This is a genomic window from Membranihabitans maritimus (assembly GCF_021729145.1).
In the GTDB taxonomy this organism is placed as follows: Bacteria; Bacteroidota; Bacteroidia; order Chitinophagales; family Saprospiraceae; genus Membranihabitans; species Membranihabitans maritimus.
On the sequence record NZ_JAJSLW010000016.1, the window covers coordinates 8,477 to 123,819 of the forward strand.

General features: G+C 38.6%; 96 protein-coding genes (1 of these 96 cut by a window edge). 57 read left to right on the top strand and 39 right to left on the bottom strand.

The window, feature by feature from the left end:
• Positions 1–376: 376 nt before the first annotated feature.
• The gene (locus tag LVD47_RS17240) at positions 377–889 is read right to left on the bottom strand and encodes an Rpn family recombination-promoting nuclease/putative transposase (protein ID WP_439652031.1); all 513 of its coding nucleotides are present in this window, start codon (positions 887–889) and stop codon (positions 377–379) included.
• Between the two features lie 448 nt (positions 890–1,337).
• Between LVD47_RS17240 and LVD47_RS17245 the strand changes: the two genes are divergently transcribed.
• The 8 genes from LVD47_RS17245 (at position 1,338) to LVD47_RS17280 (ending at position 8,460) form a co-directional block, all read left to right on the top strand.
• The gene (locus tag LVD47_RS17245; protein ID WP_236979162.1) at positions 1,338–1,583 is read left to right on the top strand and encodes a hypothetical protein; all 246 of its coding nucleotides are present in this window, start codon (positions 1,338–1,340) and stop codon (positions 1,581–1,583) included.
• Positions 1,584–1,711: 128 nt separating this feature from the next.
• Positions 1,712–2,707, top strand: a complete 996-nt coding sequence (locus tag LVD47_RS17250; RefSeq protein ID WP_369427819.1) for an SDR family NAD(P)-dependent oxidoreductase — start codon at positions 1,712–1,714, stop codon at positions 2,705–2,707.
• 29 nt (positions 2,708–2,736) lie between these two features.
• A complete protein-coding gene (locus tag LVD47_RS17255; protein WP_236979165.1) occupies positions 2,737–3,558 on the top strand; it encodes an AraC family transcriptional regulator in 822 nt (273 codons plus the stop codon).
• Between the two features lie 799 nt (positions 3,559–4,357).
• Complete coding sequence (locus LVD47_RS17260; protein WP_236979166.1) at positions 4,358–4,885, top strand: DinB family protein; 528 nt, start codon at positions 4,358–4,360, stop codon at positions 4,883–4,885.
• 925 nt (positions 4,886–5,810) lie between these two features.
• Entirely contained in the window at positions 5,811–6,179 is a 369-nt protein-coding gene (locus tag LVD47_RS17265; RefSeq protein WP_236979168.1) for a VOC family protein, read from the top strand.
• A 2-nt stretch (positions 6,180–6,181) separates the two neighbouring features.
• Entirely contained in the window at positions 6,182–6,622 is a 441-nt protein-coding gene (locus LVD47_RS17270; protein ID WP_236979169.1) for an EVE domain-containing protein, read from the top strand.
• On the top strand, positions 6,615–7,091 hold the full coding sequence (locus LVD47_RS17275) for a MarR family winged helix-turn-helix transcriptional regulator (RefSeq protein WP_236979170.1): 477 nt from the start codon (positions 6,615–6,617) through the stop codon (positions 7,089–7,091). The genes LVD47_RS17270 and LVD47_RS17275 overlap by 8 nt, the downstream gene beginning before the upstream one ends.
• 376 nt (positions 7,092–7,467) lie before the next feature.
• Positions 7,468–8,460, top strand: coding sequence for a TlpA disulfide reductase family protein (locus LVD47_RS17280; RefSeq protein ID WP_236979172.1), 993 nt, complete (start codon positions 7,468–7,470; stop codon positions 8,458–8,460).
• A gap of 109 nt (positions 8,461–8,569) precedes the next feature.
• Here the strand turns inward: LVD47_RS17280 and LVD47_RS17285 are convergent, their stop codons facing one another.
• Positions 8,570–11,290: a PD-(D/E)XK nuclease family protein gene (locus LVD47_RS17285; protein WP_236979174.1), complete on the bottom strand. Its 2,721-nt coding sequence runs from the start codon at positions 11,288–11,290 to the stop codon at positions 8,570–8,572.
• 16 nt (positions 11,291–11,306) lie between these two features.
• Entirely contained in the window at positions 11,307–14,540 is a 3,234-nt protein-coding gene (locus tag LVD47_RS17290; protein WP_236979176.1) for a UvrD-helicase domain-containing protein, read from the bottom strand.
• A gap of 1,966 nt (positions 14,541–16,506) precedes the next feature.
• Here LVD47_RS17290 and LVD47_RS17295 point away from each other — a divergent pair.
• From LVD47_RS17295 to LVD47_RS17305, 3 genes are all read left to right on the top strand, one after another.
• The gene (locus LVD47_RS17295) at positions 16,507–16,734 is read left to right on the top strand and encodes a hypothetical protein (protein ID WP_236979178.1); all 228 of its coding nucleotides are present in this window, start codon (positions 16,507–16,509) and stop codon (positions 16,732–16,734) included.
• Positions 16,698–17,945, top strand: a complete 1,248-nt coding sequence (locus tag LVD47_RS17300; protein ID WP_236979180.1) for a hypothetical protein — start codon at positions 16,698–16,700, stop codon at positions 17,943–17,945. Before LVD47_RS17295 ends, LVD47_RS17300 begins: the two co-directional genes overlap by 37 nt.
• Positions 17,946–18,315: 370 nt before the next feature.
• Complete coding sequence (locus LVD47_RS17305) at positions 18,316–18,675, top strand: hypothetical protein (protein ID WP_236979182.1); 360 nt, start codon at positions 18,316–18,318, stop codon at positions 18,673–18,675.
• Here LVD47_RS17305 and bshB1 read toward each other — a convergent pair.
• Complete coding sequence (gene bshB1, locus LVD47_RS17310) at positions 18,658–19,377, bottom strand: bacillithiol biosynthesis deacetylase BshB1 (RefSeq protein WP_236979183.1); 720 nt, start codon at positions 19,375–19,377, stop codon at positions 18,658–18,660. The genes LVD47_RS17305 and bshB1 overlap by 18 nt on opposite strands.
• Positions 19,378–19,797: 420 nt before the next feature.
• Between bshB1 and LVD47_RS17315 the strand changes: the two genes are divergently transcribed.
• The 9 genes from LVD47_RS17315 (at position 19,798) to LVD47_RS17355 (ending at position 34,465) form a co-directional block, all read left to right on the top strand.
• Positions 19,798–21,021 (top strand): cation:proton antiporter domain-containing protein, encoded by a 1,224-nt coding sequence (locus LVD47_RS17315; protein ID WP_236979184.1) that lies wholly within the window; start codon positions 19,798–19,800, stop codon positions 21,019–21,021.
• 529 nt (positions 21,022–21,550) lie between these two features.
• On the top strand, positions 21,551–22,384 hold the full coding sequence (locus tag LVD47_RS17320; RefSeq protein ID WP_236979186.1) for an EboA domain-containing protein: 834 nt from the start codon (positions 21,551–21,553) through the stop codon (positions 22,382–22,384).
• A gap of 39 nt (positions 22,385–22,423) precedes the next feature.
• Positions 22,424–23,443, top strand: a complete 1,020-nt coding sequence (locus LVD47_RS17325; protein ID WP_236979187.1) for a TatD family hydrolase — start codon at positions 22,424–22,426, stop codon at positions 23,441–23,443.
• Between the two features lie 2 nt (positions 23,444–23,445).
• Positions 23,446–24,330: a UbiA-like protein EboC gene (gene eboC, locus LVD47_RS17330; RefSeq protein ID WP_236979188.1), complete on the top strand. Its 885-nt coding sequence runs from the start codon at positions 23,446–23,448 to the stop codon at positions 24,328–24,330.
• 765 nt (positions 24,331–25,095) lie between these two features.
• A complete protein-coding gene (locus LVD47_RS17335) occupies positions 25,096–25,635 on the top strand; it encodes a hypothetical protein (protein ID WP_236979190.1) in 540 nt (179 codons plus the stop codon).
• Positions 25,636–25,845: 210 nt separating this feature from the next.
• Complete coding sequence (locus tag LVD47_RS17340; RefSeq protein WP_236979192.1) at positions 25,846–28,644, top strand: T9SS type B sorting domain-containing protein; 2,799 nt, start codon at positions 25,846–25,848, stop codon at positions 28,642–28,644.
• Between the two features lie 2,094 nt (positions 28,645–30,738).
• Complete coding sequence (locus tag LVD47_RS17345; protein WP_236979195.1) at positions 30,739–31,893, top strand: 3-dehydroquinate synthase; 1,155 nt, start codon at positions 30,739–30,741, stop codon at positions 31,891–31,893.
• Entirely contained in the window at positions 31,890–33,077 is a 1,188-nt protein-coding gene (eboE, locus tag LVD47_RS17350; RefSeq protein ID WP_236979196.1) for a metabolite traffic protein EboE, read from the top strand. The genes LVD47_RS17345 and eboE overlap by 4 nt, the downstream gene beginning before the upstream one ends.
• Before the next feature lie 14 nt (positions 33,078–33,091).
• Positions 33,092–34,465 carry an alkaline phosphatase family protein gene (locus LVD47_RS17355; protein ID WP_236979198.1) on the top strand — a complete coding sequence of 458 codons (1,374 nt, stop codon included), beginning with the start codon at positions 33,092–33,094 and terminating at the stop codon, positions 34,463–34,465.
• Here the strand turns inward: LVD47_RS17355 and LVD47_RS17360 are convergent, their stop codons facing one another.
• From LVD47_RS17360 to gyrA, 4 genes are all read right to left on the bottom strand, one after another.
• Positions 34,466–35,755, bottom strand: coding sequence for a TRAP transporter large permease (locus LVD47_RS17360; protein WP_236979200.1), 1,290 nt, complete (start codon positions 35,753–35,755; stop codon positions 34,466–34,468).
• Positions 35,755–36,288 carry a TRAP transporter small permease subunit gene (locus LVD47_RS17365; protein ID WP_236979202.1) on the bottom strand — a complete coding sequence of 178 codons (534 nt, stop codon included), beginning with the start codon at positions 36,286–36,288 and terminating at the stop codon, positions 35,755–35,757. The genes LVD47_RS17360 and LVD47_RS17365 overlap by 1 nt, the downstream gene beginning before the upstream one ends.
• A 126-nt stretch (positions 36,289–36,414) precedes the next feature.
• Complete coding sequence (locus LVD47_RS17370) at positions 36,415–37,743, bottom strand: tetratricopeptide repeat protein (RefSeq protein WP_236979204.1); 1,329 nt, start codon at positions 37,741–37,743, stop codon at positions 36,415–36,417.
• 105 nt (positions 37,744–37,848) lie between these two features.
• On the bottom strand, positions 37,849–40,347 hold the full coding sequence (gene gyrA, locus LVD47_RS17375; RefSeq protein WP_236979206.1) for a DNA gyrase subunit A: 2,499 nt from the start codon (positions 40,345–40,347) through the stop codon (positions 37,849–37,851).
• 142 nt (positions 40,348–40,489) lie between these two features.
• Between gyrA and ubiE the strand changes: the two genes are divergently transcribed.
• From ubiE to LVD47_RS17405, 6 genes are all read left to right on the top strand, one after another.
• The gene (gene ubiE / locus LVD47_RS17380; protein WP_236979208.1) at positions 40,490–41,221 is read left to right on the top strand and encodes a bifunctional demethylmenaquinone methyltransferase/2-methoxy-6-polyprenyl-1,4-benzoquinol methylase UbiE; all 732 of its coding nucleotides are present in this window, start codon (positions 40,490–40,492) and stop codon (positions 41,219–41,221) included.
• Positions 41,221–41,901 (top strand): type IX secretion/gliding motility protein PorT/SprT, encoded by a 681-nt coding sequence (gene porT, locus LVD47_RS17385; protein WP_236979210.1) that lies wholly within the window; start codon positions 41,221–41,223, stop codon positions 41,899–41,901. The genes ubiE and porT overlap by 1 nt, the downstream gene beginning before the upstream one ends.
• A gap of 200 nt (positions 41,902–42,101) precedes the next feature.
• Positions 42,102–43,646: an arylsulfatase gene (locus LVD47_RS17390; RefSeq protein WP_236979212.1), complete on the top strand. Its 1,545-nt coding sequence runs from the start codon at positions 42,102–42,104 to the stop codon at positions 43,644–43,646.
• Between the two features lie 299 nt (positions 43,647–43,945).
• Positions 43,946–45,340: a sulfatase gene (locus LVD47_RS17395; protein WP_236979214.1), complete on the top strand. Its 1,395-nt coding sequence runs from the start codon at positions 43,946–43,948 to the stop codon at positions 45,338–45,340.
• Between the two features lie 128 nt (positions 45,341–45,468).
• Positions 45,469–46,977 carry a sulfatase-like hydrolase/transferase gene (locus LVD47_RS17400; RefSeq protein ID WP_236979216.1) on the top strand — a complete coding sequence of 503 codons (1,509 nt, stop codon included), beginning with the start codon at positions 45,469–45,471 and terminating at the stop codon, positions 46,975–46,977.
• A gap of 78 nt (positions 46,978–47,055) precedes the next feature.
• Positions 47,056–48,150: an amidohydrolase family protein gene (locus LVD47_RS17405; RefSeq protein WP_236979218.1), complete on the top strand. Its 1,095-nt coding sequence runs from the start codon at positions 47,056–47,058 to the stop codon at positions 48,148–48,150.
• A gap of 123 nt (positions 48,151–48,273) precedes the next feature.
• Here the strand turns inward: LVD47_RS17405 and LVD47_RS17410 are convergent, their stop codons facing one another.
• Positions 48,274–48,651: a DUF1573 domain-containing protein gene (locus tag LVD47_RS17410; RefSeq protein WP_236979220.1), complete on the bottom strand. Its 378-nt coding sequence runs from the start codon at positions 48,649–48,651 to the stop codon at positions 48,274–48,276.
• Between the two features lie 213 nt (positions 48,652–48,864).
• On the opposite strand from LVD47_RS17410, the gene LVD47_RS17415 reads away from it, so the two are divergent.
• Both LVD47_RS17415 and LVD47_RS17420 read left to right on the top strand, forming a co-directional pair.
• Positions 48,865–50,127: a sensor histidine kinase gene (locus tag LVD47_RS17415; protein WP_236979222.1), complete on the top strand. Its 1,263-nt coding sequence runs from the start codon at positions 48,865–48,867 to the stop codon at positions 50,125–50,127.
• On the top strand, positions 50,120–50,809 hold the full coding sequence (locus tag LVD47_RS17420) for a response regulator transcription factor (RefSeq protein WP_236979224.1): 690 nt from the start codon (positions 50,120–50,122) through the stop codon (positions 50,807–50,809). The genes LVD47_RS17415 and LVD47_RS17420 overlap by 8 nt, the downstream gene beginning before the upstream one ends.
• A gap of 458 nt (positions 50,810–51,267) precedes the next feature.
• Here the strand turns inward: LVD47_RS17420 and LVD47_RS17425 are convergent, their stop codons facing one another.
• The 6 genes from LVD47_RS17425 to LVD47_RS17450 form a co-directional block, all read right to left on the bottom strand.
• Positions 51,268–52,488 carry an MFS transporter gene (locus LVD47_RS17425; RefSeq protein WP_236979225.1) on the bottom strand — a complete coding sequence of 407 codons (1,221 nt, stop codon included), beginning with the start codon at positions 52,486–52,488 and terminating at the stop codon, positions 51,268–51,270.
• 90 nt (positions 52,489–52,578) lie between these two features.
• Complete coding sequence (locus tag LVD47_RS17430) at positions 52,579–53,238, bottom strand: FadR/GntR family transcriptional regulator (RefSeq protein WP_236979226.1); 660 nt, start codon at positions 53,236–53,238, stop codon at positions 52,579–52,581.
• A 562-nt stretch (positions 53,239–53,800) separates the two neighbouring features.
• Positions 53,801–54,940: an aldo/keto reductase gene (locus LVD47_RS17435; RefSeq protein WP_236979227.1), complete on the bottom strand. Its 1,140-nt coding sequence runs from the start codon at positions 54,938–54,940 to the stop codon at positions 53,801–53,803.
• Between the two features lie 183 nt (positions 54,941–55,123).
• On the bottom strand, positions 55,124–55,516 hold the full coding sequence (locus tag LVD47_RS17440; RefSeq protein WP_236979228.1) for a DoxX family protein: 393 nt from the start codon (positions 55,514–55,516) through the stop codon (positions 55,124–55,126).
• Between the two features lie 42 nt (positions 55,517–55,558).
• Positions 55,559–56,191, bottom strand: a complete 633-nt coding sequence (locus LVD47_RS17445) for an alpha/beta hydrolase (protein WP_236979229.1) — start codon at positions 56,189–56,191, stop codon at positions 55,559–55,561.
• A gap of 110 nt (positions 56,192–56,301) precedes the next feature.
• Positions 56,302–57,372: a DUF6807 domain-containing protein gene (locus tag LVD47_RS17450; protein ID WP_236979230.1), complete on the bottom strand. Its 1,071-nt coding sequence runs from the start codon at positions 57,370–57,372 to the stop codon at positions 56,302–56,304.
• A gap of 224 nt (positions 57,373–57,596) precedes the next feature.
• On the opposite strand from LVD47_RS17450, the gene LVD47_RS17455 reads away from it, so the two are divergent.
• Complete coding sequence (locus LVD47_RS17455) at positions 57,597–58,616, top strand: Gfo/Idh/MocA family protein (protein WP_236979231.1); 1,020 nt, start codon at positions 57,597–57,599, stop codon at positions 58,614–58,616.
• Positions 58,617–58,620: 4 nt separating this feature from the next.
• Here LVD47_RS17455 and LVD47_RS17460 read toward each other — a convergent pair whose 3' ends face one another.
• The 5 genes from LVD47_RS17460 to yihA form a co-directional block, all read right to left on the bottom strand.
• Positions 58,621–59,517 carry a sugar phosphate isomerase/epimerase family protein gene (locus LVD47_RS17460; RefSeq protein ID WP_236979232.1) on the bottom strand — a complete coding sequence of 299 codons (897 nt, stop codon included), beginning with the start codon at positions 59,515–59,517 and terminating at the stop codon, positions 58,621–58,623.
• A 191-nt stretch (positions 59,518–59,708) separates the two neighbouring features.
• Complete coding sequence (locus LVD47_RS17465) at positions 59,709–60,896, bottom strand: alpha/beta hydrolase (protein WP_236979233.1); 1,188 nt, start codon at positions 60,894–60,896, stop codon at positions 59,709–59,711.
• A gap of 258 nt (positions 60,897–61,154) precedes the next feature.
• Positions 61,155–61,700 carry a 3'-5' exonuclease gene (locus LVD47_RS17470; RefSeq protein WP_236979234.1) on the bottom strand — a complete coding sequence of 182 codons (546 nt, stop codon included), beginning with the start codon at positions 61,698–61,700 and terminating at the stop codon, positions 61,155–61,157.
• Positions 61,701–61,737: 37 nt separating this feature from the next.
• Entirely contained in the window at positions 61,738–63,456 is a 1,719-nt protein-coding gene (locus LVD47_RS17475) for a 1-acyl-sn-glycerol-3-phosphate acyltransferase (protein WP_236979235.1), read from the bottom strand.
• Positions 63,453–64,055 carry a ribosome biogenesis GTP-binding protein YihA/YsxC gene (gene yihA / locus LVD47_RS17480; RefSeq protein ID WP_236979236.1) on the bottom strand — a complete coding sequence of 201 codons (603 nt, stop codon included), beginning with the start codon at positions 64,053–64,055 and terminating at the stop codon, positions 63,453–63,455. The genes LVD47_RS17475 and yihA overlap by 4 nt, the downstream gene beginning before the upstream one ends.
• 83 nt (positions 64,056–64,138) lie before the next feature.
• Between yihA and LVD47_RS17485 the strand changes: the two genes are divergently transcribed.
• Positions 64,139–64,774 carry an outer membrane beta-barrel protein gene (locus LVD47_RS17485; RefSeq protein WP_236979237.1) on the top strand — a complete coding sequence of 212 codons (636 nt, stop codon included), beginning with the start codon at positions 64,139–64,141 and terminating at the stop codon, positions 64,772–64,774.
• A 39-nt stretch (positions 64,775–64,813) separates the two neighbouring features.
• A complete protein-coding gene (gene bshC / locus LVD47_RS17490) occupies positions 64,814–66,403 on the top strand; it encodes a bacillithiol biosynthesis cysteine-adding enzyme BshC (RefSeq protein WP_236979239.1) in 1,590 nt (529 codons plus the stop codon).
• Positions 66,404–66,499: 96 nt separating this feature from the next.
• Here the strand turns inward: bshC and accD are convergent, their stop codons facing one another.
• Together accD and hemE are read right to left on the bottom strand one after the other, a co-directional pair.
• Positions 66,500–67,399, bottom strand: a complete 900-nt coding sequence (gene accD, locus LVD47_RS17495) for an acetyl-CoA carboxylase, carboxyltransferase subunit beta (RefSeq protein ID WP_236979240.1) — start codon at positions 67,397–67,399, stop codon at positions 66,500–66,502.
• 212 nt (positions 67,400–67,611) lie between these two features.
• Positions 67,612–68,631, bottom strand: coding sequence for a uroporphyrinogen decarboxylase (gene hemE, locus LVD47_RS17500; protein ID WP_236979241.1), 1,020 nt, complete (start codon positions 68,629–68,631; stop codon positions 67,612–67,614).
• Between the two features lie 69 nt (positions 68,632–68,700).
• On the opposite strand from hemE, the gene dapB reads away from it, so the two are divergent.
• The 6 genes from dapB (at position 68,701) to LVD47_RS17530 (ending at position 75,753) form a co-directional block, all read left to right on the top strand.
• On the top strand, positions 68,701–69,423 hold the full coding sequence (dapB, locus tag LVD47_RS17505; protein WP_236979242.1) for a 4-hydroxy-tetrahydrodipicolinate reductase: 723 nt from the start codon (positions 68,701–68,703) through the stop codon (positions 69,421–69,423).
• A 549-nt stretch (positions 69,424–69,972) separates the two neighbouring features.
• Complete coding sequence (locus LVD47_RS17510; protein ID WP_236979243.1) at positions 69,973–70,725, top strand: YebC/PmpR family DNA-binding transcriptional regulator; 753 nt, start codon at positions 69,973–69,975, stop codon at positions 70,723–70,725.
• A 206-nt stretch (positions 70,726–70,931) separates the two neighbouring features.
• Positions 70,932–72,512: a serine hydrolase gene (locus LVD47_RS17515; protein WP_236979244.1), complete on the top strand. Its 1,581-nt coding sequence runs from the start codon at positions 70,932–70,934 to the stop codon at positions 72,510–72,512.
• Entirely contained in the window at positions 72,512–73,318 is an 807-nt protein-coding gene (locus LVD47_RS17520) for a helix-turn-helix domain-containing protein (RefSeq protein ID WP_236979245.1), read from the top strand. The genes LVD47_RS17515 and LVD47_RS17520 overlap by 1 nt, the downstream gene beginning before the upstream one ends.
• A 315-nt stretch (positions 73,319–73,633) precedes the next feature.
• Positions 73,634–74,020: a VOC family protein gene (locus LVD47_RS17525; RefSeq protein ID WP_236979247.1), complete on the top strand. Its 387-nt coding sequence runs from the start codon at positions 73,634–73,636 to the stop codon at positions 74,018–74,020.
• A 371-nt stretch (positions 74,021–74,391) separates the two neighbouring features.
• Positions 74,392–75,753, top strand: a complete 1,362-nt coding sequence (locus tag LVD47_RS17530) for an amidohydrolase family protein (protein ID WP_236979249.1) — start codon at positions 74,392–74,394, stop codon at positions 75,751–75,753.
• Between the two features lie 157 nt (positions 75,754–75,910).
• Here the strand turns inward: LVD47_RS17530 and LVD47_RS17535 are convergent, their stop codons facing one another.
• Positions 75,911–76,741 carry a hypothetical protein gene (locus LVD47_RS17535; RefSeq protein WP_236979251.1) on the bottom strand — a complete coding sequence of 277 codons (831 nt, stop codon included), beginning with the start codon at positions 76,739–76,741 and terminating at the stop codon, positions 75,911–75,913.
• Positions 76,742–77,213: 472 nt separating this feature from the next.
• Complete coding sequence (locus tag LVD47_RS24130; RefSeq protein ID WP_236979254.1) at positions 77,214–81,290, bottom strand: ATP-binding protein; 4,077 nt, start codon at positions 81,288–81,290, stop codon at positions 77,214–77,216.
• A 730-nt stretch (positions 81,291–82,020) separates the two neighbouring features.
• Here LVD47_RS24130 and LVD47_RS17545 point away from each other — a divergent pair.
• Positions 82,021–82,938, top strand: a complete 918-nt coding sequence (locus tag LVD47_RS17545) for an IS982 family transposase (RefSeq protein ID WP_236979256.1) — start codon at positions 82,021–82,023, stop codon at positions 82,936–82,938.
• Here LVD47_RS17545 and LVD47_RS17550 read toward each other — a convergent pair.
• Together LVD47_RS17550 and LVD47_RS17555 are read right to left on the bottom strand one after the other, a co-directional pair.
• A complete protein-coding gene (locus LVD47_RS17550) occupies positions 82,909–83,331 on the bottom strand; it encodes a TonB-dependent receptor (RefSeq protein ID WP_236979258.1) in 423 nt (140 codons plus the stop codon). The genes LVD47_RS17545 and LVD47_RS17550 overlap by 30 nt on opposite strands.
• Positions 83,332–83,668: 337 nt before the next feature.
• The gene (locus tag LVD47_RS17555) at positions 83,669–84,559 is read right to left on the bottom strand and encodes a WD40 repeat domain-containing protein (RefSeq protein ID WP_236979260.1); all 891 of its coding nucleotides are present in this window, start codon (positions 84,557–84,559) and stop codon (positions 83,669–83,671) included.
• A 32-nt stretch (positions 84,560–84,591) separates the two neighbouring features.
• Here LVD47_RS17555 and LVD47_RS17560 point away from each other — a divergent pair, with 32 nt between their 5' ends.
• Both LVD47_RS17560 and LVD47_RS17565 read left to right on the top strand, forming a co-directional pair.
• Complete coding sequence (locus LVD47_RS17560) at positions 84,592–85,236, top strand: 4'-phosphopantetheinyl transferase family protein (protein ID WP_236979262.1); 645 nt, start codon at positions 84,592–84,594, stop codon at positions 85,234–85,236.
• An 8-nt stretch (positions 85,237–85,244) separates the two neighbouring features.
• On the top strand, positions 85,245–85,697 hold the full coding sequence (locus LVD47_RS17565) for a DUF4348 domain-containing protein (protein WP_236979264.1): 453 nt from the start codon (positions 85,245–85,247) through the stop codon (positions 85,695–85,697).
• Between the two features lie 11 nt (positions 85,698–85,708).
• Here LVD47_RS17565 and LVD47_RS17570 read toward each other — a convergent pair whose 3' ends face one another.
• The 4 genes from LVD47_RS17570 to LVD47_RS17585 all read right to left on the bottom strand — a co-directional run bounded on the left by LVD47_RS17570 (position 85,709) and on the right by LVD47_RS17585 (position 88,361).
• The gene (locus LVD47_RS17570) at positions 85,709–86,779 is read right to left on the bottom strand and encodes a sensor histidine kinase (protein ID WP_236979266.1); all 1,071 of its coding nucleotides are present in this window, start codon (positions 86,777–86,779) and stop codon (positions 85,709–85,711) included.
• 2 nt (positions 86,780–86,781) lie between these two features.
• Positions 86,782–87,474 carry a response regulator transcription factor gene (locus LVD47_RS17575; protein WP_236979268.1) on the bottom strand — a complete coding sequence of 231 codons (693 nt, stop codon included), beginning with the start codon at positions 87,472–87,474 and terminating at the stop codon, positions 86,782–86,784.
• Positions 87,475–87,542: 68 nt separating this feature from the next.
• Positions 87,543–87,812 (bottom strand): hypothetical protein, encoded by a 270-nt coding sequence (locus LVD47_RS17580; protein ID WP_236979269.1) that lies wholly within the window; start codon positions 87,810–87,812, stop codon positions 87,543–87,545.
• 57 nt (positions 87,813–87,869) lie between these two features.
• Positions 87,870–88,361, bottom strand: a complete 492-nt coding sequence (locus LVD47_RS17585; protein WP_236979270.1) for a SixA phosphatase family protein — start codon at positions 88,359–88,361, stop codon at positions 87,870–87,872.
• A gap of 208 nt (positions 88,362–88,569) precedes the next feature.
• On the opposite strand from LVD47_RS17585, the gene LVD47_RS17590 reads away from it, so the two are divergent.
• From LVD47_RS17590 to LVD47_RS17600, 3 genes are read left to right on the top strand one after another with little or no spacing between them, the layout of a single operon-like run.
• Positions 88,570–89,904, top strand: a complete 1,335-nt coding sequence (locus LVD47_RS17590; protein ID WP_236979271.1) for a hypothetical protein — start codon at positions 88,570–88,572, stop codon at positions 89,902–89,904.
• Positions 89,905–90,372, top strand: a complete 468-nt coding sequence (locus tag LVD47_RS17595) for a 23S rRNA (pseudouridine(1915)-N(3))-methyltransferase RlmH (protein ID WP_236979272.1) — start codon at positions 89,905–89,907, stop codon at positions 90,370–90,372. It begins immediately after the preceding gene.
• Positions 90,372–90,989, top strand: a complete 618-nt coding sequence (locus tag LVD47_RS17600) for a rhomboid family intramembrane serine protease (RefSeq protein ID WP_236979273.1) — start codon at positions 90,372–90,374, stop codon at positions 90,987–90,989. Before LVD47_RS17595 ends, LVD47_RS17600 begins: the two co-directional genes overlap by 1 nt.
• 23 nt (positions 90,990–91,012) lie before the next feature.
• On the opposite strand, the gene LVD47_RS17605 is transcribed toward LVD47_RS17600, so the two are convergent.
• A complete protein-coding gene (locus LVD47_RS17605) occupies positions 91,013–92,365 on the bottom strand; it encodes an MATE family efflux transporter (protein WP_236979275.1) in 1,353 nt (450 codons plus the stop codon).
• A gap of 76 nt (positions 92,366–92,441) precedes the next feature.
• Here LVD47_RS17605 and LVD47_RS17610 point away from each other — a divergent pair, with 76 nt between their 5' ends.
• The 6 genes from LVD47_RS17610 (at position 92,442) to LVD47_RS17635 (ending at position 98,749) form a co-directional block, all read left to right on the top strand.
• Entirely contained in the window at positions 92,442–93,485 is a 1,044-nt protein-coding gene (locus LVD47_RS17610) for a LysM peptidoglycan-binding domain-containing protein (protein WP_236979277.1), read from the top strand.
• 202 nt (positions 93,486–93,687) lie between these two features.
• A complete protein-coding gene (locus tag LVD47_RS17615) occupies positions 93,688–95,055 on the top strand; it encodes a pyridoxal-phosphate dependent enzyme (RefSeq protein WP_236979279.1) in 1,368 nt (455 codons plus the stop codon).
• A 79-nt stretch (positions 95,056–95,134) separates the two neighbouring features.
• A complete protein-coding gene (locus LVD47_RS17620) occupies positions 95,135–96,193 on the top strand; it encodes a PorP/SprF family type IX secretion system membrane protein (protein WP_236979281.1) in 1,059 nt (352 codons plus the stop codon).
• A 635-nt stretch (positions 96,194–96,828) separates the two neighbouring features.
• Positions 96,829–97,323: a VOC family protein gene (locus tag LVD47_RS17625; RefSeq protein WP_369427820.1), complete on the top strand. Its 495-nt coding sequence runs from the start codon at positions 96,829–96,831 to the stop codon at positions 97,321–97,323.
• Between the two features lie 35 nt (positions 97,324–97,358).
• Positions 97,359–98,123 (top strand): type I methionyl aminopeptidase, encoded by a 765-nt coding sequence (gene map, locus LVD47_RS17630; RefSeq protein ID WP_236979284.1) that lies wholly within the window; start codon positions 97,359–97,361, stop codon positions 98,121–98,123.
• Positions 98,124–98,341: 218 nt separating this feature from the next.
• A complete protein-coding gene (locus LVD47_RS17635; protein ID WP_236979285.1) occupies positions 98,342–98,749 on the top strand; it encodes a hypothetical protein in 408 nt (135 codons plus the stop codon).
• 68 nt (positions 98,750–98,817) lie between these two features.
• On the opposite strand, the gene LVD47_RS17640 is transcribed toward LVD47_RS17635, so the two are convergent.
• Positions 98,818–99,759: a hydrogen peroxide-inducible genes activator gene (locus LVD47_RS17640; RefSeq protein WP_236979286.1), complete on the bottom strand. Its 942-nt coding sequence runs from the start codon at positions 99,757–99,759 to the stop codon at positions 98,818–98,820.
• 109 nt (positions 99,760–99,868) lie between these two features.
• Between LVD47_RS17640 and LVD47_RS17645 the strand changes: the two genes are divergently transcribed.
• The 3 genes from LVD47_RS17645 to LVD47_RS17655 all read left to right on the top strand — a co-directional run bounded on the left by LVD47_RS17645 (position 99,869) and on the right by LVD47_RS17655 (position 101,864).
• Positions 99,869–100,438, top strand: coding sequence for a peroxiredoxin (locus LVD47_RS17645; RefSeq protein ID WP_236979287.1), 570 nt, complete (start codon positions 99,869–99,871; stop codon positions 100,436–100,438).
• 11 nt (positions 100,439–100,449) lie between these two features.
• On the top strand, positions 100,450–101,022 hold the full coding sequence (locus LVD47_RS17650) for a carboxymuconolactone decarboxylase family protein (RefSeq protein WP_236979288.1): 573 nt from the start codon (positions 100,450–100,452) through the stop codon (positions 101,020–101,022).
• A 167-nt stretch (positions 101,023–101,189) separates the two neighbouring features.
• Positions 101,190–101,864: a Rossmann-fold NAD(P)-binding domain-containing protein gene (locus tag LVD47_RS17655; protein WP_236979289.1), complete on the top strand. Its 675-nt coding sequence runs from the start codon at positions 101,190–101,192 to the stop codon at positions 101,862–101,864.
• A 63-nt stretch (positions 101,865–101,927) separates the two neighbouring features.
• Here the strand turns inward: LVD47_RS17655 and LVD47_RS17660 are convergent, their stop codons facing one another.
• Entirely contained in the window at positions 101,928–102,503 is a 576-nt protein-coding gene (locus LVD47_RS17660; protein WP_236979290.1) for a T9SS type A sorting domain-containing protein, read from the bottom strand.
• 267 nt (positions 102,504–102,770) lie between these two features.
• On the opposite strand from LVD47_RS17660, the gene LVD47_RS17665 reads away from it, so the two are divergent.
• Positions 102,771–103,649 carry an AraC family transcriptional regulator gene (locus tag LVD47_RS17665; RefSeq protein ID WP_236979292.1) on the top strand — a complete coding sequence of 293 codons (879 nt, stop codon included), beginning with the start codon at positions 102,771–102,773 and terminating at the stop codon, positions 103,647–103,649.
• 500 nt (positions 103,650–104,149) lie between these two features.
• Positions 104,150–104,845: a hypothetical protein gene (locus tag LVD47_RS17670; RefSeq protein ID WP_236979294.1), complete on the top strand. Its 696-nt coding sequence runs from the start codon at positions 104,150–104,152 to the stop codon at positions 104,843–104,845.
• Positions 104,846–105,183: 338 nt separating this feature from the next.
• On the opposite strand, the gene LVD47_RS17675 is transcribed toward LVD47_RS17670, so the two are convergent.
• Entirely contained in the window at positions 105,184–106,434 is a 1,251-nt protein-coding gene (locus tag LVD47_RS17675; RefSeq protein WP_236979296.1) for a M43 family zinc metalloprotease, read from the bottom strand.
• Entirely contained in the window at positions 106,413–107,153 is a 741-nt protein-coding gene (gene fabG / locus LVD47_RS17680; protein WP_236979298.1) for a 3-oxoacyl-[acyl-carrier-protein] reductase, read from the bottom strand. The genes LVD47_RS17675 and fabG overlap by 22 nt, the downstream gene beginning before the upstream one ends.
• A 224-nt stretch (positions 107,154–107,377) precedes the next feature.
• Here fabG and LVD47_RS17685 point away from each other — a divergent pair, with 224 nt between their 5' ends.
• Positions 107,378–107,659 carry a type B 50S ribosomal protein L31 gene (locus LVD47_RS17685; RefSeq protein WP_236979300.1) on the top strand — a complete coding sequence of 94 codons (282 nt, stop codon included), beginning with the start codon at positions 107,378–107,380 and terminating at the stop codon, positions 107,657–107,659.
• A 98-nt stretch (positions 107,660–107,757) separates the two neighbouring features.
• Here LVD47_RS17685 and LVD47_RS17690 read toward each other — a convergent pair whose 3' ends face one another.
• Positions 107,758–109,044 carry an asparagine synthetase B gene (locus LVD47_RS17690; protein ID WP_236979302.1) on the bottom strand — a complete coding sequence of 429 codons (1,287 nt, stop codon included), beginning with the start codon at positions 109,042–109,044 and terminating at the stop codon, positions 107,758–107,760.
• A gap of 204 nt (positions 109,045–109,248) precedes the next feature.
• On the opposite strand from LVD47_RS17690, the gene LVD47_RS17695 reads away from it, so the two are divergent.
• Positions 109,249–111,342 carry a hypothetical protein gene (locus LVD47_RS17695; RefSeq protein WP_236979304.1) on the top strand — a complete coding sequence of 698 codons (2,094 nt, stop codon included), beginning with the start codon at positions 109,249–109,251 and terminating at the stop codon, positions 111,340–111,342.
• Positions 111,343–111,860: 518 nt separating this feature from the next.
• On the opposite strand, the gene LVD47_RS17700 is transcribed toward LVD47_RS17695, so the two are convergent.
• Entirely contained in the window at positions 111,861–112,709 is an 849-nt protein-coding gene (locus LVD47_RS17700; protein WP_236979306.1) for an amidohydrolase family protein, read from the bottom strand.
• A gap of 126 nt (positions 112,710–112,835) precedes the next feature.
• On the bottom strand, positions 112,836–113,696 hold the full coding sequence (locus LVD47_RS17705; RefSeq protein WP_236979308.1) for a hypothetical protein: 861 nt from the start codon (positions 113,694–113,696) through the stop codon (positions 112,836–112,838).
• Positions 113,697–113,937: 241 nt separating this feature from the next.
• Between LVD47_RS17705 and LVD47_RS17710 the strand changes: the two genes are divergently transcribed.
• Positions 113,938–114,129, top strand: a complete 192-nt coding sequence (locus tag LVD47_RS17710) for a hypothetical protein (protein WP_236979310.1) — start codon at positions 113,938–113,940, stop codon at positions 114,127–114,129.
• Between the two features lie 2 nt (positions 114,130–114,131).
• On the opposite strand, the gene LVD47_RS17715 is transcribed toward LVD47_RS17710, so the two are convergent.
• Positions 114,132–115,343, bottom strand: partial view of a hypothetical protein gene (locus LVD47_RS17715; RefSeq protein ID WP_236979312.1) — the 3' portion only. Its footprint extends 192 nt past the window's final position; the window shows 1,212 of its 1,404 coding nt (coding positions 193–1,404); its start codon lies off the right edge, out of view; the stop codon is at positions 114,132–114,134.

Genomic DNA, 115,343 nt, shown 5'->3' on the forward strand with positions numbered 1-115,343 from the left:
TGAGAATGCTTCAAAGCGTCAAATCAGAGACCTTCAAGGTTGGAGCAACGTTCCCTGGAAGGGAATTCAGGAACTGCAGATGGGAATGGAAACCCCTATGGACCAGCCCTGAAGGGGCTGAATATGGGTACCCCCGGGTGTTGAACCCGGGGTAAGTAAGAAACGACTTAGAAGTTCTGGCGTGTGTTTTTGCGTTTTGCAATGCCCAAGGCATCACTTCGTGGAAACCATGACAGAACGGGAATGTGCAGTTCAAAACAAAAAACCTTGAAGGTCTTGCATGTAAGGAAGGTAAAGACTAATGAAATTCTGAGAATGCTTCAAAGCGTCAAATCAGAGACCTTCAAGGTTGGAGCAACGTTCCCTGGAAGGGAATTCAGGAACTGCTTATGACCTGTGTTTGCTGAGTCCACGACGGACCGGTGAAAGCAGGTATAAGCGGAGTTTTCCGGTCAAAGGACCGGAGAGAGATTCCCGGTGGCCGGAGGGCGACCGATTCCTGAATATCGTCTTTACCCGAGTCATCGGTGAAGACCAAGGGTGCTAAATGCACGCTTGATGAGGGAACATCGCCTTCCACGGCGAGGGTGGGCAGGCATTCCAGGTTGGACAGCCCCGTACCGGGTAATTTGGGCTCACCCACAAAGTGATCCCTTGGGACAATCCTAGCCATCACATAAGCTGATGCCCGGCTTAGCGATCCCATTACATCCAAAAAGATCTCCCCTTCCTTCACACCGGATATAAAGCTCGTACAGGCATGTCGTATTCCATAAAGATCAACGATCGTCTTAAATGAATTCGGGAGAAATTCAGCAAAATAATCCCGTGCCATTTCAATATCACGCAAGAAGGCTTTCATGAACTTGTCATGGAGATTGCGGATTATTTTTTGGACATATTAATAAAGCTAATAAATTTTCCGGAAGACGGGAAGGAATGAGAGAACATCAAATACAGGTCCGGATTGTCATCCTATACTTTCGGAAATGTAGGTCCTTCCACACATACCGTCTTTTGATACTTTATATATTTGTGGAATCTCCCTTAAAAAAGAGTTGAGCGTTAACAACCATCCGGAATAACCTGTCCCGGACTCGCTTCGGGATTGGGGTTCCGAGTGTATGGATCAGGTGGCTGCCAGCTTCCTCGAATTCGCTACTTGCCCGGCAGGATTCCCTGTACGGAATGCCTTATAGCATAATTTAGTGTCTTCCCCTTGCCGCAAAGCAATCGCGGGAAAGCAGAGCGGCTGACACGTTGACTTTTATCATTTATGTAACATAGTAGTTGTATTCACTACATTTATTGGGATATACCTGACGAAAAATGCCCGAATGAAGAGATATTTTCATTCTGAAATTAATTACATGCATACTAAAGCAAAACAGAAATGCATTCAGAGGTATGAAAAAATCACTACTCCCGTCTGTTTTGTCGATAAGGCTTTAATTCGTTCCATAGATGGAGAAACCTTCATGGACACCTTTGAACGATTAGGAGCTACCGTCCATTCGAGAACACTAATCACCATTATAGCCCTATATCTGGGTAAGGAGGGAGAAAGATACACGTATAAATAAATACGTGGCAGGAATAACAACATTTACTATCCAAACATATGGATGTTTGAACAAAGCATAGTTGGACGTTTGAACAAAGTCTGACAACATAAGACTATATACATTTGTCTCAACAAAATAATGTAAAAATGGTACGAATGAATAACAACGGAGCTTTACAGAAGCCGATAGGTTCTGGCTTCAACGGAAAATCAACTTCAACAGAAGTAATCAAAACTGTCGACCTTACAGGGAAAATCGCCATTGTTACCGGAGGCAGCACCGGAATAGGATTGGAAACGGTAAAAACACTCGCTACAGCAGGGGCAAGGGTGATCGTTCCAGCCAGGAACATTGAAAAAGCCCAAACAAACCTACAAGGAATTAGCAATGTAGAAATAGAAGAAATGGATTTGATGAATCATAATTCCATTGACGCATTTGCGAAAAAGTTTTTATCTTCGGACAGGCCTTTGCACCTACTCATCAACAATGCAGGAATTATGTGGGTCCCATTACGCCGATGCAGCCGTGGAATCGAATCACAATTCGCCGTCAACTATTTGGCACAATTTCAACTAACAGCCAACTTATGGACTGCATTAAAAAAAGCCAAAGGAGCAAGAATTGTAAATGTTTCTTCACAAGGACATCAATTCGCACCACTCAATTTTGATGACCCGAATTTTGAAAATCGTGAATATGAAACATTAAAAGGGTATGGACAATCAAAAACGGCCGTCAATCTGTTTTCACTTGAATTAGACAACCGTGCAAAAAAGTTTGGCGTGAGAGTATATTCATTGCATCCAGGGTCTATTGGCGGAACAGAATTGGCAAGAGAAGCACCGTTGGAATTGTTTATACAAATGGGGTTTTGTGATGAAAATGGAAAAATGTTGCCAGCCGTAGCCGATTCACTCAAAACCATTCCCCAGGGTGCATCTACTACAATTTGGTGTGCGACAAGTCCGTTACTAAACAACATAGGCGGTGTGTATTGTGAAGACAACGACATAGCCGAATTGCATTTAGGACAAGATTTTTCAACCGGGGTAAAACCCTATTCGGTGGACGAAACAAATGCAAAGCGCCTGTGGGCATTAAGCGAAAAAATGACAGGCATATCCTTTCAACCTAATTGAGATTTGTACATTTACAATTACATAACCCTATGGATTTTCAACTAAAATACATAACAGACGACATAAAACTTTCTCACTACGAAGACAAGTTGTTTAAAACAGAAGTTGTATTTGACCACCATATGCTTGTGTGGTTCATTTCGGGCGAAACAAAAATAATTCAAGCTGACCAAAACTATTTGTTCCGGGCAGGGGATATTTTCCTCATACCAAGAAATCAGCTGGCAACAATCATCAATTATCCAAAAGACGGACTACCGCACAAATCGGTAGTAATGCACCTGACTATTGACAAATTACGTGCATTTTATTCTGACCTGGATGTAAAGCCTACCGTTTCCGCAACCCAAAAGATCCGAAGTTTCTGTAAACATCCATTATTGGAAAGCTGCCTTGCTTCACTCATGCCCTATTTTGACATACAGGACCAATTTCCTGCAAATATTGCTTCACTAAAAATACAAGAAGCTATTACAATTATAAGAACGATTGACAAAAACATTGACAGCATTTTAGCCAACTTTGAAGAACCACATAAAATTGAATTATCATGTTTTATGGAAAAGAATTATATGTTTAATATGCCACTGGAAAAGTTTGCTTACCTGACCGGTCGTAGTTTGACAACGTTTAAACGTGACTTTCAACGAATTTACAACAACACACCACGACGTTGGCTAACTCAAAAACGTCTCGAGTCAGCATATTACCAACTTGCTGAAAAAAACAAAAGGCCTGTTGAAGTGTATTTGGAAACAGGATTTGAAAACTTATCGCATTTTTCGTACGCTTTTAAAAAGCATTTTAGACTGACGCCGACAGAACTGGTTACCAGGCATACCAAGCGTTAACCAGGTAGAAGCCCATAGCGGAGATCGTGCATTATGTTTGTCTTTTTGGGGAAAGCTTCTGAAAGATATCGCATGTTAAGCGACATTAGTGCATGGAGGTAATAATATGTGTCCATTTCATAAGAAGCTAGGAATTCAAATGAGGGATGTAATCTGTGCTAGTCATACCCTCCTTCCATCCATTGAAATATAAAGGATTTTCAGGTATCAAAATCATGAAATCACTTATTCACGAGCGCTTCGTATTTCAACGTTTCCCGAAGCACCTTTCAAGCGGGAGATAATATTTATAACCATCCGGAATAACCTGTCCCGGACTCGCTTCGGGATAGGGGTTCCGAGTGTATGGATCAGGTGGCTGCCACCTTCCTCGACTTCGCTGCTTGCCCGGCAGGATTCCCTGTACGGAATGCCTTATAGCATAATTTAGTGTCTGCCTCTTGCCGCAAAGCAATCGCGGGAAAGCAGAGCGGCTGACACGTTGACTTTTATAATTTATGTAACATAGTAGTTGTATTCACTACATTTATTGGGATATACCTGACGAAAAATTCCTGAACGGAGGGATATTTACATTCTGAAATTATTTACATGCATACTAAAGCTAAACAGAAATGTATCAGGGGCATAAGACTTTAGCTAGTTCCATAGATAGAAAAACCTTCAAGGACACCTTTGAACGATTAGGAGCTACCGTCCATTCGAGAACGATCATTCCCACTACCACCCCACATTGAAATAATGAGGAACAAAGGCACGTTAGTAAACATGTTGTGGTGCATTAAGACAAATCCGATACATGATAGATTCTAGACAAAATACATTGAATGAATTCCACAAAACAACAGCAACATTACTACAGCTATTACTTTCATTATCCGAAGAGCAATTAAACTTTCAACCAAAAAACGGGTGGTCAGCGGGACAATTTGGAGAGCATTTATGTAAATCATATGCATTTGTTGAAACACTAGAAGGAAAAACAAAAAAAACAGAACGTCCAATTGACCAGAAAATGGAACCGATTAAAATCCTTTTCTCTGATACTTCCATTCAAATGGAAGCCCCTTCGGCCATACTGCCTTCTTCCGGGAAAATCGTCAAAAATGATTTAATACAATGCCTGAAAGATAGGATCGAACAGATCAAACAGGTCATACAAACAAAAGATCTATCTTTGACCTGTACGGACTTCTCAATTCCGGAGTATGGAGAATTCACAAGATTCGAATGGATATGGTTTAATATTTACCATACCCAAAGGCACATTTATCAATTAGAAAATATGATAGCATCCAATAACATGATAGCTACCAAACGCAAATGATAAGCCCGGGCATGATCCAACCATATTTTACTTGATACCAAACAGGCGATAAATAGCCCCTGGAAAAGCTCCTTGATGACAAATTTGAATTCAGAAGTCCCCTCGACATGTATCGAGACCACTCATCCTATATGGAAATGAAAGTCGGGCAAGTCATTATTGTGAATGTACAATATGGAAACCTATCTGAGAATGTAAATGGATTTATTGTTAAAGGGTAGCGAATAAAAATATTAGTTTCCATTAACAGAATAAAAAATGATACCAAACCCTATAGTTTAAAGCCATACTATCAGAGCATTTAATTAAAAGAGTAAAACGTGAATAACCATCCTGTCTACCTCGTAAAAGCGCTACTAACCTGCATATATCCCGGCAGAATGAAGAAATCTGCCTGGATGTTTCCTCTTGATAGTTTCTGAGTCTATTAGAGGATAAGTCTGTCCCGTCATTCGGGAGATTTTCCCTGTCTTTTCGGGGTTTTTGTTAATTGCAAGTCCAGGTTTTGTGTGTTCCCGGCATACACTTCTACTTCCATTTCAGTATTAAACTAACTTGAACTTGACGCATAATTGATTATGACATTATTTTATCGAAAAATGCAATGCCCAAGGCATCTGGCAAAGTCATCCCTATGAGGACTTCGTGGAAATCAATACAAGAATCATCGTTTTACCTTGATTTCCACACTGGGTTGGCACCCAGCGTTAATTATATTTCGCTTCCCGACAATTTCATGCCGGGACAGGCACTTAAGAGCTCTTATTTTCTCTATCATAGAAATCACGTTAGCATATATATCACCCCGGACCCTTTACTGAGATTACCAGATTACTGTAGCGCCGGATGATCCCGGTTAAATTCAAAAATAATTTTATTTTGTTGTCGAATATACTATATTTGCAACAACAAAATAATTTTTATAATGAGAAGATTAGAATTCGTATCTATTCAAGTTAGGGATTTACAAGCCTCAACAGCGTTTTACACTCAAAAACTGGGGTTTGAACTTTCAGAAATGAAAAACCCGGAAGCAACGGTATTCCAATTCAATAAAGGAGAAGCGAGCTTTGCGATCAGAACCCCAATTGGGAATATTGAAGATCAAGAACTCGGAAACGGCGTTTCGGTGTGGTTTGCCATCCATGAAAAAATGGAGGACTTGAAAGTTCGACTACAACAAAACGAGGTAAATATTTTGGGGGAAGTTATGCAAACACCTTTTGGCAAAGCTTTGCACGTAAAAGATCCGGACGGCTACAAAATCACATTTTTTGAACCAATCAATAGTTGAAAATGAAAAACAGAAAAACAAAATATTGGGTAATCGTTGCTTCAAAAGACCATGTAAAAAAAGGAATTGCCGAAGGAATCGCTCAAGCCTGTCATGGGAAATCATCTCCTTTGCATAGAATGAGAAAGGGGGATTTCGTCGTTTATTATTCGGGCAAACAATATTTTGGTAAACCCGAAAAATGCCAGGAATTTACAGCCATAGGAAAAGTGAAAGATGAGGAAATTTATTCTTTCCAAATGACTAAGGATTTTTGTCCTTTCAGAAGGAACATTACTTTTTTTGAAAGTAAGGACATCTCCATTTTGCCATTAATTAACCATTTAGAATGTATAAAGAACAAAAAATATTGGGGATATCCCTTTCGTTTTGGTTTCTTTGAAATTATCAAATCCGATTTCGAATTAATATCAACCCAAATGCTGGAAAACACCTATGCCTGAAAAAATAGAATTTAAGTTTAAAAGCCCAAATGAAAGTCCAGGCTATTTGTTGGCACATCTTAATTTACTGTGGCAACGTAAGCAAAAGAAAACGTTAGACCCATTAAATCTCACACATACACAATTTGTGCTTTTGGCGTCTTTAGGTTGGCTTTTAAGAGAAAATGAATTGGTCACCCAGGTTGATATAGCCAATCAAGGGAATGCGGACAGAATGATGGTTTCCAAGGTTTTGAGGACATTGGAGAACAAGAAATTTATCAAAAGACAAGAACATCCGACCGATACGAGGGCGAAAATTATAAATCTCACAGAAGAAGGTGCCAAAATTCTACAAAAGGCACTTATAGAAGTGGAAAATTCAGATATCGAATTTTTCTCTGTCATGGGAAATAACCTCGATCCATTCATTAAAAATATGATTGAATTGACATCAAAAAATCAAGACGAATACAATCCCTTAGACTAATAGGGAATAAAAAATTAGGGGGCTAATTGCTTCATTCAAAATGATTTCAGTACATTTAATGACAGGAACAAACCCAAAGATCATTGTTGGAATCCCGCTATTTACCCCATCCTAAAATATTTCAGGTACGCTCAATAAAATCAAAATTTACACATTAAGTACAATCAAAGAAACAGAATAGATACAACCTTCGCCATAAAATGTCTTCGAGAATTGAATTTAAAACTGTAAAATAATATTTCAAAAAAAGGAGTTCAGACGATATAAACGGAAAAGTTTGCATGTAAGGCATGGAGTTTTATATAGTATAATGAAAGGAGGAAGGTGCCTATGCTTCCGATATAAGCGAGTTAGAAAAGCGTAAAATAAATCAACGATGAAAAAAATCATTTTTGGAATAATCGTGTTAATATTTGCTTCCTGTACCGAAAAAAAAGAAGCTGCCTTTTCTTTAACAGGAACGACAATAGGAATTGAAAATGGGACCTTTCTATATCTCGATTATGAGAATGAAGTATTTGATTCAACAAAAGTAGAAAATAACTCTTTTACTTTTACTTCTGTGCTACCGGCCTCACCTGCAAAGCTTTGGCTTCATACCAAAGATTTTTCCACTTACAGACCGTTTTGGGCAGAGAATAAACCCATGAATTTTGTAGCTGTTGATGCAAACTTTAAAAATGCGAACATAACGGGTTCTGAAATTGAATCACTAAGCCAGACTTTATATCAATATACCGATTCCCTACCAAGACAAGAACGTATTAAAAAAGAAATGGAATTTGTAAAAAAGCACCCAAATAGTATAATCAGTGCCCATATTTTGTCTGTTTACGCAACTACCTGGGGTAGAGAAAAGACGCTAGAACTGTATGAACCATTTTCATTAGAAAACAAAAGAACAGATTACGGTCAGCATATCGGAAGATATATTGCGCTTAACAAAGAACCAAAAATTGGCGATCAATTTGTAGATTTTGAATCCGAAAACCCAATGGGAGAAGTAAAGAAATTATCGGAGTTAACAGGAAATATCATACTCCTTGAATTCTGGGCATCCTGGTGTGGACCTTGCCGACAGGAAAATCCGAATCTTGTAAAAACCTATCAGGAATTCAGCCCGCAAGGATTTGAAATATTTGCCGTATCATTAGACGAAAATAAAGAAAGTTGGATAGGCGCTATTGAAAAAGACAACCTAATCTGGGAACACGTAAGTGATTTGAAAGGCAGCAGCAATGAGGCATCCTTAATATATGGAATTAACGGAATACCCGACAACTTTTTATTAGCTGAAGATGGAACCATAATCGGACGTAATCTGAGAGGAGAAAAACTAAATGAAAAATTAGAAGAGCTATTGAACTAGGACCCGTCAACTATATTAGCATAAAGTAATTGCCTGGCTCCCTGCTGCTTCTGAAAATTCCACTGGCATTCTCCACTCAATGCTTACTTGTACCAGGTCCACTTCTACCCTATCCCTCATACCGCTCACACAAATTCTTAAATTCACAATACTGGCATTTCATTATATTTTCCGTCTGGGAAAAAGGAATGGCAGGATTCAGCATTTGTTGCAGGAGAATTATCAACTTTTCTTCAAATCGCTGGAATTCATCGGTGGAGATGACCGTATTATTCCTATCTACATTCAAAGCTTTCACTAGCCCCTCTTGTTTCAGGGCGTAGTGACAGGCTTCCATCAATTCATACCCTTCATTTTTATGTAATAAATACGCATATATCAATAACTGGATAGTGTGCTTATTCGCCTTCTCCCCAAAAAGGTCTTCCCAATGGACGGTCGCCAGTTCGGTCTTACCCGATTTGTAATCCACCACCCGTACGGTACCTTCTACGGAATCTACGCGGTCGATAAACCCCTTGAGCTTGATGGCACCCACTTCTGGAATGGGAATGTGGGTTTCCAACCTATTTTCCAAAGACAGGATGGACATTCCCTGCATACCGGAATCCGCTTCAATGACTTTCTTCACACTGGCGATTACAATGGCCATCTGCAATCCATGGATTCCCTTATCCGATGCCCGGTTCTTTTCCGAAAATTGTAAATGCTCACGGTAAATATGTTCTACCAAATCCTCCGGAACGTTTTTCAGGCCATTAAAATCAATGGAATCCCGCCCCACAAACGGCTCGTATAATTTCTGCAAAACCGCATGGAAAACAAGACCAAAATCCCGGGCCGATAATTCTTCGTCAACCGTATCGTCTTCCCTGATCCCCAATACATGCTTATACGCAAAACGAAACGGGCATTCTACGTAATCCACCAGGGAAGTAGAGGAAAGCCCATTGTCGACCAAAAAATGACGTAGCTTCGAAAGAATATATGCATCTTTTTTGATCACTTTGTCCTTACTTTCCCGGAACCCGGCCGTAAATCCGATGGACCGAACAGTAACATCTATCCCGAGGTTGCCGTATTTTATCTGTTGGATAAACCGGCTTACACCTTTCGCTCCCATAATATCTTCCCCGCTACTATATAGCAAGGTGACCTTCTCCGCATTCAGGACCGAAGACCAGAAATAATACGATTGGGAGACCAGGTTTTCCCGCTGCCCCGGCAATTGGTAATGCTTCCGTATACTGTAAGGGATCATAGACTGGTAATGGCCGGCGGGCCACACGCCTTCATTGAGCCCGAGCAAAAATAACCGGGTAAAGGACAGGTTCTGCATTTCCAATTGTCCCAATATCTGCAATCCCTGCATAGGCTCTCCCCTGAAGGGTACGGAAGCATTCAGGAAGTATTCGGTAATGAGCCGGGACAAAAACCCAAAGGATATATCCGTTCCTAATTTCAGGAGCACGTCTTCCAACCGGGTCAACCGGTCGATGGCATAATACAAAATCTCGGCCTGAAAAGCATCTTCGATTTCGGATACAATCCGTTCAAATAAGCTCTTTACTTTGTGAAAGAACAATTCGGTCTTTTCTTCCGGCGAAAAGAGCTCATCAAACAAGGGATCAAGTGCGCGCAATGCTTCCAGGTTCACATATATACCATCCTGGGAGGGAAGAGTGATCTTTTTTGACCGGACATATTGTATACTATAATAATGGGATAGAATCTTATTTATCTGGTTGTGTTTTATAAAATTTCCCGAGTCCCCAATTTCTTCCCACAATGCAATTAACCAGTCCAGAAAGGAATAGGCCGGGCTATGGATCAGGGGAAATCCCATCGATATATTGACAGCCTTGACCTCATCTGGGATCGAATTCATTAGCGATTCCATAATGACCGGATCGGGAAGAACCAGCGCCATCCGCTCAGACAACTCCGAAGGGGAATGACCTGCCAGTATCTGGCCACAAGCTTTTACCTGGGCAACAGCCGATGGTGCCTCAATAATTTCAATTTTCGGTTTTCCGGGTTCTGAGCTACGAGGTAATGTCTGACCGTATTTTTCCATACCTTTTTTGACAAATTCACCCCCTTCTATGAATGCCGAAAAAAGTATGGGGTGTTCATTCCAGTAAAAATGGGTGTCCGCATGGGCTACCAGGATATCAAAAATAGCTTCCTGACAGGGGGTCAGGGTGCTAAAACCTATACAGTGGATTCCCTGATGATTCGACTGGAAGTTCTTCCGGATGGACCGGAGGTAATTTTTATATATCATTCCCCTGTATCCCGATTCCCTTTCTTCCAACTTCCGGTTAAAATTTTTATATACCCCCAACAGGTGGTCCCAATTGAATACAAATTTCTCCTGGAGTTCAGACGTTTCCCCACTAAGGATCGTATCCCATATTCCTGCTACCGCATTTTCCCTTTCTTCAATATTGCGCACCTGGGAAACCGTCTGAAAAACATCATCCGGATGCTGCAAACTAAAATCTACATCCTCGAAATCATCAAGGATCACTTTCCCCAGGGGGTAAAAATTTTCAAACGACCCCCTGGTAAATTTTGTTTCCAGTGCCGACTGGTACAATAATTCAATAAGGGTCAATTCATCCATAGATAATAATCCCGAGGCTGTCCCTATCCATTCATCCAGGGTATATCCGTCAGGGATCCAGATCGGTTTCCCCGCTTTTTTGACCAATTCACGGTTGAAAAATAGCATGGACCTTCGCGTAGGGAACAAAAACAATTGTTGGTCGATGTCCCGGTTATATACATTCCAAATATGGGTGGCGGTTTTTTCTAAAAATGACATTGCTTCGTTCTGTTAATCATAAAATAACTTCCTCTACCTGGCGGTCTTCGATATAAATAATATACCCCCGAACTTTCTTCGATACCATATCGGACAGAATCTCCATATAATTACGGACCTGGTTGACATATTTCTTGTTCTGAAGCCCGGTTTTGTAATCAATCACCAATAAATTGAATTCATCTTCCTGCACCCGGTCGGGCCTGAATTCCTTGCCGTTGGGCAGCATGACAGTTTTTTCATTGTATACTTTCCATCGTTTGTCATAAAAATGGGCTACTTCCCGGGAATGGATAAAATCGGACATTTCCTTTTTCCAGAAGCCGGCTTCCCGCTCATTCACGACCCCTTCGATAACCGCTTTGTGGACCCCGTGCTCCAGATCCTCTGCCGTCTTGATGTATTGAAGTATTTCGTGAATGAGCCGTCCCCGCATTATAGATTCTGATGTTAATCTTTTGTAGTGACCGAAAAACGCCAGCGGTAGCTCGGTATCACGATGCTGGAAATGATCCAGGAGAAATGACCCTTCGTTTTGGGAATGGCTGCCAGGTAAAGAGGCCTCCTTTTCAGGCAACAAGCCCTGGCTATAGGAAGTAGAATAAATATCCGGAAAGGAGGAGGCAAAGAAACTCAATGTGTTTTTGATCGGCTTTTTATTTGATTTCTTTCCTTTTTTCCCGGATGTTCCTTTCTCTGACAACAGGATGTACAACCCTTTTTTGGCCCGGGTCATAGCCACATATGTCATATTGAGATTGTCCATCACATTCATACAATATTCCCGGAAATACTCATCCTGGAAATAGGATCCCTCCAGATCCGAGGTATATCTGATAGGCATAGGCCCCGCTTTTTCCAGTACTTCTTCCCGGTCGGATTCCAACCAAAGAATCGTAGTGGCATTAGGAACTTCAATATCCCAATTACCAAATGGCATTAACACAATATCGAATTCCAGGCCCTTGGATTTGTGTATTGTCAATAAATTGATGGCGTCCGGTTGTTCCCCTGATTGAATGGTTTTATCTTTTATATTAATGGTCCATTCCTCGATAAAACCAAGGGTATCCTGCCCAAACTTGCCTTCAAAAGCTTTGACTTCTTCCAAAAAATAGATAAGGTAGGAATGCTCGTCGGGATAATCGTTGATGCCAATATAATTCGCTATCGTTTCAAAAAACTGATACAATTGGTCCAAAGGAGTATCCAGGATAAAGGTAATTTCTTCTTCTTCGCGCACGGCTCCGGGCTGGAAATATTCAGGGGCAGCTTCATTATCCCAGGCCCTTCCACCCAATTTAAACAAATGCGAATAAAAAGTCTGGATATTTACGGACCGATGGATTCCCGACTTTATTTTTAATGCTGCCACCAATGCCTGGACCACCGAAGAATTCTCAATTTTTAGTGAACTCGATGATGAAAATTTGTACATACTATTTCCGGCACCTTTTTCATTGAGGAATTCACCAATTACCTTTTCTTCTTTTTTTCCACGGCACAAAATACCGATCTCGCTCCCACCATAGCCCTGTTCACTCAATTCCAACAGGGTATGATCCAGCCATTCCAGGATCTGGTTTTGTTGATCTTCTTTATTCTCAAATGTCAAATACTCTATTTGTACTTTCCCACCGGGCACCTCATCCGACGGTACATTCTGATGGCCATCCCTGTAGATCTCAGCCGGTGCTTCGGCGATCTCCTTCCACCCGGTTTCAGGGCTTAAATCAATATCGCGGGCAAAATTCTCCAGTTGTGTACTGATCCACCGGGATGATTTTTCAAAAAAAGTATTATTGAGATCCACTACATTCCGGTAACTCCGGTAATTTTTATCGAGGTTGGTAGTCGTCCCATATTCCCAGGTACCCTTCTTTTCCGGGTTATTGTACATCTCTTGCAACCGAGGAATTTCGCTGTGCATTAAGGTCCAGTCCCCATCCCGGAAGCGGTATATAGATTGTTTGATATCTCCTACTACCAGGTTCGGATATCCTTCCGACAGACTGTTTTGCACCAGTGGAAGGAGGTTTTGCCACTGTATATTCGATGTATCCTGGAACTCATCAATCATAATGGATTTAAAGCGATGTCCCATCTTTTCAAAGATAATGGGGGCATCTGCTGCCGACAATTTGCGGACGAGGGTTACATTTATTTCAGACAGTGGAATTAAATTATTTTCTTCACAATATTTCCTGATATAATAATCGACCGACCCGAGAATCAAAAAAGAAGAGTAATTGGACTTTATCGCTAAAAAGGATCTATAGCGAACGACATCTCTTTCAACAAATTCTACAAATTTATTTAATACCCGGTGTAATTCATTTTGTACAGGACCTACCTTTTGGGGACCTACTGTATCCTTTTTGGTAAACCACTTATCCGGGTCCAAAGAGTCATTCATAAACCGTTTACTCTTTTCCAGGTCAATAATGGATTCCTTGGTCAAAGCAGCGTTCGCAAACGATGACCGGCCATAGCTAAATTCCCCGGGCGTCATATCCACTTGTTCCAATAATCCGGCAATTTCACCCTGGAAAGCCATAATTTTGGTATCGATTTGATGGATCTTTTGTATAAGATTTTCATAGAAGTCGGTCACACCGGGCACCATTGCTATTTGATTTCCCAGACTCAGATAATTATCCTTGAATAGTTCCTGGCCCAGTAATTCAATAACACCCTTGGGGTTAATACCTTTACTTTCACCGATATTATCTTGCATTATCCAACGGAGCAAATCAAATAAAGGATCATCAATCTTCAATGAATCCAATAAACTGGCCGAAGCTTTACTTATTAAATAGGAGGTATTCAAGAATATGTCCCGCGCTTTTTCATCCAGTAAATCCAGGGCAATCGATCTGTACAAGCCGGTAAAGAAACTGTCAATCGTACTTATTTTGAAATGATCATAATTGGATAGTATCTCCTTCAAAAGCTGTTGGCATCGGCTTTGAACCATCTCCTTATCCATTTTCAATTCACTTGTAAAATAGGCGATGTAATTGCTATTTTGTGTGTTATAGGCAAGGCTGTACAATTCCGTCAGGATCCGGTTTTTCATTTCAGCGGTTGCCTTATTGGTAAAGGTTATTGCCAGGATATTCTTAACCTTTAATTTCAAGGTATTGTCCCCCCTTCTGAATTGGTCGCTTATGCAATATTCGATAAAGGTTCGGGTCAGGGTATAGGTTTTGCCCGATCCTGCAGAAGCTCTAATTATATTTAGCGGCATAAAGGGGATTTAATATATATCATCAAAATTGCTAATGTAAATATCTAAATTTATCCTGAATTTTTAAATCTTTCTATAGGGCCATGGTATTGGACTGCAAGATCGCACCTGCAGCACGAAATCCATCCATTTCTACCCATAGCGCGTACCTCTGGCACACGGATTATTTTCGTTGACCCTTTTTCTATTTATTCCGGAAAGATATTCAACCCCTTCAGGGTTGTTTTCTACTTTATACGATAGCCCCGCATTTCATACGGGGCTATGCAGATTCAATCCCTTCAGGATTAGAGACGTTTTTTTACCTACAATGCGCACCTACGGCACGCGGATTATTTTTGTGGAACATTCTTCTACCCATAGGGTGTACCTATGGCACATGGATTATTTTTGCTGACCTTTTTCTACTTATTCCGGAAAGATATTCAACCCCTTCAGGGTTGTTTACAACTTTATACGATAGCCCCGCATTTCATACGGGGCTATGTAGATTCAATCCCTTCAGGATTGGGGACGTTTTTTTACCCACAGGGCGCACCTACGGAACACGGATTATTCTCGTTGGACATTCTTCTACCCATAGGGTGTACCGATGGCACGCATATCTATCCATGGCCACCTTTTCTGCCTGGCTGGATTTCCCATATATGTTTTTTTTATGTGCACAGGATAGGGAGGGCGCACCTTAGAGAATTTGAACGATAGGAAATCTGTCCCGTGAGGGACAAGGCGTGGGTAAAATGGCAATCCCTTTTTCTCCTTACGCATTTCCAAAGACCCCGGTGGGGTCTGAATATGTTAGAATCATTGATCAGCTCTATCCCTGACCCTGGAAGGGTCATAGTATGATCGAAAGGTCTAAGCCCCTGCCCCACCACTCGGCTCCGGGGCATGGTCCTTCCTCCTGATGATTACAACCTCTTTTCACGTTGCCTGCTCAATACAAATTATATCTACCTATCTTCAGGAAATCATCCTTTGATTTTCATTCTTGAATACAACATATCTAATGCTGCGATAGGGTATTGAAAAGATCTACCTTTATATGGTTCCTCTGGCACACGTTCATTCTCTTTGCCCCTTTTTCTACTTATTCCGGAAAGATATTCAACCCCTTCAGGGTTGTTTTCTACTTTATACGATAGCCCCGCATTTCATACGGGGCTATGTAGATTCAATCCCTTCAGGATTGGGGACGTTTTTTTACCTACAGGGCGCACCTACGGAACACGGATTATTCTCGTTGGACATTCTTCTACCCATAGGGTGTACCGATGGCACACGGATTATTTTATGGAATTTAATTCTACCCACACGGTGTTCCTACGGCACACGATCATTCTCGTTGACCCCTTTTTACCCATAGGGCGTACCTACGGCACGCGGATTATTCTCGTTTGACATTCTTCTACCCATAGGGCGTACCTCTGGCACATGGATTATTTTTGCTGACCTTTTTCTATTTATTCCGGAAAGATATTCAACCCCTTCAGGGTTGTTTACAACTTTATACGATAGCCCCGCATTTCATACGGGGCTATGTAGATTCAATCCCTTCAGGATTGGGGACGTTTTTTTACCCACAGGGCGCACCTACGGAACACGGATTATTCTCGTTGGACATTCTCCTACCAATAGGGCGTACCGATGGCACGCTTATCTATCCTTGGCCACCTTTTCTGCCTGGCTGGATTTCCCATATATGTTTTTTTTATGTGCACAGGATAGGGAGGGCGCACCTGATAAAAATTGGACCATATGAAATCTGTCCCAGCAGGGACAAAGCATAGGTAAAAAATTGGCTATCCCTTTTCTCCTTACGCATTTCCAAAGACCCCGGTGGGTAGTGTGTCCAATTTGTTGTTCCGAGAAATAAGGATATCTGGGTATTACACATTAATAAAATACAATATTTATAACAAGTTGATTTTTGTATTATTGCTCCTAAATTTAAAACAAGAGAGCCATGATAAAAAAAACTAAAATGGAAGAAGAAAATGCCCGCTTAAAAAAAGCACTATCGAAGGCAAACAAGGAGAACAAAAAATTAGCTCAGCGATTAGAGAAGGCCAAAGCCCAAACCGGACAACTTCGCAAAGAATTAAAAAAAAACGACGTTCGGAAAGTCGGACTGACCAAAGAACCAAAACAATTACTTTGGAACCGATCAAAAGATATGAATATTCCGAATTGATGGTTCGATTAAGTACGACGCTGTATACCCGTATTCATTGCGGATTTCGTCAAGTCGTTAAAATGATGGAAGTGATCAATGAGGCCTTCGATGGTGTTTTAGGCAAAGTTCCGTGTCATACGACCATTGAAAACTGGGTCAAGAAGTGCGGATTAAAAGTTTATGAAACCGCCGGGACGGAGTGGCAAGATACGGAGTATGCCCAGATGGTAGATGAAAGTATGATGATCGGCAGCGAGAAATTATTACTGACCCTGGGTGTTCCGGCCGCCCATTCGGAACGACCTTTGAGGTGTACCGATGTACAGATTCTGGATATGGCCGTAGCAGCGAGCTGGAATGGGGAAAATATAAGCGAACACCTCCAAACAGCGGCACATAGAGTGGGGCATGCCCCACTCTATGTGATCAGTGATAATGCCTCGGTGATGAACAAAGGGATTCGGTGTTCCGGCTTCCCGCAGCAACGAGACATCAGTCATTCCTTAGGGATGTTATTAGAAAGAGTTTATAAGAATGCGAATGATTTCAAAGCGTATCTCAAGCTGATGACGGAGCCTAAATTTAAACACAATATGAAGAAAATAGCTTATCTACTCCCCCCTCGCCAACGAACCGTAGCCCGGTTTATGAATCTTTCCGAATGGGTCAACTGGTCTTCTCGATTGCTTCGTAATTACCATACGCTATCCGTAGAAGAACGAGCTGTATTCGCTTTCGTGCCTCAAAATGCATCTCTCATAGACGAGTTATCAGAAGTCATACAATGCGTAAACCAAATAGAGTTCTTATGCAAACATAAAGGCTTTTCATCCGAAACCGTGGGTGCATGCCGGCAAAAAATCAGGCAGTGTCTTTTGAGGGGCAACTCCAGAATGATTCGATTGGGCGAATCCATATGGCGCTTCCTTACCGAGGAAGAAAAGGTTCTGTCCCCCCATATAGCCCATAATAACTCATCAGATATTATCGAATCGCTCTTTGGCCAATATAAGGCCCGCAAATCATTCAATAAGTTAAATGGGGTTACGCCATTTATCTTGTTTTTGCCCATTTACACCCAATTAAACGGTCCGATTCCAAACAAGCTCTTTGATTTTAAAGAAGCTTTAGAAGAAAAACGCATGGAGCATTTAGAACTATGGAAGAAAGATCACCTCTCTCCTAATTTGGCTCAATTGCGAAACCAATGTTTGAAAAAATCAGCTTGAAAATCGGAACATGATATTGCACACCCTATCCGGTGGGGTCTGAATATGTTAGAATCATTGATCAGCTCTATCCCTAACCCTGGATGGGTCACAGTATGATCTAAAGGTCTAAGACCCTGCCCCACCTACTCGGATCCAGGGCATGGTTCTTCCTCTGACAATTACAACCTCTTTTTACGTTGCCTGCACAATACAAATTATATCTGCCTATCTTCAGGAAATCATCCTTTGATTTTCATTCGTGAATAAAACATATCTAATGCTGCGATAGGGTTTTGAAAACATACCGATCATCATGTTGTATTTCCCGGCAGCAGGAAATGAACTATTATTCGTTCCTCTGCGTTTACACGGTAATAAATGCAATTTCATGCCAACGCTAAAAAAGATATTTCTTATTGTCCCCCTGGTATTATTCGCTGTAGGAGTAGCTATGGCACAGGAAGAAAATCAATCATCTTCTGAGAAAAAAGAATTGAGAGATTTGAAATACGCTGTCAAATTCAACAAATACAACTATTTCGACTTTCAAAATCTTGATACCCGGAAAAATAATTCTATAATGTTTGCCAAAAAATCGGTGGAAACCCCCATATTTTGTCGCATTGAAGACAAAATAAATGAAGGAAACCAATTACAATGTTTATTCCGCCTGGGATCGGTTCCGTATAATAATTACCTCGAACAAAAAGGAGACCGGCAACGTCTTTTATTAGAGCAAATCCAATAAACTGGAAACACCAACATACCGGTGGCTGGTATACCCTTCTCCGAATTCTACTCCAATTTGCCTGCCCAACGATCGTGCCCGTCCCTCAATCTGGGCAAAAAAGTCTTGATTGGTCAACGGTGAATCCAATTCTTTGCTGTCAGGATCATAAAACTGTGACTTAAAGGCTTTAATCGCCTCCATTTTTCTTTCAAAAGTATCCGAAATATCCACTACAAAATCGGGTTCAATAATATAATCCTGGATAAAGTGATAAATCACGTCCGGACGCCAGCGACTTTGAAGTTCCCCATCCACATAGGTCTTCACAGAAGCCAAACCAGACAAAAACCACGCATCATACACCAACTTCGCAGCCCGACCGTGATCCGGATGCCGGTCTCTGATGGCGTTTGTTATTAATATCTTTGGCTGGCCACTCCGGATAAATTTAACAATTTCGAGTTTTTCTTCTTCATCGCCTTTAAAAAAACCATCCTTGAAACCGGCATTTTCTCTAAAATCCACCCCCATAATCTTTCCGGCCTTGTCAGCTTCGCTCAACCGCAATTCAGGTGTCCCCCGGGTACCTAATTCACCCTGGGTAAGATCTACGATCCCTACACTTCCCCCCTGGTCAATATGTGAAATCAGGGTTCCGGCAGCACATAATTCAATATCATCCGGATGTACGCCAATTGCTAAAATATCAACTTTATTCATTTCTCTTTCTTGTTACTGAAGGTAAACCTTAAAACACCCATTTTGGTTTGCCATAAATATATTTATTTCAAAACAAATTATAATTATCCGGCAAAGCTTATAAATTTGCAGCGAGATACTATCAATAGAAGTTCCTTCTTTATCCTGATTCATACACCTGACCCCGAATCCACGATCTGTTAAGGGAATCCAAATCACTCCTATCCATTCCGTATTTGATCGGATGACTTGAGTAAAAGGAATTACCCCGACCATACTGACATTTCAAAACCAGTGAATTAAGAAGATATTCCTGAGCGTTTTCCGGGCCAATCCCGACTCGAAAAATATTCTTGGAAATCAAAATCAAATAACATTATTGCTATTATATGCTGATATAACTTTTTATTTTGAAGTCCTTATAATAACGAAACTAACTAAATGGATATAAATATACCTTTCATCCCCTGGGCATTAGCCGGACTTCAAATCGATATTACCATATATCTGTTGGTTGCATTTGTCATTTTAATGCTGAGTTTTGCACTCAAGCAAATAAAGCAACCTTATATTCTCGCCTATATGATGTGCGGTATTGTATTGGGTCCTAGCGGGACGGAATCCGTAACGAATCTGGAAATGGTACAAAATGTAGGGGATATTGGATTAATTATCCTCATGTTTTTTATTGGAATGGAAATTTCCCTGCCCAATTTTATACGCAAATGGCGGATAGCGGTATTGGGAACCGGGCTTCAAATGATCCTGAGTATTGTGTTGTGTGGGATTTTAGGTATGATCTTCCATTGGTCAATTTATATAATTTTATTTCTGGGATTTATTATCGCATTTAGTAGTTCTGCGGTGGTTATTAAAATGATTGAAGACCATCCAAAAATTAAAAAATTTGTGGGAAAAAACGTAATTATTATCCTTCTTACCCAGGATATACTATTCGTCCCTATTCTTATATTCCTTAGTAATATTGCCGGAAACGGAATAAGTAATAGTATAATTCTGATGCAGGTAACCGGAGGTATTTTATTGCTTTCCATATTGTTGTATGTTTTGTGGAAGGGAGAAATAAAACTTCCTTTTTCCCGTCAATTGGAAAATGATCATGAACTTCAGGTGTTTGCGGGTCTTTTTATGTGTTTCGGACTGGCTTTCCTTACCGACTTTTTCCATTTATCAGCTGCCCTGGGTGCATTTGTCGGCGGAATCATAGTCCACTCCAGTAAGAGCACGGAATGGCTTCACGATAGTTTGCATTCTTTCCGGGTAGTATTGGTTGCCGTATTTTTTATTTCCATAGGAATATTAATAGATATCAACTTTTTAGTGGAGAACTGGAGTACCGTCCTGATCCTTGTCCTTTTTGTTTTTATAACCAACCACGGAATAAATACCCTTTCCCTAAGGTCTTTGGGGAATTCCAGGAGCCAATCTATATACGGCGGCGGATTACTGGCTCAAATCGGGGAACTCAGTTTTATCCTGGCTTCAGAAGGCCGTGCGTCAGGGGTGTTATCTATGGAAAATTACAACCTGACTATTTTGATAATTTCAGTGACGATCTTCCTAAGCCCCTTTTGGATACTCCTCACTAAGTCCATGATTACCCGCTATTCCAAAGATCCTAATATAAAATACTGGATGGAATAAGTAATTCTAACCATATTTAGTTCCCCCGATAGGATTTCACAGTGTGCCGTAGATATTGACAGTAGGTATAAAGTGGATATGATTGCTAAATACCATGCCTTAGGTACGGAATATGTAGAGAATGTACGATGGATTTGAGTGGATATAATGTTTTATTTTTCATTTGTAACCACAACAGACCTTCCCATTTTTCCCAAAATCGAATGCAAAGAACCTGTCAATTGAAAACAACTATCAAAACGCCCCCAATTTTATTATTCGTTTGAAAAGAAATTTTTTTTCTGATGATTTTTATCCGAAACCCGCTAGCCAGAAAAAAGGTCCCCCTTAAAAATTTTTAAAGCCACTAACTCCCATTCATCACTTATTCGCATTTATTTTAATTTTGACATATATTCCGATAATGCCGGATAAGATTACCGGATTTAAAACTTTGATAACTAAAATCCTTGTTTTCTACTACACTTTCAGTTTCTCTTATGTTATATTTGACAAACCTCAAATTTTGAATACTAAAAATCAAAGATTCATGAGTTATAAACAGGAGATATTTGATGTATTCGAGAACAATGCTTCCCCCGAAGAAATCGAATGGCTACAAAAACAGGCGGAAAAAAATACCACGGGTATTAAAATGGCTTTTGTAGGTGCCCCGCGCTTTATTTCCAAAAAAGGAATTTCACCCTTTACGATTTCAGTAAAAGAGTCCAATTTTGATGTATCCGCAGCCAATTGGTCCCTGGACCAGTTGGCAAGAATTTACTTATTGCTTCATTTTGATCCTACCGATAAAGATTCTTACTTTTCTACCATAGAATCGTTATTCCTCTCTGCGGATATCAATGAAGCCGTCGCACTTTATTCTGCTTTGCCTTTGCTGGAATACCGGAAAGATTGGACATTCAGAGCTACTGAAGCCGTGCGCACTAATATTGGAGAAGTATTTGATGCCATTGCTTTTGGAAATCCTTTCCCCGCTATACATTTTAATAAGCAGGCATGGAACCAACTAATCCTGAAATGCATTTTTAATGAAAAATCTATACACAGGATCGTGGGACTGGACGAGCGGAGAAATGAAAAGCTGGCAATATCTATTTCGGATTTTGCCCACGAAAGATGGGCGGCCAACAGGACTGTTCCCCCATTAATATGGAAACTGACTATACCCTATGTAAATGATCAAATCGTGAAAGACCTTGACTACCTTATGAAAACAGGAGATAACGATAATATTCTTGCTGCATTCCTGGTTCTTAAAGCCAGTACCAATAGCAACGGGAAAGCTTTACTCAATAAACAAAAAAGCAAAATAGAAACGCTAGGTGATACCCAACTTACCTGGAAGTATCTGGAAAAATAAGGATTTCAATATTTATTAAATTTCAAAAGAATAATAGAAATGTGTCAGAGTGGAAATGAAATGAGACAAAATCCTTCACACTTCGAAGGAAGTCCTGAAGAGCAACAATCCGCAAAAAAAGTAGAAAACAATTACAGGGATTATATAAAAGGGATGAATTTTTTCGATCCCCATATTCACATGACATCCCGCACAACAGATGACTACCAGGCATTAGCAGATGCAGGTGTCAGGGGCATTATAGAACCGGCGTTTTGGCTGGGACAGCCCAGAACGGGATTGTCTACCTTTCAGGATTATTATAATAGCCTGATTGGATGGGAACGTTTTCGGAGCTCCCAGTTCGGTATCAAACACTATTGCACAATCGGGTTGAACTCCCGCGAAGCCAATAATGTTCCATTGGCAGAACAAGTAATGGAAATACTTCCCCTTTACCTGTATAAAGAAGGTGTAGTCGGCGTAGGAGAAATAGGATTCGACGACCAGACCCCCGAAGAAGAAAAATTTTACAGGCTGCAACTGGAACTGGCAAAAGAAGCCAGGCTCCCGGTACAAATCCACACTCCCCACCGTGACAAGAAAAAAGGTACGGAAAGAAGTATGGATATTGCATTGGAAATGGGACTGGATCCTCGCATGGTTATTGTAGACCACAATAATGAAGAAACGGTAGAAAGTGTATTAGACCAGGGGTTCTGGGCAGCTTTCACCATTTATCCTTTTACAAAAATGGGCAATGAAAGAATGGTGGAAATTGTAAAAAAATACGGTCCCGAACGCATCATGGTAAACAGTGCGGCAGACTGGGGTATAAGCGACCCATTGGCCGTTCCCAAAACCGCTGCCCTGATGACCATGAAGGGAATACCCGCAGAGCATATCAAATTGGTAACCTATAATAATGCTATTGAAGCTTTTGGTCAAAGCGGGCAAATAAATGAATCGGACTTGCTCGAACCCGTGTCTATTGACCAAAGCAAAAAATACAGTGGGAATACCGTACTCCGTGGTGGACAACAACCCAGAATTGATAAAAGCTCTGTAATAATAAAATAAATTTGAAAATAATACCCTACTTACAACTCGCCCGACCGGCGAATATTGTTACATCAGTTTCCGATATTTTAGCAGGTATAGCCATTGCTTCTATTGGCACTATGGAATTATCAGGCTTGCCCTGGCAAGGATATAGCCTTCTTATATTGTCAACCATAGGGTTGTACGGCGGTGGAATTGTGTTCAATGACGTAGCTGATGCTGAACTTGATGCCGTTGAACGACCCGAAAGACCGATTCCCAGCGGCAGGGTATCCAGTAAAAATGCACTCAAACTTACTGTGGTTTTATTTGCCATCGGAATAGTATCTGCCTTTTCATTTGACATCCGGAGTGGAATTCTTGCGTTGTTCATTACATTCTTTTCCGTAATTTATGACCTGTATGGTAAACACCATTCCATTATGGGGCCGGTCAACATGGGATTGTGCCGGGGCTTGAATCTATTGTTGGGGATAAGTATATTACCGGATACCTTGAATGGGTGGTACGGGATAGCGCTTATTCCCGTAGTATATATTTCTGCTATTACTATGATTAGCCGTGGTGAAGTACATGGCAGTTCCAAAAAACCACTTCTCGCCGCTGCAGGAATGTATATCATCGTGCACTTAGCACAAGGTATCACCGCCTATTTATACGAAAATCTATGGATAGCCTCACCCTTTATTTTCCTCCATATATTTTTACTTTTCAAGCCATTGTTAAAGGCAATAAAAACACCGATCGGACCACTCATTGGAAAATCCGTAAAAGCCGGTGTATTGTCCTTAATCATTATGAATGCTGCCTGGGCCGGTGTAGCCGGATCGATAACTCTCGCCCTTATAATTGCTTCCTTACTACCGGTTTCTATGTTTCTGGGTAAAAAATTTGCCGTAACGTAACCTTGAAATTTCCATTTATTATGTTTGCCTTTTTTAATCCCGTTCCTCCTGGTTGCCCCTATCTCCGTAAAGCAGGTTAAGAATTATGCAAGTATGATCGCCATTTCATACTGCGGGCTTCTTCATCCCGCAAATAATATCCTGTACGGTGAATCGACGTCACCCACTTTCCCAAAATTATTAGCAACGGATTCTCCCGGGGAGTCCATTGCAATCTGACCGGGACCTTACATCATAACAAAGGATTCTCCGAAGCCTCCTTCGGCAGAGCATCCCTTCGGAACTAATTATATTTGTATATAATTCCGGATTAAAGATGGCACATAGCCATCAAAAAGGGCAGAAATTTATAATACAATCCCTATATCCTACTGAATTATTTTTAATACCATAAATATCCCGAAAAGTCCCAATATTCATATCTTTGTTTTTCTTTTTCCATTCATTACAAATTAAAAATTCGGGTATTTATCGATAAAAAAATGAAATTTATTTGTTATAATCAATTAAATTACATACATTAGTGAACAACCTACAACTATTATCTCATTTACCGAATTTTGGGGTGGTATGCGTCCATCTTCTAAATTTGTAACCTATAGTCGTGGAAAGACAGTCATCAAGGGCCCGCTGGCTGCCGCTCTATCGTACTAACTATTTTTTAACTATAAATTTTTTTTATGTACTATTTAAAAAAACCAAAAGCTACCCCCCCCCCATTTCCTAACCGCCTTTAGCTCCGGCTGGAAAATCACCCTGATGTTGATGGCTGTTCTATTTGTCTTTACAAGCTGTGAGAAAGAGGATCCGGTGATTGAGAAGCCGAAAGAGGTAGAGTTATTACCAGACTTCAGTACTTTATCTAAGCAAGAAGTAGCTGACTGGTATAAAAACCTGGATCGAAGTAAACTTGAACGGAATTTTTACGAAATTAAAGCACCTCGTAAAGACCGGTCAACAAGAATAGAATTACGCGATCAATGTGGTCTTGAATTGGAAGTGGAAAGAACGCAAGGTACAGCTACTGAATATGAATTCTTTATTTTTGAAACAGGTGAAGTATTGCCAATATATTATGGCACTATAGATGAGAGTACACCAACTGTTATATCACCTCCGGCTTATGATGATACAAAGTCCTATGATGTTTATGTCCAACCCGAAGATGGTGGAAGCACAGAAGAATTCTGGGTTCGTTTACGTACACCGGATGACCAATTTAATTTTACTATGGCAACATGGGATAGTGAAAGAACCGCTTATTGGTTAGAAATGGATAATTCCTACCTTGCATGTTCTGATTGAATTGAATAAAACTTTGTACAAAGCGTCTTCCGGCCATGGAAGACGCTTTATTTTTGTTTTACTATGAAAGCTATTAATATATATTTGTTCTTTACAAAGACACTGCTTTTAATAACAGTTCTCCTCTTCATTTCGTCAACCCTTTTATCCCAAGAAATTTACTTCCTAGAGGGGCCCCTTGCAGATGGAAGGAGTAATTACAAAAAATTAATGCAATACAACCCAGAAGAATGCGTACTCGAAGAAGAATATGATTTTGAAAACGAATTCAATGGAAAAATAAGTAGAGGTGGTTTATCATTTCATTCAGATGGCAGATTATATCTCATGGTTGACGATCAAATTATAGCTTATAATGTATACACCAACCAAATTGATAAAACTATTCCCTTCCTTTCAGATAACGACAATTTTTCCTCTCTCGCTATATCCGAAGAGGGAAGATTAATAATAAGTAACCTAGATGGATCGAACAACTCATTTATAACAGAATTTGACATCAGGAAAGGAGCAATAATACAACGTTATACTCCTGAGGAATTTTACGGAACCGATGTTTTTGTATCTAGTGTTGAGGCAATTCTTCCCGGAGACTTATATGTATTGGGTGGTGAAAGTAGTAATAATCAAGGTAGTTCTCGCAACTCAGGCCTGATATTACCCATTTGGGATGCCCACACAGGGATAGTAGACACTTTGGAATTTGATTATTCGTTTCAATTCCAATATGCTTTTCCCTCACCCTATATACCACCATGTGGGCCCGTCCAGTATTTAACAACAGCCTCTTATAACCGCCTAAGAAATCATCGGTTATTACGAATCAATACCGAAGAATTGTCCCTTTCGGAAATCTGTCAGGACCACCCCCTAATGTCAGATGGCCCATTGCCTACACCTAACTGGGTAGTAAATGGTCTCGCCACACCCACCGACTTCCGCCAATCCCCCCTCCGCATTGACCTGGATACGGACAATTCCTCTTACCACGCTACCGCCGGCTACTACGACACTCTCACTACCTGTATGCCGCGAGCCCCCATCACCGACGACGATATCGAGATCTCCACCTGCGGGGCAGAGGTGGACTATATATCTTTCCGGCTGATGTACTACGACCAGCCCCACCTGCCCGAAGAATACATTACCGCCGAAGGCTTCGAGGACCAGTTACAGCCCACTTCCGATCCTTCCCGATGGGTGTGGAATAATCCCTACGGCAATGATACCGAAAGCATCAAAGATTTCCTGCGCAGCCTGCGATACCACGCCGACTGGGACCCGGGGGACCCCGATGAAAGCCGGGAGCGCGTCGTAGCAGTGACTATGCACGTAGGCGAAGACAGTACTTCTTCCTGGTCCGTCTTCCAACTGGAGCCCGACGACCTCTACGCAGGCCGGGATACCACCGCTAGCTACTGTGCCGACCCCGATGCCCGGGACCCCATCGACCTGACTACCTACCTGAGCGAAGGCGTGGATACCGAAGCCGGGCGCTTCGAACCTACGCTTTCCGGTGGACGCGGTATGTTTGTCCCCGGTACGGATGATGACGGGGAATACTTCTATATTATTGAACAAGACGATTGCAGGGATACCGCCATTATCAATGTAGAAACCCTGGAAACCGGGTTGGCAGATCTGGAGTTCGATACCGTGAAAATCTGTGGTGGCAGCCAGATACGCATCGGTTTCCCACCCGGTGTGTACGAGTCCATCGAATGGTGGGACGGCAGTACGGGCGACTCCATATTGATCAGCCACAGCGTCATAGATCCCTATGCGCTCGTGTCCGTAGGCTCCTGCCATGTGCGCATCCCTATTGCCGTAACCAACCTGGCGGACACCCCATTCGCCGGGCCGGATACTACTTTCACCTACTGTCCGGAAGGGCCGGCCATTGATTTCAACGATCATCTCCCCGCTCCCACGGGAAGTACCCGCTGGCTCGAACCCGGCCTCCAAAACGGGGGATCCGTTTTCAGGCCCGGTTCCGATAATCCAGGCATCTACCAGTATATTGTGGAATCGGAAGGCTGCACCGATACGGCACAGATCACCATGGAAGAAACCGGGACTCAGGAACTGCCTTTCGCCCCTGTCTCTATCTGTGAAGGACAAAGCACCCAAATCGGATTACCGGCCGGCGCCTACAGCGATATTATCTGGTGGAGCGGTGAAAACGGGGATTCTACTATCATTAACAGCGATGATACCGGGCCTTTCTGGGTGGAAGCCCAGCAGGACGGGTGCTATTTCCGCGCTGACTTCGATGTATCCATTTCAGATAAAATCGAATTCCCCGATTCATATCCCGACACCCTCAGACTTTGCCCCGGCACTACCGGCCAAATTACCGTACAGGGACTGGACTCCATACTACTGGATGGTGCTATGTATGTATCCGGGGATGTGATCAACCTGACCGACCCGGGAGAATATTCCCTGACCGGTTACTTAGGCGGATGTACTGCTACGCATTCCGTATCGGTTACTTCCTATAATGATCCTTCCGGACAATACAGCGAGACCTTCCCCCGGTGCAACGGCACCTCTCTATCGATTACTTTACCCGATGATACGGAAGAATATAGTTTTTCCTGGAGTGAAGAGCATCCGAACCGGGAACTCACAGTGGATGACGACGGAGAATACCCTTTTGACATATCGGACGGAAATTGCACGTTTCGCGCAACATATACCGTAGTACCCAGCGAAGGCCAGGAGTGCGAACTAGAAGAATGCGCCATCTCCATACCCAATGCCGTTTCCCCCAATGGCGACGGAATCAACGATGCCCTGACCATTTTTTCTACCGGATGTCAAAGCATCGAATCCGTAGCATTAATTGACAAATGGGGAAACACAATCCATACAACCGATTCACAAGTTATAGATACCACAGTATGGTTACAGCTACCTCCCGGGGTCTACATGGTAAAAGTTAACTACCGGGACCAACACGGTAGATTAAAAACAAAAGCGGGATCGATTTTGGTAATTAGGTGATCCCTCCTCATTTCCTCACTTTACGATCTTCACGGTAATAGTAAAACTCTCTTGGGTTACTGCTATATATTTTTCCCACCGCAGAGACGCAGAGAGCGCTAAGATCTTTTGTCCAACCATTCGGACTATACAGTCCACTACCACAACCTAACGATACGAAATCTCGACACAGACGCTCCACTATGCATACTTTGCAATCTTCGCGGTAATAGTAAAGACACTTCGGTCACTGCCACACTCCTGTATATTTTCCCACCGCAAAGACGCTGAGGACGCTAAGAATTTCTTCAACCATACGAACTATACTTCCCTTCCACCACCTAACGCTACCAAATCTCGACCCAGACGCTCCACTTTGCGTACTTTGCAATCTTCGCGGTAATAATACCCTCTTCATTTACATCCACACCCCTCTATTTTTTCCCACCGCAAAGACGCAGAGGACGCTAAGATCTTTTGTCCAACCATTCGGACTATACAGTCCACTACTGCAACGTAACGATACGAAATCTCGACACAGATGCTCCACTTTACGTACTTTGCAATCTTCGCGGTAATAGTAATACCCTCTTCATTTACATCCACGCCCCTCTATTTTTTCCCACCGCAGAGACGCTGAGGGCGCTAAGATCTTTTGTCCAACCATTCGGACTATACAGTCCACTACTGCAACGTAACGATACGAAATCTCGACCCAGACGCTCCTCCTTAGCGTACTTTGCGACCTTCGCGGTAATAGTAAAGACACTTCGGTCACTGCCACACTCCTGTATATTTTCCCACCGCAAAGACGCTGAGGACGCTAAGAATTTCTTCAACCATACGAACTATACTTCCCTTCCACCACCTAACGCTACCAAATCTCGACCCAGACGCTCCACTTTGCGTACTTTGCAATCTTCGCGGTAATAATACCCTCTTCATTTACATCCACACCCCTCTATTTTTTCCCACCGCAAAGACGCAGAGGACGCTAAGATCTTTTGTCCAACCATTCGGACTATACAGTCCACTACTGCAACGTAACGATACGAAATCTCGACACAGATGCTCCACTTTACGTACTTTGCAATCTTCGCGGTAATAGTAATACCCTCTTCATTTACATCCACGCCCCTCTATTTTTTCCCACCGCAGAGACGCTGAGGGCGCTAAGATCTTTTGTCCAACCATTCGGACTATACAGTCCACTACTGCAACGTAACGATACGAAATCTCGACCCAGACGCTCCTCCTTAGCGTACTTTGCGACCTTCGCGGTAATAGTAAAGACACTTCGGTCACTGCCACGCCCCTGTATTTTTTCCCACCGCAGAGACGCTGAGGGCGCTAAGATCTTTTTTCCAACCATTCGGTCTATACAGTCCACTACTGCAACGTAACGATACGAAATCTTGACACAGACGCTCCTCCTTTGCGTACTTTGCGACCTTCGCGGTAATAGTAAAGACACTTCGGTCACTGCCACACCCCTCTATTTTTTCCCACCGCAAAGACGCTGAGGACGCTAAGAATTTTTTCAACCATACGAACTATACTTCCCTACCACCACCTAACCTACCAAATCGCGACCCAGACGCTCCACTTTGCATACTTCACGATCTTCGCGGTAATAATACCCTCTTCATTTACATCCACGCCCCTGTATTTTTTCCCACCGCAAAGACGCTGAGGGCGCTAAGATCTTTTGTCCAACCATTCAGTCTATACAGTCCACTACCACCACCTAACGATACGAAATCTCGACCCTGCCCCCTCTTCATTTCCGTACTTTGCGCTCTTCGCGGTAATAGCCATTATCAACTTCACTATCCCCGATAAACATCGATCCCTATCCTATGTCAATGAGGGTACAGGTCGGTAAGTGAATTTACGGATCAGGCATCTCAAGATTAACAATTGTTATATCAAAATCGTGGAATTTACAAGAGTTGATGTTAGCCAGATATAAAAACCTATCCAATTTCTAATCAATTTATGTACATTCGCCGTTACTAGTTATTAGCGGTTGATTCATAGATTTTTCCGTACAGACTTAACAAATTATCTTTTCAATTTGTTAGTTTTTTAATTATTAATTTTGATTTAGAAATAATGGATTTGATAAAACAATCATTTTCGGTCAATTTCAGTTATAATGTCTACTTTTCCGAAGATATTTTTCATAAAAACAACCTGATTCTCAAGAATTTCTTTGAAGAATACAATTCCAGGGGAACCAAACAAAAGATCCTGTTTGTGATCGATGACGGCGTAGTCAACGGTCATCCCCAATTGATAGAAAAAATAAACTCCTATTTTTCTACCTATAGTGAAACTATTGAACTTGTCGATCCAATCATTCTCTTACCGGGTGGTGAAGAAGTCAAAAATAGGTCAAACGCGCTTGACGAAGTCCTGGATGCGATTAATACATACGGTATAGACAGGCATTCTTATGTAGCTGGTGTCGGGGGTGGTGCATTGCTTGACATGGTAGGATATGCTTCTGCAATCTCCCATCGGGGGATCCGGCATCTCCGGTTTCCTACTACCGTCTTATCGCAAAATGATTCGGGAGTAGGTGTAAAAAACGGTATCAACTATTTTAACAAAAAGAATTTTCTGGGAACATTCGCTCCCCCCATTGGCGTATTTAATGACCCTGTCTTTTTAAGGTCACTGGAAGAAAGGGACTGGCGGTCCGGAATAGCAGAAGCTGTGAAGGTTGCCCTGATAAAAGACCTCGCATTTTTTGAATGGCTGGAAAATAATGCTGACAGGCTTCGCCAACAGGATGAAGAGGCTATGAAATATCTTATATTCAGATGTGCCCAGATGCATTGTGATCATATTGCAGGCGGTGATCCTTTTGAAACGGGTTCAGCCCGTCCACTTGACTTTGGACACTGGGCCGCCCATAAATTGGAACATATTACTCATTATGAAGTGCGACACGGGGAAGCCGTAGCTATAGGTATCGCATTGGATTCGACCTATTCCCATTATACCGGGATGATTTCCCGGGATGATCTCCAAAGGATAATTTCCGTTTTTAACCGGGTAGGATTGAATGTATTTCATGAAAAGCTGGAAGAAGGTCGCACCTTACAGCGTGGATTGGATGAATTCAGGGAACACCTGGGGGGACAATTGACCATTACATTATTGGAGCATTTGGGCAAGGGTATGGAAGTTCACGAAATGGATTATGATCGGATTGAGAAGTCCATTCAATTCCTCAAAAGGTATTCAACACAAAAAGTATGAATACGAAGTACGGACAATTAACTTATTGCAGTAATATCCATCCCGGTGAGGATTGGCAAGATCACTTCAGGGAATTAAAAAATAACATTCCGGCCATTAAAAAAGACGTTAGCCCAAACGGGCCTATGGGAATAGGTCTCCGGTTAGCCAATGAGGCCAGTAAAGCTTTATGTAATGACAATCAATTCTACCAATTGACTAATTGGCTGAAAGATAATGATTGCTTTGTATTTACCATGAATGGGTTCCCGTATGGCGGATTTCACAATACCCGGGTAAAAGATCAGGTACATACCCCAGACTGGACGACAGATGACCGTTTTGAATACACCAAGAGGTTATTTTCCTTGCTATCGAACCTATTGCCCGGAGAAATACAATCGGGTGGTATTTCCACGTCCCCTCTCTCTTACCGACCATGGTGGTCTGACACCAAACAACTTGACGCCACGATACATACAGCCACTTTAAATATTTTGAAAACTGCTGAATATCTTTCCCGTATTTATGAGGAATCCGGTCAATTTCTTCACCTGGATATCGAACCCGAACCCGATGGGATTTTGGGCAATGCCAGCGATTTTTTTGCTTGGTATCTCGACATCCTTGAACCTATGGCCCGGAAATATTTCGGACATCCCGAAAAAGGCTCAGAAATTATCCGACGACACATTCAAATGTGTTTTGACGTATGCCATTTTGCGGTATCGTATGAAAATCCGGAAGAGATCGTACATACCCTGGAAAAGAATGAAATTCGGGTTGGAAAAATTCAAATAAGTTCTGCCCTGGAAATAGACCTGGAAAAAGAAAGCGAAGACAAAATACAATCGCTTGCCCAATTTGATGAACCTGTTTATTTACACCAGGTAGTAGCCCAATTAAACCGTGGGGGAATTGAATCCTTCCGTGATCTGGATTCTGCTTTATCGGGATATACGCATGGAAAATATACATCCTGGAGGGTTCATTTCCATGTGCCCATATTTATAGAAAAATTTGGCCTTTTACAATCTACGCAGAAGGAGATAAAAGATACCCTTGACCTTCTCAAAGAACGAAAATTTACGGATCACCTGGAAATAGAAACGTATACCTGGGGGGTTCTACCAAAGGAAATGCAAGTTCCTACGGATAAATCTATTATCCGGGAAATTAATTGGGTAAAGGATTATTTACATTAAAAGTATCTTGAAAAATGAATAAAACGGTAGTAATTGATATTGTAGGTCTAAGTCAGAACCTTGTTGGTAAAGACACCCCCTTTCTACAACAATTTATTGCTAAAAATAAAGTATCCGCCATACAACCCCAGCTCCCGGCGGTAACAACTTCCTCCCAGTCAACCTATATTACCGGACGGCCACCATCCGGACACGGTATTGTGGGAAACGGATGGTATGATCGCGACGATTGTGAAATTAAATTCTGGAAACAACCGGATACTCTGGTTGCGGCTCCTAAAATATGGGAAGAAGCAAAAAAGAAAGATCCGGATTTCACCTGCTCCAAAATGTTTTGGTGGTACAATATGTATTCAAAGGTGGCATTTTCAGCAACACCGCGCCCACAGTATCATGCAGATGGCGTAAAACTCCCCGACTGCTATACGTTTCCCGCAGCATTACGAGATGAATTACAGTCCCGCTTTGGCACTTTTCCCCTTTTCAATTTTTGGGGACCCAATGCCAATATCAAATCATCTGAGTGGATAGCCAAAGCTTCCATGTATGTAGATGAAAAAAATAACCCTGACCTGACTTTAATTTATCTCCCCCACCTGGATTATTGCCTCCAGAAATACGGTCCTGGGGCCAGGGAGATTATTCCTGAATTAAACCATATCGACCATTTGGTAAAAACCCTTGTAGAATACTACGAATCGAAGAATACTAAAATAATACTCCTATCAGAATACGGAATCAACCCGGTTAACAATCCGATCCACATTAACAGGATACTCAGAAAGAATAATCTTATCTCGGTAAGGGTAGAAAGCGGTCATGAATTATTAGATGCGGGGGCCAGTGCGGCCTTTGCTGTAGCAGACCACCAAATAGCACATATCTATGTAAATGACAATACGGTCTACGATACGGTAGAAGCGACTCTACAGGAGATAACCGGTATTGAACTAATTCTCAACAAAGAAAATCAAAAAGAATATAAGATAGACCACCACCGTTCCGGGGATTTTGTAGTTATGGCCAATCCCGATAGTTGGTTTACGTATTACTATTGGTTGGAAGAAGAAAAACGACCTGATTATGCTAATATGGTTGATATACACCGAAAACCCGGTTATGATCCGGTGGAAATGTTTATGGATCCCCTAAACCCATTCGTCAAAATAAAAGCCGGATATAAACTCTTACGAAAGAAATTAGGATTTCGCTATCGGATGAATGTTATACCTACAGACGCCACCTTAGTAAAAGGATCTCATGGAAGCATCGGGGTACCGCCGGAATACTATCCGGTCATCTCTTCTTCAGAAGGGATAACCAACCCTATGATATCTGCTACAGACGTCTATTCTGTAATTTGGGATCATCTATTTGATGGCGAATGACTAAATCAAAAATCGTATGATTTCCGGGTAGAGAAACACCCCGACCAACACGACTACCTGAATAATAATAAAAGGTGTTATCCCAGTATATAAATGCTTTGTTTTTACTTCCGGTGGTGCGACCCCCTTCAAATAAAACAGTGAAAACCCAAAAGGGGGAGTCAGGAATGAGGTTTGCAAATTAAGAGCCAATAAAATACCCACCCACAAAAGGTCAATTTCATACGCTTGCAAGACTGGTAAAATGATAGGTACTATTATAAAAATAATTTCTACAAAGTCAATAAAAAAGCCCAGCAGGAAAACGATAAGCATAATGAATACCATTAACTGTACTTCGGTAAGGTTCGCTCCCTGGATCAAATGGAGGATAAAATCATCCCCCCGTAATCCTCGAAAGACCAACGAAAAAGTGGTGGCCCCCAAAAGGATAAAAAATACCATGGTAGTGAGTCGGGTAGTTTGTTCACTGGTTTCCCTGAGGCTTTTCCAGCTAAATTTCCCGGCAATAATGGTCAGGATAATGGCTCCGAATGCGCCCACTGCAGCAGCTTCAGTGGGTGAGGCAATACCACTGAAGATACTCCCTAGTACAATCACCATCAAGACAATCGGCATTAACAGGGCTATTATGACTTTTTTAACACTCACTTTTTCCCTTTCATTCCCTTCCATCGGCGGAGCTAAATTTGGTTTCACTTTGGCAATAACCAATACATAGATAATATAACACAGCACTATGAACGCACCCGGTAAAACAGCCGCCTTGAAAAGGTCTCCAACAGTTACATTCAATACACTCCCCAATAAAACCAAAACTATCGAAGGAGGTATAATCTGACCCAATGTACCCGAGGAAGCAATAATCCCGGTAGAGAGGGGGATATTATAATTTGACTTGATCATCGAAGGCAGGCTGATCAACCCCATGGTGACAACAGTAGCCCCTACGATTCCCGTAGAAGCCGCTAGCATCGTACCGACTATTATTACGCTCACACCTAAACCACCTCCCATTTTTCCAAAAATCCGCGCCATAGTCTCAAGTAACGTAGCAGCCAATCCGGATTTTTCCAACATAATTCCCATAAAGATGAATAATGGAACGGCCAATAGGACGTAATTACTCATAATTCCCATGATCCGGGAAGGCAAAAAATTAAAAAATTCAGGGCCGAGAGCAAGCAAACCCACAATAGTAGACACTCCTGCCAGGGTAAATGCAACCGGAAATCCAAATACCAGCAAAATAAATATTAATGCTACCATCAATAGCGCTATCCACTCCATTATTTGCTTTCTGTTTCAATAAATAAAGAAATATCTTTTCCCCGCAATACCAATATACTTTTGCATATAAATACTATCCCATAAAAAAATAAAAAAACATAGGACACAAGGATTGCGTACTTTATAACAAATCTATAGGGAAGTCCTCCCGGATCAGCACTTGTTTCATTAATTAGAAACGAATTATGCGCATAATTTTCCGATGATATAATTACTATTAAACACCAGGGAAGTAAAAAAACAAGAGTACCGACCAAATTAATCCAGGTCTGTGTCTTTTTTGATAAGCCATTATAAAAAAGATCTACTCGAACATGGCTATCATACTGAAGGGTATAGGTAGCCCCTAGAAGGAATATCAATGCAAAAACATGCCATTCCAATTCTGTTAACCAGGCTTGGGAGTATAGGAAATAATATCTTAATAAGACATCGGTTACGACCAATAAAACGAGAACTACGTTTAATAAACTGGTAATTTTACCAAAAAACAAATAAAGATTTGATATCCTTTTGAGTAGATTATCAATCATGGTTCAGGTCTTTCATGGGTATAAATATAAAAAAAGCCGCAAGAGATTGCGGCTTTTCATGTAATTAATACTTTATATTCTAATCATTGCCAGGTATTCTAATGAGAAACCAGCTCCAATCAAAAATTATTGTTTGTTTTCAAAATAAGACTCTTCGACTTTGCCTCCACTTTCAATGGTTTTCAATCTTTTATCAAATATATCAGAAACGTCCATTTGATTTTTTCTTGCATAAATTTCTTTCAATGCAATTAACGTATTACGATCACTCGGATTAACGCGTTCCGCTTTTTGAAAATACGGAAGAGCCTGATCAAAAATCTTATCTACTTCGGCCTTGGTAGAATCATACTTTTTCATTCCGTCGGAACTCAAATCATCTGCCAATTTTTGCAATTCCTGGGTACCCTGTGCAGCTTTATTGTAGTACAATGCACCAATGCTGTAAATAGCATCGACATTATCGGGATCCAATTCAAGTCCTTTCTCAAAATACACTTTGGCACTGTCGAAGTACTTGGAAGCTTTTTCTGGCTCACTATCCATTGTTTCCTGAAATAACCTGTCGTAAACTGAACCTGTCGTGGAATAGAGGGAAACATTCTTAGGATCTTTGTTAATAGCTTCTTTCAATTTAGTCTCAAGGGAACCAATCTCATTATTCTGAAGCGCGTGATTGATTTCTGCATACAATAGGGAAAGGTCGTCTGGGTATTTAGCCCTTCCTTCTTCCAATATATCCATGGCTTCCTGCTGATCTTCCTGCGCTTTGATTTTATATAATCCTTCGTATAGCGACGGATCATCATAATCATTTTCTTTCAACTCCATATAATACGGCTTAGCCAATTCAAATTGCTCCGCTGTCAACGCTGCATATCCGGCCAGAAACAATTGATTGTTTTTGGCTTCATCTCCCTGTAATGGGCTATCCATTCCATTTTCAACCAACAATGCATCGATGTCGAGGACATTTTTAAAAATGTTATATGCTCCCATTGCATCTCCACTTTGTAATACAGTAATTCCAGAATTACTCATGGATTGTACCAGACCGGCCATACCTTCCAACGCATCTCCTTGATTCCTGGATTTTTCCGCTAGTTCAAAGGCCTTTTTATAAGCCATATATGCTTTATTAGCCTCTTGCAAATATTGATTTTGATAATTCTCATCCATTAGAGAATTCTTATAATCCAATTCCAAAAAAGCACTATAGATATTTCCCATTTCTACCCAAACTTCAGCATCTTTTCCCATTTCTTCATCCCGGGCAGCAATAGTAATTAAATCAACAGCTTCTTTTAGTTCATCAACCTTTTCATTATCAAGCTCATGCGCGCTTAAATTCCTCTTCGCTTGTCTAAAGGCTTTTTTAGGGCTGATGTCTTCCTGGGCTGAAATAGAAGTTAGCCCAAAGACTGCTAAAATCGCAATAATAAATAGTCGTTTCATTGTAAAAATCATTTTTTTTTAGATTAGTTTTCATTCTTATGACCGAAATGAATATAAGAATAATTATTTAGGCTTGGTTAAAAGTTTATTATAAAAATGTTAATCCTATTCCTCTTCTTCATATTCAGTGTTATCAAGGTCTTTGATATCTTCTTCTTCCTCTGGTTTTATAACCGTAATATCGGCAATAGCATCTCCTTTATTCAGGGAAATCACCCGAACACCCTGGGTTGCCCTACCCATTACCCGGATTTCACTCAATGCCATTCGTATCATCAATCCCGACCTATTGGTAATAACAATATGATCATCATCTACTACGGCTTTTATCGCGATCAACTTACCCGTCTTCTCACTGATATTCATGGTTTTTACTCCTTTGCCCCCACGATTTGTGATCCTGTATTCATCTACATCTGTCCGCTTACCATTTCCTTTTTCAGAAATAACTAATATGGTAACGGCAGGATCATCAGGATCTACACAAACCATTCCTACTACCTGGTCCTCGCTATCATCCAGGGTAATTCCTTTTACTCCTGCCGCATTCCTACCCATCGAACGAACTTTACTTTCATTAAACCGGATAGCTCGTCCGTTCCTGTTAGCAAGAATTACTTCTTTGTTTCCATCTGTTAACCTGGCATCAATAAGGTAATCCCCTTCATTGATGGTAATGGCATTTATCCCGTTGACGCGCGGACGAGAATACGCTTCCAGCGTAGTTTTCTTTATTAACCCATTCTTAGTACAGAACATAACGAAATTATTCTGTAAAAATTCCTGATCCGTAAGGTCTTTTACGACAATATAGGTCTTTACTTTATCCTCTTTAGGTATTTGCAAAATATTCTGCATCACCCTTCCGGAACCATTTCTGCTTCCTTCAGGTATTTCGTATATCCTCAACCAATAACACCGGCCCATTTCGGTAAACAATAATAGATAGTTATGTGCATTGGCTACGAATATATGTTCGACAAAGTCTTTATCCCTTGTCCTGGAACCTTTCGATCCTTTTCCACCCCGTCCCTGAACTTTGTACTGATCCGATTTGGTTCGTTTGATATACCCAAGATGAGAAATCGATACCATCATCTCTTCATTGGGTATCATATCCTCGATACTGATTTCACCATCGGCAAAGGTTACTTCGGTTCTTCTCTCATCTCCGTATCTCTCGCGGATTTCCATTAATTCTTCCACTACAATGTCCTTTTGAATCTCAACACTAGCAAGAATTTCCTTGAAGCGCTTGATTTTCTCCATAAGTTCATTGTATTCTTCCCGCAACTTCTCAATCTCTAACCCGGTTAATTTTTGAAGGCGAAGTTCAAGAATTGCTTTAGCCTGAATCTCCGAAAGATCAAATCGATCCATGAGGCTATTACGAGCCTCATCTACCGTACCGGAGCCCCTAATAATCTTAATAACTTCGTCAATATTGTCTACCGCAATAATTAATCCTTCAACAATATGTGCCCTTTCTTCAGCTTTTTTCAACTCGAATTGCGTGCGCCTGACAATCACTTCAATTCGGAATTCAATAAATTCCTCAATTAAAGACTTTAGCGAAAGGGTCTGTGGCCTTCCTTTGACCAGCGCTACATTATTGACTCCATAAGAAGTCTGCAATTGGCTGTATTTATATAATTTACTCAATACCACCTGGGCCATGGCATCGCGCTTAACTTCAATTACAATTCGAATACCTTCCCTATCGGATTCATCCCGAATTTCAGATATTCCCGGAACTTTTTCATCTCGTCGTAGTTCACTCATCTTGATTACCAACCCAGCCTTACTTACCTGGTAAGGAATTTCGGTAACAATTATGGTTTCCCTCCCTTTCGCATCTGCAATAATTTCTGCCTTTCCGCGCACAACTACTCTTCCACGGCCTGTCTCAAAGGCTTCTTTTACGCCCTCCACTCCATAAATAATACCGCCTGTCGGGAAATCAGGAGCTTTAATGTATTCCATCAGACCATCCGTATCAATCTGTGGATCTTTGATGGTAGCAATAGTACCATCAATAATTTCGCGGAGGTTATGAGGCAACATATTGGTAGCCATCCCCACAGCAATTCCCGAAGCACCATTTACGAGAAGATTAGGAATTCTCGCTGGTAACACAGTGGGCTCTTTGATAGAATCGTCAAAATTCAATTCGAAATCAACCGTATCTTTCTTGATATCAGAGAGCATTTCATCTGCAATCCTCGCGAGTCTTGCCTCCGTATAACGCATAGCAGCAGGACCATCGCCATCAATGTGTCCAAAGTTTCCCTGACCATCTACCATCGGATATCGCAATGACCAATCCTGAGCCATTCGCACCATTGCTTCGTACACCGAGGAATCTCCATGCGGGTGATACTTACCCAGTACCTCCCCCACTACTCTTGCAGACTTCCTGTGGGACTTATTGTAATAGAGTCCCAGGTCTTGCATTGCGTACAAAATACGACGATGAACCGGTTTCAGACCGTCCCTGACGTCGGGCAAAGCCCTGGAGACGATAACGGACATTGAGTAATCAATGTACGCCGACTTCATCTCATCTTCGATGTTTATAGGTATAATTCTTTGTAAATCCGCCATTTAAATGGTATTCATTTTTTATTAAGCGATGCAAATGTATTAAAAATATATAGTAACTAACATATATATTGAGTTTGATTTGTCAACAAGTTGTTTATTTTTGCCCTGCATTCATATTATCGATTGTTTATCAAATAATTTTATGGCAAAAAATATAACTCCATACAAATCAGAAGATACTGGAAAAAAAGAACAAGTCACAAAAATGTTCGACAATATTGCCGGCGGTTATGATTTTCTCAACAGGTTATTGTCTGCCCGATTTGATGTCTCATGGAGAAATAAACTCACAGCACTAATTCTTGCCAAAAAACCGGAGTATATCATGGATATGGCTACAGGGACAGCAGATGTAGCTATTACATTGGCTGAAAAATCTCCGTCTGTAAAAGTAAAAGGTATCGACATATCAAAAAATATGTTGAAAATCGGTCAAAAAAAAGTAGATAAAAAGCAATTCTCAGACCGTATAACCCTGCAATGGGGAGATGCAGAAAATATTAAGGAAGAAGATGCAACATTTGATATAACAACCGCCTCATTTGGTGTCAGAAACTTTGAAGATTTGAAAGCAGGCCTCAAAGAAATGTATCGGGTAACTCGTCCCGGTGGTCATATTTTTGTTCTCGAATTTTCAAAACCGAATATATTCCCTCTGAAGCAATTATATAATTTTTATTTCCAGAAAATACTTCCGGTAATTGGACGTTTAAGATCCAAAGATCCCAAAGCATATACATACTTATACGAGTCAGTACAAGCTTTTCCGGATCGAAAAAATTTTTTAGGGATTTTACAAGAAATAGGATTTAACGACGTTGGTTTAAAAGAACTTACATGGGGAATATGTCATATATATTATGGAAAAAAATAATGGTAGCGGTATGCGCTCTTCTGACTGTTACAAGTATTCAAGCCCAGGACGGCCTTCATAATTATCGCAATAAACAGCACAAACAATACTACTTTGGAATCTCTTTTGGACTGCATAAGTCTAATTTGAAGCTATTACACAGTGAAAATTTCCAGGGACAAAACAGGGTCTCCCTGATTGAATCTTACCAAAGTCCAGGATATGATATTAAAGTAATCGGAAACCTCAAAATAGGAGAATACTGGGATTTCAGACTTTTACCCGGATTTTCATTCGGACAAATGCAAATGATGTACCAGGAAAACTCAGGTGCCAATGAGGATCCGGTAAGCCTGGAATATGTATACGGTGAATTGCCTTTCCATATTCGTTACAAATCTCACCCTTATAAGGATATGCGCGTTTATGTATTTGCAGGGGCCAAATACAGTTTTGATATTTCCAGTAAGTCGAGGACTATGAATGAAATTGCTGATCTGAACGTGTCCGCATCTGATTACTCCCTTGAAGGCGGGATCGGCATGCAGTTCTTTTTCCCTTATTTTATCTTATCCCCGGAAATCAAGATTACCAGGGGAATTTCAAATATTCTTATTAATAATGTACCAGGCAATAATGCCAGTTTATTGCAAAAAGCACTTTCACAGATGTTGACCTTTTCTTTCCACTTTGAAGGATAACATACAGTATCAGTAGTCAACAAAAGTAATAGAAGCATACTCTTTATAGCCACTCCCTAACGTTTACCTTTTTCCAGTAACGCCATTTCCCTTCTCCATCAAAGGTGCCCCCTATATATAGATCAACATTTTTATTTGTAGGCCTCTGGTTCCAAACACATAAATTCACTATATTAATGCCGTCGCAATAAATATGATGTATGAAGTTATTTCTTACCCGGTTTAGCCAAATGTTGGTCCTTACTTTCATTTTTTCCTTTCTGGTTTCTCCTTGTTTTAGTCAGGACCAAGAAAAACCTAATATCATCCTCATAATGGCAGATGATATCGGCATTTCAGATATCGGATGTTATGGAAGTGAAATAGAAACGCCGAATATAGACCAACTGGCAACTGGTGGAATGCGCTTTACCACCTTTTATAATATGGCCAAATGCAACCCAACCCGGTCGTCACTGCTTACTGGTTTGTACCAGGGAGGTAAAGGTGCCGTACACCTTGCCCAACTGACAAAGCAAGCCGGGTATTTCAATATTATGAGTGGAAAAGAACACTTCGATTCCTGGATCCCCGATTACTGTAAAGCAGAAAATGTCTTCGATCACTCCTTTTATTTTTGGGCTACTACCGAATATTTTTTACCGCCTTCCGGGAAATTCGAAAGACCTTTTTATTTAGAAGGGGTAGAAATTCCCGCCAGCCAGATAGAACATGAAATTTCTCCTATGTATAAAACGGATTTCATCACTGACTATGCTTTGAAATGGTTGGATGAAGCTTCTCAAGGTGATGATCCTTTCTTCCTGTATTTGCCTTATCACGCGGCCCATTACCCATTACAGGCCCGACCTGAAGATATAGCAAAATACAGGAATACGTATCGGCAAGGCTGGGAGCTCCTGCGAAATGAAAGATTCAATAAAATGAAAGAATTAGGTGTGTTGCCACCAGGTACAAAATTGAGCCCTCCCGAAAATAATAACAACAAATTTCGCGGACCTTTAAAACCGTCTTATACCGATTATTATAAATGGGATTCCCTTTCTGAAAACCAAAAAGACTCCCTGGACCTGGAAATGGCTGTTTTTGCTGCCATAATAGATAGAATGGACCAAAATATAGGAAGAGTGCTTTCCCATCTGGAAAAGACAGGCACACTTGAAAATACTTTGATCCTGTTTCTTGTGGACAATGGATCATGTCCGTTTTATTCCAATAAAATACCGGATGTACAACCCGGCCCCGCTGATTCGTATTGGAGTTTGCGAACATCCTGGGCTAACTTGGGAAATACACCATACAGACAATATAAACAATGTGGTCATGAAGGGGGAAGTCACACTCCTTTCATTGCTTTTTGGCCTGGTAAAATCACCCCCAATACGATTACCCACCAACCCGGCCATGTGGTTGATATAGCCCCTACTTTTTTGGACATTCTCGACATTCAGTACCCCAAAACTATAGAAGACTATCAAACCATTCCACTTCACGGGACTTCCCTCCTGCCCGTATTCAAAGGTGAACAACGCACCGAACCGGATTATTTCATGTCCGGGCTTGATAAATTCAGAATGTTTCGAAGCGGTGATTACAAAATCGTAAGAATGAACGGAGGGGAATGGGAACTTTATAAAATAACCCAAGATCCTTCCGAGACCCGGAATCTCGCGTCAACCTTACCGGAAGTGGTCAAAAATATGGATACTAAATATAGAAAAGTAATGAACAATTTGGAAAACTAATTAAATTGTAATAGATGTTCTACCCCAGGGGTAGAGTCGCAAAACACGATAAATTTGTACGGCTGTCCCGGCAGGATCATCGGGGTTCAATAGGAAGAGGAAAATGGTCTATTTTAAAGATTATAACGAAGGCATATCTATTGCTACGGCAAAACGAAAGCATTCGAGATTCGGTATTTGTTCATCTGTCATCATGGGAATCCCAGTCCTGGATTTCAGCAAACGTATTGTCGATTAAAAAGAGGTATATAATTTTCAATTCCACATTTTTATTTAATTTACATTTTAAAAGTAAAGGCATGCGCTGCATAATTATAATGATATTAGGCTTGGTCATACCCGTTTTGGCCCAATCTCAAAATAAAAAAAATGTCGTTTTTATCCTGGTTGATGATCTGGGGTGGAAAGACCTCGCATATGCAGGCAGTCCTCTATATCATACCCCCCACATAGATGATTTAGCCTCTACTTCTGTAATATTTAATCAGGCATACGCTGCACATCCAGTTTGCTCTCCATCAAGAGCATCCATACTTACCGGAAAAAATCCCATAAGAATTGGCATCTCGGATTGGATCCCGGGAAGCGACCCCAAAGACCGAAGGCTTCTGGGACCTGAGGACCTTCATCAACTACCTCTGGAAGAAGTTACAATGGCCGAAATCCTAAAGGAAAATGGCTATACGACCTTTTTTGCAGGAAAATGGCATTTGGGAAATGGGCGTTATACCCCGGAAAATCAGGGATTTGATATTAATATCGGGGGAATTGATAAAGGTTCCCCTCCAGGTGGTTACTATACCCCTTATAAAAATCCCAAATTACCGGATGGACCCGAAGGCGAATATTTAACCGACCGGCTTACAACCGAGACCATTGATTTTATCACAGAAAATCACGACCAACCTTTTCTGGCGTATCTTTCATTTTATACGGTACACACCCCCATACAGGCGAATAAGGAATTTCGTCCCTTATATGACCAAATACAAGTTCCGGACAAGCGTATTCCTCTGGGAGAGGGTGAAAGTTTACTATATCAAAACAATCTGGACTATGCATCAATGGTCACTGCAATGGATAAAAATGTAGGGCGCATCGTCAATAACCTCAAGGAATTGGACTTGTGGGATAATACTATATTGATCTTCACCTCGGATAATGGGGGGTTATCTACATTGTATCCCGGGCGTGACATACCAACGAGTACTTTCCCCAGTCGCGGTGGGAAAGGTTGGGAATATGAAGGGGGCATACGAATTCCTCTGGTTATCCATGACCCGGATCAAAAATCGGGAAGTATACGAAATGAACCCGCTGTTCATATGGATCTCCTGCCTACCTTATTGGCAAGTCTGGAAATTCAATACACCCCGCCCCTGCCTTTTGATGGGATCAACCTCTTTGATGAAAACTTTTCAAAAAATGGAAGTAGAAAAACCCTTTTTTGGCACTTTCCCCATTACCACGGTAGTGGTTGGAAACCTGGTTCTGCCCTGAGATCAGGAGAATGGAAATATATTTACACCTATGAAGATGAAAAATCCGAACTTTACAATCTTGATTCGGATCCTGAAGAATCCGTCAATCTTTCAACCCGATTTCCGGATAGGACCATGGACATGAAGAAAAAATTATTTGACCTGATCGATGAATCAAACGGGAAGTACCCGGTTCAAAATCCGGATTGGTAAATTAACCAATAAACGATTTCAAATTCCATAGGAGCCATAAAATTTTCTCATATTGATATTCTACCATTCCCTATCCATAGAATATTAATTATATTCATACATTATTATAAGAATTATTATAGAAAGATATGAGTTTTCGTTATTGCATTTACTTCATTTTTATTGCCGTTTTTATTTCATCTTCACAGCTGGCAGGCCAGGAGAAATCTAATAAAACCGAACAAAGTAATTCAAAGGCAAGTGCCTCTACCATCCGAAGTAAAGGTACCGTTGAAAAGGCAATAAGACCTAATATACGTACTTCCGGTGGCCCGGAAGCAAAATATAAAAAGTCCCGGACCAACCCTACTTATCCAAAGCATGAAACCACTTCAAACGGTCCGAATATTATAGTGATTATTCCGGATGATTTGGGATGGGCTGATATTGGATACAACGGTTCGGAAATATTGACCCCCCACCTGGACCAATTGGCAAATACTGGCATCAAAATGAATCAACATTACGTAATGCCTACCTGCACTCCCACCCGGGTAAGCTTTTTAACAGGAAAATATCCCAGCAGATACGGCATCCTAGGTCCGGATTATGGTGAAGTGATCGATGTTGGTGATCCCACCATATCCTCTTTATTTCAACAAGAAGGATACCGCACTGCTATTGCTGGTAAATGGCATATGGGTTCCCCTCCTTACACACCGTTAAAATATGGATTCGAAACATCGTATGGATACTTTGATGGCCAAATCGACCCATACACCCACGAATATAAAACCGAGACCAAATTAACAAGTAGACAATCATGGCATCGCAATGACGAATATTTAACAGAGGAAGGTCATGCCACCGATTTGATCACCAATGAAGCACTGAGAGTAATCAATGAAAATAACAAGTCTCCATTCTTCCTCTACCTGGCCTACAGTGTTCCGCATTATCCCCTTAAAGAGCCGGAGAAGTGGACCTCAATGTACGATCATTTAAATATATCCGAATCACGAAAATGGTATGCTGCCAGTGTGACCCATATGGATGATGGGATTGGAAAAATTATAGCGGCATTGGAAGAAACCGGACAAAGGGAAAATACGATAATTCTCTTCATCAGCGACAATGGTGGTCAAAAAAGCTGGCAAAGCACCTCAGAATATCACGGAGCTTATGCGGATAAGCCCCACGATGTACTTGGTAACAATTTTCCCTTGCGCGGTTGGAAAACAAATCTTTATGAAGGGGGAATCCGTGTCCCTGCATTTGTCAATTGGGAAGGACAACTCAAACCTGGAGCAACGAACATCCCCATTCATGTAGCTGATTGGTTACCTACCTTACTTCAAATGACACGATCCAACCAAAATGAAAATGCAATTCCTGTCGATGGAATAGACATCTGGCCTTACCTTCGAAATAAATCGGAAAGTGCTGCCGAAAGAACAATGTATTGGAAAATAAGGGGCGCAACTGCCGTAAGAAAGGGACCCTGGAAATTAATACACAACCGGGATTCTGATAGAAAAGAACTATACAACCTGGACGATGACTTTCGCGAAAGTAAAGACCTGAGTGAATCCAACCCTGAAAAAGTGGAAGAATTATTAAATGTAGAAAATGAGATAGCAAAAGCCGACAGGGAATAATCTCAAAACAATCTGGATGTCTCCCATAGAAGCATTAAAATCAAATTCATTTTATTAGATCAATACCAACCCTTAATCATGAAAATATCATTTTTTGTTTTATGCAGTGTTTTGATTTCCTCTTTAATTACTTCCGCACAAAAAATGGATTTTGAAGAGTATGATCCCCCTTCTACCCTGGTAGTTCCAGGAGAGGAAATCACCAAAGCCAGGTACCCGTTCATAGATGTACACAACCACCAATTCGGGATGCCGGATATGGACCTTGGAGAACTTGTTGAAGAAATGGATAAACTCAATATGAAAGTAATGGTCAATCTCTCCGGACGGGGAAGGGGGTCTGAGGAACACCTCAAGGGAGCCCTTGAAAATGTACATTCCAATTATCCCAATAGATTTATCGTTTTTACCAATATAAATTTCAACAATATAGACGAACCGGGGTGGACAGAAAATGCCGTTGCACAGTTAGAAAAAGATGTAAAAATGGGAGCCAATGGCCTGAAAGTCTATAAAAGCCTGGGAATGGACAATACCGACACGAAAGGTAATCGGGTTAAAATCGATGACCCACGTATAGCTCCAGTATGGGAAAAATGCGGAGCATTGGGTATTCCTGTATTGATACACTCTGCAGATCCCAAACCTTTTTGGTCTCCTCACGATAACCAAAACGAAAGATGGTTGGAACTCAAGCTAAGGTCTGGCAGAAAACGTTCTGATTCGACTACGGCTCCGTGGCAAACCATAATTGATGAACAACACAACATTTTCAGGAAACACAAGAATACTACATTCATCAATGCACACCTGGGATGGTATGCTAATGACCTGGCTACGCTGGGAAAACTAATGGATAAATTTCCCAATATGTATAGTGAAATAGGGGCGGTAATTGCGGAACTGGGAAGACAACCCCGATTCGCAAAAGCCTTCCTTACCAAATACCAGGACCGGGTAATGTTTGGAAAGGATGCATGGAATCCCGAGGAATATTATACGTATTTTCGCGTCCTCGAATCCGATGATGAATATTTCCCTTATTACAAAAGGTACCATGCATTCTGGAAAATGTACGGACTGGACCTTGATGACGAAGTTCTAAAGAAGTTGTATTATAAAAACGCCCTGAAAATAATACCCCATATCGATAAGAGTTTGTTCCCGGAGTAATTAAAATGGTAAATCTGCTTAAGTACTTATTAATCGATCGAAGTCATGTGATAAACTCTGACATGAACTCGAAAAATATCGTACCCCAAGAGTACTTTTTGAGGTACGACACCTTTTCAGTTACTATTTTACCTCTCCCCGTATAGTAAGCACGACAGGCTCATCGGATTGATTGGTATACACTCGTATGGTTTTAGTGAATTTACCCAACTTCGCGGCATTATAGGTAGCCTTAATCTCTGAAGTAGCTCCCGGCAAAATTGGCTCTTTACTATAGTCAGATGCCGTACATCCGCAACTAGTCTTTACGTTTTTGATAACCAGGGGGCCTTCATTATCATTGGTTACACGAAAAATAACCTCTACCGGTTTGCCCTGTTCAATGACTGCAAAGTTAAATTCTGTAAATTCCCATTCGACCGGAGGATCGACAAAGTCCATAGCCAAACCATAAGAAACACCAGAGAAGGAAAGGAGTAATGCTAATACAAGATTTTTCATAATAATTTATTTTTGTGAATCAATACGACAAATCTATAGACACTAATGATGATAGCATGTTAACCGGTATTCAATGTTTGTTAATGAGTTGTTAATAGCTTATTTTCAACCTATTATAATGACTATTTTGGATCTCATTAAAAAATGATTGTAAATCTACGGGATAGCTTTAATTGAATTATAGGCGATCACATATTCCAGGATCAATTAAGAATGTCAGGTAAAAAAATATATGCAGTTCTTATACCTGCTTTACTAGCAATAGCAGGTATTGTTATAGTACAGGGTTTTTGGTTAAAAAATGCCTGGGACTCCGGTAAAAGAGCATTTGAAGAAAAAGTACATATTGCATTGACCAAGGTAGCTGAAGATATTTCTAATCTAACAAGAGCCCAACTCCCGGCTACAGATCTCATTAGCCAGATGTCCGGGAACTACTATATCGTACACTTGAACCAAACTATTGACGCAAACAGTCTTGAATTCTATTTAAAACGTGAATTTGAAGACATTAATTTGATTACAGATTTTGAATATGGTATTTATGATTGCTACACGGACCAAATGGTATATGGCAACTATATAACCAAGGAGTCAGAGACTAGAGAAAAGGTAGAAAATCAACTCCCTAAATACAATGATTTTATTTATTACTTTGGTGTTAGATTCCCTAATAAAACAAAATTTATTTATTCTGTTTGGTGGCTACCACTTCTCCTATCCTCTATTTTATTACTCTCAATTTTCTTTATTCTTTACGCTCTTAAAGAATTAATCAGTCAACGGAAACTATCCCGAATGCAAAAGTCCTTCATAAATAATATGACGCATGAAATGAAAACGCCCCTAAGTAGCCTGAAAATAAGTGCAGAAGTCTTATCTAAAAGTCACATTATTTCCAAGGATCCCAGGCTTAGCCAATATGTACAAATTATGCTTGATCAAAGTGAACACTTAAACAGTCAGGTCAACAGGGTATTGGAAATAGCATCAACTCAAACTGCTAATTTTCGCTTGAAAAAGGAAAAACTGAACGCAATTTCAGAGATTGCCATTATCAGGGAATTAATGATAAAACGATATAATCTAAGGAAAGAACAAATTTCCATGAATAGTGGAGAAACCAAAGACATTTATGCTGATTCTTTTCATTTTAAAAATATAATCAAAAACATATTAGACAACGCTATTAAATATAGTATCGGTACAATAGCTGTTGATATCCAAATCTTTTCATTAGCCCATACCTTAGTCCTTCAATTTTCAGATAAGGGAATTGGAATCGATCAAAAAGACCTGGAAAATATCGGAAAACAATTCTTTCGTGTTGACCAGGGGGATTTGCACAGGGTAAAGGGGTTCGGACTCGGACTCCACTATGTTGTTAATGTGTGCAAAGCACATAAGTGGGAATTCCGGATAAATAGTATAAAAGATATAGGTACAACTGTAAAAATTGAAATCCCATATGGTTGAAAAAGCAAAAATACTGTTAGTAGAAGACGATATTACACTTGGATTTGTAACCAGGGACAACCTGGAACTTAATAACTATGAAATACTATATGCCGATACAGGTGAGAAAGCACTTCAAATCTTCAGAGAAAAAGAAATTGATCTAGTCATCCTGGACATTATGCTGCCAGATATCAACGGGTTTGACATCGCCGAAAAGATCCGGTTCCAGGATAAAAATCTTCCAATTATCTTCCTTTCTGCAAAATCCCTTGTTGAAGACCGGATCAAAGGCCTTAGGTTAGGGGCAGACGACTATATAGTAAAACCTTTTAGTATAGAAGAATTAATCCTTAGGATCAATGTATTTCTCAAACGGAAATACGGGTCAGGGATCCAAGATTCAAGTATCCGGATAAGCAGTTATATTTTTGATTACCGCAACTTGATATTACAAAATGGTGAATTCAACCAAAACCTCACACAAAAAGAAGCGGACGTACTAAAGATACTTACTGAGAATCAAAACAACATTTGCAAACGACATGAAATATTGATTGCAGTATGGGGTGAAGATGACTACTTCCTCGGACGCAGTCTCGATGTATTTATAAGCCGATTGCGAAAATACTTACGGAAAGACCCTAATATATCTATAGAAAATATTCATAGTGTGGGATTTAAGTTGAAAGTAATGACATAATTTTTTCGAGAAGACAGTTTATACTCCTCCCGTTTTGGCCGCGAAACGCAAAAAAATGACTGGCTTGTCCTGGCAAATCCACCGGGGTTCAATGGGCAGAGAAAAATGACTAATATCGAAAAAATATACGAATACTTAGCAGGTGGTACGCCGTCGCGAAAGCATTCGGTATCGGGATTTCATACATCAAGTGCCATGCGTATAGAATAAAATTATAAGTAGTGGAATTCACTAATATAACGTGAGTTCGACAGCGTAAGTAAGAGCCCCTGAAGGGGCGAAATATTCCTAACCCTGGGTGCCCAACCCAGGGTGGGAAACAAGTTGAATCGTCGATTCTGGCATTGATTTCCACAAAGTCCCTATAGGGATGACTTTGCCAGATGCCTTGGGCATTGCATTTTCAGCAAAAATAATGACAGAATCAATTATTCTTCGAACTGACGTTAATATATGTACTAGTGCGCCTGACGGATATTAGGCAAAAACCCCGTTACAATACCTAATAACGGAAGAAATCCACAAAGCCAAAATACATATTCTATACTGGTGGAATCAGCTAAATTCCCTAATACGGCCGAACCTATCCCCCCCATTCCAAAGGCAAAACCAAAAAACAATCCCGAAATCATACCCACCTTCCCGGGCATTAATTCCTGGGCATATACCAGGATTGCGGAAAATGCAGATGACAGGATAATACCAATAATAATTGACAGGACGACTACCCAAAACAAACTTACATGTGGCAGTAATAGAGCGAAAGGTGCTGCTCCTAATATTGAAATCCATATGACATACTTTCGTCCGAAGCGATCTCCCAGTGGCCCTCCCATAAAAGTACCTGCAGCAACAGCTGCCAGGAAAACAAATAAGTATACCTGGGATTGCTGGATCGTGACACCAAATTTCTCAATCAGGAAAAAAGTAAAATAACTCGACATACAAGCCATATAAAAATACTTTGAGAAAATAAGGATCAGCAAAATTACAATAGCAAAAGAGATTCGGCTTTTGCTCACTTTCATTCCGGACAAGTCAATAGAATCGGCACTATCCTTATTCCGGTTCCTGGCCTGTAAATAATCCCTGTACCATCTTCCTACTTTTAATAAAGCAAATATTGCAAGCACAGCAGCAATTCCAAACCACAAGATATTTGTTTGTCCATAAGGGATAATAAGCAATGCTGCCAATAAAGGGCCTATGGCACTCCCTGCATTCCCTCCAATCTGAAAAATCGATTGTGCAAGCCCTCTCTGGCCACCTGACGCCATATAGGCTACCCGGGAAGATTCAGGATGGAAAATAGAAGATCCAACCCCAACCAAACCTACGGAAAACAATATAATAGCAAAATTTGGGGCCCTTGACAATACCATTAATCCGATTAGAGAAAATACCATTCCAACGGCCAGGGAAAAAGGTCTGGGATTTTTATCAGTGTACATACCTACCAATGGCTGTAATAATGAAGCAGTCAACTGAAATACCAACGTAATTACCCCGATTTGGGTAAAATTTAATTGATAATTATCCTTCAACATGGGGTATACAGATGGGATGACAGACTGTAACATATCATTGAGCATATGAGCAAAACTAATCGAAAAAAGAATCGGATAAACCGTTTTTTGGGGTTGATCACGAGCTAAAAGTAATTCAGTAGATTTTTTCATGCTATATAATTACAAAAATTAATCTGATCATCTGATGAATATAAATACAAGAAGATACCTTTTCCATTTCCTCCTGGCATAATTCAGTTTTTAGGTATGGGAAATAATTCCAGCCGCTGCTTCTCTTGCCCGCTCAGGATCTTTATCCTTAATTGCTCGAAATAAATCCTCATGAACATCCTGGGTTTTGATATAAATATCCGTGTTGGGATAGGCCCTAGAATATGCCGTTCTCATTCTTTTTGACAAAATCTTATACAAGTCCGAGAGTACACTATTTTTAGAAGCCTCTGCTATACTTATATGATAATTAACATCGGCATCCACACAAGAATTTAAATCCCCCTTATTAGCCATTTTCATTCTCAGGGACAGGAATTTCTCTATCCGTAAAATATCTTTATCCGTCCGACAAATGGCAGCCTTCTCGGCCACTTTGACATCCAACATTTTGCGTACTTCTTCTATTTCGTCAATATGTGCCCGATTTAACCGCTGCATTAAGGGTTCAGCACCTTCTTCAACTTCATTAATAAAGGTTCCTACCCCTTGCTTTACTTCGACAAGACCAGAATGAGAAAGAATCCTAACAGCTTCGCGGATTGTAGACCTTCCTACACCAAAATGATTCATCAAATCAGGCTCAGTAGGTAGTTTATCCCCCGCCTGGTAACTCCCCAAAGAAATTTGCTCCTGTAGCTTAATGGCCACTTTTTGCGCTAAAGACTGTCTTTTAACAAAATTTGACATACCAAATACATCTTATCATCTGATGAATGTAAACTTACTAAAAATATTGACAATAATGCAGATTATTCTAAACAGCTCTTACCTAAGCTTACAAAGAAAACAGGTCAATCCACCAAAGAATATACTCCAAAAATTATAGAAAGAAGGTATAAGTTTGTGTGCAAAATTATTCCTAGACGGACAAATTCATTCATTTCTGATTGGTTTGGTATCCACACGCACATTCGGAATCTTACAAATGTCGGACTGAGAGCGTCGACAACCAGTTTGACCGAGCTTATCGTCTAGTTTCCAGTCGCATCACTCACGTCGAAGTCCTTAGTGGAAGCAACGGCTATTGGTGTAATTGGCACCTCCCCTCTCAATCAAAATTTTGAAGTTCTGTAACCAGTCAGGTCCTGGTTTTTATTCATGGCTCAAACAGGACATCATGGTATGTATCGCCACTAGGTTACCCCACCCGAATAGCCGTCACCTTCGATTCGGTATCAAAGATACAGGCTGAACCGCCTGGAAGTATAATACTGCAATTTCTTCGGGTTAAAATAAGACAAACTTATAATTACCCGGGCACCGGAGCATTTTTCTCAATTAAATTTTCTCTTTTCAATTCACTCCAAAAATCTGTCGGTATTTTCTCAGACATGGATACAACATTTTCAATAGCCTGCTTTGCTTCACTAGCCCCCGGGATAACAGAAGCCACTGCGGGATGTGCAGCACAAAATTGGAGTGAAGCGATCTTAATGTTAACATTATATCGCGATGCAATAGTTTCAATGGCCGATTTCTTTCTTTGCATTTCCTCTGGTATATCAGCTCCATAGTTAAACCGGGGTTTACCTGCCAGAAAGCCAGAATTATAGGGGCCTCCAATTATCGCTTTGACCCCTTTTCTTTCCATTTCAGGAAATAGATTATTTAACGCGTTTTTGTGGTCCACTAATGAATATTGGATAGCTACAAGCATGACATCAGGATCTCCTGCTTCCATGGCTTTTACTATAGGATCGGGTCGATTGACACCAAATCCCCAGGCTTTGATCACTCCTTCTTCACGCATCTTGGTCAACTCGGGTATGGCGCCCTTTCTTGCTTCTTCAAAATAATCCAACCATTTGTCCCCGCTCATATCCCCATTATCCGGTGAAAGGTCGTGAATAAAAACTATATCAATAGAAGTTAATCCCATTCGTTGTAAACTGTCCTCAATCGATCTCCTTACTCCATCTGCAGAATAATCGTAATGGAATTTAAATGGAAAGGGTCGCTTCCACAATCCACCGGAATGAATGTCAAAACCAGGATCTGGGGTAAAAACCCTTCCTATTTTAGTGGAAACAATATATTGTTCTCTGTCTTTTTCAGACAAAAAGTGTCCAAAACGATGTTCGCTCAACCCAAACCCATAAAACGGGGAGGTATCAAAATACCGAACTCCTGCATCCCATGCGGCATCAAGTGTTTGCGTGATCTGGCTATTGGAATTGATATGAAATCCATTACCTACCCCTACGCCTCCAAGACCATACTTAGACGGTAGGTTTACCAACTGGTTTATGCGAACTGGATCTGTCATCATACTTACTTTATTTTTATCATTTACCGTATCAAGGTTTTTATTCCCCATGACATTGGCAGATAATGTTATTCCTGCTGATGCTAACGTTCCTTTTGTTAAAAAATTTCTGCGTGTAACCATTTCAACTGTTTATTGTATCAATCATTTACTCCCTTAGATCTCAGGGCAAACCTCCTCTTTATACTTGTGGTCTCCCTCCCTGGAGCTCGGGAATTTTCTTTCATGGGTTAAAAATGATATATCCCCGTCCTATTCAATAGGTATTAGCGAAGGTAAAAGCACAAAGCAAGAAAAACAAAGATCTCATTGATCCTGCCACGAATCTATGCTCAAAGTATCATCACCAAGGTAATGTAACAGCAGTGCAAAAAAAGCCGAATGAATCAACTGAGATGGAATGGCTCCCCAGTTTTCTATCATAGAACTACCAAATATTAAAATGACCATTATAAATCCCCCTGTTACCAGTGCTTTCCGCGTCCATAATCCAATGATCAACAAAATACCAACGATTAATTCTGCAAAAGGTAAGACATAACTAAATGGTAATACAATTATTTCTGGTAGCATTGATTCCTCAAAATTTGATACCATCCCATCACTAAAAGCTTTCAATTTGAAGATTCGTACAAAACCATGCCCCAGCATACTCATTCCGACGGAAAGACGTAATATCAGATAACTATATGTATTCATTCCTCATAATTTTTCAAAATCATCCAAACTCTCAAAATAATGTCAGTTATAATTACCATTTGCCCATTCGATTACCGGCTGGATCCATACTTTCAAGGCCTTGAATAAAAATCCATGTGCCATCCCTGTGTTCAACTCTATTTCCAAAAAATGGTTGATTTCACAGGTAGAATTTTTCTTTCTTTCCATTGCGGAAACGCCATAAGGGTCTGTTTTCTCATAAATAGTCAAAATATTACCACAATAATTGATCTCGGGTATTTCTTCAAGGTCTGCATCTCTAAAACTGGCCACGAATACAAAATTCAGGTCTGGATTCCTGGCTAAAGTAGAAACATACTGGGCGATGTACCCTCCTTTGGAAGTCCCTACGACGGTAATATTGTGCGGAAGGACTCCATTCTCAATTAAACGGTTTATTTCCTCCACCATTCCGATGGCATATTCTCGGGCATTTACATTCCCGTTTCTTTTTTCACTGATCACATGAAATCCCGCTGCCTCAAATTCGGACAGGATCTCTTCGTACTCCGTCCTACCATAGACAGGGTGTAATTCACTCAAATCATGCGTTTCTAAAAACCGGTTGTGAAGAAAAAAAATATAACGTTCATCTTCTTCCTGCCCAAAAGTAAGTAAGATATAGCAACAAATGAGTTTTACAATAAGATTCATTCCCTGGTAACGAAAACTATTACTATAAAAATACTTGTTACTAATTATAATTTTCCACTTACTCTTAGCCTATGCATTTACATAAGACAAAAGGTAAATTTCCCATTCCTTTATTTTCCGGTAAACTCTTTGTAGATCAAATTAATATCATCTTCCCCTAATTTACTACCAGAATGAATGATAATACGGTGTTTGAATGTAACTGACTCTTGGGGATTCATTTTGAAATTCAACTCCATGTCCCCATCAGAAAACACTTTCTGCCCCAGAGGATTAGCGGCGAACAGTCCATACCCCCTGGCATGCCAAAATGTAGGATAACCTACATTGTCGGGATGATCCATAATAGTTATAGAAACAGGATCACCTTCTATCTCACTGTGAAGTTGCATCCAGTCAGCCCGGGTTCCCCACACTTCACCTCCGGTAATCCCTTCACTGGAAAGATAATCGCCTTTCACCTTCGAATTATCCAACTTTTCAACCGTAGTTGGATTACCTTGTGCATCAGTAAATATAGCAGGGCTATCAGAAGGTAATTCCAATGCCCGGGTGACACGAACTCCAATCATACCTTCTTTATTATCATTAAAGCTTACTTCCTCGTCTCGTGTTTTCAATGTTGTAATTCGATCAATATATCTTCCCTTTTCATTTTCAGAAAAGCGAAATATAGTATTTTCATCCAAAAGAACGGTTCCATCCGGGGCCCTCCATTCCATAGTGGCTGTAAATTGGTTGTCTTTCACTTCTTCAATACCCGTATGAACGATCGTACCATAATGTTCTTTTTTTTCTTCGGGAATGGCTTCTGAATTATTCCAAAAATCCAATCCATTTACATCTCCATAATTAAACCACAGGCCCACGTGATGGGGATGGTCCACTCTTTCACCTTCTTTAGGCATCAAAGGAAATCCCCGTGTCAATACCTTCCCTGTTTTAGTAACTAGCGGATATAAAACGGGTTTGGCAATATCCTCCGGGTATATATAAGATGTAAAAAGCTCTCCTCCCATTTCAACATCTATCCGCTTTTCATCCTTTTTCTCAATTATTTCCACGTTGGGGACTTTACTTTCATTATGACTATCATCAGACATTTGTTCTCCATTATTATTACACGAAAACGCAAACAAGATGTTTGCCGATAACAAAAAAGTTGTGATTTTCTTCTTCATTCTATTCTATTACTTTTTGAAATTCTATATTTATCCTCTGCGCCTAAAAACACATTGGGAGCAGGAATCTATTATTGCCCCATGAAAATAAGGGTTTGAGTAACGAATCTAAAATTATATTGCATATTATTTTCCACATATTTTATATGGCTTAAATTCTAAAAAGAATATTGTCATTCTTAGGAATTTTTAATAATATAGCACGGCCTAAAAAATGAATACGTATGAAAAATGTAAATTTTGCAATTATTGGTACCGGTTCCATTGTCGAACTCCATATAGAATCAATCAAGGAAATAGATAATGCGACTGTAGTGGCATTGTGTAGTTCGAATGAAGCCCGGGCAAAGGAGGCCGAAGAGAAATATAATATTCCCTGTTATTCCAGTCTTGCATCCCTTTTTGCCAATGAAAAAATAGATGCAATAAGTATTTGTACATATAGTGGAAATCATTTAGAACCATGTGTAGAAGCTGCAAAAAGGGGGATTCATGTCATTACAGAAAAACCATTGGAAGTAACGCTTGACAGAGCAGATCAAATGATTAATGCATGTAAGGAAAACAATGTAAAATTTGCCTGTATTTTTCAGAGCAGGTTTAAACCTGATTACCTAAAATTGAAATCGGCAATTGAAGACGGGAAATTAGGTAAATTAATCCTGGGCAATGCATATATAAAGTGGTTTCGTTCTGAAGATTATTACGCCGGAAGTAACTGGCGCGGCACCATGAAAGGTGATGGAGGAGCAGCTTTGATAAACCAGGGAATTCATACTATTGATCTATTGTTGTCTTTAATGGGTGATGTCAAATCAATTGTAGGGAAAGTAAAAACGACTCTGCACGATATTGAAGGAGAGGATCTTGGAGTCGCAATACTGGATTTTCAAAATGGCGCAACAGGTGTAATAGAGGGCAGTACAGCCCTTTATCCCGGATACCCGGAAAGGCTTGAAATATATGGTGAACATGGAAGTGTGATACTGGAAGGAGGTAAAATAACCTCCTGGAATTTAAAAGGTGATACAACAAAGGCCAGTTCACCTCAAGAATCTGATTCAGGTTCTTCAGACCCAATGAGTATAAGCTATAAATATCATAAGTTACAATTATCCGATTTTGTCGAATCAATCATCCATGATAAAAAGCCGCTAATTACTGGAGAAGAAGGTCGACCAGCCCTTGAGGTAATTAAAACTATTTACAAATCTTCCGAATCTAATAGGGAAATAGAATTGTGAAACATTAATACTTTCCCTTAAGCATTTTCTTAAAGATTTTGTGTTGCTCTTTCATAGCCACGACCCTGTCTGCTGGATCTGTTCTACATTCCAACAAGATCCATCCATTATAGTCCATCTCCACAAACAGGTTCATCAGATCCTGATAAGGATATTCTCCTACGTTCAATTCTCTTACGTGTACGGTATCCCCAAAACGACCTTTAACCAAATTGAAATTCTCTTTAAGTCCACCATCCATTAAATCTTCATCATTACAATTCCAGCATACCGTGGCATTAGGATGATCAGCTACATCAAAAATAGCCTTCATAACAGGCAATCGCTGTGTTTTTCTTCCGTGGACTTCCACACGGATTTGTTGTCCGTATTCAGCACCAAAGGCAGCTACTTCATTGAGTGATTTACCGATTTGCTCAATAGTTTTTTCTTTTGAAACACCTTCAGGTAAAGTATTTGGCTTTACTTTGACACCGGTAGCTCCAATATCGTGACTAAGTTTTATAAATTCTTTTGTCTTCTCAATGGATTCCCGCAAAACACTCTGATCTGTATGGTGGTAGTCTTGATTGGTTCCCATACCAAGACATTCTACTTTACTACCCTCAAATTTCATTTTTACCTCTTTTCGCTCTGGCATCGTCAGGCCGGTATGGACATTATGTGCATGTTCTACTCTTAGTTCGACTCCACCTAATTTTGCATCCTCACAATTTTTTATAAGTGTATCCAGGTCCCAATCTTTACCCCATAAATATGTAACCAGTCCAAGTTTCATTTTACTTCTCCTGATGGCATTCAATTCCAGGAAAGAATTAGGCGTGATGACAGCACCTAAACCCGCCATAAATAAGGATTTATTAAAATTTCTTCGATCTTGCTTTTGGTTAAAATTTCTCATTTACTATATTATTAGTTTTTTGGGTTGAAAATAGTTCCTAAAATAGAAAATTAATCGCTTTTCGGCCCCTATATTGGTATTATATTTTGACAAATAAGCATATTGAAAAGATCCATACCTGACATTTAAGTTTAAAATTAATTCAAGCACTCATTACATAAAACTATAAGTCAAATAGTTATAAATAAAAATTATTTAAATCCTAAGTGCTCCATAATTTCCTGATCGCCAATAAGTGCATTTTCAGGTAGGTCATAATCGGGTCCAAATACTTTTAAGTCATCCATGGATAGTACCTCGACAAAATCCTCATTGACCGTTGGATTAAATTCAACAGCCCCTTTATTCAAATCCAAATGATGGGCAAAAAATGTATATACCGGTGCTCTCTTGGTATAGCCATAATCATGCTTTTCTGCAGGTAAATGCACATTCGATGCCTTGTGCTCAGCATTATACAGTGAATAAACGCGTTGGATGTAAGGGTATTCTACTCTCGGTGTATTAATCGTCCAATCTCCACCGTTGGAGATCAAAAGCAAGGGACGTGGGGCACACAAAGCTGCGACTTCCACATTATTAGTTTGAAAACTACCGGACTTGTGAATAGGCATACCGCTTTCGCATATACAACCGCCAAAGAAGTGGGCAGAAACCTGTACAACAGGTGCCGATGCTGTAATTCGATCGTCAATAGCTGTCAAAATAAATGTTTGAGTTCCACCTCCGGAGCCTCCTGTCATTCCCACTCTTGTTCCGTCCACATCATCCCGGGATAACAGGTAATCAAGAACCCGCTTACTATTATATGTCTGAAGGAGCAAAGAAATAGGAATTCTATGATCAACTTGATGGGACTCTCCTCTTCCGACCATATCATAAGCAAAAACTATTGCACCCATTTTCGCCAACACAGCACACCTCTTTTGAACATCTTCTTTCAATCGTTTATCCATCATATGGCCGTGGGGACTAAGAATGGCAGGCATCTTATCAGTATTCCCTACCGGCCTGTAAATATTTCCTGTAATATAAAATCCCGGGAAACTCTCTATGGCTATATTTTCTACAATATAGCCATCCATTTCTCGTGTATTGTTAATTATCGGATTGAACTGACCTTCGATATCAGGCATCTTATCGAATTGCATTCCACTCAGTAATTGCTCTTTAATAGCCATGGCCCTTTCTTCCCAGGAATCCAAATCGTCCCAGGTAGAAGCAAATTCTTTCATTTTAATATTTGCCTCATCTTCTGTCCAATAATGACCCTGACAAAGCTCTGAATTTTGCCCTTTCAATAATGGCAATGCAAATAAAACTAAAATATATATCCCTATGTTTCTTATATAGGGTACCCTTGAATTGGGAATTTCCATATGCAATACTTTTGATTATGAATTTTAATATAATTACTACATCCAACAAAATTTCCTACATAATCAAAAAACATATACTTTCTGAATTTTAAAACTACGAATTAATCCTGAAATATTTTAAACAATCCAAAAAATACCGCCAACCAAATTAATCCTTTAATCAAGAAAAACAAAAAAGCCCCCCACCCCATTCTTTTAAGCCACTTTATCATTTTATTTTCCGATTTCTTCTCTTGCATATTCGTATAAAAATAGTTTTTAGAATGATTTAATGAACCAATTTCCAAAATATCTCTTAAAAATTTTCATCATATTCAAAGTATCCGGTATCGCGCGATGAGGCTGTCCATCAAATTCCATTCCTTCATTCAACAAAGCCTTCATTAGTCCCAATTTGGGTTTTTTCCCTTTCATTTCGGCATACTGTCCTCTAAGATCAATATGATTTTGTATAAAGGATGCTTCATTCATATTCCTTTCACACTCCGCATCCAAAATTTTTCTATCAAAATTTCCCCATGAAACAAAAATTGTATCTACATCAGGTTCTACCCACTCGTAAAAGTGGTCATATACTTCTTCAAAAAGTGGAGCCTCATTTATTTCTTCCTGGGAAATATTCGTAAGCGATTTGCAATAAAATGAAAGTTCGGGATTGATGCAGGGTAATACAAAAGATTGGAATTCACTGATGTGTTCATTAAATTGATCAACCTTCACCCCTCCTATTTCAATTACTTCCTGATCATGGTTACTGTGGTACCCATCCCAACACGTAGCTTCGATATCAAAAAGAATGTACATAACAAAAAATTATAGATTCACCCAACGCCATGATTCTCTACTCTTCCTCAGTAAAAATTTCCTGAAAACGTTTTCGATCGTTTTCCGTAAATATATTTTTAAAATTATAATTGTCAATTCTATTGTGATAATAAAATAACAATTCCAGGTCATCACTTACGATCATACCGTCTTTCGAAAGTTTCAAAGGTTTTCTACTGTGATACAAACCTATGTTTGATAACCCATTCATTAATATTTCCTCGGAAGTACCATCAAATTGACTTGAAAGTCTGAGTGCACCCTCCGCCTCCATCAAACGAAGCAGGTCCTTAAAAACCTCCATTTTTTCAATAAAAAAATCCCTGGGAATAAAAAAGTCCGATAAGGGCAACTTTAATAAACCATAGACATCCAGGTTGGAATAATATTTCATAAAAATTTCGAAAGCCAGATAAGCAATCATGTGGCTCGACAAGATAACGTTGTCTCTTTTATAGCGTTCAATAATCCTATTTGCCAGTAGCTTTGTATACTCAGATTCCCGCTGAACATCGGTATCAAGCTCATTATCGGAAGCAAAATAGTCTTTGATGTCAATTAAATTTCCGTTTTTGTCAATACTTCTTCCTTCCTCGTCCACTTGATTACCAATAAAGTCCATAGGTTCTCCAAACGAACAAACTATTTCGGAACTTTTCGTGTAAAATTCCCAGATAAATTTGAAGATCTTACGCTTACTTTTACCCAGGTCTTTTATAGATGTATATTTTTCCCTTCCCTGTATTGTCAGGTGTTGCCTAATTAAGGATTTGGCCTCCAATACAAAATGATAATCTAATATTAAAGGAACGATATATACTTTTTGATCTCCATCATTAATACAGATATCTCTTTGCGCTTCGGTTATTGAGTTCAAAAGGCCCAACTTCAATTTTTCTTCACTTCTTCCCGACCTGCTGCGCGTCCCTCCGGGGAAAAACAAGTTATTCACCCCTGATTTAATAGATAGCGTCGACATAGCCTTTAGCGTCTCAAGATAAATGGGATTCTTTTTTCTCCTGTCCACACGATAGGCTCCTAATCTGTTCATATAATAGGCCGCCGGACCAAAATTATAAAGGTTCAAACCCGCTCCATAGGAAAAAGCAGGGATCCCTAATTTGGTATCAACTACATATCCGATTAAAATACTATCGAGATTACTAAAATGAGTAGGAACTAAAATAATGGTTCCCTTTTCAGCCAGAGAACGGACTTTATCAATATTTCCATATACTTTCAAAGCATTGTATAATTCTTCTTTTTTTCCCCATATCTTCCAACTCTTTTTAAGTAAATTTTCCCCGAGTAAAATATTAAACAATGCTGTTAGGAACTTCCGGGCAAAAAGAAAGGTCTTGGGTACGAAAGAACCAACGATTTCTTCAGAATATTTTTGGATAATTCTATAAACAGATTTCCGTTCAAATTCACGGAGTTTTTTCTTGCTCTTGTATCGCTTTGATTTCCCAAACCTACTTTTCATGCGGTTCCAATAAGCTTCATCATTAGGGGGATCAACTCTCCAGGGATTTCGCTTAATTCGTATTCGCTCCTGGTAAATGGTTTTTTCCAATAAATCTTCAAAATCAGCTTTATACTTATAGTGCAATTTTTTATAGGTATGGTTGACAAGACGATCTACGAACAAAGGTCTTTTTTCGCTAATTTCAAAGATTGGCCAATCTGTCAGGTCAGGCTTTATATGTTTGTATATCTTCTTGTTTTCCTTCATATTTTGGAAGAATCATTAGCCAGATTCATTAAAAAACTTAAAACTTCCTTTTTACCGGTTTGGGAAATAGCTGAGGTAATAAATGCTGGCGGCAGTTCCTCCCAGAAGTTCAATAGTTCTTTTTTAAACTTTCTAATATTATCAGATACTTTTCGTTGTTTGGATTTGTCCGATTTGGTAAAGATAATGGCAAAAGGAACCTTGTTCTCTCCAAACCAGTTAATTTGTTCCAGGTCTAATTTTTGAGGGCTAATATTCGAATCTATTAAAACAAATACACATTCCAGGCTTTTTCGTTCCAAAAAATATCTCTTTGTCATTGTATCCCATGCGGCTCTTTGTTTTTTTGAATGACGGGCATACCCATATCCAGGCAAATCTACTAAATAATATAAGTCATCCACAGTAAAATAATTAATAGACTGTGTTTTCCCCGGTTGTTTTGATACATAGGCCAGATCTTTCCTTCCAAATAGCATATTGATAAGAGAAGATTTACCTACATTTGACCTACCTGTGAAGGCAAATTCAGGATATTTTTCAGGGGGGCAAACAGAAACATCTTGAAAACTGTCTAAATAAGATATCTTCCCGGACATATTACTGTTAATATTCGTTAAATAAGAATTCGTTTAAATTATCCGGTCAAAGTTATTAGTTATAATATAAAAACTAAGAAATCTTGAAAAATATAATTCTAACCACATTGATCCTTTGTTTTGGCTTTGCATCCTATAGTCAGATCAATTTCGGTATTAAAGTCGGGGCAAGTGCAACAGATGTGGGAATTGATTCTTTGAAAATTAACGATCCAAATTCAGTAGATCAATTCATTCTAAATGTCGAAGAAGCCAATTATGGATTTTTTTTTGGCGGTGTTCTTCAAATTCAAATGGGATGGTTTTTATTACAGCCTGAAGTGCTATTCAACTCAGCCAGTGTGGATTACAGAATAGAAGACAGTTTCTCTACCACTACTGGAAAAATATTTAGTGAAACTTATCAAAACCTTGACATACCTTTTTTGTTAGGGTTTAAAGCAGGGCCGCTGAGAATGCAGGCGGGTCCTGTAGGTCACGTATTTTTAAATTCTATATCGGAGCTCAAAGATATTGAAGGCTATGAAAGGAATTTCAAAGATATAGAATACGGATACCAGGCCGGGATAGGAATTGATTTTTTAAAATTTATGATCGATGTTCGGTATGAAGGGAATTTTAGTCGTTTTGGGAATCATATTGTATTCTTTGGAAAACAGTATAACTTTTCTCAAAATCCAACCCGTCTTACGGCCAGCATTGCAATCACATTAAATTAGAAAAATTATCTTCGCTAAATAAAATTGTAATACCGTTAAATGAATACTCTCTACTTCGATTTCAAATCTATTGGAAAATTTAGTGACAACGACATAGCTTATTCATCAGGAAATAAAAAACTGGAGCCATTTTATTCTTTCTTTCCCTCTCAGGAAAATCTGCTTAATGCAGCGGAAAAAAGAAAAAATTTCACGGTAGACAGGGAAGTATTAGTAGCCGAAATCACCAGACAATATAAAGGTTTTACAGATCATGAAGAGATCTTTACCTATATCTCAAAACTAAAAGATCCTAATGTATTCACGATCACCACAGCTCACCAACCCAACCTTTTAACCGGGCCGCTGTATTTTATTTATAAATGTCTATCGGCAATCAAGGCTTCCGGAGAATTTAACAAAAGGAATAGTCAGTATGAAACGATTCCAATACTTGTCCTGGGAGGTGAAGATCACGATTTTGAAGAATTAAACCATTTAAGAATATTTGGCAAACCCATCGTATGGGAAGACGAACAAGGAGGAGCTATCGGCAGGTATAAGACAGCTAGTTTACAACCAATAATAGACGAAATCTACCAAATCCTCGGAGACAGTGAAAATGCTCAACTATTAAAAGGCAAAATTGAAAAAGCATTCAACGGAAAGGAAAATTATGGACAGTCTATGCAACATTTTGTCCATGAATTGCTTGGACACCTGGGAATATTAGTTGTATCAATGGATAATAAAGCCTTTAAGAAGCGAATGATTCCCTATTTCAAAGATGATCTACTCAATAAAAGTTCACATCGCATTGTCAACGAAGTTCAGGAGTCATTCTCCGAGGCAGGATTTGACAAACAAGCATTTGTTCGTCCCATAAACTTCTTTTATTTAACGAAAAACAGCAGGGACCGTATTGAAGAAAATAACGGTACTTATTCACTGGTTAACAGCGATAATAATTGGTCTCAAGATGAGCTGTTACATGAAATTGAAACGAACCCGGAAAATTTTAGTCCCAACGTTATTCTCAGACCTATTTACCAGGAAGTTATTTTACCGAATTTAGCTTATGTCGGAGGAGGAGGTGAAATTTCTTACTGGCTTGAACGTCTGTCTCAATTCGAGGAATTAAAAGTATTTTTTCCCATGTTGATTCGCAGGGATTCCATTCAATTAATTTCAAATAAAGATCTTGAAATTCTCCAGGAATATCACTTTTCCATCGAAGATCTTTTCCTGCCCGATCATAAACTAACGGAAAAATACCTGTCCGAATTTGGAAGAGATGAAATTGACATATCTAAGGAATTGCAAGCAATAGATGAGCTTGAAAAGAAAGTTCAGGAAAAAGCCGAAGTAATAGACCAATCTCTGGTAGCCCGAATAGGAGCACAGTTTGCCAAATTCAAAAACGACTTACAAGGTGTAGAAAAGCGATTAAAAAAGACCGAAAAACAATCACACGATAGAAATATTAAAAAAATTAACCGGATTAAATCCAAACTGTTTCCCAACAACGGGCTCCAGGAAAGATCCGATAATTTCATGTCGTGGTATATTCTTCACGGAGAAGGTTTCTTTCAACTCCTTCTCGAAGCTGCAAACCCGTTCGACACGCGAATGAAAACAATAGAGGTGTAAATTCAGGGTGAATTAATCATAGGACAGGGGGCTGAAAGGATTAGCCAGGATTGAGACCGGTAACAAATAAAAATTAATTGTTTTACCAGCGTCCCATTAAACCTCTTTCTTTTCCAACACTTTCCCCTGCGTATCCACTGTTTCTTTTTTCACTTCAAAAAAACTAAGCAATTGAGTTAATTTCTGCTTCAATTCTTTCCGATGTATAATAAAATCAAGAAATCCCTGATCTAACAAAAATTCGGAAGATTGGAAACCTTCAGGAAGATCTTGCTTTATTGTTTCCTTGATGACCCTTGGCCCCGCAAAACCGATAAGGGCTTTGGGTTCCGCAATATTAAAATCCCCCAACATGGCATAACTCGCTGTAACACCACCGGTAGTAGGATCCGTCATTAGTGAAATGTAGGGAATTTTTGCATCCGCTAAAAGACCTAATTTAACTGATGTTTTAGCCATTTGCATTAGAGAAAAAGCCGATTCCATCATCCTCGCTCCCCCGGATTTGGAAATAATCATCAATGGATACTTGTTTTTCAGCGAATAATCAATGGCCATAGATATTTTTTCTCCTACCACACTCCCCATAGATCCACCGATAAAAGAAAAATCCATTGCGGCAATGACCAATTTTTGATCTTCCGTTAAATTACCCACTGCTACCGATAAAGCATCATTCAGGTCAGTTTTTTCTTTCGCGGCTTGTAATCGATCAGTGTACTTTTTCAGGTCTTCGAAATCAAGTATATCCTTAGCAATTAAATTGTCAAAAAGCACCTCATACTCACTGTTCTCATAAATAAAATCAAAATAATCGTGAGAACCGATTCGAATGTGGTGATCGCAATGCGGACAAACATAAAGGTTTTCCTTTAAATCTTTGGTAAGGGTCGTTTCCTTACAACTCGGACATTTTGACCAAATACCATCAGGAACTTCTTTTTTGTTGCTTGTTGCAGTTTGAATCCCTTCTTTTAATCTTTTAAACCAACCCATGATTTATGATTTTGGATGTTTTATTTATAAAGAATTACGGCAAGTATAACATTAAATGTTTAAAAACCCCCTCAATTTTTGACGAACCTGTTTTCTGACGGCTACATATTTAATCTTGACCTATTAAAAGAACAATTTTATTTACATAATATTTGACTACAATTACGCAAATATATAAAATTTTCATTCTGACCTTTACAAGTATATCAATATTAATAACGGTATGATTTTACTGTATTCACGAAGGTTTTTACTCCATCCAACGGGGTATCCGGGTAAACTCCATGTCCGAGGTTCACTATATGCTTCTCATCAAAAGAGGTTAAAAGTTGCAACGTCTTCTCTTTTATTGTTTTCTCATCCCCATACAATACACAAGGATCAAGGTTCCCCTGGACTACTTTTCTACCCTTTACAACGGAATTAATTTCAGATGGTCGGTATGACCAATCGAACCCAAGTGCCTTACAATCGAGATTGAGTAATTCACCAAAGGAAGAACTGGCCCCTTTACTAAAAACAATGGTCCGAGTTCCGGTGGGTAACGTACTTAATATCTGCTCTATATATTTTATCCCAAATTCTTTATAAAGGTCCTGACCAAGCATGCCAGCCCAGCTATCAAATATTTGGACACAATCCACCCCATTTTCCAACTGTGATTTAAGATATTCGGCCACGCTGACGGCCAGTTTATCCATCAATTTATGTGAGGCCTCAGGGTGTTGGTATAAGAATCTTCTGGCTTTAGAAAATGTTTTCGAACCTTCCCCTTCTAGCATATAACAAAATAGAGTCCACGGTGCCCCACTAAAACCAATTAAAGGGACACGGTCCAATCTATTTTTTATTTCCCCTATGGTATTATAAACATACCCTAAATTTTTAGTAGCTATTTCCCCGTGGATCAATTGATCGATATCCCCGGGATCATTTATTGTTTTTGGAAATACTGGCCCCTTATTTTTTACAAGGTGATACTCCAATCCCATACACTCAGGGATAACCAAAATATCAGAAAACAATATAGCTGCATCTACACCCAATTCATCCACGGGTTGAATGGTCACTTCAGCAGCTTTCTCCGGATTTTTCACCAAATCGACAAAAGATCCCATACCCGCCCGAACTTTTCTATATTGTGGCAATATCCTTCCGGCTTGTCTCATTAACCATATGGGAGGTCTTTCCACTTGCTTCCCATCCAAAACGTCCAATAATAATGTATTCATCAGTATATTATGTTAATTCTATTTTATGAATATTTTTGCAAATGTAAATTTTTAAAAAAACATAACGATATGAATGTTGCAATAATTGGTTACGGAAGAATGGGTAAAACCATTGAAAAAATTTGTTTGACGAGGAATCACAATGTTTCAGTTGTAATAGATATAGATAATAAGGACGAAATCAACTCCTTACATGATAAAAATATAGATGTGGCAATTGAATTTACACAACCGCATTCCGCTTTTCCTAATATTCGTGCACTAATTGGCCAAAATATACCGGTTGTATGCGGCACTACAGCATGGACTGATAAAATGGAAGAAATTCAGGAATTGGTACAAAACCAAGATGGTACATTTTTCTATGCACCCAACTATAGTATCGGAGTCAATTTGTTTTTTGCGATAAACGAATATGTAGCCAAATTGATGAATAATTTTCAAGACTTTGATGTAAGTATGGAAGAGATCCACCATATACACAAACTCGATTCACCAAGTGGAACAGCTCTCAATCTCGCTCATGACATACTAACCTACAACGAAAAGAAAACTTCCTGGACTAACGAAGAAACTGAAAAAAGGGAAGAATTATCAATTATCTCAAAAAGAGAACCAGACGTAGCAGGTATACATAGCATATTTTACGAAGGCCCTTATGATAAAATCGAATGCACACATACTGCCAAATCGAGAGAAGGGTTTGCCCTGGGTTCTGTATTGGCAGCAGAATGGGTACACGATAAAAAAGGGATATTTTCAATGAAAGATTTCCTAAAACAATTCTTGTAGGATAATGCTCAATAACGAAATCAGGATCCTAATTTTGTAAAACCTATAATAGAAATATTATATACTTTTATGCATTTTGTATTACTTCCTGACATTTCCAGTACATCCAGCACCCGAATTAAAACCTGCGAATACAGCAAAATTTTTCACAAAGACATTTTAGTCTGAATCTTTGTCGAAAAGTTCGTAGATGCCTTACCGGTAGTAACCACTTTCAGATCATTCGGCTAGCAGGATACTGGCATCTAAAACATTATTCGCCGGAAAACCCGAAGATTGATCATTTCAAGGAAAAATACTTGTCGGGACCACTAATGTTCTGCCTGAGAGCTTACCCAGGGCAATCACCAGGTGACAAAGTCTTCATAAATACATGGAGAAGGTCCTTTCAATCACCTAATAATCATTGCCTTATCTGCTTCAATCTCCCACAACCCGGCAACTGGAATTTTGATCCACTAATTGTACCTTGCCATCTTTAGGAAATAAAGAGAAATATTCTTACATTCTAGATCTTTTTTGGAATAATAAAACGTAAATTTTCTAATAATGGCAGGTCACAATAAATGGTCGAAGATCAAAAGAAAGAAAGGAGCACTAGATGCAAAAAGATCGAAAATGTTCTCCAGAATAATCAAGGAAATTACCGTTGCCGTCAAGGAAGGGAATAGCGGAGACGAAGAATTCAACCCGAGACTTCGGCTGGCAATAGCTAATGCAAAAGGCGTTAATATGCCTAAAGATAATATAGAAAGGGCTATCAAGAAAGCACTGGATTCGGATAGTGCTGCAATATATCAACCCACATATGAAGGATATGGAAATGGCGGTGTAGCTATTTTCGTTGAATGTGCTACTGACAATCTCAATCGGACGGTGTCAAGCGTAAGGTCAATTTTTACTAAAAATGGTGGAAGTTTATCTACATCCGGTTCGGTAGATTATTTATTCGACCGAAAAGGAGTTTTTGTCCTTGATATACAACCCGAAAAGAAAGAGCAATTAGAGTTGGACCTTATTGATGGCGGAGCTGAGGAATTTGACTTTGATCCTGAAACCAATGAATTGACAATAACGGTCGCTTTTGAAGATTTTGGAAATATGCAAACCAAGCTGGAGGCTCTTTCCCTCGAAACCAAAAGTGCAGGCCTGGAGCGGATACCGAATGTCTATACCAGATTGGAACTGGAAGATGCCCAAAAGGTATTAAATCTAATAGATATACTTGAGGAGGATGAAGATGTACAAAATGTCTTCCACAATCTGGAAATGACAGAGGAATTGGAAGAAACAATGAATTAATATATTGAAACTCCCGGACTATAGCTATAGATATAATTGCGAGGACATTATATTGTTTTGTGAATATGTACCAAAATTAAGATTTAATTGAATAAGACAGGCATTTATGGTAGTTGGCCGCAATTACGTGAATTGTCATCTTACATTATAATGTCTATATTTAATAGAATCTATTTGGTAATCATCCAGGCAAATATAATAATCACATGAAAAATATTAAGGCCGTTTTCCTGTTGCCCCTGCTTACTCTCCCATTTTATCTAACAATCCTTCACTCCCAGCCCCTGACGACACAAAAAATAGACTCCCTCGTCAGAATTTCAATGAATAAAATGCCCCTTGCAGGTATTGCTATTGGGATTGTGAAAGATGGGGAAGTCATTCTCGAAAAAGGGTATGGAATTACATCAATGCGAAATTCCGCCCCGGTGGATAAAAACACCTTGTTTGCCATTGCTTCCAATACAAAAGCGTTTACCGCTGCAAGTCTCGCTATTTTAGTGGATCAAGGCTTAATAAAATGGACGGATAAAGTGATAGATTACATACCAGAATTTCGGATGTACGATCCCTATATAACGGCAAACTTCAATATACAGGATCTGCTTACCCATCGAAGCGGACTTGGCCTTGGGGCCGGAGATTTAATGTTTTTTCCGGATGGAGCTGATTTTTCTATACAGGATGTCGTTAAAAGTTTTCAGTACCAAACCCCGGCTTCTGCCTTCCGTACCCAATATGATTATGATAATTTACTCTACCTGGTTGCAGGAGAAGTAGTTTCCAGAGTTTCCGGAATACCCTGGGTAACATTTGTGGAAAAAGAAATAATGAAGCCGATAGGCATGAAACAATCTGGAGGAATATTTCAGACTCTAAAAGACACATCTAATATTGCTTACCCACACCGCATATCTAATGGCAACCTGCACCAGATTCCTACGTATACCAAACCCTCTGCCAATCTCGGATCGGCTGGTGGAATCTACTCAAGTGTATCGGAACTATGCCAATGGATGTTGGTTCATCTCAATGAAGGAAAGTATGGTACTCAATTGGACCAATCTCTTTTTTCAGAAAATGCACAACGTGAAATGTGGCACCCCCACATTAACATAGATTTCTATATCAAGACACAACCACCCTACCATAGCCGATATCTTGCCTATGGTCTGGGTTGGGCTATAACAGAGCAAAATAACTATTTAATCTACCGTCATACCGGAGGTCTTCCCGGAATGCTTTCCCGAACGGTTATAATACCAGAACTCGAATTAGGTGTTGTAGTGTTAACTAATACTGCACCGGGCGGAAACGCCTATTATTCGATTTCCCAAAGTATTGTAGATTCTTATATCGGAATAGGTCCCCAGGACTGGATAAGTCAACAATTTAATACTCTCGAAAAGCAAACTTCAAACTTAGATTCGACGACCCTCGCCGTTTGGCAGACTGTAGAACAAAATAAAAATAGCAATATTGATTTCAGTCGATATACAGGATCATACATAGATCCCTGGTTCGGGGAAGTAAATATATATATTAGAGATGGAAGATTATGGTTTGGATCTATTCGATCCCCGAAACTTACAGGCCCAATGTATTTTTATAAAGGAAATACCTTTGCGATACAATGGGAATATCGCGATATGGAATGCGATGCCTTTGCCAACTTTAGTCTCGATACCGAAGGTATGGCTACTTCTATATCCATGAAAGGGATATCCCCTGGAATTGATTTTAGTTTTGATTTTCAGGATTTGAAATTATCAAAAATAGAAAAATAATGACCTATTATATCACTATTCCACCGCCCAAACATCTGTCAAAGTATGTGCGTTTTTATTGGGTGCTCGAATCCGAAGCCTCGAAAGAAAAACCGTATATCCACCGATCGATGGCAGATGGTTGTACGGAATTGCTTTTCCATTATAAAGGTGTTTTTGAAGAAATAAAAAAAATCCATTGCAAACCTTCATTCATTTCTGGTATTCATTCACATACCATAGAATACCGGACTTTTCGAATTCATCAAAATTTCGGGATATTCGGTGTATATCTATACCCGTATGCCTTACCTAGAATTTTTCGTCATTCCGCTACTGAATTTACGAATCTAATGCCCGATATTGAATCAGTCCTTGGTAAGGAAGGAAAAAACCTCGAAGAAAAGATGGTTTTAGCTCTTAATAATCAAGAAAGATATATGACTATATCTAATTATATTACAAACAAGATTAACATAAATAGACGAAGCATTCATCCTGCCGAAGAAGCTGTTTATCATGTGGTTAATTCGCAAGAATCATCTAAAATAAGTAGACTTTCCAATCAATATAACCTATCAGAGCGACAGTTTGAACGAAAATTCAAGGAATTCTCGGGATTCCCGCCGAAAACCTATATGCGAATAGCCCGATTTTCAAAAGCCTGTAACTTTTACGGAGAAAAGAATAAAAACTTAACTGATATAGCTTTTCAATGCGGCTATTACGACCAATCCCATTTCATAAAGGATTTTAAAACATTTTCTGGTTATCATCCCAGTACATATTTTTCCGGGGAAGCTCCGGGTATTGAATGGAGACAATAAAAATTTGCATAAATATTTAAGGTTTAAAGATAAGGAGCAAATTTTACTGGAGAACATAATGATAAACTGTTAAATGCATGATGGTAAAAACATAACAATGTATATAAACCAAATTTGTCTTGTAGTATCCCGCGTAATAGATTTTTAATAAAGTGATGCCATTGCCATGTATATAATGTCTGAATAATAAAGAATAATTAGCTAAACCTGCATTCAGGATTATATAAAACCTCCGATAATAATGTCGGATTTTTACAATTACATTAAATTCATATAGTACATATTTGTACATTTTAATGGTTAAAACTAATTGTTATGCAAGAAAAATTCGAAACACCTAATTACTACCGGACCGTAATGCCTTACCTTGTACTCAAAGATGTAGGTTCCTTCCTTACATTTATTAATCAAGTATTTGACATTGAAATCAAGATGAAATATCGGGGTGAAGGCGGCAGGATCAAACATGCTGAAGTGGTCATTGGCGATAGTACTATTATGATGGGTGAAAGTACAGATGAGTGGAAAGTGCAAAACGCCGGCCTCTATATCAATGTAGATAATGCAGATACTACATTCCAGAAAGCCCTGGATGCCGGTGCCAGTGAAATAATGGATTTATCCAACCAGGAATATGGCCGTTCTTGTGGCATCCAGGACCCAAGTGGGAATACCTGGTGGATTACTTCACCGCTACAATAAAGGAATCATCAATTTATCATTAAAATTCCTTAACTTTAGTTTATCGACAAACTCTAATTGAAATAATTAACTAACCTGAGCCCGACAAACAGTTATAGGTTCAGAGTGAGTGGACGGGGAATAAACAAGGTAGTTTGCCGAAGCTTTATGGGTATAAAGCAAAGGGAGGGGATACAGCAGATTCGCTTTGTATATGTGCGCTTGAGAAATGGTATCATGAAGGAATCCCTTTAAAAAAAAGAGTTCCATTTTAAAAGGAACCCTCAATAGTCCACTTGTTATTCGCCCTTTTTAGTAGAACCTCCCTATTCCAGGTGATCTGAATCTTAAAAATTCATCAAACTCAGGTAACAAATAAAAAATTGATTCAAATGGTTAAGATAAATTACGGCGTTTCAATTGTTTTCATTTTTCTAATCAATAATCTTTTCCTTCAAGCGCAACCGTCTATATTGATCTCAGATGTTAACATAATTCCTATGAATGAAAAAGATAAGATCCTTTCTAATATGGATGTATTCATTCAGGGAGAAAATATTGTTGCAATAGCTTCCCATAGTAAGAGGAATAAAGGCAAAATTACCATTGACGGTTCAGGGAAATATCTCATTCCGGGACTTAGTGAAATGCACGCCCATATACCGGTTCCAGATGACGGTGATGAATCCCTCGTCCATGAGACCCTGTTTTTATATCTCTCGCACGGGATCACTACCATTCGAGGAATGTTGGGGGCTCCTTACCATTTGCTACTTAGAGAACAAACGGATGCACTGGAATTTCCTACTCCCAGGGTCTATACGTCCAGTCCCTCACTCAATGGAAGTACCATACCGACTGCTATTGATGCTCGAGATAGTGTAATAAAGTACAAAAACGCAGGATACGATTTTCTCAAAATCCATCCCGGAGTTACCAGGGAAGCCTTTGACGAATTAGTCAATACAGCTACTGAAGTGGGGATTGATTTTGCCGGCCACGTTCCTGCTGATATAGGTATTGAACACGCCATCGCTTCAGGATATGCCTCCATTGACCATCTTGATGGCTATGTGGAAGGACTGGTCCCTCAAGAAAACCGTGGTGAAGGAGGCTTTTTTGGAGTTATGTTAGCAGAACAGTGCAATGAAGATCTGATTAACGAGCTGGTAAAAACTACCCGCGAAAAAGGCATTGCAGTAGTTCCTACCCAAACCCTTATGACGCGATGGCTTTCTCCAAAATCTCCTTATGAAATGGTACGCGAACCTGAAATGGCACTGATGCCTCCTATGACCCGTTATAGTTGGAGGCAAAATAAACAGCGCCTTCTTGACCGATTAAATTATAGCCCTAATCTTTACAAAAGATTTATAGAAATCCGAAACAAATATATCAAGGCTTTTCAGGACCAGGGTGTACTCATTACATTGGGTTCAGATGCTCCGCAAGTCTTTAACGTGCCAGGTGTATCCATTCATCACGAAATGAAAGCTATGGCGGATGCCGGCCTGACACCCTATGAAATCCTAAAATCAGGTACGGTCAATGTTGCCAGTTTTTTTGATACCCCCGAACGCGGGACAATAGAGATCGGCAAGGTAGCAGACCTTGTTTTACTTGCTGCAAACCCATTGGATGATATTCAACATGCTTCCCAAATCGAATCTGTTATTTATCGGGGGCAAATCCTTCAAAAAGAAACCATTTCAAAACAACTGGAAATGATCAAAGAAAAATATAAGACGGAATAAACCTAAATTATCTCTAATTTCTGGTCCCCTCTCAATATAAATGACGAAAGCCCGGGACTTATTTGTTATATACCTATAAAAAGATTGGGACACCAATTACTTATTGGCATCCCATCTTCGATCAGTTCCATAGAATTTAAGTTGCGGAAATCAATTTCTAACGAAGTAATAAATCCCATTCCATTTCATAATGGCCACCATGGCCTCGAAATTCCACGACACCGGAAGCGCCATCAGGGACATTCCCCGGTGATGTCGATGCATCAAATTTCACATTAATGGGTTGTGGTGGAAAAAACTTGTCCTGGGCCCAACCGATTAATGCATTAATGGCACTACCTGCAAATCTCACAGCAATTAATGCTACAGCTGTGATTAAAGCACTTCCAAAGGCGTCTCCAAGTTTCTGCAAATTAATACCAGATCCGTCCGAATTTTCACCCGAAGTTTCCGTATCAGATGCAGCAATACTTTCTGTGGATCCGGTTACACGTAAGTTGCCACGTATCGATGCAGGGTTAAGTGAAAAGCGTCCTGCATTCATGCCTGTTAACTGTGGAATAGGACTTAAATATTTCGGAGTCGCTAAAGAACGGGCCTGATCGGGATTGATACTCAATTTTTGACTCAACTCCTTTTTCAATGCTTCCTCGTAATAATCTACAAACTTTTGCCATGCTTTTTCGAGTCCGTCTCCTCTGCGGATTTGGGATTCAATTAAAATTACTGAAAACCCCAATTCCGCTTCTCCTTCATACCCTGCAAGGTCAAGTGTCACCACTTCTTTAGGCGGATTGAATGTCTTAACATCCCCATCATCAAAGTCGGGATATATATCCACACGTCCACTATTGACAGTACTTCCCCTTAAGTCAGCAGAAAAAATAGCTGCTTTGATTTCGTCATTTCCAAATTTTTCTCGCCACTTTCCACCCATCTCATCAATACATTTAACACGTCGAATTCTGAATGTTGCTGAATTTGCCATAATTATTAGTTTTAAATTAAAGAATTAATTGACTGATGTAGTTATTCCTGTCCCGTATAATTGTTCGGAAATCATCCCGACTCGCAATTCCAAATCTAAACTAATTGCCATTCCTACATTATGACCATTCTTTCAAATAATGGTACTGAGGCGATACAGCCTTCGAATACTTGTAATATTCTTGCATAGCAAACCAAAACAAACCACTCAAAACACTGTATATCAATTTAATACACACACCATTATGTTTTCCAGTTATTGTTTTTTGAATCCGGAGGTAAATCGGGGTATTATCCAAAAACCAGGAATCGGAAACTGGAATTCATGATGTATCACTGGGAGTAGTATTCCATGACAACTCAGCTTTTATTGATTTGCCATAAATGGCCACCTTTTAAAAAATGATTTCCATTGGTCTTTAGATCTTATGGTAAAAAGATATCCGCCCCGCCAGGCTCTAACTACTAATTCATTATTTGCGCAAATCACTTGGGGTATACCCAAACTCTTCTCTAAAAGCCCGGCTAAACCAGGACGGATCACTAAATCCCACATCATAAGCAATCTCAGAAATTTGTTTATTGGTGGTTAAAATTTCTTCGCGGGCCTTTTGCAGTCGAACAAAACGAATAAATAAAGCTACGGATTTCCCGGAAAGTGCCTTGAGCTTTCGGTATAGTTGAGATTCACTAAGATGAAGTTCACGAGCCAGTTGGGCAGATCCGAAATTTTCACTAGCCATTGCATTGTGAATAGCTTTTAAGGCATTTTGTAAAAACTGAGTTCCCGGGTCCGGAGCTTTATGCCTGAGTAAACGGGAAAAGTCATCACTTTCAAATTTTCGGATCATTTTTTGTCGTTGGAGCACTAATTGGTCCAGTCTTGTAAATAACTCGGCTTTCACAAATGGTTTTACCAGGTAAGCATCTGCACCGTACATCAATCCCGTCAACCGGTCTTCTGTACTCGCCTTTGCCGTAAGCAGAATTATAGGTATATGATTGGTCCGATCATCCCCTTTTAGGGTTTTACATACCTCATAACCATCCATTTTAGGCATCATTACATCACAAATTATTATATCAGGCATTCTTCCAAACGCCATTTCCAATCCCGCCACGCCATCTGAAGCATGTAGCATCTCATATTTTCCTTTCAGGCAAATATTTAAATATTGTGAAACATCCATATTATCTTCTATTACCAAAACACTGTTTTCATCATTTGCAAGCTCTTCCTTAATATCGTATGTCTTCGAATCGTTATTTTCATTGGAAACCTGGATTCCGGGAGATACAGTGCCCGGTGCTCCCAAAGGATAATCATGTAAAACAGGTAATGTAACAACAAATTCACTGCCTGTTCCCAACGTGCTTTTTACACTAATGGATCCCTTCATCAAATTGACCAGTTCTTTGGTTAAGGCAAGACCTATTCCTGTTCCTTCACCTCTCCTTACTGCAGAAGTATCTTCCTGGTAAAAACGATCAAAAATGTGCGAAACCACGTTTTTATCCATCCCAATGCCAGTATCCTTCACTTTAATTACAAATAGATCTTTTTTCCCTTCCTTTTTATTCACATTCAAATGTAATATGATCTTTCCACCCGGGGAGGTGAATTTAATAGCATTTGATAATAAATTAGATATTATAGTGGACAATTTCTCAGGATCAACATCCATTAACAATTGATCTACTTCCTGGTATACGGTTAATGTCAGCATTGAATCCTTTGCTAAAGTCTGAAACCCCTCACATAAATACTTAATCAAAGCTATTACATCAACCTGGACGGGCTTTAATTGGAGATTTCCATTTTCAAGTTTAGCCAGATCAAGCATTTCATTAACGAGCTTCAATAAGTTCTCTCCATTCCTACGGATCATATTCAGGGATTCATTAGTTTGTATTGAAGCTTCTGAAGATGCTTTTTCCTGTAAATCATCTGCCATTCCCAAAATTACGGTAAGAGGTGTCCGAAATTCATGTGTTATATTAGCAAAGAAATGGTTTTTCATTCGATCCAATTCTTTCAATTCACTTGTTTGATCACGTAATTTTTTGGTTTGGGTTTCCAGTATCCGCTTTTGTTGAGAGATTTCTAATGTCCGCTTTTTTACTATTGCTTCTAAAGCCAGGTTCTTATTCTTTAATTGGTAGGATCGCCACCTAATTATCCATGAGACCAAAAAAACAATCAACAAAAAAGCTATTGAATATGCCCACCATGTCCGATACCATAGAGGTAAAATAACAAATGAAAATTGATCTTCCCTGCTGGTTTGTCCAAAAATATTTTTTGCAAGGACACGAAAAGTAAATTCCCCTTCAGGTAAATTGGTATAATCCTTTTGAGACTCAAAAGACCAATCAGACCAATCCGTATCATACCCCTCTAAAAAGTATTTAAACTGGTTAGAATTTTCCATTCGAAAATGGGGACCAGAAAATTGAAAGCGAAAACTGTTTTGTTTAATAGGTAATGGATTAGGGTAATGAAAACCGTGAGAACTTAGTCCTGAAAACAGGATGGAATCTCCATTCCAGATTACATTACGAATTAAAGCATTAAAGACGGTATCCCGATTTTCCTTAATGGCCAAATCATGTTGAATTAATCCATCTTTCCCTCCATACCAAACTACGTGATCAATATTTTCATATAGGATTCTTACATCCGATACATGCAAAATTCTTGCTTCTTTTAGATCTTCCATTTGATATTTACCTCTGCCCTTTTTCCAGGCAACCTTTCTGGAAGTTATTTCTCCATTCATTTTCAAAGCCACCCATATATTCCCTTGTTGATCAAGATATTTGATCTCAACCTCTTTATTCGATTCCCCCAATAATTCATTGATTCCGGTATCTAATACAAATGAATCAGAGAAACTATCATATCGAAAAATTTTGTCACTATATAATACGCTTGAGAACCGCAATTGATCATCAAAATAATATAAGTACCCTAAATCATCAGGCAAACCATCCTCGGTGCCATACGTCAGGACAGTAGGTTCTTTAAGACCTTTAGCTTCCTCTATACTATTAAAAACAACTTTATATATATGGTTTACATTCGTCTCAATCCACAAATCACCATTCAAAGTCTCAATTATCTTGTAATAATTACCCGACAAACCCGGAATACTACCTTCATCAATCCATTTTCCATCTTGATAATAAATTGCATTTACACCTGTTGTATGCCCAACAAAAATCCGATTGGAATCCAACTTAGAGCGAGTCATTGAATATACTTTCAACTCATCGGATACAACGGAAATGACCGTATTCTTTAATTGAAAAATACCTTCTTCTGTCCCAATTAATAATTGATCACCAAATTCCAGCAATTTTGAAACCCAATGATCCATCCCTTTGATCAACTCAAAATGAGAACTTCCCGTACCGATATCAGAATTTAAAACAAATAGTCCTCTGGTAGTACCAACATACAGTTTTCCATCAAACCGTTTAATAGCATCTACCGTTCCCTGAAGATTTTGATCCTTATTAAAAACGGAATAGGGAGAAGGATATTCAATTTTGGCAATCCCACCATTCATCGCAGCCCATAAAATATCCGAATGGTCCTGGTAAAGATCAAATATTCTCGGAAATTCCAAATGATCTTCCCCGTTCAAGATTAATTTTTGTCTTCCAGATTTATCAAGAAAAGCAATACCTCCCTGAAGGGTTCCCAAAGCATAGGTTGAATCACTAAGCAAAATTCCTCTGTTCAGTCCATTTGACTGCAAAAATTCATCCAATTCAGTCCTAAAAGGCTGAATTAAATTCCCATCCCAAAGGAAAAGGCCTTCTTCATAGGTCCCTATCAATATCCTTTTATTATCATAGGGAAGAATCGAAACAACTTCTTTATCTTTAAAAAAATCCGAATCAGTCAGTGATTTGAATCCCTTTTCGGTTAACCGCCAGATACCATCGGATACCGTAGCTGTCATCAGATGACCGTTGACTAGAAAAGAACGCAAAAAGACACTTTGTTTATCTTCCCAAATATCAAACTCATTTCCATTCCAATGAAATATGCCTTCTGGGCTACAAAAGAAAACACCGGGTCCCACTACAAAAACATCCCTTATAAGTGAAAATCCACCACCTACTCGTTCCAGGTCCGAAAGCAAAGAATGGTAGGTAACTTTACCTGCAGAATCCGACTCTAAATACCCTAATTCTTCCGCTGCCCCGACAAAAACCCTACCTTTAGAATCAGAATCCAATGAAAAAACAGCTCCCTGGTTGGGTAAAGAAATCAAATCCCAGCGAATACCATCATATACCAAGACCCCATCGGCATTTCCAAAATACATAATACCCAAAGAATCTCGCAAAGAGGTCCAGTTTTGGTCATAAGCATTGTATTTACTCGGCAAATAGTGTTCTATAAAGGGAATTCCCCTTTCCTCTTTTCTTGTATGTGGAATTTCTTCCTTCGCTTCCTGTGCCACCAGTCCCCCCATGGTAATAACTATATTTACCAACCATATAAAGAATACTATCTTAAAATTAAAGATTTTCACAGGCTAATAAATATAATAATAATTGTTAAAAAACAATTATTTATTTTGAAACTATAAATCCAAACTTATATAAATATTTCCCTCTATCCATACTTTCACAAATGGGTTTGGCACCACCAAGGTAAGTGCCAATAGATTTCTGCTTCCTATTTCTGACCGGATCCATTCCTTTTTCCCCTTAAAAGGATGATTCCTTACTTAACCTGAGCTAGACGAATAATTATAGGATCGAAGGTAGCGGAAAGGGAATATTCAAGGAAGTTTTCTGAAGCTATATCGTGATAAAGGGAAGGAAGGGAATGCTGTAGATTCGTCTTCTCGGTCCAAGCTTGAGAATTTGCATTTTGGACTTATCACTTGAAATCAGCGATCTTCCTCCTAAAAGGAACTCTAAATAGTTCCCTATGTATTCGCCCCTTTTAGTCGAGCCTGCCTTTTCTCTAGTGCTCTGAATCCTAATAATTCATAGAACCCAGATTACTTAGTAATTACAACTACCGCGATTAAAAATTAAAGTTTTATGCCCTTGCCAACAATACATTAAACTATTGTAGACCGGAAACGGTATACTACCAACAGATCCTTCATTACTTTTTTGTTACGATAACGTGAACTCGATGAGATTTTGGGGTGATAAATATTTAAAATAATTAATATTTATGTATTTGATATATAGAAATGTGTGAGCAATATTTCGTATATTAAAGTAAGCAAACCAAATATAAAAAAGATGCTCACACCTGATGAAATTACTGAAATTTATTGTATCGTTGATGATTTTTGCCTTGAAATTGACCAACTGGTAGCGAAAGAGGCTCAATTTCATGTCAATTATTCTGCTTATTCACTTTGTCCTAGTGAAGTTATTTGCTTGCTGATTTGTTTTCAACATTCCGGCTTCCGTAATTTAAAGAGGTTTTACATTGATTTTGCCCAGCAGTATTTGACCAGAGAATTTCCTGATTTACCCTCGTACAATCGTTTTGTTGAATTACAAGCTATGAGTGTTTATCACCATATCCTATTCACCAAAATCTGTTGTTGCCAGAGCTGTGATGGGATTTCTTCTTTTATTGATTCTTTTCCTCTAGCCGTTTGTCATAATAAACGAATTGGGCAACATCGTGTTTTTAAAAACATAGCCCAGAGAGGACACACTTCTATGGGGTTTTTCTATGGATTCAAAGGACATATTATCATCAATTCTCAGTGCGAAATCATTGATTTTCTGATTACTACAGGCAATATATCGGATAATCACGAGTCTGTACTAAAACCCTTATGCCGGACGATCTTTGGGCGTATCTTCGGAGATAAAGGGTATCTGATCAATGCAGAAAAAATGGCTTATTTTATGAATCTGGGGGTACGCTTTATTTCCAAGATCAGAAAAAATATGAAAAACAAACTGATGAATATACAAGATAAATGGCTCCTCAAACAACGATCTATCGTAGAAACAGTTATTGACCAGCTCAAAAATATTTACCAAATTCATCACACCCGACATCGGAGTCCTGTCAATTTCATCAACAATTTCCTCTCAGCTATTGGGGCCTATTTCTTTAAACCGCAAAAACCAAAATTGAGACGAAAATCTTACAAAAATTCTTCGCATTCAGCTCAACAACTCCTCATTCAGTTCTAATTCCCGTCGAACTGACGTTACGATAATAATAACACCGTACTTTCCCCGACTACCATATTTAATTAATTCATGGGGCCTATTCATGATTCGGATAGATATAACGGCATTCATATCCACCCGCTCATTAGCCTGGAAATAATCATTACCAACTGGAAGACCATCTATGACATATAAGGGACTATATTCCGGGAAATTTCTAAAGCGTGTAAGATTAACATCTGCTTTTGTCCCCGTACCTTTCACTGTCAAAGAAGGGTGAAACCGAAGCGCTTCAGCGAGGTTGGTATATTTATTATAATTCTTGGATACCTGCGGGTATCCATCCCTGGTTAATGAAGGGTGACAAGCACCAATAATACCAAGTAAAGTGAAACTAATAAATAAAGCTTTCATGATTGATACATTTTATTGTGAATTAATATCACAAATAAAATAAGGCCCCTTCATTAATGCTGTCACCTGGTATTCCTTAAATGGAAGTATTTGATTATTGTCAAACAAAAATGTAAATATTTATTCATTGCTTTAAGCACTTCACACACAAAATCTTAACTATCAAAGACTTACATCTTTCACCAAATAGCATAAAAATGTATCAATACAATTGAATTAGTGAATGGTAAATGTGTTGAGATCCCCCATGATTCGATAAAATAATGACTATTACTACCTACAATAGATTTGTAATTCTGATTCAGGCTTATAAAATAAATTAAAAGAATCACAAATTTCAACTCAATATATTCCAAAGTCTTATGGTCCGGTCATCCCCAGCGGAAATAAGGGTATTGTGTTCACTTGACCAGGCCAAAGAATTTACTGAGTTCATATGAGCATTTTCCAATTCCCCCCACTTAATGGTAGAAATAGGACTAAAATCCTTTCTGCTCCAACACCTAATGGATTTATCACGGCTAGCGGTAAACATCCAATTGTTTGTCAGCAATATATCATTTATTGTAAACCAATGAGCATCAATACTTTCTTCCAGTGTATATTGGTTCTGCGGGCTCCATATTTTCAACTTGGCATCCATCCCCCCGGTCAATAGCTTATCATCGCAATACAAAAGGCTAAATATCGAGCGATCGTGTGCGTTCTCAATAATTCGTTTAACATACAATGAATGAAAATCAACGATGTAAACATTGCCATCAGAACTTCCTACGGCCAAATCAAGGGTGTTTTTATTAATGTCATGGCACCTAATGGGCTTTGCCGTCAAATGGACAATCTCATCTTTGACAAAATCAGACAATCTCCACCGGATAATTTTACCATCACCGCCAAGGGAATAAATATACTGCTGGGTTGAAAAAAGACTAAATATTCCGGATGAATGGGCCTTTTCTTTGAACACAACATCCTTTGTATTCTTGTCAATTACATAGAAATTCCCCTGAAAGGTCCCGACCAAAAAGTAATGGTCCGAAACAAAAAAAGAAAAAATCTGGTCAGGAACTTTGGCCAAAAGCTGGCCGTCACCATTTTCAAACGGATTCCATTCCACGATCCACCCCTCCCCACCTACTGAATATAATATCCCGGAGTTGGGTTCATAAACTAATTTATAAATAGAACTTTTATGCCCCTCAAGTATTTTTGTATTTTGGATATTCATTGAGTTATTATTCAAATTTAAAAGCTAATTATTTGCCGATTATAAATGTAGAACAGTTTGACCGCGATACCAAAATACTGATCTGGCATATTTTGGAAAATGACCTCTTTTTCATAGAGAAGTTATTACCACAATTCAGAGAGAAAAGGAACTGGGAAGATATGCGTCCCAAAAGAAAATCGGAATGGTTAGCCTCACGATATTTACTTCAGCTCGGCCTTCCTTCTGGCTTGAGGGTTAAAGACTTGACCAAAGATGAATACGGATGTCCCTATCTGCCCAAAGAAAAAATCTTCTGTGGCATATCCCATACTGAAAATTATACAGCCGTCGTTTTGTCCAAAAACAGAGTAGGTTGCGATATAGAAAGATTTAAACCCAAAATAAAAAGAATAGCGTCTAAATTCCTCACTGACAATCAATTGGAATGGGTCCAGGGAGATAAAGAATTAGCTAAAATGCACTTAATCTGGGGAATAAAGGAAAGTGCCTTCAAAACCTGGGGCAAAAGGAATATCGATTGGAAAAGAGATATACTAATTGACCCGATAAAGTCCGTTGATTACCGAGGTGAAATTTCCGGGCAAATCGGTTCTCAGCAAGTTGAAAAAATAACCTATTTCGGCCATTATTTATACCATCCACAATTTGTATTCGTTTGGACAAAAGAAACTTAATTCCGGAAATGAATAAAAAGGTAAAAACGTACCTATACCTCTTAGCAGGTATAATTCTTGTTGTAGGGTGCTCACCCAGTGAGAATAAATCTGACAATCGGGAACATATTATTACTTCCAATAAAGCTCCTGAAGACTTTCAGGAATTCTATATTAATTTTCATACTGATACCAACTACCAATTATCCCACATTACTTTTCCCCTTCAGGGACAACCTACAATTGATACAAGTACTATTAATGGGGTGTCTTTCAGATGGAAAAAGGAAGACTGGAAATGGCATTCCCTGGACAATTTTGATGCAAATCTGTATGAAGTCACCAGAAACATAATTGACTCTACTCTCATAGCCGAAACTATTCGTGAAAAAAAATCAGGAATGGGCATTAAAAGGCGATTCGCAAGATTTAACGGAGAGTGGTTTTTAATATATTACTCTGCTATGAATCCATTACAATAAATGTAACGTCGCTAAATTGACTTCGTACCAGATTTTCTCAAAGTAAAACCAAACGTGGTACCTACTCCCGGGGTTGACCGCACATTGATAGGTTCATTATGCGCTTCCAAAATGTGCTTGACAATAGACAATCCAAGGCCAGAACCACCTTCCTTTCTTGACCTACTTTTATCCACCCTGTAAAATCGGTCAAATAAATGCCTTAGATGCTTTTGTTCCACCCCAATACCATTATCTGACACTTCTACAAGTATATAGGTATCCATATCATAAAAACCTACATTGGTTTTACCATCTTCTTTACCATATTTTATAGAATTGCTTATCAGGTTATTCAGCACCGTACGAATGGATTCGCGATCAGCAGTTACATTAAAGGGTATGGCAGCTCCATCTTTAAAATTTAATTTGATATTCTTATTTCTAGCCTTAAGTTCCAGGTCGTCAAAAACCTCAGATGCCAAAGTCCTGATGTCAAAATTTTGCATTTCCAGGATCATCTTTCCGGATTCCAATTTAGAAATAACATCCAGATCCTCTATAACTGTTATAAGTCTTTCTACATTTTGACCAGCTTTGCTCAAATACAGTTCATTAATATTATCATCCCGGAGCCCTCCATCCAACAAAGTATGAATATACCCTTGAATATTAAATACCGGTGTTTTCAATTCATGAGCTACATTTCCTATATATTCACGACGATAATTTTCAAGCATTTTAAGGTCCTCTATCTCTTTTTGTTTTTGAGCAGTCCACTCTTTAACCTCCAATTCAACATGGTCAAAGACATTAGAGTCAACATCAATCTCCGGTTCAATACCTTTTTTAATTTTACCCACGCGAAAATCTCTTATATTTTTATAAATCAATTTGATTTTTCTAAAAATAAACTTTTGAACTACTAATAAAATAATGAAGTAAGAAAACAAGAGTGAACCACCAAATAATATCAAATAATTTATCCAGCGATAATCAAAATTGAAAAATTGTACAATTACCAATAATAAGATTGATTCAACTAATGATATTATCAGTGCGGTATATATGGCAATTTGCCTTGGCGTAATATTTTTAAACATTATTAAAAATCAAATTTATAACCGATCCCCTTTACGGTTTTGATATATTGGTCACCAATTTTTTCCCGTAACTTGCGAATATGGACATCTATGGTTCTATTACCGACAATAACATCGGCACCCCAAATTTTACGAAAAATTACTTCACGAGAAAAAACCTTTCCCGGTTTTGACATTAAAAGAGCCAAAATTTGAAATTCTTTTCGGGGAAGCTCTAGTTCCTCTCCCAATTTCTTAACAATAAATGTCTCCTCATCCAATTCAAGATCACCTAATTTTATGTGGACCGGAGCTGCACTTTGTTCCTTGAACTTATTTGATCGCCTGAGTAAGGCATGGATACGGCTGATCAGCACAGAAGGCTTAATAGGTTTGTTAATAAAATCGTCGCCACCGATATCGAGGGAAGAAGTATGGATATAATCCTCATCCCTGGCTGTCAAAAAAGCAACTATCGTATCATTGAATCTTTCATCCTGCCGTATTTGTTTACATACCTCTACACCATCCATTTCGGGCATCATTATGTCCAAAATGATTAGATCAGGCTTTTCAATATTCGCTGTTTTTAGCGCATCCTTGCCATTTGAAGCCGTAAAAACCTGAAAATCTTCCTTTTTCAAATTGTATGAAACGAATTCCAAAATATCTTCCTCATCATCTACTACCAGAATACTCGGTTTGTAATCACTCATGTTAATTCTATGTTTATGTTAGCAAAGGTAATAGCTGTAATGTTAAATCAGGGTTAAGAATACGTTACCTATATTCCCAGTTCCATTTGCTTTCGCTCTAATTCATCCATTTTATCTTTGAGATCTGTGTAAATACTTTCATAAAGTTTGGAGTTTTGTATGACTTCATCTACTAATTGCTGAAATTCCGATGGATTCAAACCATATTTCGTTTCTAAAATTTTAAAATACTCATTCTTTAGATCTTCATCCTTTTCCACTTGACGGTTGTACACAATACCCAACGTATGAGCATCTGCAAAAACATCAAGCAGCTCGTCATAGGTAAACCTATCCACGACATAATTTTTACATCCAAAAGAAAGAAATAGTAAAAAAATAATTAAGACACGCATCTACTGGGATAATATTTTTGGTGTAATAAAGTTAATCAATTTTGTATTCCGAACATCTACTTCTTTCCAATGGTTGCATTTTGATTCAAATTGTCCAAAAAAACAAGTTGGTGTTTTTTTATACTCATCAAGCAGCATGAGAAATTCACCCACCCCTGGGTTGTGAGTAAAAAAAGCAATTTGGGAATATGTATCGTCCTGCCTGTTAATCACTTCCCATATTTTCTCTCCTGACGGTAAATACAAATCAGCAGTATTTTCCCTTTCTACCATTTGATAATCCAGCGTTTCATAAAATAATTGCTCCGTCTCCAAAGCCCTTTTCGCAGATGAAGAAATAAATGCTTCACAAGTAAAACCATTGTCCTTCAGGAAAGAACTTACAAGTACGGCTTCTTCCTTCCCTCTTTGGTCAAGGGTTCTTTCAAAATCCGAATTAAATTCCAGACCGTGCTTCGATTTCGCGTGCCTTATTAAATAAAAGGTTTTCATTCTCTGTATATTTTGGTAACTTTATGCATTAGTTTATTAAAATTAAACAAATAATAATAAGGGCATAATATAAGGGACTGTAATGAGTTGTATAAACACATTACAACTAAATTCTAACCCGGTGAAATCAATTGGTAGATAACTATGGAATATACCGCCAAATTATCCCGGAAACTAATTTAATCAATACGTAATTAATTCTAAAGGTATGGGAAAGCGGCTGGACGTCCAGTCTTTATTGGAAAAATGCAGCAAATCAGAAATCGATCGGTTTCTTAAGTTGCGATTTGCAAAAAATAAAGTTTTGGAATCCGATTTCCTGGTCCATTTCGCTGCCTCCTTCGATCTTGATGACCAACATTTAACTCAAATCATTAAAAGAGTCGAACGCACATTACCCAAAGTATTATCTAAAATAACTGTAAAGAAGGCAAATAAAGCCCATGATTATATCACCAATTTAATTGAACAAGCCAGAGATTGTATTTATGCCAAAAATTTTAATCAGTCGTTTTTGCTATTATCAAACCTTACTCCTTTATTAGACAGAATTATTCCCGAAATACCTCCTAAGTATAATTTTGATCCATTTTTGAGTGAAGTTTACAGGTTGTTTGATCTATTGTATAATGAATCACCCGCCCGACCGCTAAAAACAAAGATTGAAAAACATCTAAAGGATATTATTTCGGATCAGGAGGGCATTATAACAGATAGAAAATACAACCCTTATGCCCTGATATGCAAAATGAATCCTAAAGCATATGCTGACCTGGGTTTTGACCTACTCGAGAAAAAATTAACTTCGGAATCAAATTCAAGAAAAAAATGGATTGAAACCTATATAGATTTATTGGTCCAACACAAAGAATGGTCACGTCTGAATTCTGCTGTAAATAATCATTCGAATGAAAATCATATTTTCAAATCCATTTTAGTCCACAGCGAAACTGCTAAATTTCCCAATTCATCTCTTCAAATTTTAAAGGACACCTATTTTAATAATCCTAACCGGGGAATAAAAAATACGATTTACTATATACTCACGAACCAAAAAGAGGCTGGAGATCTCATTGTAGGTATAAGTCTCGAAGAATACTATGAATCGGGAGATCTTTCCGTAATTCATAAAATTGAAAACACTTTTCCGTCTTCTGATCAATTGTTGGAAAAATTCACAGAATATTATAAAGATAACGAAAATTTAGATCCCAGGCTCTTTTATAAATTACTTCTGGAATACAATAAACATGATGAATTAATTTATCAACTTCAGCATGAACAGGATATTTTTATATACCTGGACTATATTAGCTCCCTTTATTCTCATTTTCCCGATCAAATTAAGGACCATACCTGGAATTTGACCCACACATACTTATCCACACATTTTGGAAGGCCGGCCCTTATATGGCTCAATAAAGTAATAAATGCAATGGACAGGAATAACATATCCTCTCTTCAAAACCATATAATGACCAATATCAAAAAAACATTTGGACACCGAAGGCATTTCCAGAAATTAATGAAAGAAATAGCATAAATGAAAATAGCTCTTTGGGTTATTGGAAAAACTAAATCCATCCATTTCAAAAAAGGGATCGAAGACTACCGGAAACGGGTTAAGAGATTTCATACTATTGAATTTATAGATATTGAAATTAAAGGAAAGTCAAAAAATCCCGAAGCACTTAGGAAAATTGAAAGTGAAAAAATACTTTCTCGCCTGAAACCTTCAGACTTTTTGGTCTTATTAGATGAAAAAGGAGAAAGTCTCTCTTCCATGGAACTATCGACATTCCTGAAGAAAAGAATGCTCATCGGAAATCAGGATTTAATTTTTTTAATCGGCGGCCCTTTTGGATTTGATGAATCTGTCTATCTTCGCGCTCAAATGAAACTAAGCCTTTCCAAAATGACATTTCCGCATGAAATGGCCAAATTAATTTTTGCAGAACAATTGTACAGGGCTTTTTCCATATTACATAACAGTTCATACCACCACGAATAATGTTTATAACGAAGGGAATTTGTATTATTATTTTCTGTATATCTGTCTGGGCCTGGAACAACGACAGGATGTTCAACTCATTAATGCACTATCCGTATCAAGAATCCAGAGACCGCTCTTACTACCGGTTATTCACTTCTATCTTTTTACACGGAAGCTGGCTACATTTATTGGTCAACTTGTTTGTTTTATGGTCTTTCGGGGAAGCAATTGAATACCAATTCTCAATGATCTTTGGCAACGTAATCGGAGGTGCATTGTTCACAGCCTTATTTATAGTTTCCGGTATTTTAGCCGATATAGCTACCATGAAAAAACATAGTAACAATCCCAATTTTAGCTCAGTGGGAGCTTCGGGATCTATTTCGGGAATTATGTTTGCCTATGTTTTATTCTTCCCATGGGAAAAACTCTATCTATATGGATTTATCCCAATCCCCGGCATCATCGCTGCCGGCTTATACCTTTGGTACTCCAGTTATGCGGCTAAAAAAGAGGGCGGAAGAATAGATCATAACGCGCATATGTATGGGGCATTGGCAGGACTCATTTTTACCATTATAATTTATCCAAAGATACTACCTTTATTTTTTGATCAATTACTTTCTGTTTTCTAATGCTGTAGTATCTATCGACATAATTAGAAATTTATAGCAAGTTTATCAAAGCCATGAACCAGGTATTTTGTGACAAAAATTACAATCACAAAAATCACAAATCCAGTAAATTCACCCAAAGGTGCGTAATCCCTTCCCCGGATCCCTTTAACCATTTTGAGATAAATCACCATAACCACCATTTCAATAAAATGCGCCAGGACTGTGGCAAATATCAACCCCGAGACTCCAAATATCTCGTGAAGGTAGTAGCTTAAGAATAAATTCAATCCTAATTCCATCAACGAAATTACAATTAAACCAACATACAATTTATGTCCTATTAAAACAGACCGTGGAAATATAACGCGGACGACTACAATGGTCAAATACATATCAAAGATTACAGACGATTGGATATAGTCTGCACTATAAAAAGACTTATACAGGGTATTGCTAAATATCATCAACAATACATACAATATTCCGAAACTGTAAATAAACCTTCTGCTACCCTTTTTTATACGCGCCATTCCCATTTCCTTATCGGAGGATAAATATCCCAACATGGCCGTGCCAAAAGCAGCATTCAGAATAATAAATAAAGGAAATTCACGGGCTCCATACCTAAATAGGGCAAACGCCTCTCCATTACCGTAAAAATACTGGACCCACCAGCTATCCGACCAAAGGCTCAAAGCTGCTATTGCCTGAATGAAAAGCAAAACTGAAAACCCTTTGAAATGAATTTTTACATTTTGAAACCTTCTTAGATCAACATGAAGTTTATATTCTCTTATCCAAAAAAGGAAATATAATCCGCCTACTACAGCTAATACCTGGAATACCTGATACAATTCTATTCCTTCAATTGCAAAAAGAGAAAAAACTACCAGGTACGAGAAAAAAAAAGACAAACCAAAGCAGTACATTTTAAACACTTTCCCCTCGAGAAAATATTTTAATGCCACCAGATAGCTTCCATGAAAAACAAAATGAAACCCAATAAAAAAATAAAATCCTCTGGGCAGCTCATTAAATCCCAACAACTGTATGAAAAAATCTCCGCAAAAATATATAGCCAGGAATAAAATAAATGACAAAACAAAAACAAAGATGGAATATCTTCTAAATAATAGTAATCGCCTGTTGCTTTCCTGACCACCAGATTGAAGTAAAAAGGATTGAAATACCCCATTGGTCCAGACCCCCGTTAAAATAGAAGCAATAAATAATACGTATTCATAACTTCCTATCGTTGAATTACTCACACCTACTTTTACCAAAAGTACAGAAACCAGGAATACAGCTGCAAACCGAATAACCTGTATAATTTGGAGTGCAAACGAGGGATCCTGAATTCTTTCGACCACTTGATTGATTCTGAGCAAACGCAATTATATATTAATTTTCAGGTAAAAACAATTGATAAATAATCATAATATATTATATTTGTAAAAATACTATATCGACATGACAATTATAAGACTTTTTGCGGTATTGATTCCCATTTCTCTATTTCCCCAGCTGGAAGTCACAGCACAAACCTCTCAGTTAGAAGTCACCATATTAAATAATGAAGATCCAGTTATTATACATACCCTGGATGAAGGACAAACAATATACGGCATTTCCAAAACCTATAATCTGGAAATTAATACGCTTATGGATGCCAATCCCATGCTGGAAACAGACAACCTCAAAATAGGACAGGATATAATTGTTCCTATTCAAAGAAGCGAAATTTGTTATTTGGGAAATAAATGTCCAGAAATGAAGAATGTACAATTAATATACAATGTAAAGCATAAGGACAATTTATTCCGAATTTCCCGGATATACTTCGATACAGATATTGATATTATTAAACGAAAAAACAATATCAAAGGAAATACCCTATCCCCCGGAACAAAACTGAATATTGGAAGAATTGCCTATTCCGATTATCTGGACTCTTATCTTAAGCCCGAACACGTAGAAATAGTAGCCCAGGTGACGCCAAGTGAAGCGGAAATAATTGATACAAATAAAATTGTACATGAGCCGATAGTAGATGTTTCAAAGGAAAAGGAACACGATACCGAACAACAAGAAGTTACTTCAATAGAAAGCGAAGTTAAATTGGATCCTTTAGGACCCAATAATGCAAAAAAAGTAGAAAAACAACTGGAAGATCAATGGGCTTCCGCCCCTTCCCGGAATGAGACCATCGAAGACAAGAACATGATCTCAGAAGGAGCCACGGGATATTGGAATAAAAACCAAAGCTCTAAGAAGGGATTCTTCATATTGCATAAGTCACTACCCAATAACACCCAGGTTCAAATAACTAATCCGGTAACCAATAAAACGGTTTCTGCTAAAGTAGTCGGGAATATCCCAGATAATATATATGCGCCTGAAATAGAAATGGTAGTGACTTCAGAAGTAGCCAGTGCAATAGGAATATTAGACAAAAAGTTTTTTGCAAGAATTAGCTACCCCAAAGACTTATCCATGAGTAGTCTGAATGAATAGTTTCCATGTCACAATACAATAAGGATTCCTTTTGATTTTTGAAAAAACAAATATCAATGAATCCTGAATGTATGATTCCAACAAACATCGGCCTTTTATTATCGAAAAAATAATATCTAAACTTTTGATTTAAAACATTTAAAGTTTCTCGAATAAATTTATTTTTTAATTTTGTGGCCTGAATTACAATCAATCTTTCTATATGAGTGCCAAAGTATTTGACAATATCTTAGAAACAATTGGAGATACTCCTCTTGTAAAAATCAACAGACTGTTCCCAGATGTTAAAGCTACTATCTATGCCAAGGTAGAATACTTTAACCCCGGCCATTCTATCAAGGACAGAATCGGAATAAAAATGATTGAAGATGCTGAGAATGCTGGTTTACTCAAACCCGGTGGTACTATAATCGAATGTACATCCGGAAATACAGGAATGGGTATCGCCCTTGCATCCATCGTAAAAGGTTATAATTGCATATTCACGACTAATGATAAACAATCTAAGGAGAAGTTAGACCTGTTGCGAGCATTGGGAGCGGAGGTAGTAGTTTGTCCTACTGATGTTTCTCCGGAAGATTCAAGATCCTATTATTCGGTCGCGGAAAAATTGAATAATGAAATACCCAATTCTTACTGGTGCAACCAATACGACAATTTAAGTAATCGGGAAGCACACTATCTTTCTACAGGACCCGAGATATGGGAACAAACCGAGGGCCGAATTACACACTTCGTCGTACCTGTCGGCACCGGAGGAACAATATCCGGTACCGCAAAATATCTAAAAGAAAGAAATCAGGATGTAAAAATTTGGGGGATTGATTCCTATGGTTCCATATTCAAAAAATATAAAGAAACCGGAATATTTGACAAAAATGAAATTTTTCCGTATTTGTTAGAGGGTGTGGGGGAAGATATTATTCCTGAAAATGTAGAATTTGATTTAATTGATTTATTTGAAAAAGTCTCTGATAAGGATGCTGCCATCATGGCCAGAAAACTGGCACGGGTCGAAGGTATTCTCGCAGGCTATTCATCCGGATCAGCTATGCAAGGTATAGAACAATTAAAGGATCAGCTCAAAGAAGGTGATATCGTAGTTGCCATACTTCACGATCACGGTAGTCGATATATTAATAAAGTATACAATGACGACTGGATGACCGACAGAGGATTTTTGCAAAGAGGTAAAAAAGTAAGGCACATAATTGAAGCTAAATCCAATACGGAATTAATCAAAGTAACGCCTGATGAATTATTAAAAAATGTATTAAACAAAATTACTGAAACCGGAATCTCTCAAATGCCGGTGTTCCAAAACGGGACATTGCTGGGGTCTATCCACGAAAATGATATATTAATGTACGTAATGGGAGATGAAAGCAAGCTTCAAAATTCAGTTGACAAAGTAATGCAGGATCCTTTTCCAATTGTGGAATACGATAGAGATGTAAGTGAAGTCGTCAAACTTCTTTCACGAAAAAACCCCGCTATAATGACCCGGGATAGAAGTGGCCAGTACCATATTGTAACAACTTATGATCTCGTAAAAAATTTAAACGATTAATTTTCGTTATCAGTACTACTGTATTTATCGGATGCTATATTCCTAACGATTGTATACAATAGTAAAGTGCAATAAATTTATGATTCGAGAAATTACCATTTTCTTTACTATAAGCTGTATTTTTTTCATTTGTATTGAAAGTACGGCGCAGGATTTTAGTTATACGCAGTCTTTTGCTCATACCTCTACGCTCAATCCATCCATGACAGGATTGCATAATGGTCAATATAAAACCAGCCTTTTATATAGGAATCAATGGATTAGAGCGGTCGAAGAACCATTTACAATGATAGGCGGATATGTAGACTTACGTTCTAAAATTCCAATCAAATTGGTGCAAAATGATGCCTTTGGAATTGGGTTGGGATTTATAAGTGAATCCCAGGGAATAATCGAATATAAAAAGAACGTATTTAACATCAATGCTGCTTATCACAAGGCTCTTGATTACAACGGCGATCACACTTTATCCGCAGGATTCCAACTCGGTTTTATGCAAAATACCGTAGGGTATGAAAACATAACTTTCTTTGACCAATTCGATGGAAATGGATTTAATCTCGCCACTAATGAAGATCTGCCAAGAAATGCACTAAGCGCTACTGATCTGGGAGTAGGGATTTCTTACCAATACAACTTTGATGTTCATTTATTTGCTTTGGGTGCATCTGTCTTTCACGCTAATTCCCCTGAATTATCTTTTGGCGCCCAGGATCAATCGACACTGAGCGAATATGAAAATAAATTGTATAGAAAATACGTAGTCTTCTCCTACTACCAATGGTTCATCTCAAATGATTTATCACTCACTCCGAGAATAATTACAAAAATGCAGGGTCCCAATACTCTTACAAGTGTAGGAGGAACAGCACGTATAAGACTTAGCGGGATCCAGGAAAATGCAGTGCATTTTGGGATGTTTGTCCATTCAGGCAAAACCGTCAATTCATCATTTAAACCACACACTCTCAGTTTATTGGCCGGCTATGAATTTAATAATTTTAATTTGGGTCTTAGTTATGACCTGGGAATGGTCAATCAGTACAATTGGGCTAAAAGCAGAGGAAATTTTGAATTGTCTCTCACCTACTTTGGCCTACTGGAAGGGAATTCCGGCGTAGGATGTCCGGTATTCTAACTTACCAGTTTGAATCAACAACCTGGCAGGAATATTAATATATCAATTCCTGGTGTCATATCGTATATCTTCAAATAGTCAATTGCTAAATAGTCATCTACCATTGGCCTAACTCTTCCACTTTAATATACAGGCAAATACAAACTAAACCCGTATACTACGTCAGAGAATTCCCATCTTCCTTAGCGCCATTGAAATTAGAATATCCGTTGTTAACCATTACGATGAAGTCCCAGGCTCATTAGGAGATTTAGTACCAATCCCACATCCTACTCCATTAATCTTTAACCATTTTGTAGATTAATGCTTCATATGCTCAAACAGGAAATAGTGTTTACCGCTAATCCATTTACCAAAAATCACAAAATCTTAATTTATACAGTAAATGCCGAAACATAAAATATATATGTGGTGTTTTGTTTCAGCGGTGTCCATTATTAACTAATGAAAGGTATTGAGAAGATAACATATGCACAAACATAGTTGTGAAGGGCACTCATAATGTAGAAAGTAGAAGTTTTTTTCTTTATATCCTGTCAGTACTTTTGACAATCCAGATATCAGGTACTATGTAATTTAGATATAATTATTCTGACAAGGCAAGATAACTAAACAAATCAATTAGGAAAATGAATATGCAAGAAACCTATTCTATACCGGCGAAAACAAGGATTGGCCATGTTCATCTAAAGGTATCTGACCTTGAACAGTCCCTTGAATTTTATTGTGGCCTATTGGGATTTGAATTAATGACTACTTACGGCAAAGAAGCAGCCTTTATTTCTGCCGGTGGTTATCATCATCATATTGGTCTCAACACGTGGTGGAGTAAAGATGGGAATCCACCATCAAAAAATAATACGGGACTATTTCACACCGCTATTGTATACCCATCGAGAAGGGAATTAGCGAAGATTTTCAAGAGACTCAACCAGCACAAATACCCATTGACCGGAGCTTCGGACCACGGGGTATCCGAGGCACTCTATTTAAATGACCCCGATCAAAACGGCCTGGAATTGTACTGGGACCGGCCAGAGGAATCCTGGCCGCTAAAACCCGATGGAACCCTGGAAATGTACACCCTGCCACTAAATCTAAATGACCTACTAACAGAATTGAATAAATAACTTTGGCTTATATCCTATACCAAAACTAACACAAAATGTCAATTACAAAAGAGTCTGAGCTTTCAGGAATGCAAGAAATAAGTACAGTTGTCGGAACCATTTTACGAAAAATGCGTGAATATACAGAACCGGGAATGTCAACCGGAGAATTAGATCAATACGCTTCAAAATTATTTAAAAAATACAAGGCGAAATCCGCACCCTTTGAAACATATGGGTTTCCAGGTTTTACGTGCATAAGTGTCAATAATGAAGCTGCCCACGGTATCCCAAACAACCAAAAAATACTAAAAGAAGGCGATTTAATAAATATTGATGTATCTGCTGAACTTAATGGCTTTTGGGCAGATAATGGCGGCTCTTTTATTCTGGGGGACGATAAACAGGGCTTACAACCCCTGGTAGAAGCTTCTAAAATAATATTGAAAAAGGCCATCAATCAATGTATCGGCGGAGCCAGAATTGCTGATGTTGGTGACACAATGGAGTCACAGGCCAAACAATTGGGATTTAAGGTTATAAAAAACCTTGCAGGACACGGTGTAGGACGAAGCTTACATGAAAAACCCGACAATATCCTCAACTATAAAGTACATTCTAATTGGTCTAGGTTTAATAATAATACGACAGTAGCAATTGAAACTTTTATTTCTACTCATTCTTCACTCGTAAGAGAGACTGGTGATGGGTGGACCTTGGTAGGTACCAAAGGAGGGTTTATTGCTCAACACGAACATACTATAATGATTAGAGACAAACAAGCTCTTGTCATGACTGAATGCAATGGAATTTGGGAATAGGAATTGCATTCAATGTAACCCTTATTTTATTTATATTTAATTGATACTATTGGTCCCAAAGTTAATCACCTGCTTTATCAGAGGATGATTTGAAACAATCAGTACTAGAATAATTTTATTAGACACTCAACGTTTTATATTCTCCCAATGCAAACCGATCAAAAATAGAAATGGTTGTAATTCAATAATATTTGTTGGAACCGTTTATACATTCAAAGATGAATAAATCATTCAGGAAATTAGTAATTAGTACCGCTTCAATAATAATGGGAGTTGCCGGCATTATTTTAATTTTTGCCCCTGACTTGATCGTCCTGTCCCTGGCAACAAATTACAATATACATTACCAAAGTTTCCTACAAATAACAGGAGCGGCCTATTTCGGTTTTGCGGCGTTTAACTGGATGAACCGGTCACGACCCACAGGAGGAATCTACAATAGACCATTGGTTATCTCTAACTTCGTCCATTGGCTTATAGGGAGTTTAGTATCTATTAAATACCTGATATCTATAGAAAGTAACCATAAGGTTTTTATCGGGATTAGTATTATTTACCTTTTATTTTTCATCCTGTTTGCCATTATCCTTTTTCGCAGTCCGGAAATAGAAACTTCCTCCAGATAACTTAATCCCCTGAAAATAATTTTTAAGGCAAATTCCTAAAAATGGAAAATCTCACATAGGAATTAATCCTACGACCATTCCACAATATTTCCCCGGGATTTTTTCAACATAAATTTCGGCAAAGAGCTCTTAATTTCATTCCTTAATAAATTAACCAATCTCTTTTTGGCATAATTTCGATAGGTAACGACACTGACTTCCCTTACCGGGGATTTCCCCTCTATCCATTTAACCTGATTTCTTTTTTCAGGACTTATATTACTAATTATCAATTCGGGAATCAATGTAAATCCGCCTTGCAAATCTACCATTTTAATCAGAGTCTCTATTGAACTACTTTCAAAACTAAATTTGCGTTTGGATAAATCAATATTGGATTCTCCGCATAAATTCAAAGTCTGATCCCGAAAACAATGCCCTGCCTTCAATGTCCAAATGTCATTTCGTTTTAACTGATCATGTGGCACCTTGTCCAATTTAAAAAAGGGATGGTCTTCAGAAACATACGTTGCTATCTCCTCATAGTATAAAGGCTCGTATTCAACCCGTCGATCTTCAATAGGTGTTACTAAAATACCCACATCTATCGTTTCATTTTTTAGGGAATCCAATAATTGATCAGTAAGCATTTCGTGCACATTAATTGTCAGTCCCGGATACTTCTCATTGAATTCTACGATAAACAATGGCAATAAATATGGAGAAACGGAAGGAATAATACCTAAATTTAAAGTCCCTTCTATTTTATTCTGGAATGAATCCATAATATCGAATAAATGATCTCTTTCTGACAAAATTTTACGGGCTTGCTTTATAAAACTAATGCCAATTTCTGTGGTCCTCACTGGTTTCTTGGACCTATCAAACAGCATTATTCCAAGATCATTTTCTAATTTTTTAATTTGCATAGAAAGAGTAGGTTGTGTAACAAAACACTTATCAGCTGCAGCCTGAAAATTTCCTAAAGAGTCCAGTGCCACAGCGTATTCTAATTGAGCGAATGAAAACATAGTCAAACTTTACATATATTAATTCTATATAAATATCAATATAATCAATTTTGTTTATAATAATTTTTATTCATTTTTGCGCCATTATTAAATTTAGATAAATCATTATATGAACAATCGAGTATTAAATGTAGGAAGTGAGTTTCCTCAATTTGACAAAATCGCATGTGTAAGCCGAAGTAAAGGAGAAGAATTTCGAAATGTAACGAACGAAGAGCACAAGGAAAATGACCAATGGATGGTAATGTTCTGGTGGCCAAAAGATTTCACTTTCGTATGTCCTACTGAAATTGCTGAGTTTAATGAAAATTATGAAGAATTCAGGGACAGGGATACATTTTTAGTGGGGGCATCCACAGATTCAGAATTTGTTCACCTGGCATGGAGAAACGACCATGAAGACCTCAGGGATTTAAGATTCCCGATGGTTGCCGATACAAGCAAATCCCTAGCTGAAGAATTGGGGATTCTTGAAGCGGAGGAAAAAGTAGCACTTAGGGCAACATTTATTATAGATCCTCAAGGAATTGTACGCTGGGTAAGTGTAAATGATTTGAATGTAGGTAGAAATGTAAAAGAAGTTATTCGTGTACTCGATGCGTTACAAACCGATGAATTATGTCCCTGTAACTGGGAAAAGGGTGAAGAAACTTTAACAGCTGCTTTATCAGCAAACTAAAAATAGTAGGTATGCTTGAAGAAGTAAAAAATGATATTGTAACTGCTTTGGGGCTTGATGACGACAATGACTTGTTAGACCATTTGGTAGAAGGATCATCCAGATACATAAAAGATCTTAAACTAAATTTAAAGACAGCATTGAATGTTGAAAATATGTCTGCAAAAGAAGCCCATCTTACGGGTTTAGCTATTGCAGTAAACAATAAAAGTCCCAAATTAGTGAAGTATTTTAAGGTAAAGTCACAGGAATTGGAAGCTTCAGAAGAAGAAATTGCAGAAGCTATCGCATGTGCATCTTTACTCAGTGCTAATAATATTTTCTATCGGTTTCGTCATTATGTGGGATCAGAAAAATATGATTCAATTCCCGCAAGAATTCGCATGAATATAATGGCCAAACCCGTTTTGGGAAAGGAGTTCTTTGAATTAATCAGTTTGGCTGTATCGGCGGCCAATGGCTGTGAAATGTGTGTTAAATCACATGAACAATCCGTTCGTAATCTGGGAACAGGTGAAAAAAGGATCTTTGATGCCATCCGCATAGCCTCAGTCGTTACGAGTGTAGACAAATTATTAGTCTGATAAATTATTGAGTTAATCTAATAAATACAAAGCCCGGAAACCTTTCCGGGCTTTTTTTATTTATACCCTCATAAGCAATTAATATTATGTAATAATCAACAGATATTACTTTAAAACATGATAAGTGAACACAACGATCCCGAAAACACTAAAGAATCATAGTAAATATGGAGAACAGCAGTAAAACAGCTATAGTAATTGGAGCTACGGGATTAGTAGGACGGAAATTAGTTTTACTTTTACTTAATCAACCTTTTATATCAAAAGTAAAAACATTTTCCCGTAGAGACCTGGGTATATTACACAATAAATTGGAAGAACACTTTATTGATTTTAATCATATAAACCATTTTTCTTCAGAAATTAGAGGCGATCTATTATTTAGTTGCATGGGGACAACACTCAAAAGCGCAGGCAATAAAAAAGCGCAATATAAAGTAGATTATACTTACCAATACAATTTCGCCAAATTGGCATCCTTGAATGGGGTTAGACATTATTTCCTGGTTTCTGCAATTAATGCCAATGCCACCTCCTCTTTCTTTTACCCAAAAATTAAAGGACAATTGGAGCAGTCCGTCAAAGATCTTTCTTTTGATAGTATTTCCATTTTTCGGCCGAGTGTTTTAAGAGGTGACAGGGAAAAAATAAGATTGGGAGAAGAAATCGGTAGGTGGGTAATAGATACCTTAAAATGGATTCCTTCCCTACAACAATACCGGAGTATCAGTGGTGAAGAACTGGCACTCGCAATGGTCAATGCCAGTAAAACTCTTGGGAAACCCAACTATTACATATATGATCCCGAAGATATTTGGGCTTTGCTGGAAAAAAATAAATAAAAAAGGATCTTTGAATGTTTTTCAAAGATCCCACTTCTAACAAATAATCAATAAATTAAAAAACTACTTTTGTATAGTTGTATTGTAGAATTGATCTCCTAACCCAACCGTTACATCATAATACCCTGAAGGCAATTTGGATATGTCCAATTGTTTTCCATAGCGTACATTTTTTGAAACTTCATCAGAATACAGATTATATCCTTTTGAATCGGACAAATTCACGGAAACATTTTTGTTCAGTGCCAAAACATTGACAGATATGATCCCCTCATTATCATAATATACAACAGGCTTGTATGTAACTTTCTTTCCACCTACGATAGAGACATTTTGATTATTTACGTAAATATTGTACGTAACTTCTTTTATTTCATCTTCGACTTTTACTGCATACATTCCGGAAGCTAACTGGTCCATATTATACTTTTTTAATTTCGACGTACCAGCTTCTTTATTTTCTTCATACACAGTTCTTCCATACGGATCAAGGATAGATATTTGAACCGCATCTTTCGTCCAATCTTTTAAATCAAGTACAAAAGACTTTCCATCATTAATTATGATACTAGGGAAATCTTCAGCTTTTACCGTAGTGATTGTCAGCACTGCCAACAGAATTAAAATCAAGTTTCTCATAAGACAACAGATTTAGATATTAAATAATTTGATCTTGCATTGATAATTCAAAACTAATCACAGTTAATCTTGCATCTATCATCTATTTTAACTATTATGTGTTCTATATTAACTCAAAATAATAGAAATAACAATTTAATAGGTAAATTAACACAACTAATGACAAAGTAATAATATAAAATTTTACCATAAAGAACAACATGCAAATATTTAACTAAATCCCTATTGCACTTTAGAACGAAATATAGAAAATGAAAAGACTGAATCATGGCAATAAATAAATTGAAACCACAATTCGAGAAAATTCAAAACACCATAGGATCTTCCTTCTCAATCCGAAAATTCGAAAAAGAAAATCCCAATGGTGAACCTTCCTGGCATTTCCATCCTGAACTTGAACTAGTATGTATAGCGGATGGTAATGGAAAGCGTCATATCGGAAGCCACATTTCGTATTACGACAAGGGAGATTTAATTATGATCGGTCCGAATTTACCACATTTCGGGTTCACGGATCGATTTGGTAAATCACAAAAAGAAATTGTCATACAAATGAGAGAAGATTTTTTGGGAAAAGACTTTTTCCTTATCCCCGAAATGAATGCAATAAAAAAGCTCTTCAACCGCTCCAAAACGGGCCTGACTTTTTATGGCAACATTAAAGAAGAAATAAGTGAACGTATGAATGATTTACTACATATGACTTCATTCGAAAGAATCACCTCTTTTCTCAATATTTTACAAAAACTTGCGCTAACTACTGAATATAATGATTTAAAAGCCGGTGATATATCCGTAGAAACTTCAAGAAAAGAAGATGATCGAATTAAGATTATCTACAGATACATCCGAAACAATTTCCAGGAAGTGATTCCGCTCGAAGTTATTTCACAGGAAGTAGGAATGACCGTACCCGCATTTTGCAGATACTTTAAAAAAACCACCCGGAAAACATTTACCGAATTCCTCAATGAATTCAGGGTGGTCCATGCCTGCAAATTATTGACGGAAGAAAATAAGAACGTTACTGAAATATGCTATGATTGCGGATTCAACAATTTTTCACATTTTGCCAAAAATTTTAAGAAAATAACAAGCTGTACCCCTACAGAATACAGGGAGAATTTGGACACAGTAATTTATTAACCGTGCTCAAATAACAAATTTTCTCGAACAGCATGAAGTATAAAATCCATTTAATCAATCCGGGTTGTAACATCCTGTAAATAATTAAGGATTGAAAGAAACCTGTACAATGGTCTTTGTTGACTAAAAATTAATGTAAAAAGATACTATTACATAAAAATAACAAGTGTTAGATAAAGGGATTAAGAGCTCTGACCGGTGTGCCGCCTTTAAGCTCTGGCGGTATCGCAAGGGGCGAAATATTAGTAACCCAGGGTGAAAAAACAAGAAAAAATAGTAGATTCTGGCATTTAATTTTGCCTTTTTCGCAAAAAAAATGTCAAAAAAAATTATTCGTCGAATTCACGTTAATTTAATAACATTTAAATAGTGGTTGCTATTGACTTTCAATTGATACTCAAAATTGTTTTGTAATTTATTTTGTTGTAGGTTGAATTATTTTTCAAATTGTCCATCAAGGTCAGGAACCAATCAACTTATAACAACTATAGGATGATATCATGTCAAAAAGAATAATCACAATTCTATCACTCGTCTGCAGTTTGAATTATTCTTACTCACAAGTAGAATGTACTATATTAGCAGGACGAGGATATGCAGATATGGAAATACCCTTTAGTGGCGAAGGATTAGAACTATTGGAAGGTAAACCTTTATACTTAGCCGGAGCAGCCTTTTCGGGTCTGCACAAAGAAGGGCCGGCCAAATGGGAAATACAAATGGTCCTGAGGCATACGGGACTACGCAGTACCCCCATTGACTGGGATGCTATTCCCGAACCTTTTCCCGGCGAAACAAAAGTTTTTGACGGGACACCCCGTCCCAGGGACTATAGCCTTACCTTTCACTGGGATTATTGGTCTTTCAGTTTGCCCATATCCATCTTATTCCCGGTGGTTGGACCCGGAGGTATACTTGCAGGTGCGGACTTCAGCTACTTGCTAACCCGGTTTCCAGACGAAGACAAAGCGGCCCTTAGCCCAAATCTTTATTTAAATCCTGAATTTAATTATTTTAACATCCAGGGACATTTTGGATTCTTTATTCCCATTGGCAAGCGAATTCGTATTGACACAAAAGTATTTTCGGATATTATACCCCGGCTCCCCTATTACAATATAAATTCAGGAAATACAGAAAAATCATATAGGGAAATGGGATTTTCGGTCAGCCTTCATTACAAATTGAAGAATTAAATTATGAATCGGGGAATTGGCCAATTGGATAAGGGAGCTTGAGGTGGCCTTTTGCCTGGCAGATCCATGAGCCAAAATAGTACAAAAATGATATATGGTTAGGCCACATAGTGATTCCCGACGTTGCCAGTCGGGATACATGTATGCACTCATCGCCTGCACAGTTCCTTGGTGAGAATCCGTGCTTGCGCGCATACCTTTTCTTAGGCTTCTGCAAAGTGCATCCCCGTCGGGCCCGTATGGGCAGGAAAGATTCCCATGTCCTTTTCGAATCAGGTGAAGTCTATCAATTTTTCAGTAAAAATTACTGCTATCAATATGAAATGGAACAATAATAATCACGGCAACTCAAAATTCTTATGCTCTATCTTTGCACCTCTGTAAACCAGGATATCCGGCTCCTTTTCCCTACTCATTATACCTTCCCACTTCAAACCACATGCATTATGCAAACGCGCTTGGGAACCTAGGATAAGCTTACTTCCCTTTTCCATAATGATACCACAATCTTGTGGAATTGACAATCTATTATCAATAAATAATACTCCTCCTGATGCGATGCGAATACCGGCAACCAAATCTTTCTCAATACACCAATATACAGAGTCTTTAATTACCAAATCTTCACTTCCATTGGGAAAACAAAAATCTCGCATTGTATAATTTCTCATCTCAGAATTACTTCTTATTAATTTTCGCTGCATTACACCTATCTGGCAAGGCGTAAATGCATCCTGATCCGCATTTGAATCCATTATGTTGTTGGAGACCAAAGAATCACATTCCGATCCATTATTTGTAAAGTTCCAACAATTTGAATGTCGCGGTGTATCATCACACCCATCATTGCCCCAGGCATGTCTCAATCCCAACAAATGACCAACTTCGTGATTAAAGGTTCCCGAATACCGCCAGGGTTCACGATCATTCTTGAAATCTCCAGAAATTTTTATAGCATTTCGCAATGCAATCCCTGTAACAGGTGCTCCGTAGGTTTCCGAAATCATACTATCCGGATGGGGTGGCATTACAAAAACATTAACCACGGAATCCAATCCAATTCCATACTTTTGAATAACTGTTCTTCTGTAATTATTCTGATCTTTTCCTTTATTGACCAAAAAATATAACTCATTATCCGAATGAAAAAATATGGACGAATTCCCTTGATTGTCTTTGACTACTTTATAACCTATTAAGGGATCCAGCACCTCAGTTAAATTTCCGGGTGGAAGTCGCATTTTTTGATTGGAGGCAAGCTCTTTATTGGCCTGTTCGACGAGATCCTCAACAAAATCTTTAGCCTCCTCCCCAATTAAGTTTTGAGAATGATTTTCATCATCCATAAAATGGAAGTTTAATCGGATCGTCCGAAAAGGGGATTCATTTGAACTTCCGTTCCAGGGAATATAATTTTCACTTCCATTGCATTTTGCCAATGAACGCTTTTCCACATTATTTGATCTGAATTCCAATACCTCACTCGAAACGCGATGCATCGCACATCCATCTAAAATCAAAAATCCGATGAATGGAATAATAAACCAGCATTTATTCCCAATAGCCGTTAAGAATTCATTCCACCGCATATACTTATTACTTGCCCGGTAATATACCCAGACATATCAGATGCCAGAAATACTGTAGCATCAGCAATCTCATCCACTGTCCCAAATCGTTTCAAAGGAATATTAGCCAGGTATTGGTCCTTATTCCCCAGTTCATCCGTCATTTCCGTTTCTATAAATCCAGGCGCAATCGCATTACAGCGAATATTTCTACTTCCCAATTCTTTGGCGATACTTTTGGTAAATCCAATCATGCCCGCTTTGGATGCTGCATAATTTGCCTGGCCGGCATTGCCCATTACACCTACTACACTAGAAATATTTATAATGGACCCTTCCCTGTTACGCATCATAGGCCGTAAAACCTGTTTTGTTAAATTAAATACAGATTTGAGATTATTTTGCATAACCTCATCCCACTGTTCTTCTGACATACGGAGCATTAAATTATCACGGGTGATTCCCGCATTATTCACCAACACATTGACAGTCCCAAAATCTTCAATCACTTTTTTCACCAATGATTCAGCTTCCTCATAATTGGAGGCATCCGATTGGTAAGCTTTGATTTCCACACCCATCGGTTTCAATTCCTCTATTAAATCCTCTGATTTGGCCGAAGAAGACCGGTAAGTAAATGCTACATTAGCACCTTGCTCTGCCATTTTCCGCACCATTCCGGCGCCGATTCCCCGGCTACCTCCTGTAATTAAAACAACTTTTCCTTTTAAAATTTCCATATGTTCTGTTTAAAAAATGATTTCTTATTCAGTAAAATAATGAATTACATTTTTAATATTCCATTAATATTATTATCTTTGCACACCAAATTCAAACGCCTCGGGGTTGGATATAATTTTTTACGCCTTAAAGATGATAAAAATTTATATTTGAGGCATAAAGTGACAAATATTTTTGAACTTTGGTAGCGGACGCCGGTTCTTCAATTAAAAATTAAAGAGTAATGAAAAAAGACATTCATCCGGATAATTACAGATTGGTGGTATTCAAAGATTTTTCTTGTGATGAAGCTTTCTTAACTCGATCTTGTGCTCAGACTAAAGACACCATCGTGTGGGAAGATGGAAATGAGTATCCATTGGTTAAGTTGGAAATCTCCAGTAAATCACATCCTTTTTATACTGGTAAGATGAAATTTGTCGATACAGCGGGTAGAATTGACAAGTTTAACAAGAAATTCTCCAAATTCGGGAAAAAGAAAGAGAAAAAAGCCGAAGAGAATTAATTTCGGAATTGAAAAATTAAAAACCTTGAATGGACAGAAGACCGTTCAAGGTTTTTTTATGTTCTTTTATCCCGCAATATAGCTATGCATTAAGTATGCTAGGTTTTCCTTTCTTTTTTACGTGCTGCCGGGAATAAAATATTATTGAGTATCAATCGATATCCCGGGGAATTCGGATGTAAACTTAGATCCGTTTCAGGATCATTTACATAATGCGCATAATCTTCCGGATCGTGTCCCCCATAAAATGAAAATTGACCTTTGCCCACTTCGCCGTGCAGATACCTTACCTCATTAGCCGCCTTGTTTTCTCCTAAAATAAGGATTGACGATTTCACAGTTCTCTTGGCAAAAGAAGTCGTTTGTCCCATAAATCCCTTCACGGTTCGGGTATGGTTCTGGGTCAACATAGACGGAATCGGATCCCATTTGGCTGAGAAATCGAAAAGGGTAAAATAATCATTTTCCGGCGCTATATTCCTGGTTATATTGTCGATGGTACTGTATTCATATTCCATCGGATTCGTCCGTAATCTGAAATTTTCAAAAGCAAATGTATTACTGAAATCTAATTTTTCCTGGGCATTGGGATCCTGGGGATCCCCGTCAAACATCCAGTCACATATATCTGTATTCGCTGCAGACAACGCAATATCATAAGTATCTGTTGCGGAACACATAGCAAAAAGAAAACCACCTCCTATTGCAAACTCCCGGATTTTTTCGGCGACAGCAAGTTTTAATTCAGATACTTTATCAAAACCGAGTTTGGTAGCTAAAACCTCCATATTTCTTTTATTCTCCAAATACCATTTCTGGTTTTTATACCTGGCATAAAATTTACCGTATTGACCGGTAAAATCTTCATGGTGAAGATGTAGCCAATCGTACTGGGCCAACTTATCATCCATTACTTCAGTATCGTAAACTACATCATAGGGAATTTCAGCATAAGTCAATACTAGCGTTACAGCATCGTCCCATGGTTGTATTCGTTCTCCCCGTTGACTTACGTCAGGAGTATAAACTGCGATTTTGGGAGCTTTATCTAATTTAATGGCATCCATATTAATTTCCGGCTCAGAAATTTCCCTAAGAATAGCATTAAATTGGGCATCAGAAGTTACTTCATATTGTATGCCCCTGGTTTTACATTCCTTTTCAAATTCCTCATAATACGGAAATGCAAAACTTCCCCCCCTGTAATTTAACAACCACCAGGCCTCGACTTCATGTTCCAATACCCAATAGGCTACCCCGTATGACTTGAGGTGGTCCGTTTGTGTTTCATCCATAGGGACCAAAATATAATTGGACCTGGCAGGAAACGACAGGGCCATGAAAATCAACCCTAAAAGAGCAATGGTCAGTTTATTTACCTTCATAATTCGTTTTCAATTTTATGCATTCCATCAATCAAATATCTTCATTTTATATTTCTTTATATATTTTGCTTTTAGTGAAACAATGATTTTCTTTGATTTGTTGTAATGTTCACCACTATAAATCGTTGACATAATAACAAAATTAAGGGGCTAATCAATGTAAAGCCGATGATTTTTTGTAAATCGTAACACAACATTAATAATTTGGAATCAATAGATTTTTCATATCCTGCATGGACCCTCTTGATAATTGCACTTCTGGCCATTATTATAGGCGGAATAGCTTATTTCAAGAAGCAATTCAACAACAGCCCCAAACTGACAATACTACTATATGTATTGCGAGGCATGGCAGCTTTCCTGATTCTATTCCTCTTACTCAATCCATTTCTTTCGCAAAAGGTAAATGAAGAAAAAAAAGCAAAAGTTATTTTTCTTCAGGATAACTCCCAATCTATAAAAGAAAGTTATGACAGCATTGATTTACAAGAGTTTGTAAAATCATCTAAAGATTTTTTCACCAACCTGGGAAATAATTACGGAGTAGAGACCTATTCTTTCGGCGATGAAATTACCATCTCCTCAATTAGCAATGATAGTTTCACTGGTCAGGCAACCAATATTTTCGATGCTTTAAAATATATAGACAAGATCCATCAAACAGATCACATAGGTGCTATTGTACTGGCTTCGGATGGAATATATAATCGCGGTGCCAATCCTACCTATTTTAATTCAAGCGGGAATACCCCAATATTTACAATAGCCATGGGTGATACTACGGTTCGACAAGACATACGGATCAAGCAAATCCTGTATAATGAAATCGTAAGAAAAGACGAAACGAATGAAATAGAAATCGATATCACCGGGAATTACCAACAAGAACAACCCCTCACCTTATTATTTCAAGCCTACAATAATACCAACTGGACTACCATTGATCGAAAAGTACTAAATCCCGGACAAGGAGAAATATTTGAATCCCTTACCTTTCAAAAAACTTATGACACACCGGGCATTGAAAGACTGAGGTTTGTAGTGACCGGAGTCAACAACGATCCCCAACCCGCTAATAATACCAGGGAGTTTTTTGTAGAAGTCCTGGAAACAACAAGAAAAATAGCCGTAATTTCTAGTGCACCTCATCCAGATATCGGTGTCCTTCAAAATATTCTCAATTCGAAAAACAATAAAGTGGAGGTCTTCCTTACAGAATCTCCTGCTGATTTTCCCTCTATAAAGGATTTTGATCTATTTATTTTCTACCAGATAAACGGCAAAAAGGATCTCGTATCTTATATCGAATCCCTGTTTGACGAGCATAAATCTCTTTTTTTCATTACCGGTCTACAAACGAGTTATGCAGCCTTTAATTCAATTCAGGATTTAATGGCCATAAATCCTAAAAATAGACAAGAAAACATCTTTGATATTCAATTTTCAAACCAGTTTGATTATTTTAATATTGACAATGATATACAATCAATGGTAAAAAATTACCCTCCTTTAACCGGGGTTTTTGGTGATTTCAGCCTTACAGGGAACGGCCAGGTCCTTATAAATCAGAGAATCGGAGATGTAGAGACGGAATACCCGGCGCTGGTCATGGGACAATCCAGGGGTACAAGAATGGCAATATTAACCGGGGAAGGTATATGGAAATGGAAACTTTTCGAATACCTGGAAACACAGGATAACGTCATCCTAACCCGGTTTTTTGACAAAATCATAGAATACATCGGGCAGAAAAAAGACGACCGATTATTTAGATTGCAAAAATCCAAATTGCTGTTTGATGAAACCGAAGAAGTGACATTTTCAGCAGAACTCTATAATGAGACCCTGGAGCGCATATCAGAACCCGATGTCACCTTCGAGTTAATAGATTCATCCGGTAACAGATCTCATTTCACATTTGACAAAATGGGATTTCAATACTTCCTCAATCTGGGAAAACTACAACCGGGACCATATTCTTATAAAGCCAGCACCGCTACCGCCGGTGAAAATTATTCGGAAGAAGGGAATTTTTCCGTCAGGGACATTCAATTGGAAAGTTATAACCTACAGGCAAATCATCAATTATTAAAAACAATAGCCACCCAAAATGACGGGGATCTCTTTTACAGCTTTAATGAACTGGCAGATACTATACAATCAAGACCTTCTATGAATTCCCTTCTCGTAGAATCCCAGGTAAAAAATTCAATGATCAATTGGAAGTTATTATTCATAATAATTGCAGGTTTAATAATTACTGAATGGATAATCCGTAGGTATTTTGGCGGATATTAAGTATCTATTCACCTGGATTGAAGTTTTTTGGATTCAGAGCGCTTATGAATATCCGGGTTTGACTAAATTGGGCGAAACCTAATTAGATTATTTTGGGCTAACCTTAGGAAGGAAGTCGCTGTGTTCAAGCGGCACATCCATGACACAACCTTCTCAAGCTTGGATCGAGAAGGAGAATTAGCTACTTTCCCTCCCTTTATTTTTACCCACAAAGCCGCAGGAAACTGCCTTGTTATTTCCCCTTCCACTCCCTTGGAACCTTATAACGTTTCGCAGAGGTAAGAATAAATAAGGATTTTAAAAGCTTCAATATTTAATCCTTGCAAAACCCCTTTTCTTTGTAATGAAAAAGTCTGTGAAATGTACATAATCTTCATGAATGTCGACACTTTTTGAACCCATCTGAACAGGAATTCTATCCGTAGAATCAGGACAAAATAAATATAAGCCGCTGGTTACCCGATAGCAAAACTACCCTAACAATCCCGCGCTTACCTCTTTGTTGTTATACGACTTTCTCAATTTGCCTTTTTCTTCCTGGAATCCAGATAAATTTTTTCCGCATTTTCTCCAAAAATTAAATCCAGATCTGTTGATTTCAAATCCTTATAGCATTCTTTAATAAAAGCTATTAATTCCTGGTAACTGCCATTAAGTTTCAGGTAGGGCCAATCCGAGCCAAAAATTAATCTATCCGCACCGAATACATCGTAAAGAGTGAGTAATAAATGCTTAAGGTCCTCATCCGAATAACCGAATTTCACTCTAAGCTTGAATACTCCATTAATTTTACAATACACATTGGGGTTTTGGGATGCCGCCCTCAACATTATTTCCCATGAGTGCCAGGAATTCCGACTGGGAGGTAAAAACCCCATATCATTAAGTATAAAGGTTTGTCCTTCCCTTAAATACATCAAATCCAAAATGGATGGAAATTGTTGAATGGAACTACGAAACTCAAAGGGTATTTTATATTCATGTATTAACTCCAATCCTCTGATAACTTCTTTCTTAAGGGGATAAAATGCGTCTTCTATATCGTTAAAATTATCCCTGAATGCGACGACCTTTTTATCTTTATAATAATTAATTTTTTGACCAATCTTAGGATTCTCAAGATCGATCCATCCCACCACTCCCTGAATAAAATCATAATCATTACTCAAATCCAACAGGGCATGCGTTTCATCGTCTGATTTATAGTTTTGGATAGCAATGCAACCACTGATGTCGTTATTCACCAAATCGACTAAACTATCGTGGGGTAAAAAATCATTTTTCAACACATCCACATTGGATATCCCCTTGTTATTAAAAATTCCTTTTTCGTATTTCCAAAAAAATTGGTGAGCGTCGATCTTCATTGATTCATCGGATTTAGTGAAATGTAAAGGTATACCTATCGGTTGAAAATACTAATTTATACCTACTTACTTTTATGAATCAAATTCCAAATAGTACTCAATCAATCTAATTAGTGCCTCTTTATTTTACCGCAAGGCCAATGGTATATGATGTGAATACAAATCTCCCTCGCCGATAAAACGGGCTTTGAGGTCTGTCATCTGATAATCCTTTTCCATTAAGTGCGGGAAGGTCTCGGATATTATCTTTTTGGATTGATTTGCATCTGCAGCAAGTGTCAAAATATAGGAGGCCTTAGGATCATTAAATCTTTTGCCAAATGAAACATATAAATAAAAATTCAAATTGGTAAAATCTGAAATTTCCGGTCCTACATTGACATAAAGTTCGGGCAGGTCTTTCAAGATTTGATTCTCTCTATATGAAAAGTAAATTTCTGGTGATGTATGACCTAATTCAAGTTTCTGGCCCATTTTCAAAAGATTCCAGTTAGCCATTTCCTTATCACTATTGAAATTTCCACTTTTAAAATAAATTTCTAAAGCCTGTTTTTTATTCTGAGCACTAAGTATGGCCAATTCTTTTGACCGGTTCTCCGATCTATTAAAAACCTGCCAAATATATAACGGAGCCTTTATCAATCTACTAACCCCAGTTACAGTATTGATCTGGTCCACTAAATCAGCCGAAACAGGATCACTGGAATCAATCGAGAATTCCGACACTTTACCATTCTTTCTGAATCTCACAACAAATTTTTCATCTTCAATATCAGATAAATAAAACCGCTTATTTCTCTGCAATAATAAATCGGCCAAATACATGGCTTTATCTAATTTTTCGTCGTCAAGAAAAAATTTCTCTTCACCAGGATTTGATACATAATAAATTCCTCGATATCTCAACTCACCTGAAGCGGTAATTTTGATTTTGTACTCTGGACGGGGCTTATAGCCGGATTTAGCATAAATAATGATGTACTCCATTCCCTAAAATTAAATTCTAATCAAATGTAATTATTACTATTTGAAGTAGATTACCATATTCCGAAATAGATGAATTAAAGAACCAATTACGAGATAAAATATGTTAAAAACCCTTAAGTTTTTATTAAAATTATTTGTCTGATAAAATTATATATACCCATAGCGTTTATACTTAAAAAGAAATGAGAACACTATTACATTAAAATTTTATTTAATATATTTGTAATTAAATATCAGCATAATGTTCAACTTGTTCAAAAAAACGAAGTCTCAAACCTACGCATTACAAGTAGATGGTAACCACGTACAAATGCCTTTGAAGATAGAAGGGAAACAAATTAATCTCAACGAAAATAAATTGTCAAAAGGCCATTACCAATGGGTATCTGAAAAAAATAATAAGAAAAACGAACTGCTTATTCTTGTTTTGTAAGATCAATTCAAGTAATCAATAAGCAATAGTTTAAGGATTTTTCCTCTCAAACTCGGTATAAGTACCTGGTGCGAAGTAGTCTGAACTGCATTTCTGACCTGAAGTCTTAATTTTTGAAAATCCGTACTCAAGAGGTTTGTACGCAGAGAGGCTCCGTTGGGTCTTACCAGGTATTCGCTTACGGTATTTTCATTGCGTATTTCATCATTATAAATAAATCGGAGGTGATTGGGATTCTTAAAAACAAAATAAGAGGAATATGCACCTTCGTCGTCATTCGAATATTGTCTTTTTGGTAACAGTTTTTGCCAAAGCTTTTTGGAATCGGCCGACAGGTAAAAAAGCATTAAATTTTCATAATGATAGTCTACAGTGTACCTGCTTCCGTAGTAATCTATCCGCCCACCGGAAGTTACCCGTTCCATCTCCTTTACTTCTTCAAGAACCAATATAGCTCCCCCATCATTAACAAGAAGTACATCTTGAATACGCACATTTTGTAAATAATCCCGTCTACTCTTGTTGTTATTCCCATAGAAGTCATTTAGCAAATTTTCCTGAAATGAAAAAGTAGTTATTTCAAAATCACTAAAAGATTTAGGGTCTTGCTTTACCTGAAAAATAACACGCGCCCTATCCAGATTTTTTTCACTTCCCAACCCACATATCAGCAATTTATTATTATAATTATCATAAGAAAAAAATGCGTCATAGGTCAAAAGATTCTTCATAGGTAAATGGGCTGTAACCAAATCTCCGGCATCTCTGGCTTTGAATATATAAAAAGCATGCTCTTCCCTTTTGAAATAGTAATTGTTCTGTTCAAATATCATATACAAAATACCTGAATTGGTCACCACAGACTTCCGGTAATCATCATAAAAATCAAATTTCCCAAATCCGGATTCACCTTGTTCCGGATCAATAAAGTCAATAAATAAGGGTTCTTTATATATGAGGTCGTATACCAGATACCCTATTAAGTCACCTCCTTGCATAACAAGAAGCCCCATTTTACTTTTATCTTCTGAAAAAGTATATCGAAACCTATAAGATTGAAAAGATCGGGCCAGGTATAGTAAGGTGTCCGGCCTTTCAGATTCGAGATTGGGCTTATACGGTTGATTCACGACATACGTCGTATCCCTATCTTTGATGGCATGTAAAATATTAAAACGTTCTTCATTAGGATCTGAAAAAATATGTATTATGTC

What these genes read in the sequence shown, in the direction of transcription:
- LVD47_RS17245 (WP_236979162.1), top strand. Translation starts at nt 1,338, where the DNA reads ATGAAGAGATATTTTCATTCTGAAATTAATTACATGCATACTAAAGCA.
- LVD47_RS17250 (WP_369427819.1), top strand. Translation starts at nt 1,712, where the DNA reads ATGGTACGAATGAATAACAACGGAGCTTTACAGAAGCCGATAGGTTCT.
- LVD47_RS17255 (WP_236979165.1), top strand. Translation starts at nt 2,737, where the DNA reads ATGGATTTTCAACTAAAATACATAACAGACGACATAAAACTTTCTCAC.
- LVD47_RS17260 (WP_236979166.1), top strand. Translation starts at nt 4,358, where the DNA reads ATGATAGATTCTAGACAAAATACATTGAATGAATTCCACAAAACAACA.
- LVD47_RS17265 (WP_236979168.1), top strand. Translation starts at nt 5,811, where the DNA reads ATGAGAAGATTAGAATTCGTATCTATTCAAGTTAGGGATTTACAAGCC.
- LVD47_RS17270 (WP_236979169.1), top strand. Translation starts at nt 6,182, where the DNA reads ATGAAAAACAGAAAAACAAAATATTGGGTAATCGTTGCTTCAAAAGAC.
- LVD47_RS17275 (WP_236979170.1), top strand. Translation starts at nt 6,615, where the DNA reads ATGCCTGAAAAAATAGAATTTAAGTTTAAAAGCCCAAATGAAAGTCCA.
- LVD47_RS17280 (WP_236979172.1), top strand. Translation starts at nt 7,468, where the DNA reads ATGAAAAAAATCATTTTTGGAATAATCGTGTTAATATTTGCTTCCTGT.
- LVD47_RS17285 (WP_236979174.1), bottom strand. Translation starts at nt 11,290, where the DNA reads ATGTCATTTTTAGAAAAAACCGCCACCCATATTTGGAATGTATATAAC.
- LVD47_RS17290 (WP_236979176.1), bottom strand. Translation starts at nt 14,540, where the DNA reads ATGCCGCTAAATATAATTAGAGCTTCTGCAGGATCGGGCAAAACCTAT.
- LVD47_RS17295 (WP_236979178.1), top strand. Translation starts at nt 16,507, where the DNA reads ATGATAAAAAAAACTAAAATGGAAGAAGAAAATGCCCGCTTAAAAAAA.
- LVD47_RS17305 (WP_236979182.1), top strand. Translation starts at nt 18,316, where the DNA reads ATGCCAACGCTAAAAAAGATATTTCTTATTGTCCCCCTGGTATTATTC.
- bshB1 (WP_236979183.1), bottom strand. Translation starts at nt 19,377, where the DNA reads ATGAATAAAGTTGATATTTTAGCAATTGGCGTACATCCGGATGATATT.
- LVD47_RS17315 (WP_236979184.1), top strand. Translation starts at nt 19,798, where the DNA reads ATGGATATAAATATACCTTTCATCCCCTGGGCATTAGCCGGACTTCAA.
- LVD47_RS17320 (WP_236979186.1), top strand. Translation starts at nt 21,551, where the DNA reads ATGAGTTATAAACAGGAGATATTTGATGTATTCGAGAACAATGCTTCC.
- LVD47_RS17325 (WP_236979187.1), top strand. Translation starts at nt 22,424, where the DNA reads ATGTGTCAGAGTGGAAATGAAATGAGACAAAATCCTTCACACTTCGAA.
- LVD47_RS17335 (WP_236979190.1), top strand. Translation starts at nt 25,096, where the DNA reads ATGGCTGTTCTATTTGTCTTTACAAGCTGTGAGAAAGAGGATCCGGTG.
- LVD47_RS17340 (WP_236979192.1), top strand. Translation starts at nt 25,846, where the DNA reads ATGCAATACAACCCAGAAGAATGCGTACTCGAAGAAGAATATGATTTT.
- LVD47_RS17345 (WP_236979195.1), top strand. Translation starts at nt 30,739, where the DNA reads ATGGATTTGATAAAACAATCATTTTCGGTCAATTTCAGTTATAATGTC.
- eboE (WP_236979196.1), top strand. Translation starts at nt 31,890, where the DNA reads ATGAATACGAAGTACGGACAATTAACTTATTGCAGTAATATCCATCCC.
- LVD47_RS17355 (WP_236979198.1), top strand. Translation starts at nt 33,092, where the DNA reads ATGAATAAAACGGTAGTAATTGATATTGTAGGTCTAAGTCAGAACCTT.
- LVD47_RS17360 (WP_236979200.1), bottom strand. Translation starts at nt 35,755, where the DNA reads ATGGAGTGGATAGCGCTATTGATGGTAGCATTAATATTTATTTTGCTG.
- LVD47_RS17365 (WP_236979202.1), bottom strand. Translation starts at nt 36,288, where the DNA reads ATGATTGATAATCTACTCAAAAGGATATCAAATCTTTATTTGTTTTTT.
- LVD47_RS17370 (WP_236979204.1), bottom strand. Translation starts at nt 37,743, where the DNA reads ATGAAACGACTATTTATTATTGCGATTTTAGCAGTCTTTGGGCTAACT.
- gyrA (WP_236979206.1), bottom strand. Translation starts at nt 40,347, where the DNA reads ATGGCGGATTTACAAAGAATTATACCTATAAACATCGAAGATGAGATG.
- ubiE (WP_236979208.1), top strand. Translation starts at nt 40,490, where the DNA reads ATGGCAAAAAATATAACTCCATACAAATCAGAAGATACTGGAAAAAAA.
- porT (WP_236979210.1), top strand. Translation starts at nt 41,221, where the DNA reads ATGGTAGCGGTATGCGCTCTTCTGACTGTTACAAGTATTCAAGCCCAG.
- LVD47_RS17390 (WP_236979212.1), top strand. Translation starts at nt 42,102, where the DNA reads ATGAAGTTATTTCTTACCCGGTTTAGCCAAATGTTGGTCCTTACTTTC.
- LVD47_RS17395 (WP_236979214.1), top strand. Translation starts at nt 43,946, where the DNA reads ATGCGCTGCATAATTATAATGATATTAGGCTTGGTCATACCCGTTTTG.
- LVD47_RS17400 (WP_236979216.1), top strand. Translation starts at nt 45,469, where the DNA reads ATGAGTTTTCGTTATTGCATTTACTTCATTTTTATTGCCGTTTTTATT.
- LVD47_RS17405 (WP_236979218.1), top strand. Translation starts at nt 47,056, where the DNA reads ATGAAAATATCATTTTTTGTTTTATGCAGTGTTTTGATTTCCTCTTTA.
- LVD47_RS17410 (WP_236979220.1), bottom strand. Translation starts at nt 48,651, where the DNA reads ATGAAAAATCTTGTATTAGCATTACTCCTTTCCTTCTCTGGTGTTTCT.
- LVD47_RS17415 (WP_236979222.1), top strand. Translation starts at nt 48,865, where the DNA reads ATGTCAGGTAAAAAAATATATGCAGTTCTTATACCTGCTTTACTAGCA.
- LVD47_RS17420 (WP_236979224.1), top strand. Translation starts at nt 50,120, where the DNA reads ATGGTTGAAAAAGCAAAAATACTGTTAGTAGAAGACGATATTACACTT.
- LVD47_RS17425 (WP_236979225.1), bottom strand. Translation starts at nt 52,488, where the DNA reads ATGAAAAAATCTACTGAATTACTTTTAGCTCGTGATCAACCCCAAAAA.
- LVD47_RS17430 (WP_236979226.1), bottom strand. Translation starts at nt 53,238, where the DNA reads ATGTCAAATTTTGTTAAAAGACAGTCTTTAGCGCAAAAAGTGGCCATT.
- LVD47_RS17435 (WP_236979227.1), bottom strand. Translation starts at nt 54,940, where the DNA reads ATGGTTACACGCAGAAATTTTTTAACAAAAGGAACGTTAGCATCAGCA.
- LVD47_RS17440 (WP_236979228.1), bottom strand. Translation starts at nt 55,516, where the DNA reads ATGAATACATATAGTTATCTGATATTACGTCTTTCCGTCGGAATGAGT.
- LVD47_RS17445 (WP_236979229.1), bottom strand. Translation starts at nt 56,191, where the DNA reads ATGAATCTTATTGTAAAACTCATTTGTTGCTATATCTTACTTACTTTT.
- LVD47_RS17450 (WP_236979230.1), bottom strand. Translation starts at nt 57,372, where the DNA reads ATGAAGAAGAAAATCACAACTTTTTTGTTATCGGCAAACATCTTGTTT.
- LVD47_RS17455 (WP_236979231.1), top strand. Translation starts at nt 57,597, where the DNA reads ATGAAAAATGTAAATTTTGCAATTATTGGTACCGGTTCCATTGTCGAA.
- LVD47_RS17460 (WP_236979232.1), bottom strand. Translation starts at nt 59,517, where the DNA reads ATGAGAAATTTTAACCAAAAGCAAGATCGAAGAAATTTTAATAAATCC.
- LVD47_RS17465 (WP_236979233.1), bottom strand. Translation starts at nt 60,896, where the DNA reads ATGGAAATTCCCAATTCAAGGGTACCCTATATAAGAAACATAGGGATA.
- LVD47_RS17470 (WP_236979234.1), bottom strand. Translation starts at nt 61,700, where the DNA reads ATGTACATTCTTTTTGATATCGAAGCTACGTGTTGGGATGGGTACCAC.
- LVD47_RS17475 (WP_236979235.1), bottom strand. Translation starts at nt 63,456, where the DNA reads ATGAAGGAAAACAAGAAGATATACAAACATATAAAGCCTGACCTGACA.
- yihA (WP_236979236.1), bottom strand. Translation starts at nt 64,055, where the DNA reads ATGTCCGGGAAGATATCTTATTTAGACAGTTTTCAAGATGTTTCTGTT.
- bshC (WP_236979239.1), top strand. Translation starts at nt 64,814, where the DNA reads ATGAATACTCTCTACTTCGATTTCAAATCTATTGGAAAATTTAGTGAC.
- accD (WP_236979240.1), bottom strand. Translation starts at nt 67,399, where the DNA reads ATGGGTTGGTTTAAAAGATTAAAAGAAGGGATTCAAACTGCAACAAGC.
- hemE (WP_236979241.1), bottom strand. Translation starts at nt 68,631, where the DNA reads ATGAATACATTATTATTGGACGTTTTGGATGGGAAGCAAGTGGAAAGA.
- dapB (WP_236979242.1), top strand. Translation starts at nt 68,701, where the DNA reads ATGAATGTTGCAATAATTGGTTACGGAAGAATGGGTAAAACCATTGAA.
- LVD47_RS17510 (WP_236979243.1), top strand. Translation starts at nt 69,973, where the DNA reads ATGGCAGGTCACAATAAATGGTCGAAGATCAAAAGAAAGAAAGGAGCA.
- LVD47_RS17515 (WP_236979244.1), top strand. Translation starts at nt 70,932, where the DNA reads ATGAAAAATATTAAGGCCGTTTTCCTGTTGCCCCTGCTTACTCTCCCA.
- LVD47_RS17520 (WP_236979245.1), top strand. Translation starts at nt 72,512, where the DNA reads ATGACCTATTATATCACTATTCCACCGCCCAAACATCTGTCAAAGTAT.
- LVD47_RS17525 (WP_236979247.1), top strand. Translation starts at nt 73,634, where the DNA reads ATGCAAGAAAAATTCGAAACACCTAATTACTACCGGACCGTAATGCCT.
- LVD47_RS17530 (WP_236979249.1), top strand. Translation starts at nt 74,392, where the DNA reads ATGGTTAAGATAAATTACGGCGTTTCAATTGTTTTCATTTTTCTAATC.
- LVD47_RS17535 (WP_236979251.1), bottom strand. Translation starts at nt 76,741, where the DNA reads ATGGCAAATTCAGCAACATTCAGAATTCGACGTGTTAAATGTATTGAT.
- LVD47_RS17545 (WP_236979256.1), top strand. Translation starts at nt 82,021, where the DNA reads ATGCTCACACCTGATGAAATTACTGAAATTTATTGTATCGTTGATGAT.
- LVD47_RS17550 (WP_236979258.1), bottom strand. Translation starts at nt 83,331, where the DNA reads ATGAAAGCTTTATTTATTAGTTTCACTTTACTTGGTATTATTGGTGCT.
- LVD47_RS17555 (WP_236979260.1), bottom strand. Translation starts at nt 84,559, where the DNA reads ATGAATATCCAAAATACAAAAATACTTGAGGGGCATAAAAGTTCTATT.
- LVD47_RS17565 (WP_236979264.1), top strand. Translation starts at nt 85,245, where the DNA reads ATGAATAAAAAGGTAAAAACGTACCTATACCTCTTAGCAGGTATAATT.
- LVD47_RS17570 (WP_236979266.1), bottom strand. Translation starts at nt 86,779, where the DNA reads ATGTTTAAAAATATTACGCCAAGGCAAATTGCCATATATACCGCACTG.
- LVD47_RS17575 (WP_236979268.1), bottom strand. Translation starts at nt 87,474, where the DNA reads ATGAGTGATTACAAACCGAGTATTCTGGTAGTAGATGATGAGGAAGAT.
- LVD47_RS17585 (WP_236979270.1), bottom strand. Translation starts at nt 88,361, where the DNA reads ATGAAAACCTTTTATTTAATAAGGCACGCGAAATCGAAGCACGGTCTG.
- LVD47_RS17590 (WP_236979271.1), top strand. Translation starts at nt 88,570, where the DNA reads ATGGGAAAGCGGCTGGACGTCCAGTCTTTATTGGAAAAATGCAGCAAA.
- LVD47_RS17595 (WP_236979272.1), top strand. Translation starts at nt 89,905, where the DNA reads ATGAAAATAGCTCTTTGGGTTATTGGAAAAACTAAATCCATCCATTTC.
- LVD47_RS17600 (WP_236979273.1), top strand. Translation starts at nt 90,372, where the DNA reads ATGTTTATAACGAAGGGAATTTGTATTATTATTTTCTGTATATCTGTC.
- LVD47_RS17610 (WP_236979277.1), top strand. Translation starts at nt 92,442, where the DNA reads ATGACAATTATAAGACTTTTTGCGGTATTGATTCCCATTTCTCTATTT.
- LVD47_RS17615 (WP_236979279.1), top strand. Translation starts at nt 93,688, where the DNA reads ATGAGTGCCAAAGTATTTGACAATATCTTAGAAACAATTGGAGATACT.
- LVD47_RS17620 (WP_236979281.1), top strand. Translation starts at nt 95,135, where the DNA reads ATGATTCGAGAAATTACCATTTTCTTTACTATAAGCTGTATTTTTTTC.
- LVD47_RS17625 (WP_369427820.1), top strand. Translation starts at nt 96,829, where the DNA reads ATGCAAGAAACCTATTCTATACCGGCGAAAACAAGGATTGGCCATGTT.
- map (WP_236979284.1), top strand. Translation starts at nt 97,359, where the DNA reads ATGTCAATTACAAAAGAGTCTGAGCTTTCAGGAATGCAAGAAATAAGT.
- LVD47_RS17635 (WP_236979285.1), top strand. Translation starts at nt 98,342, where the DNA reads ATGAATAAATCATTCAGGAAATTAGTAATTAGTACCGCTTCAATAATA.
- LVD47_RS17640 (WP_236979286.1), bottom strand. Translation starts at nt 99,759, where the DNA reads ATGTTTTCATTCGCTCAATTAGAATACGCTGTGGCACTGGACTCTTTA.
- LVD47_RS17645 (WP_236979287.1), top strand. Translation starts at nt 99,869, where the DNA reads ATGAACAATCGAGTATTAAATGTAGGAAGTGAGTTTCCTCAATTTGAC.
- LVD47_RS17650 (WP_236979288.1), top strand. Translation starts at nt 100,450, where the DNA reads ATGCTTGAAGAAGTAAAAAATGATATTGTAACTGCTTTGGGGCTTGAT.
- LVD47_RS17655 (WP_236979289.1), top strand. Translation starts at nt 101,190, where the DNA reads ATGGAGAACAGCAGTAAAACAGCTATAGTAATTGGAGCTACGGGATTA.
- LVD47_RS17660 (WP_236979290.1), bottom strand. Translation starts at nt 102,503, where the DNA reads ATGAGAAACTTGATTTTAATTCTGTTGGCAGTGCTGACAATCACTACG.
- LVD47_RS17665 (WP_236979292.1), top strand. Translation starts at nt 102,771, where the DNA reads ATGGCAATAAATAAATTGAAACCACAATTCGAGAAAATTCAAAACACC.
- LVD47_RS17670 (WP_236979294.1), top strand. Translation starts at nt 104,150, where the DNA reads ATGTCAAAAAGAATAATCACAATTCTATCACTCGTCTGCAGTTTGAAT.
- LVD47_RS17675 (WP_236979296.1), bottom strand. Translation starts at nt 106,434, where the DNA reads ATGCGGTGGAATGAATTCTTAACGGCTATTGGGAATAAATGCTGGTTT.
- fabG (WP_236979298.1), bottom strand. Translation starts at nt 107,153, where the DNA reads ATGGAAATTTTAAAAGGAAAAGTTGTTTTAATTACAGGAGGTAGCCGG.
- LVD47_RS17685 (WP_236979300.1), top strand. Translation starts at nt 107,378, where the DNA reads ATGAAAAAAGACATTCATCCGGATAATTACAGATTGGTGGTATTCAAA.
- LVD47_RS17690 (WP_236979302.1), bottom strand. Translation starts at nt 109,044, where the DNA reads ATGAAGGTAAATAAACTGACCATTGCTCTTTTAGGGTTGATTTTCATG.
- LVD47_RS17700 (WP_236979306.1), bottom strand. Translation starts at nt 112,709, where the DNA reads ATGAAGATCGACGCTCACCAATTTTTTTGGAAATACGAAAAAGGAATT.
- LVD47_RS17705 (WP_236979308.1), bottom strand. Translation starts at nt 113,696, where the DNA reads ATGGAGTACATCATTATTTATGCTAAATCCGGCTATAAGCCCCGTCCA.
- LVD47_RS17710 (WP_236979310.1), top strand. Translation starts at nt 113,938, where the DNA reads ATGTTCAACTTGTTCAAAAAAACGAAGTCTCAAACCTACGCATTACAA.